General features: G+C 46.4%; 99 protein-coding genes and 2 pseudogenes (2 of these 101 cut by a window edge). 82 read left to right on the forward strand and 19 right to left on the reverse strand.

From position 1 onward, the window contains the following. From OYT88_RS10215 to OYT88_RS10235, 5 genes are all read left to right on the forward strand, one after another. Positions 1 to 713: the 3' portion of an ABC transporter substrate-binding protein gene (locus tag OYT88_RS10215; protein WP_274399803.1), read on the forward strand. The gene continues 298 nt to the left of window position 1, outside the view; the window shows 713 of its 1,011 coding nt (coding positions 299-1,011); its start codon lies beyond the left edge, outside the window; the stop codon is at positions 711 to 713. Positions 714 to 850: 137 nt separating this feature from the next. Further along, positions 851 to 2,884: a urocanate hydratase gene (gene hutU / locus OYT88_RS10220; RefSeq protein ID WP_274399804.1), complete on the forward strand. Its 2,034-nt coding sequence runs from the start codon at positions 851 to 853 to the stop codon at positions 2,882 to 2,884. Then, positions 2,877 to 4,121 carry an imidazolonepropionase gene (gene hutI / locus OYT88_RS10225; RefSeq protein ID WP_274399805.1) on the forward strand — a complete coding sequence of 415 codons (1,245 nt, stop codon included), beginning with the start codon at positions 2,877 to 2,879 and terminating at the stop codon, positions 4,119 to 4,121. Before hutU ends, hutI begins: the two co-directional genes overlap by 8 nt. A gap of 33 nt (positions 4,122 to 4,154) precedes the next feature. After that, positions 4,155 to 4,982, forward strand: a complete 828-nt coding sequence (locus tag OYT88_RS10230; RefSeq protein ID WP_274399807.1) for an ABC transporter permease — start codon at positions 4,155 to 4,157, stop codon at positions 4,980 to 4,982. Positions 4,983 to 4,996: 14 nt separating this feature from the next. After that, positions 4,997 to 5,809, forward strand: coding sequence for an ABC transporter ATP-binding protein (locus tag OYT88_RS10235; RefSeq protein WP_274399987.1), 813 nt, complete (start codon positions 4,997 to 4,999; stop codon positions 5,807 to 5,809). Positions 5,810 to 6,597: 788 nt separating this feature from the next. On the opposite strand, the gene OYT88_RS10240 is transcribed toward OYT88_RS10235, so the two are convergent. Beyond that, positions 6,598 to 7,611: an LCP family protein gene (locus OYT88_RS10240; protein ID WP_274399808.1), complete on the reverse strand. Its 1,014-nt coding sequence runs from the start codon at positions 7,609 to 7,611 to the stop codon at positions 6,598 to 6,600. Between the two features lie 919 nt (positions 7,612 to 8,530). On the opposite strand from OYT88_RS10240, the gene OYT88_RS10245 reads away from it, so the two are divergent. From OYT88_RS10245 to OYT88_RS10280, 8 genes are read left to right on the forward strand one after another with little or no spacing between them, the layout of a single operon-like run. Continuing rightward, the gene (locus tag OYT88_RS10245; RefSeq protein ID WP_274399810.1) at positions 8,531 to 10,021 is read left to right on the forward strand and encodes a BglG family transcription antiterminator; all 1,491 of its coding nucleotides are present in this window, start codon (positions 8,531 to 8,533) and stop codon (positions 10,019 to 10,021) included. Beyond that, complete coding sequence (locus OYT88_RS10250; protein ID WP_274399811.1) at positions 10,011 to 10,472, forward strand: PTS sugar transporter subunit IIA; 462 nt, start codon at positions 10,011 to 10,013, stop codon at positions 10,470 to 10,472. The genes OYT88_RS10245 and OYT88_RS10250 overlap by 11 nt, the downstream gene beginning before the upstream one ends. Before the next feature lie 24 nt (positions 10,473 to 10,496). Then, entirely contained in the window at positions 10,497 to 10,952 is a 456-nt protein-coding gene (locus OYT88_RS10255) for a PTS sugar transporter subunit IIA (RefSeq protein ID WP_274399812.1), read from the forward strand. Positions 10,953 to 10,983: 31 nt separating this feature from the next. After that, positions 10,984 to 12,333, forward strand: coding sequence for a PTS galactitol transporter subunit IIC (locus OYT88_RS10260; protein WP_274399813.1), 1,350 nt, complete (start codon positions 10,984 to 10,986; stop codon positions 12,331 to 12,333). A gap of 27 nt (positions 12,334 to 12,360) precedes the next feature. Continuing rightward, positions 12,361 to 12,651 (forward strand): PTS sugar transporter subunit IIB, encoded by a 291-nt coding sequence (locus OYT88_RS10265; protein WP_274399814.1) that lies wholly within the window; start codon positions 12,361 to 12,363, stop codon positions 12,649 to 12,651. Positions 12,652 to 12,690: 39 nt separating this feature from the next. Beyond that, positions 12,691 to 13,530 (forward strand): class II fructose-bisphosphate aldolase, encoded by an 840-nt coding sequence (locus OYT88_RS10270; RefSeq protein ID WP_274399815.1) that lies wholly within the window; start codon positions 12,691 to 12,693, stop codon positions 13,528 to 13,530. A gap of 43 nt (positions 13,531 to 13,573) precedes the next feature. Then, complete coding sequence (locus OYT88_RS10275) at positions 13,574 to 14,272, forward strand: triose-phosphate isomerase (protein WP_274399817.1); 699 nt, start codon at positions 13,574 to 13,576, stop codon at positions 14,270 to 14,272. Between the two features lies 1 nt (position 14,273). Then, entirely contained in the window at positions 14,274 to 14,807 is a 534-nt protein-coding gene (locus OYT88_RS10280; protein WP_274399819.1) for a YjbQ family protein, read from the forward strand. Between the two features lie 353 nt (positions 14,808 to 15,160). Here the strand turns inward: OYT88_RS10280 and OYT88_RS10285 are convergent, their stop codons facing one another. Together OYT88_RS10285 and OYT88_RS10290 are read right to left on the reverse strand one after the other, a co-directional pair. Then, positions 15,161 to 16,333 carry an amidohydrolase gene (locus OYT88_RS10285; RefSeq protein WP_274399820.1) on the reverse strand — a complete coding sequence of 391 codons (1,173 nt, stop codon included), beginning with the start codon at positions 16,331 to 16,333 and terminating at the stop codon, positions 15,161 to 15,163. Positions 16,334 to 16,455: 122 nt separating this feature from the next. Next, the gene (locus OYT88_RS10290; protein ID WP_274399821.1) at positions 16,456 to 17,706 is read right to left on the reverse strand and encodes a M20/M25/M40 family metallo-hydrolase; all 1,251 of its coding nucleotides are present in this window, start codon (positions 17,704 to 17,706) and stop codon (positions 16,456 to 16,458) included. Between the two features lie 496 nt (positions 17,707 to 18,202). Between OYT88_RS10290 and OYT88_RS10295 the strand changes: the two genes are divergently transcribed. From OYT88_RS10295 to OYT88_RS10350, 12 genes are all read left to right on the forward strand, one after another. After that, the gene (locus OYT88_RS10295) at positions 18,203 to 19,417 is read left to right on the forward strand and encodes a M20 family metallopeptidase (RefSeq protein ID WP_274399823.1); all 1,215 of its coding nucleotides are present in this window, start codon (positions 18,203 to 18,205) and stop codon (positions 19,415 to 19,417) included. A gap of 27 nt (positions 19,418 to 19,444) precedes the next feature. Further along, positions 19,445 to 20,467 (forward strand): ABC transporter ATP-binding protein, encoded by a 1,023-nt coding sequence (locus OYT88_RS10300; RefSeq protein ID WP_274399825.1) that lies wholly within the window; start codon positions 19,445 to 19,447, stop codon positions 20,465 to 20,467. After that, the gene (locus OYT88_RS10305; protein ID WP_274399827.1) at positions 20,464 to 21,456 is read left to right on the forward strand and encodes an ABC transporter ATP-binding protein; all 993 of its coding nucleotides are present in this window, start codon (positions 20,464 to 20,466) and stop codon (positions 21,454 to 21,456) included. The genes OYT88_RS10300 and OYT88_RS10305 overlap by 4 nt, the downstream gene beginning before the upstream one ends. A 19-nt stretch (positions 21,457 to 21,475) precedes the next feature. Further along, positions 21,476 to 22,426, forward strand: coding sequence for an ABC transporter permease (locus OYT88_RS10310; protein ID WP_274399829.1), 951 nt, complete (start codon positions 21,476 to 21,478; stop codon positions 22,424 to 22,426). Positions 22,427 to 22,444: 18 nt separating this feature from the next. After that, positions 22,445 to 23,377 (forward strand): oligopeptide ABC transporter permease, encoded by a 933-nt coding sequence (opp4C, locus tag OYT88_RS10315; RefSeq protein ID WP_274399831.1) that lies wholly within the window; start codon positions 22,445 to 22,447, stop codon positions 23,375 to 23,377. 37 nt (positions 23,378 to 23,414) lie between these two features. Then, on the forward strand, positions 23,415 to 25,058 hold the full coding sequence (locus OYT88_RS10320; RefSeq protein WP_274399833.1) for an ABC transporter substrate-binding protein: 1,644 nt from the start codon (positions 23,415 to 23,417) through the stop codon (positions 25,056 to 25,058). A gap of 115 nt (positions 25,059 to 25,173) precedes the next feature. After that, positions 25,174 to 26,547: a M20/M25/M40 family metallo-hydrolase gene (locus OYT88_RS10325; protein WP_274399836.1), complete on the forward strand. Its 1,374-nt coding sequence runs from the start codon at positions 25,174 to 25,176 to the stop codon at positions 26,545 to 26,547. A gap of 16 nt (positions 26,548 to 26,563) precedes the next feature. After that, positions 26,564 to 27,991 (forward strand): M20 family metallopeptidase, encoded by a 1,428-nt coding sequence (locus tag OYT88_RS10330; RefSeq protein WP_274399837.1) that lies wholly within the window; start codon positions 26,564 to 26,566, stop codon positions 27,989 to 27,991. Between the two features lie 621 nt (positions 27,992 to 28,612). After that, a complete protein-coding gene (locus OYT88_RS10335) occupies positions 28,613 to 28,792 on the forward strand; it encodes an aminotransferase class III-fold pyridoxal phosphate-dependent enzyme (RefSeq protein ID WP_338000549.1) in 180 nt (59 codons plus the stop codon). A gap of 618 nt (positions 28,793 to 29,410) precedes the next feature. Next, positions 29,411 to 30,808, forward strand: a complete 1,398-nt coding sequence (locus tag OYT88_RS10340; protein WP_274399838.1) for an APC family permease — start codon at positions 29,411 to 29,413, stop codon at positions 30,806 to 30,808. 26 nt (positions 30,809 to 30,834) lie between these two features. Beyond that, positions 30,835 to 31,656: a carbon-nitrogen hydrolase family protein gene (locus OYT88_RS10345; protein WP_274399839.1), complete on the forward strand. Its 822-nt coding sequence runs from the start codon at positions 30,835 to 30,837 to the stop codon at positions 31,654 to 31,656. Between the two features lie 541 nt (positions 31,657 to 32,197). After that, positions 32,198 to 34,204, forward strand: a complete 2,007-nt coding sequence (locus OYT88_RS10350; protein ID WP_274399840.1) for a S9 family peptidase — start codon at positions 32,198 to 32,200, stop codon at positions 34,202 to 34,204. A gap of 361 nt (positions 34,205 to 34,565) precedes the next feature. On the opposite strand, the gene OYT88_RS10355 is transcribed toward OYT88_RS10350, so the two are convergent. Next, positions 34,566 to 35,354, reverse strand: coding sequence for a MurR/RpiR family transcriptional regulator (locus tag OYT88_RS10355; RefSeq protein ID WP_274399842.1), 789 nt, complete (start codon positions 35,352 to 35,354; stop codon positions 34,566 to 34,568). A gap of 117 nt (positions 35,355 to 35,471) precedes the next feature. Here OYT88_RS10355 and pfkB (OYT88_RS10360) point away from each other — a divergent pair, with 117 nt between their 5' ends. Together pfkB (OYT88_RS10360) and OYT88_RS10365 are read left to right on the forward strand one after the other, a co-directional pair. Beyond that, positions 35,472 to 36,404 (forward strand): 1-phosphofructokinase, encoded by a 933-nt coding sequence (gene pfkB, locus OYT88_RS10360; RefSeq protein ID WP_274399843.1) that lies wholly within the window; start codon positions 35,472 to 35,474, stop codon positions 36,402 to 36,404. 6 nt (positions 36,405 to 36,410) lie between these two features. Further along, positions 36,411 to 38,342: a fructose-specific PTS transporter subunit EIIC gene (locus OYT88_RS10365; protein ID WP_274399845.1), complete on the forward strand. Its 1,932-nt coding sequence runs from the start codon at positions 36,411 to 36,413 to the stop codon at positions 38,340 to 38,342. A gap of 317 nt (positions 38,343 to 38,659) precedes the next feature. On the opposite strand, the gene pfkB (OYT88_RS10370) is transcribed toward OYT88_RS10365, so the two are convergent. The 3 genes from pfkB (OYT88_RS10370) to gabR form a co-directional block, all read right to left on the reverse strand. Next, positions 38,660 to 39,592, reverse strand: a complete 933-nt coding sequence (gene pfkB / locus OYT88_RS10370; protein WP_274399847.1) for a 1-phosphofructokinase — start codon at positions 39,590 to 39,592, stop codon at positions 38,660 to 38,662. A gap of 481 nt (positions 39,593 to 40,073) precedes the next feature. Further along, complete coding sequence (locus OYT88_RS10375) at positions 40,074 to 41,681, reverse strand: APC family permease (RefSeq protein ID WP_274399848.1); 1,608 nt, start codon at positions 41,679 to 41,681, stop codon at positions 40,074 to 40,076. A gap of 87 nt (positions 41,682 to 41,768) precedes the next feature. Further along, on the reverse strand, positions 41,769 to 43,187 hold the full coding sequence (gabR, locus tag OYT88_RS10380) for a MocR-like transcriptional regulator GabR (RefSeq protein WP_274399849.1): 1,419 nt from the start codon (positions 43,185 to 43,187) through the stop codon (positions 41,769 to 41,771). 100 nt (positions 43,188 to 43,287) lie between these two features. Between gabR and gabT the strand changes: the two genes are divergently transcribed. From gabT to OYT88_RS10450, 16 genes and pseudogenes are all read left to right on the forward strand, one after another. Continuing rightward, complete coding sequence (gabT, locus tag OYT88_RS10385; RefSeq protein ID WP_274399850.1) at positions 43,288 to 44,610, forward strand: 4-aminobutyrate--2-oxoglutarate transaminase; 1,323 nt, start codon at positions 43,288 to 43,290, stop codon at positions 44,608 to 44,610. Positions 44,611 to 44,735: 125 nt separating this feature from the next. Next, the gene (locus tag OYT88_RS10390; RefSeq protein ID WP_274399851.1) at positions 44,736 to 46,109 is read left to right on the forward strand and encodes an APC family permease; all 1,374 of its coding nucleotides are present in this window, start codon (positions 44,736 to 44,738) and stop codon (positions 46,107 to 46,109) included. A gap of 590 nt (positions 46,110 to 46,699) precedes the next feature. Continuing rightward, entirely contained in the window at positions 46,700 to 48,313 is a 1,614-nt protein-coding gene (locus tag OYT88_RS10395) for an AHH domain-containing protein (RefSeq protein ID WP_274399853.1), read from the forward strand. Between the two features lie 35 nt (positions 48,314 to 48,348). After that, positions 48,349 to 48,804 (forward strand): DUF4274 domain-containing protein, encoded by a 456-nt coding sequence (locus OYT88_RS10400; RefSeq protein WP_274399855.1) that lies wholly within the window; start codon positions 48,349 to 48,351, stop codon positions 48,802 to 48,804. 127 nt (positions 48,805 to 48,931) lie between these two features. Continuing rightward, positions 48,932 to 49,276, forward strand: a complete 345-nt coding sequence (locus tag OYT88_RS10405; protein WP_274399857.1) for a hypothetical protein — start codon at positions 48,932 to 48,934, stop codon at positions 49,274 to 49,276. Next, the gene (locus OYT88_RS10410) at positions 49,273 to 49,431 is read left to right on the forward strand and encodes a hypothetical protein (RefSeq protein WP_274399858.1); all 159 of its coding nucleotides are present in this window, start codon (positions 49,273 to 49,275) and stop codon (positions 49,429 to 49,431) included. The genes OYT88_RS10405 and OYT88_RS10410 overlap by 4 nt, the downstream gene beginning before the upstream one ends. A 301-nt stretch (positions 49,432 to 49,732) precedes the next feature. Next, positions 49,733 to 50,200, forward strand: coding sequence for a UCP033725 family protein (locus OYT88_RS10415; protein WP_274399860.1), 468 nt, complete (start codon positions 49,733 to 49,735; stop codon positions 50,198 to 50,200). Between the two features lie 260 nt (positions 50,201 to 50,460). Further along, complete coding sequence (locus OYT88_RS10420) at positions 50,461 to 50,922, forward strand: hypothetical protein (protein WP_274399862.1); 462 nt, start codon at positions 50,461 to 50,463, stop codon at positions 50,920 to 50,922. Between the two features lie 12 nt (positions 50,923 to 50,934). After that, positions 50,935 to 51,033, forward strand: coding sequence for an HNH endonuclease (locus OYT88_RS10425; protein WP_274399990.1), 99 nt, complete (start codon positions 50,935 to 50,937; stop codon positions 51,031 to 51,033). Between the two features lie 27 nt (positions 51,034 to 51,060). Next, the gene (locus tag OYT88_RS20915; RefSeq protein WP_443217502.1) at positions 51,061 to 51,258 is read left to right on the forward strand and encodes a hypothetical protein; all 198 of its coding nucleotides are present in this window, start codon (positions 51,061 to 51,063) and stop codon (positions 51,256 to 51,258) included. After that, positions 51,168 to 51,452: an SMI1/KNR4 family protein gene (locus OYT88_RS20920; RefSeq protein WP_443217507.1), complete on the forward strand. Its 285-nt coding sequence runs from the start codon at positions 51,168 to 51,170 to the stop codon at positions 51,450 to 51,452. Before OYT88_RS20915 ends, OYT88_RS20920 begins: the two co-directional genes overlap by 91 nt. A 333-nt stretch (positions 51,453 to 51,785) precedes the next feature. Further along, a pseudogene (locus OYT88_RS10435) lies at positions 51,786 to 52,004 on the forward strand (Imm6 family immunity protein); the annotation flags it as partial. A 613-nt stretch (positions 52,005 to 52,617) separates the two neighbouring features. After that, on the forward strand, positions 52,618 to 52,803 hold the full coding sequence (locus OYT88_RS10440; protein WP_274399863.1) for a hypothetical protein: 186 nt from the start codon (positions 52,618 to 52,620) through the stop codon (positions 52,801 to 52,803). Then, the gene (locus tag OYT88_RS10445; RefSeq protein WP_274399865.1) at positions 52,787 to 52,930 is read left to right on the forward strand and encodes a hypothetical protein; all 144 of its coding nucleotides are present in this window, start codon (positions 52,787 to 52,789) and stop codon (positions 52,928 to 52,930) included. Before OYT88_RS10440 ends, OYT88_RS10445 begins: the two co-directional genes overlap by 17 nt. A 36-nt stretch (positions 52,931 to 52,966) precedes the next feature. Continuing rightward, positions 52,967 to 53,131 (forward strand): hypothetical protein, encoded by a 165-nt coding sequence (locus OYT88_RS20925; RefSeq protein WP_443217508.1) that lies wholly within the window; start codon positions 52,967 to 52,969, stop codon positions 53,129 to 53,131. Between the two features lie 41 nt (positions 53,132 to 53,172). Continuing rightward, positions 53,173 to 53,502 carry a hypothetical protein gene (locus OYT88_RS10450; protein WP_274399867.1) on the forward strand — a complete coding sequence of 110 codons (330 nt, stop codon included), beginning with the start codon at positions 53,173 to 53,175 and terminating at the stop codon, positions 53,500 to 53,502. Between the two features lie 776 nt (positions 53,503 to 54,278). On the opposite strand, the gene OYT88_RS10455 is transcribed toward OYT88_RS10450, so the two are convergent. Next, complete coding sequence (locus tag OYT88_RS10455) at positions 54,279 to 54,878, reverse strand: sigma-70 family RNA polymerase sigma factor (RefSeq protein ID WP_274399869.1); 600 nt, start codon at positions 54,876 to 54,878, stop codon at positions 54,279 to 54,281. An 866-nt stretch (positions 54,879 to 55,744) separates the two neighbouring features. Here OYT88_RS10455 and rfbA point away from each other — a divergent pair. The 4 genes from rfbA (at position 55,745) to rfbD (ending at position 59,113) form a co-directional block, all read left to right on the forward strand. Continuing rightward, complete coding sequence (gene rfbA / locus OYT88_RS10460; protein WP_274399870.1) at positions 55,745 to 56,620, forward strand: glucose-1-phosphate thymidylyltransferase RfbA; 876 nt, start codon at positions 55,745 to 55,747, stop codon at positions 56,618 to 56,620. Positions 56,621 to 56,686: 66 nt separating this feature from the next. After that, entirely contained in the window at positions 56,687 to 57,250 is a 564-nt protein-coding gene (rfbC, locus tag OYT88_RS10465) for a dTDP-4-dehydrorhamnose 3,5-epimerase (protein ID WP_274399991.1), read from the forward strand. Continuing rightward, positions 57,250 to 58,272 carry a dTDP-glucose 4,6-dehydratase gene (rfbB, locus tag OYT88_RS10470; protein ID WP_274399871.1) on the forward strand — a complete coding sequence of 341 codons (1,023 nt, stop codon included), beginning with the start codon at positions 57,250 to 57,252 and terminating at the stop codon, positions 58,270 to 58,272. Before rfbC ends, rfbB begins: the two co-directional genes overlap by 1 nt. After that, complete coding sequence (gene rfbD / locus OYT88_RS10475; protein WP_274399873.1) at positions 58,262 to 59,113, forward strand: dTDP-4-dehydrorhamnose reductase; 852 nt, start codon at positions 58,262 to 58,264, stop codon at positions 59,111 to 59,113. The genes rfbB and rfbD overlap by 11 nt, the downstream gene beginning before the upstream one ends. Before the next feature lie 875 nt (positions 59,114 to 59,988). Here the strand turns inward: rfbD and OYT88_RS10480 are convergent. Beyond that, the gene (locus OYT88_RS10480) at positions 59,989 to 61,974 is read right to left on the reverse strand and encodes a methyl-accepting chemotaxis protein (RefSeq protein ID WP_274399874.1); all 1,986 of its coding nucleotides are present in this window, start codon (positions 61,972 to 61,974) and stop codon (positions 59,989 to 59,991) included. A 249-nt stretch (positions 61,975 to 62,223) separates the two neighbouring features. Then, a complete protein-coding gene (locus tag OYT88_RS10485) occupies positions 62,224 to 62,373 on the reverse strand; it encodes a hypothetical protein (protein WP_274399875.1) in 150 nt (49 codons plus the stop codon). Between the two features lie 1,313 nt (positions 62,374 to 63,686). Between OYT88_RS10485 and OYT88_RS10490 the strand changes: the two genes are divergently transcribed. From OYT88_RS10490 to OYT88_RS10515, 6 genes are read left to right on the forward strand one after another with little or no spacing between them, the layout of a single operon-like run. Then, positions 63,687 to 64,490 (forward strand): SDR family oxidoreductase, encoded by an 804-nt coding sequence (locus OYT88_RS10490; RefSeq protein ID WP_274399877.1) that lies wholly within the window; start codon positions 63,687 to 63,689, stop codon positions 64,488 to 64,490. A 48-nt stretch (positions 64,491 to 64,538) separates the two neighbouring features. After that, positions 64,539 to 66,446 (forward strand): BglG family transcription antiterminator, encoded by a 1,908-nt coding sequence (locus tag OYT88_RS10495; RefSeq protein ID WP_274399878.1) that lies wholly within the window; start codon positions 64,539 to 64,541, stop codon positions 66,444 to 66,446. 20 nt (positions 66,447 to 66,466) lie between these two features. Then, on the forward strand, positions 66,467 to 66,940 hold the full coding sequence (locus OYT88_RS10500; protein WP_274399879.1) for a transcriptional regulator GutM: 474 nt from the start codon (positions 66,467 to 66,469) through the stop codon (positions 66,938 to 66,940). Positions 66,941 to 66,946: 6 nt separating this feature from the next. Beyond that, positions 66,947 to 67,495, forward strand: a complete 549-nt coding sequence (srlA, locus tag OYT88_RS10505) for a PTS glucitol/sorbitol transporter subunit IIC (protein ID WP_274399881.1) — start codon at positions 66,947 to 66,949, stop codon at positions 67,493 to 67,495. A gap of 17 nt (positions 67,496 to 67,512) precedes the next feature. Next, positions 67,513 to 68,532, forward strand: a complete 1,020-nt coding sequence (gene srlE, locus OYT88_RS10510) for a PTS glucitol/sorbitol transporter subunit IIB (protein WP_274399882.1) — start codon at positions 67,513 to 67,515, stop codon at positions 68,530 to 68,532. 60 nt (positions 68,533 to 68,592) lie between these two features. After that, entirely contained in the window at positions 68,593 to 68,991 is a 399-nt protein-coding gene (locus tag OYT88_RS10515) for a PTS glucitol/sorbitol transporter subunit IIA (RefSeq protein ID WP_274399883.1), read from the forward strand. 221 nt (positions 68,992 to 69,212) lie between these two features. Here the strand turns inward: OYT88_RS10515 and OYT88_RS10520 are convergent, their stop codons facing one another. Next, on the reverse strand, positions 69,213 to 69,860 hold the full coding sequence (locus tag OYT88_RS10520; RefSeq protein ID WP_274399885.1) for a histidine phosphatase family protein: 648 nt from the start codon (positions 69,858 to 69,860) through the stop codon (positions 69,213 to 69,215). A gap of 367 nt (positions 69,861 to 70,227) precedes the next feature. Between OYT88_RS10520 and OYT88_RS10525 the strand changes: the two genes are divergently transcribed. Both OYT88_RS10525 and OYT88_RS10530 read left to right on the forward strand, forming a co-directional pair. Further along, a complete protein-coding gene (locus OYT88_RS10525) occupies positions 70,228 to 71,220 on the forward strand; it encodes an AEC family transporter (protein WP_274399887.1) in 993 nt (330 codons plus the stop codon). Between the two features lie 115 nt (positions 71,221 to 71,335). Next, positions 71,336 to 71,527, forward strand: a pseudogene (locus OYT88_RS10530) (IS1634 family transposase N-terminal domain-related protein); the annotation flags it as partial. Positions 71,528 to 71,578: 51 nt separating this feature from the next. Here the strand turns inward: OYT88_RS10530 and OYT88_RS10535 are convergent. Together OYT88_RS10535 and OYT88_RS10540 are read right to left on the reverse strand one after the other, a co-directional pair. After that, a complete protein-coding gene (locus OYT88_RS10535) occupies positions 71,579 to 71,773 on the reverse strand; it encodes a hypothetical protein (RefSeq protein WP_274399891.1) in 195 nt (64 codons plus the stop codon). A 1,490-nt stretch (positions 71,774 to 73,263) separates the two neighbouring features. Further along, complete coding sequence (locus OYT88_RS10540; protein WP_274399892.1) at positions 73,264 to 74,733, reverse strand: right-handed parallel beta-helix repeat-containing protein; 1,470 nt, start codon at positions 74,731 to 74,733, stop codon at positions 73,264 to 73,266. A gap of 324 nt (positions 74,734 to 75,057) precedes the next feature. On the opposite strand from OYT88_RS10540, the gene OYT88_RS10545 reads away from it, so the two are divergent. From OYT88_RS10545 to OYT88_RS10620, 16 genes are all read left to right on the forward strand, one after another. Beyond that, a complete protein-coding gene (locus OYT88_RS10545) occupies positions 75,058 to 75,819 on the forward strand; it encodes a YveK family protein (protein ID WP_274399893.1) in 762 nt (253 codons plus the stop codon). After that, positions 75,806 to 76,501: a CpsD/CapB family tyrosine-protein kinase gene (locus OYT88_RS10550; protein WP_274399895.1), complete on the forward strand. Its 696-nt coding sequence runs from the start codon at positions 75,806 to 75,808 to the stop codon at positions 76,499 to 76,501. The genes OYT88_RS10545 and OYT88_RS10550 overlap by 14 nt, the downstream gene beginning before the upstream one ends. 102 nt (positions 76,502 to 76,603) lie before the next feature. After that, complete coding sequence (locus OYT88_RS10555; RefSeq protein WP_443217503.1) at positions 76,604 to 77,305, forward strand: sugar transferase; 702 nt, start codon at positions 76,604 to 76,606, stop codon at positions 77,303 to 77,305. A 19-nt stretch (positions 77,306 to 77,324) separates the two neighbouring features. Beyond that, entirely contained in the window at positions 77,325 to 78,266 is a 942-nt protein-coding gene (locus OYT88_RS10560) for a GDP-L-fucose synthase family protein (protein ID WP_274399896.1), read from the forward strand. A gap of 58 nt (positions 78,267 to 78,324) precedes the next feature. After that, complete coding sequence (gene gmd, locus OYT88_RS10565) at positions 78,325 to 79,323, forward strand: GDP-mannose 4,6-dehydratase (protein WP_274399897.1); 999 nt, start codon at positions 78,325 to 78,327, stop codon at positions 79,321 to 79,323. Beyond that, entirely contained in the window at positions 79,320 to 80,480 is a 1,161-nt protein-coding gene (locus OYT88_RS10570) for a glycosyltransferase family 4 protein (protein WP_274399899.1), read from the forward strand. The genes gmd and OYT88_RS10570 overlap by 4 nt, the downstream gene beginning before the upstream one ends. After that, complete coding sequence (locus tag OYT88_RS10575) at positions 80,437 to 81,675, forward strand: glycosyltransferase family 4 protein (protein WP_274399900.1); 1,239 nt, start codon at positions 80,437 to 80,439, stop codon at positions 81,673 to 81,675. The genes OYT88_RS10570 and OYT88_RS10575 overlap by 44 nt, the downstream gene beginning before the upstream one ends. 49 nt (positions 81,676 to 81,724) lie before the next feature. Then, entirely contained in the window at positions 81,725 to 83,137 is a 1,413-nt protein-coding gene (locus OYT88_RS10580) for an O-antigen ligase family protein (RefSeq protein WP_274399902.1), read from the forward strand. Positions 83,138 to 83,142: 5 nt separating this feature from the next. After that, the gene (locus tag OYT88_RS10585; protein ID WP_274399903.1) at positions 83,143 to 84,207 is read left to right on the forward strand and encodes a glycosyltransferase family 2 protein; all 1,065 of its coding nucleotides are present in this window, start codon (positions 83,143 to 83,145) and stop codon (positions 84,205 to 84,207) included. A gap of 46 nt (positions 84,208 to 84,253) precedes the next feature. Next, positions 84,254 to 85,702 carry a flippase gene (locus OYT88_RS10590; RefSeq protein ID WP_274399905.1) on the forward strand — a complete coding sequence of 483 codons (1,449 nt, stop codon included), beginning with the start codon at positions 84,254 to 84,256 and terminating at the stop codon, positions 85,700 to 85,702. Between the two features lie 58 nt (positions 85,703 to 85,760). Beyond that, positions 85,761 to 86,861 carry a glycosyl hydrolase family 28-related protein gene (locus tag OYT88_RS10595; protein ID WP_274399906.1) on the forward strand — a complete coding sequence of 367 codons (1,101 nt, stop codon included), beginning with the start codon at positions 85,761 to 85,763 and terminating at the stop codon, positions 86,859 to 86,861. Between the two features lie 216 nt (positions 86,862 to 87,077). Continuing rightward, on the forward strand, positions 87,078 to 88,001 hold the full coding sequence (locus OYT88_RS10600) for a DUF1861 family protein (RefSeq protein WP_274399907.1): 924 nt from the start codon (positions 87,078 to 87,080) through the stop codon (positions 87,999 to 88,001). Between the two features lie 234 nt (positions 88,002 to 88,235). Further along, positions 88,236 to 89,162 (forward strand): DUF1861 family protein, encoded by a 927-nt coding sequence (locus tag OYT88_RS10605; protein WP_274399909.1) that lies wholly within the window; start codon positions 88,236 to 88,238, stop codon positions 89,160 to 89,162. Between the two features lie 22 nt (positions 89,163 to 89,184). Then, positions 89,185 to 90,258, forward strand: coding sequence for a BtaManbiosPhlase (locus tag OYT88_RS10610; protein ID WP_274399994.1), 1,074 nt, complete (start codon positions 89,185 to 89,187; stop codon positions 90,256 to 90,258). 514 nt (positions 90,259 to 90,772) lie between these two features. After that, entirely contained in the window at positions 90,773 to 91,750 is a 978-nt protein-coding gene (locus tag OYT88_RS10615) for a phosphoglycerate dehydrogenase (protein WP_274399911.1), read from the forward strand. Between the two features lie 98 nt (positions 91,751 to 91,848). Further along, complete coding sequence (locus tag OYT88_RS10620) at positions 91,849 to 92,889, forward strand: dipeptidase (protein ID WP_274399912.1); 1,041 nt, start codon at positions 91,849 to 91,851, stop codon at positions 92,887 to 92,889. Positions 92,890 to 94,587: 1,698 nt separating this feature from the next. Here the strand turns inward: OYT88_RS10620 and OYT88_RS10625 are convergent. Beyond that, a complete protein-coding gene (locus OYT88_RS10625) occupies positions 94,588 to 95,193 on the reverse strand; it encodes a uroporphyrinogen-III synthase (protein WP_274399914.1) in 606 nt (201 codons plus the stop codon). Further along, the gene (locus OYT88_RS10630) at positions 95,096 to 95,398 is read right to left on the reverse strand and encodes a uroporphyrinogen-III synthase (RefSeq protein ID WP_274399916.1); all 303 of its coding nucleotides are present in this window, start codon (positions 95,396 to 95,398) and stop codon (positions 95,096 to 95,098) included. Before OYT88_RS10630 ends, OYT88_RS10625 begins: the two co-directional genes overlap by 98 nt. A 297-nt stretch (positions 95,399 to 95,695) precedes the next feature. On the opposite strand from OYT88_RS10630, the gene OYT88_RS10635 reads away from it, so the two are divergent. The 11 genes from OYT88_RS10635 (at position 95,696) to OYT88_RS10685 (ending at position 110,396) form a co-directional block, all read left to right on the forward strand. Next, on the forward strand, positions 95,696 to 96,856 hold the full coding sequence (locus tag OYT88_RS10635; RefSeq protein ID WP_274399917.1) for a PucR family transcriptional regulator: 1,161 nt from the start codon (positions 95,696 to 95,698) through the stop codon (positions 96,854 to 96,856). Between the two features lie 122 nt (positions 96,857 to 96,978). Continuing rightward, positions 96,979 to 98,346 (forward strand): aminotransferase class III-fold pyridoxal phosphate-dependent enzyme, encoded by a 1,368-nt coding sequence (locus OYT88_RS10640; protein WP_274399919.1) that lies wholly within the window; start codon positions 96,979 to 96,981, stop codon positions 98,344 to 98,346. Between the two features lie 19 nt (positions 98,347 to 98,365). Further along, positions 98,366 to 99,517 carry an iron-containing alcohol dehydrogenase family protein gene (locus OYT88_RS10645; RefSeq protein ID WP_274399921.1) on the forward strand — a complete coding sequence of 384 codons (1,152 nt, stop codon included), beginning with the start codon at positions 98,366 to 98,368 and terminating at the stop codon, positions 99,515 to 99,517. Between the two features lie 41 nt (positions 99,518 to 99,558). Continuing rightward, positions 99,559 to 100,788, forward strand: coding sequence for a Zn-dependent hydrolase (locus tag OYT88_RS10650; protein ID WP_274399922.1), 1,230 nt, complete (start codon positions 99,559 to 99,561; stop codon positions 100,786 to 100,788). A 156-nt stretch (positions 100,789 to 100,944) separates the two neighbouring features. After that, the gene (locus tag OYT88_RS10655) at positions 100,945 to 102,486 is read left to right on the forward strand and encodes an NCS1 family nucleobase:cation symporter-1 (RefSeq protein WP_274399924.1); all 1,542 of its coding nucleotides are present in this window, start codon (positions 100,945 to 100,947) and stop codon (positions 102,484 to 102,486) included. A gap of 52 nt (positions 102,487 to 102,538) precedes the next feature. Further along, positions 102,539 to 103,867 carry an NAD(P)-dependent oxidoreductase gene (locus tag OYT88_RS10660; protein WP_274399926.1) on the forward strand — a complete coding sequence of 443 codons (1,329 nt, stop codon included), beginning with the start codon at positions 102,539 to 102,541 and terminating at the stop codon, positions 103,865 to 103,867. A gap of 16 nt (positions 103,868 to 103,883) precedes the next feature. Further along, on the forward strand, positions 103,884 to 105,140 hold the full coding sequence (gene preA / locus OYT88_RS10665) for an NAD-dependent dihydropyrimidine dehydrogenase subunit PreA (RefSeq protein ID WP_274399927.1): 1,257 nt from the start codon (positions 103,884 to 103,886) through the stop codon (positions 105,138 to 105,140). A gap of 71 nt (positions 105,141 to 105,211) precedes the next feature. After that, a complete protein-coding gene (locus tag OYT88_RS10670) occupies positions 105,212 to 105,439 on the forward strand; it encodes a hypothetical protein (protein ID WP_274399929.1) in 228 nt (75 codons plus the stop codon). Positions 105,440 to 105,538: 99 nt separating this feature from the next. After that, complete coding sequence (locus OYT88_RS10675; protein WP_274399931.1) at positions 105,539 to 107,626, forward strand: hydantoinase/oxoprolinase family protein; 2,088 nt, start codon at positions 105,539 to 105,541, stop codon at positions 107,624 to 107,626. Beyond that, complete coding sequence (locus OYT88_RS10680; RefSeq protein ID WP_274399933.1) at positions 107,626 to 109,392, forward strand: hydantoinase B/oxoprolinase family protein; 1,767 nt, start codon at positions 107,626 to 107,628, stop codon at positions 109,390 to 109,392. The genes OYT88_RS10675 and OYT88_RS10680 overlap by 1 nt, the downstream gene beginning before the upstream one ends. A gap of 314 nt (positions 109,393 to 109,706) precedes the next feature. Next, positions 109,707 to 110,396, forward strand: coding sequence for a DMT family transporter (locus OYT88_RS10685; protein ID WP_274399935.1), 690 nt, complete (start codon positions 109,707 to 109,709; stop codon positions 110,394 to 110,396). Positions 110,397 to 110,705: 309 nt separating this feature from the next. Here OYT88_RS10685 and OYT88_RS10690 read toward each other — a convergent pair whose 3' ends face one another. From OYT88_RS10690 to OYT88_RS10705, 4 genes are all read right to left on the reverse strand, one after another. Beyond that, complete coding sequence (locus OYT88_RS10690) at positions 110,706 to 112,274, reverse strand: amidase (RefSeq protein WP_274399937.1); 1,569 nt, start codon at positions 112,272 to 112,274, stop codon at positions 110,706 to 110,708. Positions 112,275 to 112,723: 449 nt separating this feature from the next. Continuing rightward, positions 112,724 to 114,088 carry an APC family permease gene (locus tag OYT88_RS10695; RefSeq protein ID WP_274399939.1) on the reverse strand — a complete coding sequence of 455 codons (1,365 nt, stop codon included), beginning with the start codon at positions 114,086 to 114,088 and terminating at the stop codon, positions 112,724 to 112,726. A gap of 18 nt (positions 114,089 to 114,106) precedes the next feature. Next, a complete protein-coding gene (locus OYT88_RS10700; protein ID WP_274399940.1) occupies positions 114,107 to 115,009 on the reverse strand; it encodes an acetamidase/formamidase family protein in 903 nt (300 codons plus the stop codon). Positions 115,010 to 115,097: 88 nt separating this feature from the next. After that, positions 115,098 to 115,343 carry the 3' end of a hypothetical protein gene (locus OYT88_RS10705; protein ID WP_274399942.1) on the reverse strand. Its footprint extends 1,134 nt past the window's final position, so only the last 246 of its 1,380 coding nucleotides appear in the window; the start codon falls outside the window, past its right edge — the gene reads right to left on this strand; the stop codon is at positions 115,098 to 115,100.

A 115,343-nucleotide genomic window follows, 5' to 3' on the forward strand; every position in this document is an offset into this window, starting at 1 on the left:
ATGTTATGACTGCAGCGGCTAATATTCCAGTTTATCAGGTCCTGGCGCTTGACACATCAAGTGGCGGTGACGGAATTGTTGCCAAAAAAAATATTAAGACCTTCCAGGATCTTAAAGGAAAGAGAGTCGCTATAGATACCAGCGGCGGAGCAAGTTATTTCTGGTTTATGTACATGTTGGATCAAAAAGGTATGAGCCTAAATGATGTGAGTGTTGTTAACATGAGTGCAGGCGATGCCGGAGCGGCATTCGTCGGCGGCAAAGTGGACGCTGCCGTAACGTGGCAGCCATGGCTGACCAAAGCTGAAAAGACTTCCTTTGGACACGTTCTTCTTTCCAGCGATAAAACGCCTGGATTAATCGTCGATTCGCTCGGCCTCCGTAAGGACTTTGTTGATCAGAATCCGAAACTCGTTCAGGGAATTGTTGATGCTTGGTATGAAGCGCTGGATTATGCTAAGAAGAATCCGGATGATGCAGATAAAATCATGGCAAAGAGCATGGGACAGACGGTCAGCGATTTTAAAGCAGAAGAACCGGATGTTACGTTCTATGATCAAGCGGGTAACGAAAAATATTTTGGAACAAAGTCAGATCCGGGTCAGATTTATGATGTAACAGATAAAGCGGCTAGCTTCTGGAAAAAAGTCGGATTGATCAAGAAACAACCTAAGGCAACAGATTTAGTCAATGGAAGCTTTGTTAATCAATAATCGACCAATCAGCTGACGTTTGGCCGGCTCTTCACTCATTGTCTTGAACGCCGGAGAAATCTGAACATTCAAGTTCCGCTTGCCCGGCTCTGGGGTATGGGCGGCGGAACCCTTTTATTTATTTGGGAGGTCATTATATGAACGTTAACCAAAAGATATTGGAGTCCATGTCGGTGACACTGGACGACGAATTGCCCGATATGCCTGCATTTGTCAAAGGAATACGCCGTGCGCCGGACAGAGGATATTCTTTAAATAAAAAACAAACGGAGATTGCGTTAAGAAATGCTTTAAGATATATTCCTGAAAAATATCATGAAAAATTACTGCCCGAGTTTTTGAATGAACTGAAAACGAGGGGGCGGATTTACGGTTACCGCTTCCGCCCGGAAGGAAGAATTTACGGAAAACCGATTAATGAATATAAAGGCAAATGTGTCGAAGGTAAGGCCTTCCAGGTTATGATTGATAACAATCTGGACTTTGATGTCGCCCTTTATCCTTATGAACTGGTGACTTATGGAGAGACAGGAAGTGTATGCCAGAACTGGATGCAGTATCGGCTGATTAAGAAGTACCTGGAAATACTTGAAGCGGACCAGACGCTGGTCATTGAATCCGGTCATCCTCTCGGCGTGTTTAAAACAAAAAAAGATGCACCCCGTGTAATGATTACAAATGCGCTGATGGTCGGAATGTTCGACAATATGGATGACTGGGAAGTTGCTGAGCAGATGGGTGTCGCCAATTACGGACAGATGACGGCAGGAGGGTGGATGTATATCGGTCCTCAGGGAATTGTGCACGGGACTTATAATACTTTGCTGAACGCCGGAAGGTTGAAACTTGGCATTCCGAATGACAAGGATCTTGCAGGACATCTTTTTGTCAGCTCCGGTCTTGGCGGCATGAGCGGCGCACAGCCGAAAGCTGTTGAAATCGCCAATGGTGTCGGCATTATTGCGGAAGTCGACAAATCGCGGATTGAAACTCGCCTGAAACAGGGCTGGGTCGGTGCTTCATCGGACGACCTGGATCAAGTATTTAAAATCGCCCGGAAACACCTTGACAACAAAGAAACAATTTCAATTGCTTATGATGGCAACGTCGTTGATCTGCTGGAATATATCGTAAAGCATGATATCAAGGTAGATCTGCTTTCAGACCAGACATCTTGTCACGCGGCTTATGACGGCGGCTATTGTCCTCAAGGAGTTACGTTTGCGGAAAGAACCAGGCTGCTTCATCAGGACCGTGATCGTTACCGAAAATTGGTTGATAAGAGTCTCGTTCATCACTATCAGTTAATCAAAGCATTAACTGATAAGGGAACCTATTTCTTTGATTACGGCAACTCATTCCTAAAGGCTGTGTATGATGCCGGAGTTAAAGAAATATCCAAAAACGGAATTGATGAAAAGGATGGTTTTACACTGCCATCTTATGTCGAAGACATTATGGGCCCGCAATTATTTGATTACGGCTACGGCCCGTTCAGATGGGTCTGCCTCAGCGGAAAAGATTCAGATCTGCACAAGACAGATATCGCAGCAATGAGCTGCATTGATCCTGAAAGAAGATATCAGGATCGAGACAATTACAACTGGATCCGGGATGCTGAGAAGAATCAACTTGTCGTTGGTACAAAAGCCAGAATTCTGTACCAGGATGCGGAAGGCCGTATCAATATCGCTCTGAAATTCAACGAGATGGTCCGGAACAAAGAAATTGGGCCGGTTATGCTCGGCCGGGATCATCACGACGTCAGCGGGACGGATTCTCCTTTCCGGGAAACGGCGAACATCAGAGACGGCAGTAATGTGATGGCAGATATGGCCGTTCAGTGTTATGCAGGAAACGCTGCACGGGGAATGAGCCTTGTGACCCTGCATAATGGAGGCGGTGTAGGCATCGGGAAAGCCATCAATGGTGGGTTCGGGCTCGTCCTTGACGGAAGCGAACGAGTGGATGAAATTATTAGAAAAGGGATACTTTGGGATGTTATCGGCGGTGTCGCCAGAAGAAGCTGGGCTAGAAATGGACACTCTATTGAGACGGCGCTGGTGTTTAATCAAAAGTATGAAGGAGAAAATCAGCTGACTATTCCTTATCTTGTTAATGATCGTCTGTTTGCCGGTGGGAGTTTTTCAAAGAGTGATGTCAATGACTAAACTGATGATTCTGCATGCCGCTGAACTGGCGACACCCGAAGGTAAGACGGCTGTTTATGGAGAAAAAATGAATCATTTGAAAGTGATTCACGATGGAGCAGTCGTCATTGAAGAGGGGCTAATTAAGGCCGTTGGTACAACTGGAGAGATTCTCAAAAATTATCATAAACCCCAGCATAAGGTCATTGATGCAGCCGGAAGAAGCCTGGTCCCGGGCTTTGTCGATTCACATACTCATTTTATATTTGGTGGATACCGTCCTGAAGAATTCTTCATGAGACTGAGTGGAAAGAGTTACATGGAAATTATGAAGGCAAAGGGCGGAATTGAAAATACAGTGAAAGCAACAAGAAAGAGTTCATTTGACGAATTGTTTCAGTCGGGAATCCAGCGGTTAAATTCCATGCTGTCATTCGGTGTGACGACAGTTGAAGGAAAAAGCGGCTACGGACTGGATCTGGAAACAGAAATCAGACAACTTAAAGTTATGAAAAAATTAAATGAGAAACATTCCGTAGACGTCGTGCCGACATTTCTCGGAGCTCATGCGGTTCCACCAGAGTTTAAAGGGCATAGCAGCGAGTATATTGACTTCATTATTTCAGAGGTTCTTCCACAGGTTTCTGATCAAAATCTTGCCGAGTTCTGTGATACATTTTGTGAAAAAGGTGTGATTTCAATTGATCATTCCAGACGTTTGCTGTCGGCAGCCAGGAATATGGGGCTTGATTTGAAAATCCATGCTGATGAGATCGAACAACTTGGGGGTGCAGAACTGGCAGCAGAACTTGGAGCCGCATCGGCTGATCATTTGCTTGAAGCATCGGATGAAGGAATTGTCCGGCTTGCGGAAAAACACATTGTAGCCACACTTCTGCCCGCAACTGCATTTTGTCTGAACAAACGTTATGCGTCTGCGAGAAGAATGATTGACCATGGCTGCGCGGTTGCTTTAGCCAGTGATTTCAATCCCGGCAGCTGTTTTACAGATTCCATACCGCTCATATTTTCCCTGGCTTGCATTTATATGAAAATGAGCGGTGAAGAAGCACTGACCGCTTTCACCCTGAACGGCGCAGCTGCGCTGAACAGAGCGGATAAAATCGGGAGTATTGAAGAGGGCAAGTCTGCAGATCTTCTGATTTTGAAGTATCCAAGCTATAAATATCTCGTTTACAATACAGCGGTCAACATCGTTGATCAGGTTATAAAAAGAGGCAAGCTGATCACCCCTTGATTCAGCAAAAAGCTATAACGCGGAGGTTTGCTCATGTCCGTTAATGAAAAATCGGAGAAAAAAGTTAGTTTGGCGAGCAAGATTTCAATGTCATTTACACCCAAAATCGAGATCAGGCGAAAAACATACCTGCTGCTGGGTATCTTCGGGTTTGTCCTTGTCCTATTAGTTTGGAGTATCCTGACTTACGGAGGTTTTGTCGACAGTATTTTTGTACCGACGCCTACTGCAACCGTTCAGGCGGGAATTAATTTGTTTACTCAGCTTGGTTTTGCCGATGATATGGGGATTACCATTTTTCGGGTGATGGTCGGTTTTTTCCTTTCGGCGATCATTGCCGTACCACTTGGTGTCATGCTGGGAGCCTATAAGCCCATCGAAGGTTTTCTAGAACCGCTGATGTCATTTGTCCGCTACTTGCCGGCCTCAGCGTTTATCCCGCTGTTTATTCTATGGATCGGCGTAAGTGAAACTCAGAAGATAGCAATCATTTTCATGGGCAGTTTTCCCCAACTCATCCTCATGGTGGCTGCTGCCACAAAAAGTGTCCAGAATGATTTAATTGATGTTTCCTATACGCTTGGAACTTCCAGAGGAGCAGTATTGTGGCACGTCATTCTTCCGGCAAGTATGCCGTCTATTATGAGCTCTTTAAGAATGGTACTCGGCTGGGCATGGACCTACATCATTGTTGCCGAACTGGTAGGCGCTTCTTCCGGTATTGGTTATATGATTATTCAGTCCCAGCGAATGCTGAATACATCGCAGATCTTTGTCGGTATTTTAGCCATTGGAATTATCGGTCTGATTTTTGACTATCTTTTCAAATGGTTATCAAAGTTATTATTCCCATGGAGTTGAGTGAGGTGAAAAAGATGAGTGTAGAAAACGATAAAGATAACTTAGTCATATCTGGCATTACAAAGGTGTTCGGGAGTGGAGAAAAGTCGGTGAAGGCTCTTGATATAATCGATTTAGCAGTAAAGGATAAAGAATTTGTCTCTATTTTAGGAGCTTCCGGTTGCGGGAAATCCACTTTATTACGTATTGTTGGCGGGTTGGAGAAACCAACAACCGGTTCTGTAACGCTGGGTGGAAAAACAGTCACGGGTCCCGGCCCTGACAGAGGAATGGTTTTTCAGTCCTATACCCTTTTTCCATGGCTCAGTGTAAAAAAAAATATTGAGTTCGGCCTAAAACAAAAGGGGATGGCGGCGTCCGAACGATCCAGGATCGCAAATGAATACATTGAAATTGTCGGACTAAAGGGTTTTGAAAATGTCTTTCCTAAAGCACTATCAGGCGGGATGAAGCAAAGGGTGGCAATTGCCCGAGCTCTTGCCAACGATCCCGAAGTGATTCTGCTGGATGAACCATTCGGAGCATTAGATATGCAGACAAGGAGCCTGATGCAGGAACTCCTGCTAAAAGTTTGGCAGCAGTCTCAAAAAACCGTCCTCTTAGTAACCCATGATATTGATGAAGCCATATTCATGGCAGACAGGGTCGTTGTTATGAAATCAAGGCCCGGAAAAATTAAAGAAATTATTGATGTCGATCTGCCAAGGCCTCGAGACTATCATATACGTACATCTCCGCTTTTTCTGAAGTATAAATCACGTGCGGTTGATTTAATCAGAAATGAGAGTGTGAAGGAACTGGATATGGACAAATTGACTGCATTGTAGAAATAACTAAATTAGGCTCATCATTAATGTTCTGACTGAGGAACCAACCTTTTTAATACCGCAAATCAAATTATAGAAAAGATGGTGTTGAAGCAAATCAGGCAGAAAATAGGAAAGGATAAAGAACTTGCAAATCAGATCATTCGAGGCTGCCGGGTTAATCGTAATGAGATTCCCTGAAAACGGAGAGTTTCTAAATAATTTATGAGAAACACAGACTTCAACCTCGACTCGGCCGAATGGTGATGACTTATATGGGAATCAAGTACGGGCAGCGGCTCATGACACAGAACCTTTATACGACGAAATTGAAAAAACAGAAAAGGAAACACATAAATTAAGGGCATCTTACGTCTCAATCATCGACGGCGTAAAATGCTCTTTTGTAATCTGAAACAATATCAGAAAATGTGGACAAAATCAATTGCTTTTCAGACAACAATGCCTCATTTTATCCTTGGATTCAGCCTCTCGCAATAACATGCCATTATGGAGGGGTGAAAGGCAGACACTACTGGAAGGAACAGAAAGCACTTTACGCACAGCTTATCCTAGCTTAAAGGACTATTTTCAGGTTCGAAGTGCTCTGGACTCTGTTAAGATAGTCGAGGCCTCCCAAGATCAGAAGATTTGGCACAAAGCAGCTGCGCGTCTTTCTAGACTGTTCCACAAGGGGTCAGTTTGTTTGACCCAGTTTATACAGAAATAGATAGCGCAAAAATCAGAGAGAGGAGATAAGGCATCTAGTCTTCGGATTTTTTACCTTCCCTCTGATCATGCTGCGGCGATTAATTGGTAAAGTAATTTTTGATCACATTTTTTAACTGCCCCGGATCGAGCACGACCTGACTGTTGTTCGCCTGCAGCACATCATCGTACATCGTTACGCTCGTGCCTTTGACCTGGCGGTATTTGATCTGCTGCTCCGGATGGAAGTCGCCTTTGACGCCTAATCCGATGCTGACCATATCGTCGGTTGTCATATTGCTGGCAACAAGAAATTTGGATACTGAGCCGGACAGGGCGGGAAGTTTTGTGACATTGGACGGACTCATGACTTTGCGGGCAATGCCGATCAGTGCGGCCTGCTGCAGCTGCTGGCGTCCATAGTCTGTTCCGGGTACCGAGTAGCGCTCATGGGTGATTTCCGTGACCATTTTTCCGCTTAAAAAATGGGTCCCCGCCGTGAACGTCTTGCCTTTGTCTTCCGGATACCATGGGTGTGTCAGAGTCACTTTGAAAGGCAGCGTCATATTGATTCCGCCAATCGCGTCGACCATGTATTGCAAGCCCCAATAGTTTGTTTCCGCGTAATAATTGATCGGGACTCCGGTCAGATTGGAGATCGATGTTACGGCGTCGACTATTCCCTGTTTTACTCCGTGGTTAACTTGAGATATGTATTGGACACTGGTGAGTTTCGTGTACCCGTACCCCTGCATCTGCACCCGCGTATCCCGCGGGATGCTCAGCATATTATAGGTATGATTCGTCAGATCGGCATGAATCAGTACCATCGAATCGGTATGGCTCAGCGTGTCGCCTTTCCGCGCATCCGACCCGATCAGAAGAACATTGAAAGTGCCGGATTTCTGTTTGTACTTGCTGGTTGTCTTCCCGATCGGCTTCAAATGACTAAAATGATTGGTCGGCTTGAGCTGATTGTATTTATAGAAACCAAAACCGATACCGGCGGCTAACAAGAGAGCCAGTGCCAACAAACTATAGCGCAATATGCGTCGCCGTTTCTTTGATTTTCTGCCGCCAGATCTTGAATTTTCAGAAATCGATTTCTGAGACATCTTCTTCCCATCCCTTCATTTTTCACAACGAATCATTTTAAACACTTCTGATCCGGTAAACATGCGCGAATCCGCATCATTTATAAAACCGGATCCTCCAGAATTACCATTATATACCTTCCGGCAATTTCGAAATACTAAAGCTATTATACCTATCCCTTGGTACACGAAACAATCTAGTAAGAGAAAATTGTTAAATTAAAATGTGCTAACGTTTAGAAGTGCTGTGCGGGCTGCTTGACGGCTGCTCCATGCTCTGCCTGGGTCTGTTGCCGGCAGGGAAAATATTTTAAGCTTAGCAGACTTCTTTCAATATCCTCTCAACTTTCGGCGCTGATTATGATGCTCCGAGAAAGCTACTGATGTCTTGATTTTTATATTTTTTGACAATTATGGGCAGCAGTCTGCCATCGGTAATCATAGCTGCGGCTTGGCGGACTTGGACAAACTCTGAGCAGGAAAACCGGTTTAAATGCGTTGCGGCCATTTGTGCTGTATTCTCAGGCGTCGGCAATGGGACGGCTTTCTGACAATCCGGTGATTCGCGGATTCTTTTCGCCGGCACGCCGGATTCTTCCAGTCATCGATCATTTGCGCCGCTTGAGAGATCTGTCCCGGTTTTTCGGATAGTGAGTCAGCCGTTTCCGAAAATGTGTTTTTGTGGAGGCCTAAAAGCGACAGTGAAGAGTAAATGGATGGGAGGACGATGAAAGACTATGAATAATGGTTTTCATTGATCGCCAGAATAGTTCCCTTCATCTGAGAGGGTGAGGATCTGTTTAATGCTTATTGGGATTGTTCGGATTTCACATAAGGGGGGGTGAGCAACAAGGTGTCCATTGCATGGGGACATAATGGACATAGAGTAATGGGTGCGCTTCCAAAACTCATTATACAATAAACATGCGAGGTGATAGACGTGCAATTAGGTAAAAGAGAACAAGCATTAACCGATATTCTTTTACAGAAAAATGATTACGTAATGGCTAGTGAAATTGCGAATCTTGCAGGCGTATCATCCAAAACCGTATATCGGACAATTAAAAGTATTAATGATTGTTCCAGCAGTGGTGAAATTATCGAGTCATCAAGGGGCCATGGCTTCAAAATTAATTACGATAATTACATGAAAGAGAGGAGTAATAAGAACAGCGATATTTTAGACTATACACCCATTGAACGAAGAAACAGTGTCATTTTGAATTTACTGTTTAGAGCACCCTTTCCGGTAAGGATTGGGACAGTTTATCAGAAGTTCTATGTTAGTGACTCTTCGATTGACAATGATCTGTCCGTTATTTCAAAGATATTAGAAGGCTATAATGTTGATTTATCACGTAAGGGTAAGTCTATTTCTATTACAGGCAGTGAAATTGATATTCGAAAAGCAATCAACGCAACCATTTTGAAAATGAATTTATTTGAAGCCGATAATTTGGGTGACTTTACATCCGACCTGCATAAATTAAATTCTTATGATAAAGAGTTTATTATTTCTCAACTTGAAAAAATAGAACGTGCTCTGGATTTAACCATTCCTTATCCATATAATATAAATATTTTTTCACACTTATATATATTAATCACCCGATTTCGTGAAGGAAAGGTATTGGAAAGCAATCCGGAAGCCTTTGGAAATGAGCAAAGAAAGTTAATAAGAACGAATAAACAATTATACGTTGTTGCCAAAAATGTCATTTCTAACATCAGCGGTTATTTAAATTCAAAGTTGCCGGCTGTCGAATCCATTTATTTATTGCAATATCTTGTTTCTACCCGGTTTGACCGAGACGGGATTCACAGTAGCGAAACACCGGATCGTGTTGACAAAGTCACAAGATATTATGTGAAGGCTATTAATGGACTGGAACATTTAAACATTAGTTATGATTCCGTTAAAAATGACTTGGCCAATCATATTAAGCCCATGTTGAACCGAATCGATAATCATATTTATATCAAGAATAATCTATTAAATGAGATTAAGCTTGAGTACGGAAATCTGTTCCGGGACATCGTCAGGATTTCAAGCCAGGCAGAAAAAGTTTTCAATATTGAAAAGATAAGCAAGGATGAAAGCGGATTCATTGTACTGTATTTTGCAAAATATATTGAACAGGGCAATACGCAGCAGAAAGTGTTGATTATGTGTACGAGCGGTGTAGGGACTTCAGAATTATTGAAGGTTAAGGTTAAAAAGTATTTTCGGGAACTGGATATCGTAGATGTTATATCGACGGCCAAATATAGAAAAAACATCGATAAATATAAAAATATTGATCTGATCCTCACCACTGTTGATGTACAGACACCTAAGGGCATACCTAAATTATTGGTAAGCGCCATGTTTACAAATAAGGATAAGGAACGTCTAAAAAATTTATTGCGGGACAACAGACATGAAAAATAATACTTGCGGAATATTGGATGCTGATTTAATAACGGTTCATTTGCGTGCGGCAAGTAAGCATGAAGCTTTAGCCGAACTGGCAGGAATGCTTGCTGATCATAACTATATCGAAAGCGAAGACAGATTCATTAGGAGTGTATTAAACAGGGAAAAAAATGGATCGACAGCGCTGGGTTTCGGACTGGTAATTCCTCATGGCGAATCAAATACTGTATCAAGGTCTGTTTTGGCCATCGGCATAAGTCAGCATGATATTGAATGGGCGACCCCGGATCAGATACCGGTGAGAATCATTGTTTTATTAGCAATTAACAGCAATAGAACAGACGATTTAAGAATTCATCATATACAACAAGTTGTATCGAGACTTGCAGATGAAGAATTGATCAATCTATTAAAAAAAGCCGGTACTAAATATGACGTCATCCAATTACTAACAGAAAATGAATAAATCTGAATTATCGGGGGTCAGATTATGTATTTTAATCAAGAAATTATTTTATTCCACCGGTCAGCCGCTGATTGTGCCAGTGCCTTGAAATTATTAGCTGGCGAATTCTTAAAAAAGAGACTTGTGACAAACCGGTTTCTTGAAGGAATTCTGGAGCGTGAGAAAAAGTATCCTACGGGTTTAAACGTTAACGGCCTGGGAATTGCTATTCCTCACACAGACAGCGACAAAGTCGTTATATCACAGTTAGGGTTTATGTCGCTGACGAAACCAGTGAAATTTAAAGAAATGGGAAGTGATACCGGAACGGTAGATGTTAGCATGATTTTCATGCTGGGTCTAAAAAATGCGAAAGACCAGCTTAACATGCTGCAAAGATTGATGGCACTTTTTCAGAATGAACAGTTGGTTGGTCAATTGCAAACATGCGACAGAATGGATAACTTCATCGAAATGATGAGACAAGCCGGTATTAAGTGATTTAAATAATAAATTGTTTGGAGGGAATTATATGGCCGCAATTCAATGGTTTGTCAGTTTGGGAGCCAGTGTTATGCTTCCTGTCCTGCTCTTTATCTTTGCGCTTATTTTAAGAATCAGACCTGGTAAGGCTTTTAAAGCCGGTCTAACTGTTGGAATCGGATTTGTCGGTTTGAATTTAGTAATCAACCTTTTAACCACAAATCTTGGCCCGGCAGCACAGGCAATGGTAAAAAACTATGGACTTAATCTTAACTCGATTGATGTCGGATGGCCCGCTGCATCGGCAATTGCTTATGGTACAGTTTTAGGAAGCATGGCTATTCCGGTCGGTATTATTGCAAATGTGATTTTATTATTTATAGGTTTGACGAGAACGCTGGATGTCGACGTCTGGAATTATTGGCATATTGCCTTCACCGGGTCGCTTGTTTACGCGGTTTCTCAGAATTTCTGGCTGGGTATTTATACAATGGTGATTCATGCTGCTCTGCTCTATCTGTTAGCTGATTTGAGTTCTCGGACCGTACAAAAATACTATCATCTGCCGAACATTACTTTTCCGCATGGATCTTCAGCACCGGGGTTTTTGTTAGCATTACCGCTCAATTGGCTGTTTGATCGCATTCCGGGGATTAATAAAATCAAACTTGATCCGGAAACGGTACAAAAACGGCTGGGTGTTTTTGGAGATTCAACTGTGATGGGTGTGATTATCGGCCTGATCATCGGGCTGTTGGCTAAATATTCGATCGGTGCAACACTGCAGCTGGCAGTCAATACCGGTGCAGTGATGATGTTAATGCCGAGAATGGTTTCTCTGTTAATGGAAGGTCTGACGCCGATCTCTGAAGGCGCCAATGATTTTGTCCAAAAGAGATTTCCCGGCCGCAATCTATTTATAGGCATGGATAGTGCTCTTGCTGTAGGTCAATCATCGGTACTTTCTTCATCGTTAATTCTGGTACCGTTGACATTGCTTATTGCCGTTATCTTGCCAGGGAATAAGGTGCTTCCCTTCGGGGATTTAGCAACCATTCCGTTTATGATTGCTTTGATGGCCGCCGTCTTCAGAGGCGATATTTTTAGAACGGTGATTGGCGGTGCCATTGACATTGCAGTCAGTTTGTATGTTGCTTCCTGGGCAGCGCCTTTGATTACAAAAGCGGCTATCGCGGCAAAGTTCAATCTGCATGGCAGCCATTCTATCAGCGTATTGAGTGATGGCGGTGTCTGGACAACATGGTTTATCGTCGGATTGGGAAAAGTTATCAGCTGGGCTGGTATTTCAATAATAGGAGTAATCGTCTTTGCGGGATTAATCTACTTTAACAAGATTCGGAAATCCCCGGACAGCCCGGAAGATCCGTCGGAATCCTAATATAACAATAAAAAGGAGTCGTGGAATATGAAAAAGCTGATGATCGTTTGCGGAACGGGTGTGGCTACAAGCACTGTTGTAACCGGTAAAGTGAAAGCATTTTTGAAAGCTAAGGGTTTAGATAAACAGGTCACTCTGTATCAAAGTAAGATTGCAGATGAGGTAAATCATCTGGACGATTATGACATTGTCATCAGCACAACAATTGTCCCCGACCATGTAAAGGACAAAGTGATTAATGGTGTTCCTTTATTAACAGGTGTCGGCGCTGATAAAGTTTTCGAAAAAATCAAGGATGAGATTGAAAAAAGTCATTAATGAATGGAAAATGAAATTTCTTATAGGGGGTAACAGCTTATGCTTGTTACATCAACTGAATTATTAAAAACGGCGAAAGAAAAACATTTTGCGTTTCCACATTTTAATTTCTGGAGCCGGGCTTCAATAAAAGCATATTTGGAAGTTGCTCAGAATTTGAATTTGCCTGTCATTCTTGCCTGTGCTGAATCGCATCGTTCTTATATGACTACCGAAGAGGCTGCGGAATTTGGAAAGTATTACGCAAATAAAGTTGATATTCCTGTTGTACTGCACTTGGACCACGGAATGACTCCGTCTATTATTAAATACGCTGTTGACAATGGTTTTACATCGGTCATGATTGACGCTTCTCAGGAAACTTTCGCTGAAAATGTTAGAAGAACCCGCGAAATCGTTGATTTTGCTCATAGCAGGGGCGTTGTTGTAGAAGCTGAAATCGGACATGTCGGTACGGGTTCCAAATATCAAGCCGGCGATAGCGATACAAGATATACACAAGTTGATGCCGCCGTTGACTTTGTGAATCAGACAGCCGTTGATTCTCTTGCAGTATCGATCGGAACTGCCCATGGTACCTACAAGGGCGTTCCCCATATTAACTTTGACAGATTGAAAGAATTATCTGCGAATGTTCCTGTTCCCTTGGTTCTGCATGGGGGTTCTTCAACAGGCGACGAAAATCTTTCCAGGGTTACGGAAAACGGTATTTGCAAGATTAATATCTTCACAGACATTACGATCGCTGCTCTGAAAAAAGTGCGGGAAAATAATCCCGGAACGTATTTGGAGCTTGAAGAACACGCGTACGAGGGTATGAAAGAAATGGCGGCGCACTACTATCATGTTTTCCATACGGAGCGCTATAAAAGCAAGTAAAAATATTAGATAAAGTTTCTTGACGAAGGAGGCTGTTCAATTAATGACAGAAGTAAAAATCAGGAAACCTTTCTTCATTGTGAATCCGAAGGCATACATTTATGGAGAAGAAGTTCTAAATCTGGCATTAGTTACTGATGAGTTGGCAAAAGAAAATGATATTGACTGTTTATTTACCGCTCAGCTCGTTGATATTCCGGCAATTGTCGAAAGGACGTCGCATCTGATTGTAACTGCACAGCACATGGATCCTTTAGTTCCGGGGCGGGGAATGGGACACGTTTTACCGGAAGCGCTCAAAGCATCGGGAGTTAAAGCCGTTGTGCTGAATCATGCAGAGGATCCGCTGACACTTTCTAATCTTGATAAAACCATAAAGAGAGCCCGCGAGGTCGGATTGCTGACTATTGTTTGTGCGGATACTGTGGAACAGTGTAAGGCGGTGGCTCAATTAGGACCGGACATGATGATTTGTGAGCCGACCAGCTTAATAGGAACAGGGAATACAAGCGATGATGAATATATTAAGCAAACGAATCACGCTATTCGGTCAGTGAGTCCTGACATTCTGATTATGCAGGCAGCAGGTGTCAGCACCGGAGACGATGTTTACCGGGTTCTGAGGGGCGGAGCCGACGGTACCGGCGGAACAAGCGGTATTATCAAAGCTCCGGATAGAAAAGCCAAACTGGTCGAAATGATGGGTGCATTGAAAAAAGTGCAAGATGAGGAGAAGAGATAATATGTTGATTCATAATGATAAATTAGTTCTTGCGTCAAACGGTAACCGCCCATCTTACCATGAAATTACCGATGAAGTTAGGAGAATTGTGAAAGAAAGCAATGTAAAAAACGGCATTGTCGTTGTCTCGACACCGCATACGACCTGCTCAGTATTCTTTGAAGAATATTCACATGACCGTAATTATAATGGAGATGAATATTTACAGGTGGATCTGGACAACGTCCTTGAAAAAGTTGTACCAATCACGACGTCGGACAGACAATATTACCATCCGGGGCCCGAACATACAAAGTTTGCCGAGGAAGTATCGAAGACAGATACGGCAACGGAAGGCACAGTCATGGTACCTGATCGTCACTCCTTATTAAATACAGATGCCCATATCAGAGGCTCATTGTTAGGCTCCAGTGAAACGTTTATTATTCAGGATGGTGTGATTCAAATTGGCAAAGTGGGATATATCTATTTTGTAGATTGGGATCATACGCGCAGCAGAAATCGCCAATGTTTAGTAGAAGTGCTTGGAGAATAAAAGTAAATATGAGGCTTTAAAAGCGGGGAGAAGATCTGAAAAGCGATCATCCCGCTTTTTTTGTACTTTGAACGGTTCCTAAATCTTAGTATGCTGACATAGCCCGTAGGAATGGGAGCATTTCAGGCCCGCCGGGTTGGGCGCCGATACGGAGCTTCAGAATGCGTTTCAATCGGAAATGTTTCGGCCGGAGGCTATCTTACAGCAAGTGATAGGTAACATGACGGCGAAATCCAAGGGTGTTGACTGTGCCGGGCGTTTTGGAAGGGCAGATGTACCGGTTTGACATAAATCCGGCATCTCCTTATCGATTATTCAGAAAGCCTGAGAAAGCAACCACTCTCTCGGTTTTCTTATGACATCTCCATTTTAGGACCACTCATTTTTTTAAGAAAATCGACTGCTAGATTGGAGAAGAATTTCGCACTGGGGAGAATGGCTCTTTCATCGATAATCAGATCAGGGTGGTGCAGATCCGAAGTTCCAGAAACACCCATGAAAAAGAATGCGCCGGGAATTTCTTTCAAATATTCCGCAAAATCCTCGCCTGCGGAAGAAGGAACAGGAGAAATGACTTTAAGGCCTGATTTCCCGGCGGTTTCCACCGCCCACTCCGCATATTTTTCATCATTGATCAATGCGGGGCCCAACTTCGTATAATGCAGCGTTCCCTTAGCACCGAGCGCCTGCGCGACGCCTTCTACCACCCTCTGCATTTTGGCGGGGATACCGTCCCGTACGTGTTCCTGAAATGTGCGGACGGTTCCTTCCATCTGAGCTGTCTGAGGAAGTACATTCCACGTATTGCCGGCTTCCAGCCGCGTTATGCTGATAACAGCGTTGTCTAAAGGGGATGTATTTCTGCTTACAACGGTCTGAAGCGCAGTAATGATATGAGAAGCAATGACAATCGAATCGATACCCTTTTCCGGTGCGGCAGCGTGAGTTCCGGTTCCTTCGACGTCAATAACGAATCTGTCGACACCGGCCATCAGCGGACCGGATTTGATCCCAATCGTCCCTGTCGGAATATACGGCATATTGTGCATCCCGAATATCGCTTCAACGTCATCAAGAACGCCGGTTTTCAGGACCTTGACCGCGCCTCCGCCATTCTCCTCGGCCGGCTGGAAAATAATTTTTACGGTTCCTTCCATCTCCTCTTCCTTTTTTTTCAATAGGAGAGCGGCACCGAGAATGGAAACTGTATGGAAGTCATGGCCGCAGGCGTGCATCTTTCCAGAGATTTGAGACGCAAAGGGAAGACCGGTATTTTCCTGAATCGGGAGCGCATCAATATCGGCTCTAAGAGCGATGGTCGGTCCTGATTTCTTGCCCCTGATAACGGCTAGGACACCGGTCTTCATCGGAAGATCAACCCTCTCTATATCTGCTTCAGTGAGCCAGCCTTCAAGGGCTTTCGTGGTTTCATATTCCTCGAATGACAGCTCGGGATGCTCATGAAGTTGATGGCGGTAATCGGTCAGCTGCTGCTCCAGTTGCGCTTCTTCGGCAGTTTTAATCATCATTAACATCTCCTTTGTCAAGTTTATATGAATGCTGCATGCAGGCGGGATCTGATTCTCCTTCATCCCCATTTCATGGCATCATCAGGGATGATTCATGAAAAAATTCGGCCAATCGGTATTTAAAGGATTAATGAATCTGTGTACCCGTTCATGCCGGAGAGCAGCAGCAGCGTGATTAGGACGGCCTGAGCACCGAGAAAGCTTTTTTCAGGATTGAAAAATTCTTCAAGCGTATGTTCCTTGCCGCTGATTCCGCCGCCGCTCATTGTGATTGCCGGGATACCAAGGCTTATCGGAATATTTGCATCGGTACTTGAAGCTCGTAATCTTGGTGAAAAACCAAGAAAACTTACCGCCGCGGCGGCTGCCTGGACAATCGGCCGATCAGGGGTCTGGAAACCAGCGGGCCGTTCTCCGACTTTTTCAAAAGAAACGGTAATCGTTCCTTTCGCATTCCATCGTTTGTTTTCCTCTTCGGCCGCTTTTCGCACGAGATCTAATATCTGCTTTTCCAGTGTAATCAGCGCGTCCGTTGAAACTGAGCGCATATCCAGCGACATGCACGCATCCTCAGCGATCGAATTGATTGACGTTCCTCCGTTAACTGTTCCTACCGTAAATGTAGTTGCAGGATTGTCCGGAATATGAATATCGCTTATGTGAGATACCGCGCGGCCCAATGCATGAACAGCACTCGGGGTACCGAAAGCAAAAAAGCTGTGCCCGCCGGGTCCCCTGAATCGGATGCGGTAACGGTGGCTGCCGACGGCTGTACAGACGAGCCCGGCCGGATCACCCGGTTCGACGGAGATGAAACCGCCGATATCGCTGCGTTCATGGAAAAGGGCTCTGATCCCGCGTAAATCGCCAAGCCCTTCTTCGCCGACATCTGCGACGAATAGAACACTGTGCAGGGGTTTTATTCCGGTTTCCCGGATAGATCTCAGAATCGAGAGAAGCACGCCCAGGCCCCGGCCATCATCCGAAATACCGGGAGCGTAAATGATGCCGTCCTGAATCTTTGCCTGGGTGTCCGTTCCTTCAGGGAAAACAGTATCCAGATGGGCGGCGATAACAATCTTTGGGTCTGATTGAATCCCCTCAAGCAGGCCTATAACATTTCCTTCACCGTCAATGCCGGCTTCCAACAAACCGAGCTCCCGGAAACGTTCGGCGATCCACAGAGCCCGTTTGTCTTCTTTGAAAGGCGGAGCGGGAATTTCAGTCAATGTTATCTGTTCGGCTGCCGTGTTTCCGTTATCTGCTTTAAGAAAGGCTATGGCCTCTCTAACTTCGGTCAGGGCTGTCAATTTTGCGATTAACTGGTTGGTTTCATCCGAAATCACAATTTCATGGTTCGATTGAGACATGCTATGGGCTCCTTAATTTAATTTGTTAATATAATCGGGGCGAGGCATAAATGTATGATCGGCAAACCTTTTTCTTTTGCAGATCAAATTCATTTCGATCAGTACGATTCAACAATCCAGTCTAAGAATGTACTGGAATCTTTTATTAAACAATACTGAATAATATAAAATATAGTATTGTTTAATTAATAAAAACATTATTATGATAATACATTATATATTGAATTTTATAATAAAACTAGTAATTGAGCCTCTATTGTTAAAATAATAATAAGTTCCGTAAAGATAAGTCAATGTTTTTAACACTATATGTTATAATTAATAACAAATATATGTAATATAAAAGAAAAATTAAAAGATTAGCTATTTATTTTTGTCAGATATTATTTTATAATAGCTTTATTAGTCCTATATTCTGAAAATATAGTATTATCATTCGACTAAAAATAATCCAATATCTTTCGCCATTAATAAATTGATTCCGGAGGGAACAAAGATGAACAAAGTATGGGAAGAAAATTTGAAAAATTCGTACGACAGTATGGTGAAATGGCGCAGATACCTGCATCAGCATCCGGAACTATCCTTTCATGAAAAAGAGACTTCTGCCTTCATTTACGAAAAACTGAACAGTTTCGGCATTGATGATATAAAAACAAATGTCGGCGGATATGGGATTGTCGCGAGAATTCACGGTTCAAAACCTGGCATCACCGTGGCGCTTAGAGCGGATTTTGATGCACTTCCTATCCAGGAAGAAACAGACGTTCCCTACAAGTCGAAAGTTGATGGTGTCATGCATGCCTGCGGCCACGACGGCCATACAGCGACACTCCTGGGAGTGGCAAAGGTTCTTCAGGCTCATCGCAGCGAATTGTCAGGAGATATTGTTCTGATTCATCAGCCGGCTGAGGAGTTTCCGCCTGGCGGAGCGCGGGCTATGATCAGAGACGGCTGTCTTGACGGAGTCGACGTTATCTTCGGTACTCACTTATGGAGTACGGTTCCGTTTGGGACGATCGGCTATCGTAAGGGCTATTTTATGGCATCAGCCGATTACTTCAAAATCAAAATACAGGGACGGGGCGGACATGGATCTGCACCGCAGCTGTGCGTGGATTCCGTTGCCGTTGCCTCCCAGATTGTCAATCAGCTGCAGATGGTCGTCAGCCGGGAAGTTGATCCAGTCAAATCGGCGGTTCTGACCATTGGCAAGTTCAACTCCGGCGTTGCAGCCAATGTCATTGCCGATACTGCTTTTCTTGAAGGGACGGTCAGAACATTCGATGAAGACATCCGCAGCAAAATCAAAAGCGAGATGGCCGGCATCATTGAAAATGTCTGCGGAGCGTTCCACGCGGAGGGTACGCTTGACTACTTGGATGGTTATTCGGCGGTCTACAATCACGGAAAAGAGTCCGACGTCTTTCAGAAAGTTATGGATAAAACTTTTGGCAAAGACACAGCGGTTGAAATTGCGCCGCAGATGGGCGGGGAGGATTTTTCCGGCTTTCTTTTGGAGAGGCCGGGGATTTTCTGGTTTACCGGTGCCGGCAATCCTGAAATCGGCGCAAGTTATCCTCACCATCATCCCAAGTTCAATTTTGATGAACGCGTGATGATTGTAGCGGGCAAAGCATTTCTGGCAATGGTTGATAAATATCTCTGCACTTCAGAAACGCCGGTTCTCAGCGAACTTGTAAAAAGCTGATAAATGATCTAGGGAGGTTAAGAGACTTTGGGCAAACTCTTACAGGTTGACAAAATTAAAACGGAATTTAAGACGGAGAAGGGTCTGGTTACATCCGTTGACGAAGTCAGTTTTGATCTGAAAGAAGGAGAGACCATTTGTCTGGTTGGCGAGTCCGGCTGCGGTAAATCAGTTACTTCCCTGTCAATCATGCATCTTCTGGATAAGAATGGATTTGTGACTCATGGTTCGATTCTTTTTAATGGAAAAGAACTTGTCAATGTGTCCGAGGCTGAAATGCGCAAAGTGCGGGGCAATGAGATCTCGATGATCTTTCAGGAACCGATGACTTCATTGAACCCGGTTTTAACGATCGGCGATCAGTTAACTGAGGGTATAAGGCTGCATATGGGTTATTCAAAAAAAAGGGCAAAGGGTTATGCCGTTGAGATGCTGAATAAGGTAGGGATCCCGAGAGCCGAAAGCATCATTGACGATTATCCGCACCGTTTGTCGGGAGGAATGAGGCAGCGCGTTATGATTGCCATGGCACTCAGCTGCAAGCCGAAATTGCTGATTGCAGATGAGCCGACAACTGCATTGGATGTAACCATTCAGGCACAGATTCTCAAGCTGATGAAGGAACTTCGTTCAGAATCCAGGACGGCTATTATTCTGATTACCCATGACTTAGGCGTAGTAGCGGAAATGGCTGACAAGGTTGCGGTCATGTATGCGGGCCAGGTTGTCGAAGAAACAGATGTTTTTACATTGTTTGATAATCCGAAGCATCCTTATACACTGGGCCTGATGAAATCCATTCCCCATATTACAAATCCTGATGATATGCGGCTGGAGTCAATCCCCGGATCTGTGCCGAGTGTCTATAATATGCCCAAGGGCTGCCGCTTCTATGACCGTTGTCCGTTTGCCATGAAAAGATGTCTGGAAGAGAAGCCGGAATTAAGGCCGATTGAAGATAAAAAGTCACACAGCATCAGATGCTTTCTTTACGAAAAAGAGGAGAAGGAATTTGAAAAAAAGCAGGATGAAAAGGAAGTGGTTTCTTGAATAAGCCGTTGACTGAGCAGGAGAAGCCGCTGTTGGAGGTTAAAAATCTAAAAAAATATTATCCGGTCAAAAGGGGCATTATTTCGAGAACCGTTGGCTATGTCAAAGCGGTGGATGGTGTAAGTTTCTCTATATATCCGGGAGAGACAGTAGGGCTGGTCGGAGAATCCGGCTGCGGCAAGTCGACAACGGGGCGTTCGCTTGTTCGCCTGGAAAATCCGACTGCGGGGCAGGTTATCTTTGAGGGTAAAGATCTGGCGAGTATTTCGAAGAAAGAAATGCGCGAGTTGCGGACGGATCTGCAGATCATTTTTCAGGATCCATACTCTTCCCTGAATCCAAGAAAAAGAATCGGTGATTTACTGGCTGAACCGCTTCTCGCTCATAAACTGGCAGGCAAAGCAGAGGCCAGTGAAAAAGTGAATCATATCCTAAAGACGGTTGGATTATCGAAACACTATAAAAATCGCTATCCTCATGAATTTTCAGGCGGTCAGCGGCAGAGGATCGGCATCGCCCGGGCACTCATGCTCCATCCGAAACTGATCATTTGTGATGAACCGGTATCGGCGCTGGATGTCTCCATTCAGGCGCAGGTGTTGAACCTATTGAAAGATCTTCAAAAAGAATTTAATCTGACTTACGTTTTCATCGCCCACGGTCTTGGTGCTGTTAAATACATCAGTGACCGGATCACCGTCATGTATCTAGGAAAAATAATGGAAATGGCGAAAACAAAAGAAATTTTTGAACATCCTATGCATCCCTATACAGAGATATTGCTGAATGCTTATCCTGTTCCGAATCCTCATATGCGTGATCGTAAACAGATTGTCGTGGAAGGCGATGTGCCGAGCCCGGCGAATCCCCCGAAAGGATGTGTTTTCCATACGAGATGTCCTTTTGCTAAGGATATATGCCATGAGAAAGTACCTGGACTGAATGGAACGGATCATCTGGTGGCGTGCCATTTTCCATTATCCATCTGACTGAAGGGAGTGACATGATTTGTTTCAATATATTGTGCGACGAATATTAATTGCCATTCCGGTTATTCTCGGCGTGACGATCCTGAATTTCTTTATTATCAATCTGGCACCCGGCAATCCTGTCGATATGTATGTCAATCCATCGGCAACTCCTCAGCAAATTGCGATGGAGAAGCATGCACTCGGTCTTGATCAGCCGATTATTATCCAGTATTTTCATTGGCTGGGACAGCTGATTCAGGGAAATCTCGGCTTTTCTTATTCAACGCGTGAACCCGTAACGTCACTCATTGCCTCACACATCGGACCAACCATGATGCTGATGGGAATCTCGTTAATTGTCGGCTATTTGATTGCCATACCTTTAGGAATCATTTCTGCGAGAAAACAAAATTCATGGGTCGATTACTTAACAACAGGTTTTTCTTTTTTCGGTGTTTCCGTCCCGCACTTCTTTTTAGGATTAGGCGTCATTTATTTATTTGCAACGAAAGTCCTTTTGTTTCCCACAGGAGGAATGAACACGCTTGGCGGGAATAGCAGTTTTTCAGACCTGTTTGTTCATCTTGTTCTGCCGGTTGCCGTCCTCGCTACAGGAATAGCGGGAAATATGATTCGTTATGTTCGCTCAAGCATGCTGGATGTTCTAGGTAAAGACTACCTGAGAACGGCAAAAGCCAAGGGGCTGCGTCAATTTATCATTACAAATAAACATGCTTTGCGGAATGCGCTGATACCGATTATTACAGTTATCGGAATCGATATTCCCATGCTCATTGGCGGTGCAATCGTTACAGAGCAGGTTTTTCAATGGCCGGGTCTTGGCCTGTTAACCATCCAGTCTATTTCTTCCCGAGATTATTCGACACTGATGGGAATCAATTTAATTGCAGCTATTGCGGTTCTTCTTGCGAACCTGCTCACCGATGTTTTTTACGCGGTGGCTGATCCGAGAATCAGATATGAATAAAGAAAGGAGGGAGATTCCATGGCGATGAGGCTGAATCCTAACAGGAATGTGCCGGAAACTGCCGACTTAACAAGCCGGGAAGCAGTTCTGGAAGAACTGGGGAGAGAAGAAAGTTATCTTCACATGGTTACCAGGCGCTTCTTAAGGCATAAAATGGCCTTTTGTGGATTGATTATTTTTGCAATATTTGTTCTTATTGCTTTTCTCGCACCTTTAATTGCTCCATATGATCCTAACAGAATTTTTAATGATTTTGATGCCTCCCCGTCCTCAGCCCACTTGCTTGGGACCGATCAGGTTGGCAGGGATGTGTTGAGCCGCCTGATTTTCGGGTCGCAGGTTTCGTTAACCGTTGGCATTGGGGCCGTCGCAATCTATGTTGCAATCGGAATCGTTCTCGGACTGCTGGCCGGTTATTTCGGCAAGTGGGTAGATATGGCAATTATGAGAGTGACAGATGTGTTCATGTCATTCCCCTATTTTATGGTCATTCTTGTGCTTGTCAGCATTGTGGGACCCAGTCTTTCAAACATTACCATTGTGATTGGTTTATTGGGGTGGCCGGCCATTGCCCGCCTGGTCAGGGGCAGTGTGCTTTCTATAAAAGAAATGGACTATGTAAAGGCGGGTGTTGCACTTGGCTATTCGACGCCGAAAATAATTTTTCAACATATTTTACCCAATGCTCTGGCACCGATTTTGGTGAACGCAACCTTTGGTGTCGCATCGGCAATTATTATGGAAGCTTCACTGAGCTTTTTAGGAATGGGGGTTCGGCCGCCAGCCGCCAGCTGGGGCAACATGCTGACTGAAGCGGAATCAATAACCGTTTTGTCATCGCAGTTCTGGCTGTGGTTTCCGCCGGGTTTAATGATTCTTTTAGCAGTCCTCTCCATCAACTTTGTTGGCGACGGACTTCGCGATGCCGTTGAATCGCAGCAAGCGAAATAAAGCAGCACATAAAAAAAAGAGGATGTGAACAGATAAAGTGAAACATACAAGATCCGTTCCAAAGGGAAAACATATTCTAAAATACTTGCTGACTTCATTTCTAGCTTTGTCAATTGCCCTACTCACGGCCTGCGGCTCATCATCCTCCAACAGCGGATCTGCCAGTGACACAATCACGATGGGGATGGTTAATCCGCCGGCAACATTTGATCCGATTAACGCAGCCGATATCGCGGGACAGTTTGCGGGGCGTTTAATGTTTGATACATTTTTGGATCAGACAGCCCCATTGAAATTTGTACCGAAGCTGGCAGATTCGATTACAACTGCTGACAATCAGAATTATACAATTAAATTGAATCCGAAAGCGAAATGGACCGATGGCAAACCGGTTACTGCCGATGATGTGATTTTCACTTTCAATTTGATTGCCAATCCCAAAACAGAAACAGCTGTGGGGTCCAATATTTCGGTACTTGAGGGGCTGACATCAACCGGCAAATTTTCTGCAGGAATAACTTCAATTCCCGATCTGACAAAGGTTGATGCGCACACGGTAACTTTCAAGACGAAAAAACCCATTGATCCAAACTACGTAAAAGAATTAATCGGTACGAAGATTGTTACTTTGCCCCAGCATATTTTGAAGAATATTGCACCGCAGGATCTGGCCAACAGCAAGTACATGCAGAGTCCGAATGTAACGGACGGGCCATATAAGTTTGTCACATACAGTAAGAATGCATACATTCAATATCAGGCGAACAACTCCTACTATCTCGGCAAACCGAAAACACCTAAATTTTTTCTAAAGATCATGCAGGCACCTAACCTTGCCAGCGAGCTGCAGGCGGGAACGATCCAAATGAATGCAGCCGGCGGTATCGGGATTATCCCTGTTCAGGACTATAAAACAGTAAAAGGTTTAAAAAATGTTAAAACGATTACGGCACCGCAGATCGGCTATCAAACAATGATGTTCAACACAAAAACAATTACCAATCCCCAGGTTCGCCTCGCTTTCGCCCATGCGATCAATCGTCAGCAGATTGTCAGCAAACTCCTGCAAGGAAACGGCCAGATCGTTGACGGTCCGTATACATCGGTCAGCCCTTATCTGGATAAGGACCTGCCGCTGATCAAATATGATCCGGCGCTGGCGAAACAAATGCTCAAAGATGCCGGATGGGATTTCAATAAGACAGTAAATCTGGTTGTTCCGATCGGTAATCAGGTTCGTCAGCAATCGGGCGATATTATCGCACAGAATCTGAAAGCCGTTGGAGTTAAAGTTAGCGAAACGACTTATGATTTCCCTACTGTCATGCAGAAAGGCAAAGCAGGACAATTTGATTTGCTGCTGATCGGTTTTGGAGGCTATGTCGATCCTGATCAGTCAGCCTATTATGGACCCAATGGCGTCTATAACTTTATGAAGTATGATAATCCGCAATCCACGAGTCTTCTTCAGGCAGGATTGAACGAATCGAACCCGGCGAAACGGAAAGTGATCTATAATCAGCTGCAGCAGATATGGGATAAAGATATGCCGATTCTAACCCTTTATTCAGACAATCAGATGATTGTAATTAACAATAATATTGCTGCCGGCGGTGCTTCAACATTCTGGCCCGGAACAGTCTATAACTTTCAGAACTGGACATATAAGAGCAGCAAGTAATCCTTCTACGATGGTGAACTGAAAGACCTGAACAGTTGATTCGCATATAAATCAGCTGTTCATATTTTATTTGGAAGCAAATGAATGCCAGTATTTTAACGGAGGTTTTATGTGAATGATTAATGAGAGGGAAGTATTAAAAGAAAAAGCAGCTTATTTTGCACAGGAATCTCTGGAAACATTGAATAATTATTTACGTCTGCCCTCAGTATCCGCTCAGCACCGCGCAATACCTGAAACCGTTGAGTTTGTTGCCGGACAGCTTGAGGCATTCGGCGGGAAAACGAAAATACTCAATGATTTGGGCGGAAATCCGGTTGTCTATGGGTTCTTTCCTGCAGATCCGCACGGGAATCAAAGCAAAACCTTGCTTTTTTATAACCACTATGACGTCCAGCCTCCCGATCCGCTTGAAGAGTGGCATTCAAAACCATTTGAACCGCTGCTGAAAGACGGTGTGCTCTATGCGCGCGGGACTGCAGATAATAAGGGATCACTGATACAGCGTCTTGCTGCTCTTAAAACGCTTCAGGAAAGAGAGGGGCTGCCATGCCGTGTGAAATTTTTAATTGAAGGGGAGGAGGAGAGCGGCAGCGCCCATCTGGAACCTTATCTGAAAAAGTATAGGGAATTATTCAGTGCCGATGCTTGTATCTGGGAGTTCGGAAGTAAGGACGATGAAGAAAGAGTGCAGCTTTACGGAGGAATAAAGGGATCTGCCTATTTCGAATTGTCGACAAAGAGTGCAGAAATTGACATACACTCATCGGAGGCGGCGTGCATCGACAATTCAGCGTGGCGTCTTGTACAGGCATTGTCAAGTATGAAAAACCAAAATAATGACATTTTGGTAAAAGGATTTTTTGATCAGATTAAAGAACCTGACGAAGCATTGACAAAATGGGCCGGGAACCTGCCTTTCAATGAGGAAGCACTGAAAAGTTTATATGGATTGAAACGGCCGTTGATCACAGAGGCGCGCGGAGAGGACCCCCGCCAGGCACTGATGTTTTATCCCACAATGACTCTATGCGGCATGATCAGCGGCTATACAGGCGAAGGATCCAAAACGGTCCTGCCCAAAGAAGCAAGCGCGAAGCTGGATTGCCGGATGGTACCCGGACAGACAGGGGAATATCTTTACAAGTGTATCCGACGCCATCTGGAGCGGCATGGTTTTTCCGACATCAAAGTAACATTGATAAATTCGCAGGAAGCCTACAGATCGGATATTAACGATCCATTCGTAAAACTAGTCAATGAGACGGCACAAGAGGCATATCAGTCCGAAACAGTTCTTTATCCGACGTCCCCCGGCACCGGACCGATGTATATTTTTAATAAATATTTACATCTGCCTATTGTCAGTACAGGAGTAGGCTGGGCACAATCAAAAGCACACGCTCCCAATGAATCGATCCGGATCAAAGATTATATAGACGGAACATTGCACATGGTTTATTTGCTGAAAGAATTTGCAAAGAATTGAGTGTGCGGGAGGACGAATGATGACAACAGACATTATTCAGAAAGTGAATGAACGGATTGAAGACCAGACTGAACTGTTCGCCAGCTTAAGTGAACAGGTTTGGTCCTATGCTGAATTAAGTTTTGCGGAACAGAAGTCTGCGGATCTATTAATCAAAGCATTTGTAAAGAAAGGCTTTTCCATTGAGAAAGATCTTGCCGGGTTAAGAACTTCATTTGTTGCAAGTTATGGATCAGGGGAACCTGTCATTGCTATCCTGGGTGAATATGATGCACTCGCCGGACTCAGCCAGAAAAAGGACAGCGCGGTTCATGATCCGATCATACAAAACGGCAGCGGACATGGCTGCGGGCACAATTTGTTAGGCGTGGGTTCTCTGGCAGCGGCTTTTTCCGTAAAAGATTATATTGCTCAACATCATCTGGCAGGCACGATCCGTTTCTATGGGTGCCCTGCTGAAGAACGCGGAAACGGAAAAGCATACATGGCAAGAGAAGGCTGCTTTAAGGATGTGGACGCCGCCTTTTCCTGGCACCCGGGTTCAGTCAACGTTGTACGGCAGACTTCATCAAATGCGGTGATCGAGGCGCGTTTCTCCTTCGATGGAGTCAGCGCTCATGCGGCGGCCCTGCCGGAGCTTGGCAGAAGCGCGCTTGACGCCGTTGAGTTAATGAATGTTGGCGCCAACTATCTAAGAGAGCATATGCCGGATAAAGCGCGGATCCATTACGCTGTGACGGATACCGGCGGAAGCTCGCCGAATGTCGTTCCATCCCATGCTGAAGTGCGCTATCTTGTCCGTTCGCCAAAACCCGGTGATGTACGAACGTTGTTCGAACGTGTGATCGATGTGGCGCACGGAGCGGCACTGATGACAGAAACAAAAATGTCGTACAAAATTGAAGGCGGATGCCATAATCTGATTCCCAACACGGCGCTTCACCAGGTCATGCTTGGTTACATGAAAAATATCGGAGTTCCGGAAATCAGCAAAAGAGATCTTGAATTTATTCAGGCAATTTATGATTCGCTTGGCGAAAATGAGAAAAAACACGCACTCAGCCAGCTGAACCAGGATCAGAAGGCGGCAATAGCCAGTAAGCCTATTGAAGACTGGATCATTCCTTTACCGGAAAAAGACACATTTATGGAGGGGTCAACGGATGTTTCGGATGTCAGCTGGAATGTACCGACTGCTCAGTGCATGACAGCAACATGGGCTTTCGGGACAGTTCCGCATACCTGGCAGGTCGTCGCCCAGGGTACACAGTCGTATGCTTTGAATGCCGCACTTTTTGCCGGGAAAACAATCGCCTGCACGGCCATTCAGACATTGACAGACAGCGAGCTTCTCGCTAAAGCCAAACAAGAGTTTAAAGAACGTTTGTCTGGGAAAAAATACAACTGTTTAATTCCGGAAGAAATTACTCCGCCAGGGAAATAAAAACCCATTATATATAATAGAAAGAAATTGAAGGAGCCGTCTCATTATTTGATGCAGATAGCTCTTTATTGCTTTTCAATTTTTGCAGTCTGAAAATCCAGTCGAACAGGGCATTTATTTATAATTATATAAGCACGGGCGGAAAGTGCCATAAGCTGTGGGACTTTTTAACAACAGGATTAATTAAATCATCAAATAACGGCATGCCCTATGGTTTTCATGAGTCTGTGTGGAGCAGGTCTTTAAGATTGGGTTAAGAGATGTTGCATTTGCGATCCTGCACATTCTGACGGCACAAGTACATGACACACATTATATTCCTGTTGCCTAATTATTCAGATAGCATCTGCTTTTATTTGTTATTTGTAATTCAGGCATATCTCAGTAAAAATCAGAAAAAAGCAACGGGATCACGAATATACTGATACCAAAATTATTCGAATTTTGATACTATACAAAATTGAAATAATTAATCAAAATATTTATAAAAAAGAGTGGCGGTGTGTTAAAGGATCTTCAAAAGTTGTATCCACAAAACAATGGCGGGGGAGGAGAGATCGGTTTGGGCGGCTGCCGTAGGGAATGGGAATCCTCCTATAACTGTCAAAGTAAGGAGGCATAATTTCAGACATTGACGGAAATCGATTCATTGATTCTGCAGGTATGATCGGTGTTCAAAATGTTGGCCATTATCATCCCGAAGTTATTGAAGCAACCAAAAAACAACCGGAGAGTGATCTTCATCCTGGATTTAATGTGATTATGTATCCATCTTACATTGAGCGATGTGAAAATTTTTAGCAGTCTGCTCAGCGGTGCTGCAGGAAAAGCTGAAATGCTTGTAATTTGAAGGGCTTTCTTAGAGAAACGAATTCCGGCAATTCCTGTCGGCCGCGTTGGTTGTTTTGAAATCTTCCTCCAAGAGGGGACCTGACTGAAAGGACAGAGAAAATCGGATCACTATTTAAGCAGCGAGCAATGAATGGAAAGAAAAAATATCCTTTCGTAGGTGATGTCAGACGTCTGGGTGCCGTTGGCGGCTTGGATTTGTTCAGGCTCGTGTTTCTAAACTGCCCGCTCCCCCAAAAATGAATCATTGTTCACTTTGCGCGTGACTGTAGTTTATTTCTTTTGAATGACGGAATAAATGGGGACTGCATTCATTTTTGCCGGCTCTGACGATCACGGATATCAGTTGCAAAAAAGGGCCCGGCATTGCTGAAGAGGGTTTAAACCAATTAAAAAATAGACGGTTCGTGCAACCGATAAGGCAGATGAAAACAATAAACAATTTGCAAATCACTGACAAACATTGATCTGTCATTTGAAAAAAAGAGAAATGATGGTTAACTCTGCAATATTGCGTTAGAAAATACAAGGTGCTGTTGAAGACAACTCTATCTGTCAGGGGATGAAATAATGAGTTATTCAATGGTCAATGCACCTTCAGAAAAAGGTGGACTCCGTTCACAATGTCTTTCATTCATCGAAGTTCTTGGCCAGTCTATCGCAAATATTGCTCCGACCGCGACACCGGCGATAACCATACCTGTTGTCTTTGCTACTTCCGGTAATGCTACATGGATCGCATATGTGTTTGCAACGTTAGCCATCATTCTATTAAGTCTGCAAATAAACATATTCTCTAAGCGTTCTGCCACAACAGGCGCTCTTTATACGTATATTTCAGAGGGTATCGGTTCCGCAGGCGGATTTGTTTCCGGGAGCGGCTTGGTGTTCTCTTACTTAGTAACCGGAAGTGCAGTGCTTTGCGGTTTTGCGAACTATGCAAATAATCTGCTGGCCTATGCGGGTATTCAGCTTTCGCCTGCTCTGATTATTATCATGGGTACCGCAGCGGCATGGTTTATGACTTATAAGGGTGTCGAACTTTCGGCCAAGGTTATGCTCGTTTTTGAAGCCATTTCTGTAATGCTGATCACTCTTTTGGGGATTCTCGTTTTGACTCATCACGGGTTCAGCCTTGGGACTTCCCAGTTTAATCTTAAAGGTGTGTCTTTTGACAGCCTAAGATTAGGGCTTGTTTTTGCCTTCTTCAGTTTTGTAGGCTTTGAAAGTGCGACGACTATGGGACGGGAAGCCAAAGAACCGCTGCGCAACATACCGCGTGCAGTCATTGGAAGCGGCATTTTCGTAGGAATATTCTTTGTGGCCATGTCTTTGATCATGGTCATGGGTTTCGCAGGCAGTAAAACCTCGCTGGGTGAATCAACCGCGCCGCTCACTTATCTTGCACAGCAAAGTCACGTTGGCATTCTCGGATTTTTAATTTCAATAGGCGCTATGGTCAGTTTCTGGTCTTGCGGCGTGGCTTCCATAACGGCTGCGGCCAGAGTCATGCTTCATATGAGTCATGAAGGATATTTGCCGGATGCCGTAGGCAAGTGCCACAAGATCAACAAAACTCCGTATGTCGCCATCATGGTTTGTTCAATTGTCGTAGGAGGCCTTCCTGTTGCCTTGGAATTGCTCAGAAGTACAAATATGGATGTGTACAACTGGACCGGGAGTATGGCTGTTTACGGATTTTTAATTAATTATCTGCTCGTGACGGTCTCAGCGCCTCTTCTTCTTTATAAATTAAAGGAACTGAAATGGCCCCATGTTGTCACGGCAGTACTTTCGTTTATCTTACTGTGCATACCGCTGATCGGAAGTGTTTACCCCTTTCCTGCATTCCCGATGGCCGTATTGCCGATTGTATTTCTTGGCTGGCTGATGATTTCTCTTGTATTTTACATTTTTGTTAAGCAGCACATGGGTCTACAAGAAAATCCGAATACGGAACAAATATAAGATTCTACAATTTTGGGGGGTCACTTATGAAAGTGAACGTGTCTTGCGTTCAAATGGAACCGGCTATGTACCGCGTAGATGAAAACATCAGCAAAATGGAAGGTTATATCGATACGGTAATGATCGAACATCCGGAAACGGACCTCATCATTTTCCCCGAACTTATCACATCAGGATATGAATGTAACGAAGAGTTCCATGCCCTTGCTGAAGTAGTACCGTACGGCAAGAGCATGAAACGGATAGGAGTGCGTGCCAAAAAATACGGGGTTCATGTGATTTATGGTTTTCCAGAACAGGATTCCATTCTAAGCGATGTTCTGTATAACTCTTCGGTCTTCATTGACAATAATGGAAACGTATTGGGCGTTTATCGGAAGGTTCACCTTTTTGGAAATGAGAAAACTTATTTTCGTTCTGGCTGTGAATACACCCTAATCAACTCATCAATTGGAAAAATAGGAATGATGATCTGTTATGATACATCATTTCCCGAAGTAGCGAGGACTTATGCCCTTCGCGGTGCCGATCTTCTTGTGATTTCTACAAATTGGGAAAAACCGTATGAAGCGGACTGGGATCTTGTTGCTAGGGCACGGGCAATAGACAACATTATCTATATTGCGGCAGCAAATCGTGTTGGTTTCGATACGACGCTCGGATTTTTCGGAAGAAGCAAAATTATTGGTCCTCTCGGTGAACCGATTAGAGAACTGAATGAAGAGAAAGAAGGATACATTTCTGCGCCACTTGATTATGAATTGCCGCTTAAATTAAAATCGGGCTATTACACCATTTTTAAGGACCGTAAACCGGATACGTACAGTATGGTTTGCGAGAAATACTAGAATGATCGATCGGGCTAATTCGAAAACGGCAGCTGCGGATGGCTCATTTTACAGAGCCAAGTATGTGAATTGGGCAGGAATTATACAGTGCGCACCACCTGATAGATTTTGATTCGTAGAATGGACGAACATTTTTTTGCTGTTCTCTCTGCATGTTTTTCTTAATGGCATTTGTGAATGCCAACCGTTATGATATTCCTCGATTAATGAATAAAAGGAGCCGCGCATTGGGTGGGGTGGAATTTTCTCTTCAATAATTCAGGACAACGGCAGTTGGCAAATGATCAAGAACTTTAATTGAAATAAATGTTATTGCGAAATAATTAAGAAGCATATTAAAAACAAAAAAATTATATAAGCAATAAGAACTGTTTTGTTCAACAGGTCCATCATAGGTGGTTCTTATGACGGGCTTGTTGAGCAGATCCGCTGAATCACAGCCGCCAGGAAAAGCCTGCCTGTTCCAATCAGTAATAGATTGAGAACAATTCCATTTATTTTTTTAAAAGTCTATAATGATTAGAAAACAAGGAGGATTAATATGACAAAGCGCTTAATAACGGCTGAAGATCTGGTCCAGTTTACTTTTGCGGGTTCGCCGGTGCTGTCTCCCGACGGGAAAAGTGCCGTGTACGTTGTAACAAAGGTTGACAAGGAAAAGAATGGTTATGATTCCTCGCTCTATCTTGCAGATGGTTTGTCGGAACCAAGGCGGCTGACTTTTGATTACATGAGCGACAAGCAGATCAAAAATCATAAACCCAGTTTCTCAAAAGATGGGCGGTCCGTTTACTTTTTGTCCGACCGCAGCGGAAAGAGCCAGGTTTGGCGATTGTCTCTGGACGGCGGCGACTCGCAGGTCCTGACAGATTTCAGCGAGGAGGTTACGGATTACCTTTTGTCTCCCGATGAATCTGTGCTCGTCTGCCAGAGTTCTATTAAAGATGACAGAGAAATTGAAAACGACGATGTCACGGTCGTCGCTAGGCTCCGTTATCTGGCAAACGGGAAAGGCATCCTCTCAGCAAATGAAGCACTATTCCTCTTTAATCTTCAAAATCATGAAAAAAAGCTGCTGACAGATAAAACACGGAACGCCTGCAATCCGGCTTTTTCTCCCGATGGAAAAAGGCTGTATTTCTGCCAGACTAAAGCCGAACCGGATAAGACAGACTATCTCTATGATATTTACAACTTTGATTTTGAGACGAATAAAACCGCTCTTTTCTATAAAGCAAAAGGGGATGTCGACGATCTCCAGGTTTCACCTGACGGACACAGAGTCGCCTTTGCAGGCAATGAAGATGGGGAATGCAGTCCGGAGAATATCGGTATCTGGCTTCTTCAGGAAACGGGCGGCCCGGCTGAGAACCTGACTGAGCCTGAAGAGCGCTCGCTCGGTAATTATGTGGGTACCGATGTCCGGTTTGACGAAGGGCGGCCCGTTTTTGTTTGGAATGATGACGGACAGTCGCTGACCTATCTGGTTCAAAACGGCCCTGCGGCCGGCTTGAAGAGAATCGGCCTTGACGGTCATATTTCCACTGTATATTTCAATGAAAAAGAAGTCATTACTTCATTTGATTCAAAAAATGGAAGGATTGCTGCTGTCGTTTCCAGCGTCTCGTCCACCGGCGATCTTTTCTTGATCAATAGCGATGGAGCGGCAAAGCAGGCAAGCGATCATAATCGCCGTTTTTTGGACGGACTGGACCTTTCGGAGCCTGTTCCGTTTACCTATAAAACGGCAGATGGTCTGGATCTGGACGGATGGGTGATGTTTCCGCCTGATTCAGTTCAAAAGGAGAAAAAAATACCGGTGGTTCTGGAAATCCATGGCGGTCCGGCCGCTGCGTACGGCTATTCGTTCGAACATGAATTCCAGTGCCTCGCCGCGGAAGGTTATGCGGTTGTCTTTACGAACCCGCGCGGCAGCCAGGGATATGGTGCCGAATTCTGCGCCGGCTGCTATGATGACTGGGGACGAAAGGATAAAGACGATATCCTCCGCGGCCTTGACTATGTGCTGGATCATTTCCCGGCCTGCGACCGGTCGCGCCAATTTGTAACCGGCGGAAGTTACGGAGGATTCATGACAAACACAATGGTCGGGACGACAGACCGATTTACTGCGGCCGTCACGCAGCGATCCATCTGCAACCTCTACAGCTTTTTCGGAACGAGCGATATCAGCTATTATTTTCTGAAGCGCTACTTTAACGGTGCGGATCTTTGGACGGATGAAGAAAAGCTGATGAGCTTCTCACCGATTCGGAGGGCTCCGCATGTGACAACGCCGATTTGCATTATTCACAGCGAAGAAGATTACCGCTGCCCGATCGAACAGGCTGAACAATGGTATGTCGCTCTCCGCCGGCTCGGGGTCGAGACACGCTTTGTTCGTATTAAGGGAGAAAACCATGAATTGTCAAGAAGCGGCCGTCCGGAGAACCGTCTGACCCGCCTTCATGAAATCATTAACTGGTTTAATAAGCACCATGCAGGAGACTTCTCTGCAGATCAGGCCAATACAATAGTTAAGATTTGACATCCGGGATGCAGATGTCTTTTCAGACAGCGGCCGGCTGATTCCCGCTCTGAGGGTTTTACAATGGAAAGTATGCGGATCATGCTTTGTCCGGGAATTGGGCGACATCGGGAATATCACATTCAGGGCGATTGATTGTTGGTCTGTAGGATGGACGACGATGTGTCCGTCCCGATCGTATCCTGTACCGGCACTTAGCAGATCGGTTTGGAAAATAGAAAGGCGCCATAGGAGGAGAACCTGCGGCGTTTTTTTAGGGTGTGCGTTCTTCTTAATTAGTGCAGCACCGGTGTTATAAAATAGATTGGGCAAGAGAAGGTTCATTAAAAAAGCGGGCATCAGGTGAGAAATGGTGTTCCGGCTATTTTTCCTTTTGCTGAGTACGAATGACGTATGCATCCATTAAAATGCGGGCGATAACCATAATAGGTAATCGTGAACGGACTTCATAATCAGGAAAGTATGACATTCTTGATTTATAGCCTATCAGGGACAGTTCTGACAAAGCGCAAAGCGGGCTGTTTCGATTAGTGGTAATGGTTACCGTGCTGACTCCGTTGTTTTTGCAGTTTTCAGCAGCTTCGACCAACTCTTCCGTTTTTCCATTTAAAGAAATGAAAATGACCAAATCCTCGACTGGAATCCGCTTGCTCATTGTCCGGATGATATTCGGGTCGTCATGCATTTCGCTGTATTTTCCGATAAGCTGCAGCTTTATTAACATTTCTTTTGCGATGAGTTCCGATAATCCTCTGGCAAATAACATAATTTTTTGGGAATGAATCATCTTTTGTATGGTGTCTTCAATTGTTCCGCGATCAAGCATCCGCAATGTTTCTGCTACTTCGCGTCTATTCTTTTCCACGGCTTCTTTAATCTTCTGATCGACATCTTCAACATTGGTAAAGGACATATCTTTGGCGTATTCCTCTTCAAGCTTGAACTTAAAGGAGGTGAACCCGCTGTATCCAAGCTTTTGCATGGCTCTGACGATCGTGGCCGTTGATACATTTGCCTTCATGCTTAATTGGACAATGGACAGGCGGGAAACCTGCTTCAGATTTTTAGTAATGTAGTCAATTAAATATTTCTCGCTATTACTTAACGAATCGATCCGTTCATGGATTCTTTCTTTAAAAGTAAGCGACATGATTTATTAACTCCCGCTATTTTGTAAACACTTACGTGTAAGTATAGCATAATAAGAAAATTTTTTCGTTCAAGTTGTGGGATATTTATTAATGGGGGGCGCAGAAAGGAGGATAAGATGATCTATACATGTACGATGAATCCTGCAATCGATTCATTTTCAGAATTTGACGAATTTAAACCTTTTATTGTGAATCGAAGTAAGTATGAGGATTATCAGGCAAACGGAAAAGCCATCAACATTTCGCTGATACTAAAAAAAATGAATATTGACAGCATCGCGACGGGCTTCCTTGGGGGTTTTACCGGAGACTTTATTGAAGCAGCGTTGAACAAACAGAATGTAGGAACAAAATTTATTCATACTGAGGGGATTACACGTATTAATTCATTTATCAGGGCAGGAAATCTTGAATATAAGGCAGTAAATCATGGATCGCCGATTTCCGGCAGGGATCAGCAGAAATTATTAAATTTCATTTCCAGCCTTCAGAAAAATGATCTTTTATTTGTTTCCGGTTCGCTGCCTAAAAATGTGAAAGATGAAATTCTGATTAAAATTGCACGATTCTCCCGGGAAAAAGGTTTTTCACTGGTGCTTGATGTCAGCTCGGGAATCCTTCTTGACTGCCTTCCTTATGGACCTGAGCTGATTAAACCAAGTGATGAGGAGCTGGCGTCTTTATTGAACAGTCAACAGAGCACAGATCATGAAGTGATTCAGGGGGCGGGCAAATTGCTGGAAATGGGGGCCAAAAGGGTGATTGTCTCAAGAGGGGAAAGGGGAGCGATTTACCGGGATCATCACCATATCCTGTCTGTTAATGCCCCTGAGGGACGGGTCATCAACACAGCATGTTCCGGAGATACGATGGTCGCCGCATTCATGGGATCGCTCATTCAGGGAAAAACCGTTTCCGATGCCTTAGCTTTCGCTTCGGCAGCTGCGTCTTCGACCGCTTTCACTGCCGGCTTAAGCGACTTAAAAGATGTTCCTTCCTTGTTAAAACAAATTCATATTAAAACAATAAAAAATGAAAGTGAGGTTTGAGCAATAATGTCATATAAAATTATTGCGGCAACCGGATGCCCGACAGGAATTGCCCACACGTATATGGCACAGGAGGCACTCCAAGAGGCGGCAAAGAAAAGAAATGTATCAATAAAAGTTGAAACTCACGGACAAAGCGGAGTTGAAAATGCACTGACAGAAAAGGAGATAAAGGATGCCGAGGGAGTGATCATTGCTGCGGATATTGATGTGAATCCTGATCGATTTGCCGGCAAAAGAGTTATTAATGTTTCCGTATCTAAAGGCATGAAGGATGCAGAGGAACTTGTTGATGCCATATTAAATGATTCAAGCATCCCTGTATATAAGGGAAACGGACTGGAAAATGCCACATCCGGATCATCCGGTGAAAACATTTCAAGCGGATTTTGGCATACACTGTACATTCAGCTTATGAATGGTGTGTCCCATATGATCCCGGTTGTTGTGGCCGGTGGTGTTATGCTGGCCGTTTCTTTCTTCTGGGGAATTAACTCGGCAGATCCGAAAAGTTCACAATATAATCAGTTTGCCTACATGCTGAATACACTCGGCGGCATGACGATGAATCTGATGGTTCCGGTTTTATGCGCTTATATTGCTGAAGCGATCGGAAAACGTGCAGGTTTGATCGCTGGTTTTGCGACAGGTATGCTTGCATTTACAAATGGAACCGGTTTCCTGGGCGGGATTGTCGGCGGTTTTCTTGCCGGGTACGTGACTGTTCTGTTGAAATATCTATTTAAAAAAGTTCCAAAACAACTTAACGGACTGAAAGAAATTTTTATCTATCCTTTGCTGGGCGTGTTCATTTCGACTGCTATTATGTGGTTTCTCTCATCGCCAATGAAGGACATTAATCAAGGCATGATGGCTTTTCTGAAAGGCATGCAGAACTCGGACCCGATTATTCTCGGACTCATCGTCGGAGCTATGGCGGCGTTTGACTTCGGCGGCCCGGTGAACAAAGCGGCTTACTTAACCGGTGTTGCCCTTCTCGGCCAGGGAAATTTCTATTTTATGTCCGGGGTCTCAGCAGCCTGTATTGCTCCCCCGCTTGCGACAGGTTTTGCCGTTTTATTGAATAGAAAAGCCTATACTAGTGAGGAAAGGAATGCAGGTTATGTGAACTTTCTGCTGGGGTCTACGCATATTACGGAAGGAGCCATTCCATTCGCTGCCAAAAACCCGTTCCTGAATATTCCATCATTCATGATTGGATCGGCCATTGCAGCCATTCTGAGCTACGCGACGAAGATCAGTGATCCGGCACCTCATGGCGGTTTCATCATACTTCCGCTCGTAAACCATCCGCTATTATGGGTGCTTTGGATCGTGATTGGCGCTCTGGTATCCGGAATCCTTCTGGCTTTGTCTGCAGGGAAACAGGCAAGAAAAAATGCTGTGCTTAATCAGCCCGCTCATACTGCCGATTTTAAAAATAGTACCCAATCAGTCAGAAATTCCCTGAATTTGGTCACTCCAGTGACCGGGCCCGATCCGGGAAGCATTCTCAAAAAGCAGAATATCGAATTTGACGTTGAGGCTAAAACCCGGGAAGATGTTCTAAAATATCTGGCCGATTTAGCTGTCAGGAATCAGGATGCTGTGGATTCAGAGCCTGTATACCAAAAATATCTGGCAAGGGAACAGCAAGGATCTACAGGGATGGAAAAGGGCATTGCTATCCCGCATGCTCAGGATGCCGCAATAAAAAGATCCAGTATGATGATATTGAAATTAAAAACACCGATTGAATGGCAGACGCTGGATGGAGGGAAAATTGACACGGTGATTTCATTCCTTATTCCGGAAAATAGTGCCGATCATCTTAAATATTTGGCCAATGTATCTAAACTGCTGGCACATGACCATTTTATTAAACAGTTGAAAAACGCTCATTCAAAGGAAGACATTCGTAAGCTATTTAGTTTATGAGCAGATAATCTATGGGAGCGCTTCAGCTGCAGTTGAAAATGCAGGACATTATAATGATCTTTTTAGCCGAAAGGGAGATGCTGCCTTTCGGTTCTTTTTGCAGGCCACAATCCGAAGATAATTATGATAGGAAAGGAGAAATGTCCGCATCTCGAACTTCTCCGGACATTTGTCGGCTGAATGATAAAAGCACTTTTCTTGAGCAGTGTGTACATTTCCAGAAATTCCCTTTGATCTTATTCGGACTTGTTTGGATTTCCGGCAAAAGGGGTGTTGGTTCAGCAAGTCCTGAATAGACAACTGCCTTCCGGATCGTATTATCTCTCGATCTTTTCTATATGCACTTCATGAAGCAGTTTTTTATAATCGTCCAGAATGACGTGCGCCGTTTCAAAGGTCATGGCATTGGCGGCGGACAGGGCGATCGATTTTTTCAGCATCTCTTCAGGCGGAAGCTGTTCGGACAGCGAGACGCTCAGCGATGCAACCATAGAATCGCCGCATCCGAGCGTACTTTTTACTTCAATATCCGGAGCCTGTCCGCGCCAGACGCCGCTGTCGCAGATCAGCATGGCACCGTCTCCGCCCAGAGAAACGAGGATATAAGGAACTCCTTGTCTGACAAGCTGCTGACCGAAAGCGATTATTTCCGCGTCATCGGCCTTTTCCCTGCCCATTAATTCAGTTATTTCTTTACGATTCGGTTTGATCAGGTCAGGCTTTTGATCAACTGCCAACTTCAGCCATTCTCCGGATGTATCGACAATCACGCAGCGGCACGAATGTCTGGCCGTGCGGACCAGATTGAGAAAATAATCTTTGTCGACGCCGGCGGGGACGCTGCCGCAGATCGTTACAGCATCACTTGCCGAGGCGAGTTTTTTAAACTGTTCCATCAGGGATGCACACTCTTCATGGCTGACCGATGGACCCGCTTCAAGCAGCTCGGTCCTTCTGCCGCTTTTTTCAAACAGCTGGATGTTCGTCCGTGTCGATTCCTTGATTCTAATAAAATAATTGCCGATTTTCTCATCTTTAAAGCAGCGGACAAAAATACCGGCCACATCGCCTCCCAGAAAACCCGTGGCATTAACCCGGCAGTCCAGATCACGAAGGACCTTTGCGACATCGATGCCCTTGCCGGCTGCCGATTCGGATAAAAGCCGGGTACGATTTGTGTCGCCAACGGCCAGTTCGTCGGTTGCAAGCAGTTGATCGAGTGCGGGATTCAAGGTGACAGTGGTGATCATTTTTTCATCTCCAGTCTGATTTTATTGGCAAGCAAAGAAATTGCCTTCTTATTATGGGCCGATGATTGAGTAAATATTGGATTATACGAATATCCTTTTAGCTCATTTTTCTGCTGTGCCGTCAAATGGTGTCCGACTTTTCCTGAGACCGTTCATCGTTCGAAAGCCGGAAAATCATTCCGCAATCAATAAATTTCCATAATGATTTGATAGCTCCGAATAGAGGACGACCGAAAAACTGCGCGTAATGACCGAAAAACCGCATGTAACAACCGAAAAACTGCACTTGGCGACCGAAAAACCGCGCGTAATGACCGAAAAAATCGCTGTGACGACCGATAAATAGTTTCTAACGGTCTCATAATCCTGGCATACAATTTTCCAGTATAAACAGGTTGACTTTGTCCTTTTCTACATAAAAAAATATTTTCGATAGGATTATCCGCGGACCGATGGCAGGCCTGTCCGATCAACGATGATTTTAACCTAATTTCATGTCCTTATCTCCCGCTGCTGCGTCGTCCGTTTCGTCTGCCGCATCGTCAAAAATCGCTTTCGGCAGGCAGGTATGGGTGCCCCAGTAATAGGCTACGAGTGAAATAAGTGCGACGGTCAGAAAGTCCCACGGCTGCTGCAGTATCCCGATCCCGCCGAAAATGCCGAAGTAGGAGGCGGCCATGATCGCGGCATAGTAAAAGATCAGCCAGAGGGAAGATTTGACTTGCTGCTGAATCGTTACTTTATCCGTCGGGACTGCTTTTCTAAATAACAGATAGATGACGAACATCGCTATTTGCGAACCGAGCAGCCAGGAAAGGTTACTCCAGCCGGACCAATAGACAATCAGTGAAGCGATGATGAATGAGAGCGGCCCGATGACCGACATCCCTTTTAAAAAGAACGGACGCGGCAGATCGGGTGCATTTCTCCTGAAGGAGGCGGCGGAGACCGGAGCGATCGCATAGCTGAGAATCAATGCGGCGGAAACGACCCCGACTAATGCCTCCCAGGAAGGAAAGGGCAATGTCCAGAAGATGGAGAGGATAAAAGAAAGCCAGAGAGCCGGACGGGGAACGCCGGATTTTTTATCTATCTTCGTGAATATCTTGAACAGGGTCCCGCTTTTTGCCCATCCGTATACGACGCGGGATGATGCCGACATGAAGATATTCCCTGTACCGGTCGGAGAAATAATGGCATCCGTGATGATAAAAAAGGTCAGCCAGGCGAAGCCGAGACTGATGGCGATATCGCGGAACGGAAGACTGAATTTGTTTGAAATGTCGGTCCATCCGGATGAAAGTATGTTCGTCGGGATGCCTCCGATAAAAGCAATCTGAAGAAACAGATAGACGATCGTCGCCAGAACGGCGGACAGGATCAGGGCAATGGGAATGGTTTTCTGGGGATTTCTGGCCTCGCTTGCCACGGAAACAATCGGCGTCAGGCCCAGATAGGCAAAGATGATCCCGCCCACGGAGATGGCCGACTGGATTCCGGATAATCCGAAAGGCGCAAAGCCTTCGACCGTAAAATTATGAAGCTTTATCTGCGACAATAAAACGACAATCGTCAGTAACGGAACCACAAATTTGAAGAGTGTAATAATGGTATTGGATCTGGCGAAGATTTTAACACTCCAGTAATTTAAAACAAAAAATAAAACGAGCAGTATAAATTGAAACAGCCATCCGGCAACGGTCGGAAGAGTGGATCCTTTCTGAGTCAGAAAGGGGATCCATGAAGCAGTATACTGGCGGGCTGCCTCGACTTCAATTGCAACCAGGCTTGAATTGGCGATCAGCGTGATAAATCCGATAAGATAGCCCATTATCGGTCCGTGAGAATATACCGGAAAACGGACAACGGCGCCGGCCCGCGGCAGAGATGCACCGAGTTCGGAGAAAACCAAACCTAACAGAAGAATGGCAAAGCCGCCGATAACCCATGACAGGATACCGGCCGGACCCGCAATTGAGGCGACATGGCTGGAAGCGAACAGCCATCCTGAACCGAACATAGAACCGAATCCAATAAAAGTAAGGTCGGACAACGTGAGTTGCCGTTTAAATTTTCCTTGATCTGACAATGATTTCACCTCTGGATAGTCAATACCTGCATCTCTGATGTTTCATTTTCAAATGCTGGGAAGTCCGGAAACAGATTTCGTTTGTGATTATCCGTAAACGGCGCGATAAAGTCTGTTTACGCCTTCCTCAATGTTCTCTTTGGACAAATTAGCGAAGCCGAGAATAAATCTCGGTTCCCGGTCGTTGATGCAGCTTCTCAAGAAACATCGTCTTAAACTGTATAGTTCAAGCTTTTCCTCATCTGCCCGTCTGAGTATGGCGTCGACATTTTCTCCGCTCTTAAAGGCAGACATAAAATGAAGCCCTGCATTTGCTCCATAAATCGTGACATCATCGCCGAATTTTTTTCCCAGTTCCTCAATCAATCGCATTCGCCGTTCCGAATAGATCTGTTTCATCCGTTTGATATGCTTCCGATATTCTCCTGAATCAATGAATTCCTGCAGGGTCAATTGTATGAGTGCACTGCACGTCTGCATAATAAAACGGGATTTTTCCCTGAATGCTTTCAGTAAGCGCTGGGGCAGCACCATATAACTGATTCGCAGACCGGGAAGCAGTGATTTGGAAAAAGTGCCGATGTAGATCACTTTGTCGAAAGCGTCTAATCCTTGCAGCGATGGAATCGTGTCGCACTCGTATTTGAATTCGCTGTCGTAATCATCTTCAATGATAAAACGGTTTTCTGAACGTGACGCCCAATTTAATAGTTGAATGCGCCGGGATATCGGCATGACGATGCCTGTCGGAAACTGGTGCGAAGGCGTAATATAGAGCACATCGGGATTGATCCGGTTGATTTCATTCATTTTAATGCCGCGGTCATCCAGTTCAATTGTCCGTACATCGGCATGCTGCATCGTTAATAATCGGTAGATTCTTTTATAGCCCGGCTCCTCCATCGCGAAGGTTGCATTTTGAAAAAAAGATTGGCGGAGCAGCTGAACGAGCACCTGAGTTCCTCCGCCCAGGACAATCTGTTCAGGAAAGCACTTCACGCCCCGGGTGACCGATAAAAGTCGGCTAATGGTGCGGCGGACTGAATAGATACCTTGAGGAAAACGAGACGGGTCGTCGCTTAGTTCCGTTCGTCTTGATCTGAGCGCCTTATGTTCGCAATTCAGCCAGCTGTCAAAAGGGAAGCAGGATCGGTCGGCGGACATATGGGAGAATGACAGCCAGTCTTTTCTTGAATCAGGCGATTCGGCAAGTTCAGGATTCAAAGCTCTTGAAGAGCCGAACGGGACCGGAAGCGTATCAAGCTTTTCTACATAAAAGCCGCTCCGCTCTTTTGCATAAATATAGCCCTCGGCAAGAAGCTGCTGATAAGCACTGTTCACCGAGTTGACGCTGACTTTTAATCCCTTCGCAAGGTCGCGCTTTGAAGGCAACTTCTCATGAGGCAAAAAATGATGCAGCAGAATTTCCTTTTTCAACTGCCTGTAAATCTGTCGATAAATATAATCACTTTTCCGGTCGGCTGATCGCATGTTTAAAGTTAACATAGAATCAACTCCTGACACCAAAGAAAATTGAAAATTGATACTTTACATAATACCAATAATTTATAAAAATATCTATAAAAAGGTAGGGGGGATTTAAATCATGAGTATCAACAACCTGGAGAAGATATCGACAAAAGAATGGCAGGATAAGCGCGATCGCTACGTCGCTGCGGCAATCGGCAACGGAAATCGTCATATTGCCGCTAAAGCAGACGGGGCGATTATTACAGATATTGACGGCAACCGCTTTATCGATTTTGCCGGAGCCATCGGTGTTCAAAATGTCGGGCACTGTCATCCCAAGGTTGTGAAAGCCGTCAAAAAACAAGTGGATGATTATATTCATCCGGGATTCAACGTTATCATGTATCCGTCCTATATTGAATTATGTGAAAAGTTATGCCATCTTGCTCCGGGTTCGTTTGCCAAAAAAGCCCTGTTATTGAATTCCGGTGCCGAAGCAGTAGAGAACGCGGTTAAAATTGCCCGCCGCTACACGGGCCGTCAGGCAGTTGTTACGTTCGACCGCGCCTTTCACGGACGGACCAATCTGACAATGAGTATGACCAGCAAGGTCGTTCCTTATAAATTCGGTTTCGGCCCGTTTTCATCGGAAACGTACCAGGCGCCTTATCCTTATTATTATCGGAAGCCGGAAGGACTGAGCGACGAGGCATACGATCAGCAAATCATTGATGCGTTTGAATACTTTTTCCTGAGTACGGTGGCTCCTGAATCCGTAGCCTGCATCGTCATGGAACCGGTGCAGGGCGAAGGCGGATTTATCATTCCTTCCAAGCGATTTGTCACGTACGTGAGAGAATTCTGCACAAAGCACGGTATCGTTTTTATCGCGGATGAAATTCAGGCCGGTTTTGCCCGGACGGGGAAAATGTTCGCGATCGAAAATTTTGATTGCATTCCGGACTTAATGACGGTGTCTAAATCGATCGCTGCCGGATTTCCGCTCAGCGGTGTCGTCGGCAAGGCAGAAATCATTGATGCGTGCGATATTAAAGGATCGCTCGGCGGCACCTATTGCGGCAGTCCCGTTGCCTGCGCCGCTGCGCTGGCTGTGCTCGAAATTATTGAGGAAGAGCGGCTTGCGGATCGGGCGGAAAAGATCGGCGCGGCCATTGAGCGAAGGGCACTTCAATGGAAGGAGCATTTTTCATTTGTCGGCGATGTCAGACGTTTGGGCGCGATGGCGGCTGTCGAATTTGTGAAAGACCGGGCATCCAAAACTCCCGACAAAGAGCGAACGGACAAAATTGTACAGTTTGCCAATGAACACGGATTGCTTCTGCTGAATGCCGGGCTGAGAGGAAACTGTATCCGCTTCCTGTCGCCGCTGACAATTCCTGAAAATGAGCTGTACGAGGGCCTTGATATTATAGAGAAAGGCATGGAATCCGTGCAGTAATTCCATAAAGAAAACTGTGAGGATCCGGCTCAGTACGGATGACGCAAACAAGGGTAAATAACTAGCCTCAAAGGACAAGCTGATGGGTGTGCTAAAGCTTAACTTGATAATTTGAGGTGAAAAAAATGGATTCGGAACATTTATCCTTTAAACCGACGCTGAAGTTGTATCAGGTTGTTTTATTTGGACTGGCCTATATGGCGCCGATGATTGTCTTCGGCATTTTCGGCGTGATTGCACAGACAGCACAAGGACTTGTCGTACCCGCCTATTTGGTTTCTCTTGTCGCCATGCTTTTCACTGCTTTCAGTTATGGACAAATGGTTAAAGCCTTTCCGACTGCCGGATCCGCTTATACGTATGTCAGAAAATCGATCAGTTCCCATCTGGGCTTTTTAGTGGGATGGGCGATTCTGCTGGATTATATTTTCATACCGATGGCTATCTGGCTGATCGGAGCTTCCTATTTAACGGCCATGTTCCCTGCCGTGCCGACATGGGTCTGGATTCTCATTTTCATTGGCATCACTTCTATTATAAACATCATTGGCATTCAGGTCGCCACCAACATAAATTTCCTGATGATGGCTTTCCAGTTTCTTGTTATTGCCCTCTTTGTTATTTTGAGCATTCGCAGCCTTCTCGGAGGGACCGGAGCAGGTGCGCTCTGGTCGGTAAAATTGTTTGCCGGGGACGGGAATGGCTCTCTGTCCGCAGTGCTGGCCGGTGCATCGATTGCCTGCTACTCTTATCTGGGATTCGATGCGATCACGACGCTGACTGAGGAAACCATCCGTCCCGAAAAGACAATGCCGCGCGCTATTCTTCTGACAACTCTGATAGGGGGAATAATCTTTATTGCCGCTTCTTATTTTTCACAATTAGTACATCCGGATTATCTTCATTTCAGCGATGTTTCTTCCGCAGGCCTGGACATTGCAAAAGAAATCGGCGGAAATCTATTCAGCGCGCTGTTCCTGGCCGGACTGATTATTGCGCAATTTGCTTCGGGCTTATCCGCCCAGGCCAGTGCTTCGAGGCTGATGTACGCCATGGGACGAGATGGAGTTTTCCCTAAAAAAGTGTTCGGCACCCTGAGCAGAAAATTCGGCACGCCGATGTTTAACATCATCTTAATCGGTATCCTGTCATTGCTGGCCTTGACCATGACAGTGGCAACGTCTACATCGTTCATTAACTTCGGTGCCTTTTCAGCTTTTACTTTTGTTAATATATCTGTATTTTCCCACTACTTTGTTAAAAAAAGGGAAAGAGGCGCAAAAGCTTTTTGGAAATTCCTGGTCTGTCCCTTAGCGGGAGCCTGCTGTACCTTACTATTGTTAATTCACCTTGACCGCGCCGCATTAACGCTTGGCCTTTCCTGGCTGGCTGTCGGCTTTGTCTATTTGCTGGTCCTGACAAAGATGTTTAAAAAGGAGCCTCCGGAATTGCGCTTCGATGCGGAAACAGACAGCTATTCACATGATCTGGCGAATTGAAGTGCCGTGATAAAGGTGCGGGAGCGTTTACCGGATTAGGTCGAAACAAAGAGTCATGTCTCAATGCCTTTGGCGCAGTGAACCGTGACGAAAATGTTAGAACATCACCGGGCAATCGCCGTTTATCATTCTGTTTTGATGCCGCTCCGGTTCCATAGATTCGCTTCCTTGAGGAATGTATGCGGAAATTCATCGGACCGTCAGCGACGGCGGACCGCTGCCCAATCGACAGGAATGCCGGCAGAAGCGAATTATTTAAAAAGCAATAGTTCAAAAGGCCTGCCATTTCCTGTCGGAACCTGCCGAATAAGGTTTGAATAGCGTGAAAAGAGATGAAAATCCAGGAACTTTTCCCTGTTCAATATTTTGTCACACTTTTCTATAATACAAAGGAATGCGTGAGGAGAAATCAAAAATCGAAGCTCTCGGCAGAGCTTCGGTTTTTTTCAGGTGACGTGAAATCGTCTCTGCAAAACAATAGAGCCGCTTTTTCGGAACGAACGAAGTACCCAAAATAAAGGGGCGGTAAAGATGGACAATCAATGGCTGATGCTGGCCGTCTCGATCAATGAAGGGCGGTGACGGAAAACATGGGAGAGGATGTTTCTTATCAAAGCGGTTCATGGGACGACATGGGCCGGGCGATCGCTCAAATTTCATCCTGGGGCGGCGCGCTGGAGCGCATGCGGCAGATGGACCGGACCCTTCAGCAGATCCAGAAGGCGATCGACGATCTGGACGAAGACCGGCGCCTCTGGTTTTCGTACAAAAGCCAGGCTGGGACGCTCGACAAACTGGGTCAGGACTACCGGAAGCTGGACACCTTTACGAGTGAGGCCGGCAATGCGGTCAGCCGCCAGATCGACGATCCCTTTTACAAACAGATGGACGCCTTTGCCGCGGAAATGGCGCAGGTTTCGATCAGCCAGTACCACACCCCAAACACGCTGAACGTCAAGGAGTACCAGGCGGCCAGTCCGCTCGCCTCTGTCGCCGCCTATGAGCCAGTGACCAAACAGTCGATCACATTCGACGATCTCTTTAACAGCAGCAGCCTGATGGCCGCCTCGCTGAAAAAGGAATACGAAGCCTACCGGGCCGCGGCCGGGAAACAGGCCGGCGACGTGACCTTCGACCAGTACAAAGAAGGGATCCAGTACAGCCGCGGCTTCGACTACCGGTCGATCAAAGACAAACAGATGGACCGGGAGTTCTGGGTGAACCTCGGCATCGGAGCGGCAGTCGTCATCCTGACGATCGCCTGCCCGCCGGCCGGGATCGCGGCGGGTGCCGCCTACGGGGCGATGCAGCTGGCCGACGCGGCCACCGGGACGAGCCTGATCTCCGGGCGGAAGCTGAGCACGGAAGAGCGGGTCACGGAGGGCGTCTTCGGTGTGCTGGACGTGATCCCCGCTTTCAAGGCCGCCGGCGCTTTCAGCGCGATCGGCCGGATGGGCACCCAAGGCGTGACGACCTTGGGCGACCTGACGAAAACGATGAGCCGGGCGTCCGGAAGGTGGTTGATCCAGCTGAAACAGGCCGGCCGTGCAGGGATAGACAGCGTGAAACAAGCCGCGGCCAACGCGGGAGACCGGATTTCCCTGAGCGGCCTGCAGCCGGAATTTGCCGGCGCTTCAGGAGTTGGCGGCGGAGAGCGTTTCGTCGATAATTTAAGGAACATTAAACAGTCAGTTCAACAAATATATTCAAAGAATATTGGGAGCATGTCTACAGAAAAAAATAATGTTAATAGACTTGTCCCAGGTAAACCAGGAATTGTAACAGGGGGGGATTCAAGTAAGTTAGGAAAAAATTTGATGGAAGAGATGGGAATTAAACGTTCGGCAAGATGGAGTGGATATCAAGCACAGCACATTATCCCTGCTGAAATGTCAAATAATCCGGTCATTAAAAAAATAGGCATGGACTTAGATAGCTCATCAAATGGTATTTTTCTCAGGATACCGGGTGATAATATAAGTGCAATTTCTAGACATAGGGGCTATCATTCTATTTATAATGAAGTGGTGGCGCGAGCATTAAATAAAATGGATATTAACCAGAGCGTTGATAGCTTACAGAAACAAGTATATAATTTGCAGAAAAATTTAAGAAAATTACAGGAAAAGGGATTACCACTGTACCCTAACCAAGGCGCGACAGTAGATCTTTGGGAAAGAAAGCTAAAACAATTAAAGTACTAAATCACATGAAAATAATGGTAAGGTGGGCAATTTTTATGGAGAATAAAGATATTAATTTTTTGGAAGAATTGCTTTATAACACAGAAAAGGATGATGTCATCAAGCAGTTAAGTAACACAAGTGACCCTCTAGTCCTCCATTGCTTTGCCGCAAATTACAACTGGAATAGTGGTTTAGAAATACCAGAAGCTATCCTCACGAATAAGCATTGTGATCTAGGAACAGGATTATTAATGTTTTATTATGCTGACGGATATCGTCTGTTAGAAAATCCAAAGGGAGTTTCAACCTCTAAACTTGAAGAATGGAAGGATTTTTTGCTCAAGCTTTATAATAAACTTATTAATTTAGATTTTAAATCACAAAATATATCATTTAATCCTGAATTAACGAGAGTCCAAAAATTTAAATTGAAAAAAATGAATCCTAATATTCCAGAGTTTTTAGTAGACAAATCACCTGGTAAAGTAATTGAAATTCCTGAAATATAAGAAACTTATTTTGAAACCTTGATCAGCTTTATACTTCAAGGTTTTTTTATTAGATATCTCTTATTAGATGACTAATCAGGGATTATGTAGTAGCCACTAACTGATTAATATTTTTTGAACATGACATTTGACCAATTGGAGAAAATGTTTCATACCGGAAACAGTTCATGGGATAACATGGGTCGCCGATGCGGTCAACCGCCGGATCGACGATCCCTTTTACAAACAGATGGATGCCTTTGCCACGGAAATGTCGCAGATTTCGATCAGCCAGTACCACACCCGGAACACTCTGAACGTCAAGGAATACCAGGCAGCCAGTCCGCTTGCCTCCGTCGCCGCCTATGAGCCAGTGATCAAACAGTCGATCACGTTCGACGCTCTCTTTAACAGCAGCAGCCTGATGGCTGCTTCGCTGAAAAAGGAATACGAAACCTACCGGGCCGCGGCCGGAAAACAGGCCTCGGCGTGACTTTTGACCAGTACCAAGAGGGCATCCAGTACAGCCACGGGTTCGACTACCGGTCGATCAAAGACAAGCAGATGGACCAGGAGTTCTGGGTGAATCTCGGTATCGGGGCGGCAATTGTCATCCTGACGATCGCCTGCCCACCAGCCGGGGCATAGATGGAATATCAAGATCTACAGGGAAGCCAGATAAGTTTTATGGAACCATAGATAAAGTCAATGATCCGAGTCAAGTATCTGTTCCGGCTTGGGAACCAAAAGAGGGCGACTATCCTTTCACTGGCAGAGGATTTACAGGAAGTAAAAGTATTATTTCACCAGAATACTTTCAAGATTTAAGAATATTTACTGATGGTGATAAAATCAATATATTCGATGGTAAAACAGGTGAAATAACTCAACAATTTGTTTATGATGCTGATACAGATGAAAAATGGATATTAATGGGGGGAAAATAAAAATGGTCTTTGCTATTTATAACAATAAAGAGTATGAAGCAACTATAAGGAATTCAAAAATTAGATTAAAATCTAGAATGGAAGATGTTGGATTTTCTGAGCTAGTTGATATTGCAGGAAATATTCATAAAGACATTTATATTAAAGAAGTAAGTGATAACAAAGTAGAATTAGTTTATGAATTAAATTATAAAGTGATTTATAAGGGAATGGAATTTGAACCGCTTGCCATAGGCAAATTTGTTTTAGATCAGCACTATATAATGATAACTACTAACGATAGGGATATTGCGGAGAAATTTCAATTTGAGAAGAAGGAACCCTTTGTTTTTGATAAACAGATCCCATTGAATGAGATCGACGCATTAATTGAGATAAAAATACCCCTGTTGAGATTTAAAAATCTGGGAGAAGAAAGAATCAGAATTGAGAGTCAAGACATCAAGGCCTATCTTTTGAAACAAAAGTAAGGTTTGAAATTAACCACTCTGTTATACAGTAGATAGTTGCTGACAAAGCGTTGAAGACAAAATGATTAAGAAAGCAGTTAAGTAAGCACGAGTCGGTGAGAAAAAATTCCACCCTTGAGTGAGTCAACCCTTCAATCAAAATTCTGAATAAGAACCAATCGTGAAGCAAGAAATTACCCGCACAATACGTTTCAGATACCGGCGCAGACGCTGGGAAAATCGACGACATCGACGACTTCTGCCGCTGGGCTGCTGAACTTTTGGCACTGGTCGCCGAAATGATGAACCGGGCGATCACTAAAATTTCATCCTGGGGTGCGCTGGACTGCATGCAGCAGATGGATGCCTTTGTCGCGGAAATGTCGCAGGTCTCAATCAGCCGTTACCACACCCCAAACATGCTGAACGTCAAGGAGTACCAGGCGGCCAGTCCGCTTGCCTCCGTTAAACCATGGTCTTGGGATGACAGTATTCCAGGTGGAGATAGTCTTTCACCAGTCCAAAGGAGAAAAATAAAAGAATTTGCGATGTCGAAGGGTTATATTCCAGAAATAGAAATAAGTAAAGCAGATGGCATGAGATATGGATTCGCTAATTTTGCAGATGCGGGCGTAGTTCAAAGAACTGTTTATTTGCCCAAAACGTTTTGGAAATTGTCGGATAAAGAGCAGTTTAACTGGTTAGACAAACACATAGGTGGAACTAGAAAAGGTATGACTTAGCATCATACGAATATACCCGGTAGAATGGAGTTAGTTCCATTTGGAATTCATAACATAACACCTCACAATGGCGGGAGAACAATAGGAATGTGGGCGAATGCTCCGAGATAATATACGATTTGGGGAGGCATAAGTGCTATGGAAATCCGAGAGGGTTCTGTAATCTTTCCACTGCCGGATAACACTTTGTTATCTGAAAAAGAAAAAAATGGAGGATTAAATTACCAAATGCGTATAAAGAATTTATTAAGAAAAATAATGGGGCAATACCTATTGAGAATGTCTTTATATGCAATAATCACAGTTATGTTGTTGACAGATTCTTATGTATATTAAAAGTAACAAGTCAACGAGATGATGAATTCTATGATATTGGCGTTGTAAGAACACAGCTGGATGAGAGAATTGTTTCAGACGAAAATTTAATTGGTGTTGAATTATTACCCATTGCCGCCTTGTTTGCCGGTGATTTTATTTGTTTAGATTATCGAAGTCATAATCAAGAGCCATCTGTGTGTGTGGAATCATGAAGAATCAACTGATTTAGAACCAGTCACATATTTTACAAGTAAGAATTTTGAAGAATTTCTAAAGCAGCTTACTGAATAATATAACTGAGTATCTCCAGTAATATGAACACCTTGATTAGCAGATATTACCGATTAAAATTATACGATCTATTTGTTCAAACAGAGTTACTAATAATTTAAAAAATGATCTACATTTAGCGATTGCAATATAATATATTCTGAGAAATAATCGAGATATTTTCAAAGCTTTAACCCAAATGTGGCCCGATGAGATCTCATTTTGAGATAAGAAACTTGTTATTAAAAGTTTGCTGGGAATGACTTGAAAATAAACAAAAATCAGGTGATGACATCTACTATTTGCTGGATGAATTTTCCGGGCTATTTATTCAGATGCGAATGGATGAGGGAGAACTACACGAAGCATTTTGGAACTGCATTGTTGACGCGGTTTCTTATACGGATTGGAAAGCATATTTATATAAAAAAGAAAAATATTTACCCTCTCCAATTGAAAACGTGGATGAGAATTTAGTGAAGCATTTTTCTTGATAACTTATTATATAATAAAAGGTTCAAACAAAAAATTAGCCGAAAAGTTTATTTTTTATTTGAAGAAAACGGAATCAGTGGAAAAAATAGTATTATAAATTTTATCAATGCTAATAGATAGTTATGTCACATTCAACAATATTTGAAAAAGTGAAGTGGACATTAAGATTAAGCGCAAAGACTTGATTTTAATGTCTATTTCATTTTTGGAATAATCTACTGATCCTATTAATTGATATATCCATATCAAGATTTGAAGACGTCTTCGGCATGCTGGTTGTGGTCCCCGCCTTCAAGGCCGCCGGGCGCTTTCAGCACGATCGGCCCGTATGGGCGCAAAGGGCGTGACGACCCTGGGCGACTTGACGAAAACGATGGGCTGAACATCCGGAAGGCGGCTCCGGGAACTGAAACAGGCCGAGCGTGCAGGGATAGAAAGCGTGAAACAAGCCGCAGCCAACGCGGGAGACCGAATTTCCCTGGCCTGCAGCCGGAATTTGCCGACGCTTCGGGCGGCGCAGACAGCGGAAAGCGTATGATTCAGGATGTCAAAAGCACATTCCGGCAGATGGCGTCTAAGGAAAGTGTTACTCAGGAGGTCAGTTATAGTAAAGTGGAGGAAGTTCAGGATGTTAAGGAAACAAGTGTGGCTCGAAAGCATTTAGATAATGTTCCCGAAGTTCAAACTCCAAAAGATCTCATTACAGAAAGAACGAAAGGTTTAGATTTAAGTGAACATCCTACTCAAACTAAACAATTGAGTTCTAAAAAAGATGAAGGCATTGAAAGAAAAAATTGATAATAGAACAATAACGAAGCAAGAATATGAAGACTATATATGGAATAAGAAATTTGCTAAAAGAAGAAATAAGGGAGTTAAAGAATTTTGGTATCAAGAGCAACAAAGAATATTAGATAATGAATGACCTACTCGTAATTGGTCTCAGGAACAGATAAATGATATTGTTTCTGGTAAAAAACCTAATTTTGATGGTAAACCAATTGTGGGGGATAGCTACAGTGCTTCCAAGTATCCCCATCTTGCAGACAAAGGCGATATAATTTATCCAGCTACCTATAATGAACATCTTAATGGGTGGCACCTGGAAAAACAGTTTTCCAGGTGAACCTATAGACCAGATTAAAGATTTCTGAGGAGATAAAAACTATGGTAAAGATGAAATTAAAAATTGATAATGATTCAAATAAATTAAGGTATATTTCAGTCCTTAGACAGAAAAAGGATTTGAGTATCAACGAAGTTAAAAGAAATATAGAAAATGATAACTTTGTGCTTGAATGTGATTATTTTGATACGGATGAGTTAAAACAGTTTAAGATTATAGTAGATGAATTAATAAATAAAGGAGCTAAAATTCATTTGTTTCAAGATAAAAGAGAAGTACCAACTGACTATATTGACAATCTTATAACTTCATACAAGCAAATTGAGGAAGAAAGAGAAAAACTAGATGATGAAATTTTGGGAGACGATTAATAATAAGTCAGCTTTTAAAATGTTTATGACAAAATGTAAGGTTTATTTTAGATAATACAGGTAAGATGAAAATAAATTATGGATATGAAGATATATCTCAACTCAGCCCTGTTTAAAAACAAGAAAAATGGGAAGCTAAGTATTTAAAATGAAAAGAGCCTTACAGAAAAGTCAATGGTTGTGTAAATGAGAGGCATGTGTCCTGTACATGACAGGATTCATGCCTCTTTTTAAATGATAGGAATCGGACCATATCTTGAGACGAGAAAGGAAAGAGATCGTAAAAAAATTTCCTTTTTTAAACGGCAGAAAACCTGCATTCCCGTGCCTTTATATCGAAGTTCTGAAAAATCCCAATGTTAAGGTATTTTCGAGTAAATAGCAGCATACGTCATGATGAAATAGGCCATCCAGTCAGCCTCCCTATTGAAATCTTCAAGAACCCTGCTGTCATTTTTCAGAATCCGCGATTCGCCGGCGCATTTTCCACTGTTTAATCAGTAAAGAGCTGTTTGCATTTTGCGGGGCAGGGGGAAAAAACCATAGGGCTGTGGTCCGTACTGTTTCCATGAGAAATTCCGATTGCCGAAAATCTGCTAAGTGAGCCGTTCTTTGTTCAGACAGGGCACGGCGGATGCGGCCGGATAGATGAGAAAGAAGGAGCATGACTCGTATATTACATTGAAAAATCTTCAACTCAATCCCAATTTAGCTCTGCAATGATTCAGAATATACTTGAATTATCTCCGTGCATACAATATTTTTGAAGCATTCTACTAGTTTCTTTGCAGCAGCGAGGCTCTCAAAGGTTCCAGTTTTTTTCGCAATGTTTTTTTCCAGGAACGGACGGTGTGTTCTGAAACCCGGGCTGCTTCGGCAATCTGTCTTCTATCCCAGTCTTTGAAAAGGGAGAGATGCAGGTACTGACGTTCACGGGGGCTGAGCAAAGAGAGAAAACCGTCGACGAGATCGTGCAGCTGTTTTTCAGTTGATCGTGAAGAGGAGTCAGAGTCAGGGTAATCAACAGTTTCTTCATTTATAATGGGCGTTTCGCGGCTTGTCAGTTTGCTTACTTTTCTGAGCCTGTCCGACAGTCTTCCGCACATTGTTGCTGCAGCAAAGGCAATGAAAACATGTTCGGGAGTCTTATCGCGGCCTACCTTGGCCGGATCAAATAAACAATTGGCTTCCCAGAAAGCGATCCGTGCGATCTGCATCAGATCTTTCCGGTCCGCCGCACCCTGAATATGGCGGGCGTAGCCGGCGGCATAGCGCCGTACTGTGCTGATAATCATCGGCTCGTATTTCTTCAGCAGTCTTTCAAATGCGCGTTCGGACGGTTCGCCGGGGTCTGCGAAAAAATCGGTGAAGGACATAGGAAGGTCTCCTCTCGGAAATGAAGTGGATTGAAAACGGAAGAAGTGAAACGAGGGATCAGGGCCGTGTCGGGGATGAAACGATGAGACAGGCAATTTAACGGCCCTTCTATATTGTATGTAGAAGGGGGACACGGAAAACGGCGGATAAATTCTGAGATTTTTAAAAGAGTATCCTCCGGCATGCTGCAGACTGTCCGGTCGTAGCGTGAATGCATCATCCCCTCCTTTGAAAGATGAGGCGAGCGGCAATATACTCCTTTTGAGAGGCGATATCGTGCGCGGTCAAGGAAAACGTCTGATATTTTTCGTTGGCTTTTCTGCGAATTTATATAAAACTGTGATTAGAAGTATCAGCAAACCTTAGATATCAACAGTAAATCGCTGCTTATCACCAGTAAAGTACAAAATATCGATACAGAATATCACTAAGACGCAGAATATAACAGCCAAGGAACCAATAAGTGCGAATAATCGGAATGACAAGAGGGCTTTCAGAAAACCTGAATCGTTCCCCTTCGTCGGCAACGAGGCATTCATCATAACGGCCGAAGCGTTAAAACCTCGGATCACCGTTTTTGCCGGCTTGGGTGAGTAAGAAAGGATCATCCTATTTTTTATTGAAAACCTGGAGATGTGCCGATGACGCCGGAAAAAGGATCACCCGGACGATTGGCAAAAAGAGTCTGTCTTTCTGAAACGGCGTCGCCAGGTGTCGTGATAATTTTTAAATATATGATACTGGCCCTTAATTTTATATCTTAAAAAATGTATACTATAGGAAGCGTTTATGTTTTCCCGTTAAAATGAAGGATCATCACTTCTATACACTGCATCTTTTCTAATATAAAGGGGAGCGTGGTTTTTTGAAGGGCATAATACTGGCCGGCGGCAGCGGAACGCGGCTCTATCCGATCACTCGTTCAATTTCGAAGCAGCTGCTTCCGGTTTATGATAAACCGATGATTTATTACCCTCTGTCTGTTCTCATGCTGGCGGGGATTCGGGACATTCTGATTATCTCAACGCCGAAAGATACGCCGCGGTTTAAAGAGTTGCTGGGCGACGGTTCGGACTGGGGGCTCAGTCTTCAGTATAAAGTGCAGCCGAGTCCCGACGGCCTGGCGCAGGCGTTTATTCTGGGGGAAGACTTTATAGGCCGTGAGCCGGTTTCGCTTATTCTGGGCGACAACATTTTCTATGGACACGGTTTTACCGATATTCTGCAGAAAGCCGCATCGCGAAAGTCCGGCGCCACGGTGTTCGGCTATAACGTCAAAGATCCGGAGCGGTTCGGGGTGGTGGAATTTGATGAACAGGGCAGGGTCATTTCCATTGAGGAAAAGCCTAAAGTTCCGAAATCCACATATGCAGTGACCGGCCTCTATTTCTATGATTCCCAGGTGGTCGACATCGCTAAAAATATCCGGCCGTCGGCGCGCGGCGAGCTGGAGATCACGTCGGTGAACGAGGCCTATCTGAAACAGGGAACATTAAATGTGGAACTGCTTGGCCGCGGCTTTGCCTGGCTGGACACGGGAACCCATGAGTCGCTGCTCGACGCTTCGCTGTTCATTCAGACTGTCGAGAAGCGGCAGAGTCTGAAAGTGGCGTGCATTGAAGAAATCGCCTACCGGATGGGTTATATTGATGAAGAGAAGCTGTATGAACTGGCCCAGCCGCTGAAGAAGAACGGCTATGGCAAGTATCTGCTGGATTTACTGAAAACAAAGGTGAAGTAAAGCGCCGGACCGGATACCGTTCGGAGCTTCATTATCTTATAATGGCGGTGTTGTACGATGTCAAAGATTAAAGTAACGGACACATTTTTAAAAGGCGTCAAGGTGATTGAACCGAAAGCCTTCGGGGATAACCGCGGCTTTTTTATGGAAAGTTATAATCAGGCGGAACTGGCCGAAGCGGGCATACATATCGATTTTGTGCAGGACAATCAGTCGCTGTCGAGTGAAGCGGGGATTGTCCGCGGCCTGCACTATCAGCTGAATCCGAAGTCGCAGACGAAACTGCTGCGGGCGCTGACCGGGGCGATTCTGGATGTCGTCGTCGATATCAGAAAGGGCTCTCCGACATTCGGCAAATGGGGCAGTTTTATTCTCAGTGAATACAACCGGCGCCAGCTGCTGATTCCGAAGGGCTTCGCTCATGGTTTTTGTACGCTGACGCCTAATGTGAATGTTTTTTATAAAGTGGATGAGTTCTACGCACCGGAACAGGACCGCGGGATCCTCTGGAATGATCCGGAGATCGGCATTGACTGGCCGGTAAGCGATCCGATCCTGTCGGAGAAGGACAAGCATCATCCGTTCCTGAAAGATGCGGAGATCAATTTTGAATTGGGAGCTGAAGACTGATGAGACTGCTCGTGACCGGAGGCGCCGGTTTTATCGGCAGCAACTTCGTGCATCATATGCTCCGGTTTCACCCGGACGACACGATTGTCAATTATGATCTGCTCACCTATGCGGGCAATCTGGAAAATCTGAAAGATGTGGAAAACGCTCCGAATTATCACTTTGTTCGCGGCGATATTCGCAATCGCGAACTTCTTGAATATGTTATCGATCATTTTGATAGTGACACGATCGTGAATTTTGCGGCGGAGTCGCATGTCGACCGCAGCATCACCGAGCCGGATGTATTCGTTAAAACCAATGTTCTCGGGACGCAGACTTTGCTTGACGTCGCTAGAAACAGAAACGTAAATAAGTATCTGCAGATTTCGACCGATGAAGTATACGGATCGCTCGGAGCGGACGGCTATTTTACGGAAACGACCCCGCTCGCGCCGAACAGCCCGTATTCCGCAAGCAAGGCTTCGGCGGATCTGCTGGTACGGGCCTATTACGAAACGTACGGCATGAACGTCAATATCACGCGCTGCTCGAACAACTACGGGCCGTATCATTTCCCGGAAAAACTGATTCCGCTGATGGTGACGAACGCGCTTGAAGGCAAGGAACTGCCGGTGTACGGCGACGGCAGGAATATCCGTGACTGGCTCTTTGTCGAAGATCACTGCCGGGCAATTGATCTGGTGCTTCACAAAGGAAAATCCGGAGAAGTGTACAATATCGGCGGCCATAATGAAAAACGCAATATTGATATCGTCGAGTTGATAGTCGACACGCTCGGCAAGTCCCGCGATCTGATCAAGCACGTCACCGACCGCCTCGGGCACGACCGCCGCTATGCGATCGATCCGACAAAGATCGAAACGGAACTCGGCTGGAAACCGGAGCACACGTTTGAAACCGGCATTAAAGAAACAATCCAGTGGTATCTCGACCATGAAGACTGGTGGCGGAAGATCAAGTCCGGCGAATACATGGATTACTACAAGAAACAGTACGGAGCGAAGAGCTATGTCCAATAAGGTCATCGTTACCGGCGGTCACGGTCAGCTCGGTACGGAACTGACGATCATGCTGCAGAAGCGGGGCTATGAAACATACGGACTTGGCCATCAGGAGCTGGACATCACGAACCTGGATCACGTCCGTCGGGTGTTTCAGAAAATCAAACCGGATGTCGTCTGCCATACGGCGGCTTATACGGCTGTCGATCAGGCGGAAACCGATCGCGACGGGGCTTTTCTCGTCAATGCCTATGGGACCAGAAATGTCGCTCTTGCTGCCGAAGAAGCCGGGGCGAAACTGGTTTATGTCAGCACCGATTATGTCTTTGACGGAACGAAAAAGGGTACCTATTCTGAATTCGATCCTCCGGCACCATTGGGTGTGTACGGGCAGTCTAAGTATGCGGGGGAGCAGTTTGTACGTGCCTTTCATTCGAAGTTTTTTATCGCCCGGACATCCTGGGTGTACGGTTCGTACGGCGGCAATTTTGTCAGGACGATGCTGAAGCTGGCTGCTGACCATGACCGGCTGAACGTCGTCGATGATCAAAGAGGCTGTCCGACTTTCACGAAGGATCTCGCGGCGAAAATAATTGATCTGTTTCAGACGGATCGTTATGGGACCTATCATGTTTCCAACTCCGGCAGCTGCAGCTGGTACGAGTTTGCCCGGGCAATTTTTGAAATCAAGGGGATTTCTATTCAGGTGGATCCGTGTACCACGGCAGAATTTCCGAGACCGGCAAAACGCCCGGAAAACTCGGTATTTGAACATATGGCGTTAAGACTCAACGGCTTTGAAGACGTAAGGGAATGGAAACAGGCTCTGAAAGAGTTTCTGAGCTCAGGGTCTCTGTAAACGTTAGCGAAGAATCAGCTCCTGAGCTGAATAGTTTCATTTCTATAAGGATGACTCCGATTCACTTCGTAGATTTCGGGGTCATCTTATTTTTTTCAGAGATTGAGCTATATTCTTTATTTAATATTAGCTAAAAGCAGGGTGTTCAATTATTTCCTTATATTGTATATATTTAACATTGATCACTCATTCTACATTAATTTCTTTATTTCAATATAATATAAAAAGAGAATACACCTGAAAGCTGATCATTACTGCGTACATCTTTGTTTTGAGTTGCCCATTCGCTTTATATCCGCCTTCCTAAATATAACATTGAAAGGTTTGTATAATCGGTGTCATCCCATACATTCCTCCAAAAAGCGCTGATAACTTTTCATTGGGTATTTTAAGATCACTTTTTTCCATGATTAGGAATTCAAAAATGGCAGTAAAACAACCTGAGATATAGGGAACAAACTGCGCTGGTCTAGCTTCTCCAATCTGATATAATTTAAATTCTCATTTTGCTGGTTTTAACCATCAAACATTTAATTTTTTAAAAGCTGACGAAACGGGTCAAATAAAAATTTTTTAGCATGCTTTTGGTACATTGATCTATTTAGGAACTTCTGAGTGATTCATTAGAGCCTTGTCATACCGGTGTCTGACGCTTCTTTCTGATAGAATCAGTGAATGGAAAATTACGGGGCGGAAAAAGTGTGTATTTCTCTGATGAGGAGGCTACGATCATGTATTCTGTCTGCTGAAAATAATTATCCGCTAGCGTTTCCGCTATTGATGCCGATGGGATTATGACACAGTAAAAATCCTCCCTGAATGAGGAAGGACATTTTTTTGATTTGCTGTTCCTTTTGAGACGGTCTAACAATCGTTCAGGCGTTGATTTTAAATGCGGCTACAATCTGATTGAGCTCATCTGCAATTGTTGAAAGAGCGGTTGCGCTGTTAGCCACTTCCTGCATTGAAGCAGATTGTTCCTCCGTAGCCGCTGAAACATTCTGCACATTTGAGGATGTTTCAGCAGCCAGTTCTTTTATCGGCTGAAATGCGGCAAGCGAATGAGCCGTCGAGGCGGATATATCCTGGATAGCTGCTGTCACATTTTTGATTTGCTCACTGACGGTATTGACGAAAGACTCAATCGTCTCAAAGGACTTTCCGCTTCGATTCACCGCTGTCATGCCCTTTTCAACTTCGTGGATCCCGTCTTCCATGGATACAGTGACTTCTTCGGTATTCTTCCGGACAACAGAAAGAATGTCGTTAATCTGATTGGCCGATTGTGCGGATTGTGCGGACAATTTTTGAATTTCCGCAGCAACGACGGCGAATCCCTTCCCGTTTTCCCCGGCACGGGCCGCCTCGATAGCTGCATTTAGTGAGAGAAGGCGGGTCTGATCTGCGATATCATTAATAACATCGATAATCTTGCCGATTTCCTTGGATTGTTCGCTCAGATGGTTAACTACTGCGGACAGACTGTTGACCTTAACTTTGATTGTTCCCATCTGATTCGCGGTAATTTGCAGAGCGCCCTGTCCGTCTTGCACGATCTGTCGGGATTCTTCCGATGTACGGGCAAGATTCTGGGTCCGTTCGGTAATTGAGCCGACGGCTTGATTCACGGCTTTCGCTTCTCCGATCAGCTTGTCCACATTGCTTGTCTGTTCATCGGCGGCCAGAGCAATCTTTTGAATCGAGCGGGCAATTTCATCGGAAGTCGCTTTGTTTTCCTCCGTGGAAGCGCTCAGTTCTTCTGAAGACGCGGCCAGTGTTTCCGATTTGCTGCCGATCGTACGAACGACATTTTTCAGCGAATCCGTCATCCGGCGGACACTTGCGCCTAATTGTGCAAACTCTCTATTGGATGCTGTCTCTGCCCCCACTTCCTGAGTAAAGTCATTCTTACTGATTTTCTCAAAGATGGTCACCAGCCCGGCCGTCGGTTTCAGTATATATTTTCTGACGATCAGCCAGACAAGTATGGTGACAATAATAATGGTAATTAGAGCAAAGAGACCGATATTCACGAGAAGCGGCGTGACTGTGCGATTAATCTCGTTAAGATTCATGGTGCCGCCGATAGTCCATCCGGTCAGCCGGTTGGTTATAAAATAAACATGCTGGTTGTTCTGAAATAGATTTCCGGATGACTGTCCGGCGAATCTTTTGGCCAGTCCGGCAGGCGCTTTGCTGCCGCTTTTCACCCGGCTGCCAGCGACCCAAACCTGGTTCTTGTCAAGCAGAAAGGCGTAACCGGATTCTCCCACTTTCACTTGGTTGACAATTGCACTGATGTTGTCGAGCTTAAGGTCCATGCCGATAACACCGCTCCTGTCAGACGTGGTTTCCGCAATCGTGACCGTCATGGTATTGGATCCGTCGGCAGAAAGATAGGGTGCCGTAATGACCGGTTTCCCTGCATGTTCCATTGCCAGTTTATACCATGGACGGGTACGGGGATCGAGACTCTTTGGAATTTTGGTTGTTGCAGGAAGAAAAATCAGCGTTCCCTGCCGGTCTGCCAAATAAAGGGCCGCTTCATCCTGATCGACACCTTGTATGTCGCCGAGTGCGCTTTGTATTTCCTTAGGATTTTCTATTTTACCGGACAGGCTGCTGCTCAGCTGTGAGACAATATGCGTCTTTCCCTGAATAAACTGTGTCAGGTTCTTGTCCAGAAACTGCAGGCTGTTTGCCGCACTATTGTCAAGCTGTTCTTGAGAAGACGCTCTGACATCTCTGTAAATGAAAAAGCCAATCAGAAGATTCGGTACAGCGATAATGAAAACAATAAATAAAATGGCAAGAGTGCTGAGGCTAGGGGATCGGTGCTTATTATTCGTGATATGTGACACTTGTATCTCATCCTCCACAAGATATTAATAATGGCGTGCCGTTGCTGATTTCTATAAATTCGGACACTAACATTCACTAATATCGTACAAAAACGGCTATTGTTTAATAGTCAACGGAAAATATCACTTTAGGAATCAACATTTCGGAGGAAAGATAAGTGAGACGGCAGCTGAAAAAATGTATAAAGGCTCGTGGGGATTTCTATCAATACAGGAAAACAAGAAGAGCAGGCCGCCTGTGCCACAGGCTCACGGGTAATTTTTATCGACCGTTTGGAGCAGTTTATCGGCCGTCGCCGCGAGTTTATCGACCGTTCGGGGCAGTTTATCGGTCAATGTACCGGTTTTATCGGTCGGCGCGGCAATATTATCGGTCGTTATGCCTGTTTTATCGGTCATTGTAAGCTGTTCCTCTGTTAGAGACGGCTTTGGGTGACGGACGGAGTCTCATTTAAACCCCGAAATGCCTGTTAATGGGACCGGAGAGCATCGTCAAGAAAAGAAATTGTTCTGAAAAGGCAGTATACCAGTATACTGCCTGATGCAAATCGCTTATCGTATCCGGACGGGCGTTCCTTTATGGATAAAAAAGGCCCTTGCAGCGTGCGCTCCAAAGTTACCTTTAAAAATAATCCAAATAGATTGTGAACAGCAGATTGCAAGAATTCACATGATTTAAACGATCAGTCTTTAAACTGTTTCAGCAGAGATTGATAAGGGTTGATTGGATAAGGGTTCTTGGTCACGTTTAAGGAATCGTAATCATCAACCACAATGTAATTTTCTCCCTTGTACGAAATGACGTCTCCTTTTTTATAATGCGATTTTTTGCATTCTATAACGGTTTCCCTTGCTATGTACCATGATGTTCTTGACTTATTGGCGTACGATATAATGTTCATTTTTCTTTTCAAAGATATCATCCTTCGAATCCAATGTCATTCTTGATGTTATTCGCTCCACGAAGAATGGATGGCACCCAATAAAATTAAATAATTCTACCGGCAGCCCGCAATCGATACAAAAAGAAATTTCCTTTTCTATGATAGCGAAACCGGATCAAAGAAATCAACTATTTGGTAAAAAATAAGAGGGACAAGGTACGGACGGCGCATTGACTACTGCTTAAAATAACCGAAGTAAATACGGTGCCAGGCGGCTGTCTTGGATCTAAAACCATGCTAAGAAGAAAAGATATTGATGCATTTAATAGTGACAGTATATTTATAAATTATTCAGATAATAATAGGCCGTTTTTCAATGAAAATATTCTGATTAATCTATAATCAACGAGAAATCAACAAATATAAATAGTCAAAATAGTAAAAGGGACTTTTGCATACACGTCCTGCTCCTTTTCAACAGCAACGGGACGATTGTCCTGAATCGTCGATGCGTTATTGAAATCTTGGGCCGGGTGTTGGCATTTTGGTTGAGCAAGAGGAATCATCATATTAAATTTCGATTTTCTGCTTCATTATTTTTTATTCATACAGATAAGCGACAGAAGAATTGAAAAACTTTTCTGAGGTCGGAGAACCATTCATTAACGGTTTTCCGCTATTTGCTGACAGGACAGCTTCATTTCCTATCATTATTCATTTATCATTTTTCAAACAGCCGTGAAAAAAATCGCATTAAATAAAGATGTAAGCGTTGTTATAATTGTTGATGTTGAGAGGATGAAATATTAGGCAGGGAAGGTGTTCATGATGGCGGAATCTTGGTTGGGCCTGGATCAGAAAGTAATCATTGTAACAGGTGGAGCATCGGGGATCGGCAAACACATTGCACAGACGTTGACAGCTGCGGGTGCGCAGGTTGTTGTCAGTGACATTCATGTGATGACCGGAGAGCGGGGAGACAATGGGATCTATCACGTGCAGATGGATGTAACAAAAAAAGAAAGTGTCGAAAAGATGGTTAATCATGTCATGAAGAAGTTTGGTACAATAGACGGTCTTGTTAACAACGCAGGGATTAATCTCCCGCGTCTGTTAGTCGACTTCCGGGGTGAGAAGCCGGAATTTGAACTCAGCGAAAGGGACTTTGACTTGATGGTTAATGTTAATCAGAAAGGAGTATTTCTGACAACTCAGGCTGTTGTCCGGCAATTTTTAAGAAAAGGATCCGGTGTTATCGTTAATATTTCCTCAGAGGCGGGCATGGAAGGTTCCAACGGTCAGAGTATTTATTCTGCGACCAAAGGTGCGGTCAATGGGTTCACACGTTCATGGGCAAAAGAACTGGGCAGCCATCATATCCGGGTTGTCGGCGTAGCACCGGGCATCAATGAAAAAACGGGCCTGACAACGAATTTATATAATGAAGCACTGGCCTACACGAGAAATATAACCGTTGATCAGCTTGGCACCGACTATTCAAAAGCCATTCCACTTGGCCGCCCGGGACGCCTGGATGATATCGGCAATCTCGTAACTTATTTACTTTCGGACAGAGCCGCCTATATAACGGGAACGACGGTCAATATTACCGGTGGTAAATCAAGAGGCTGACCGGTATTCCCGGATCGCAGTTTTCATTGAAAGACCAGGAGGGATATCATGATCAAGATTACAAGAAAAGATCGTCTCTCTTCGATTTTGAAAGAAAGCCAATGGAATAATGAGATTAACCTGAGACAAGCGGCCAGGAAACTGTCCGTATCTACACGGACGATACGAAACGACATCATTTTTCTTAACAGTGAACTGAAGAATGTTGCTGAATTCCGGCTTGAAAAAGGAAATTACTGGCTGCATTTCTATGATGCAGACAAATATAAGGATTTTTTGACAAATAGACTGAAAACGGGACGAGATAGTGTCGACACGCCGCAGGAGCGGGATTCCGCGTTAGCCGTTCGGCTCATTGAAGCGCATGAACCATTAAAAATAGAAGAGCTTGCCGATTCGCTGAATGTCGGCAGAACGACACTTTTGAATGATTTAAAAAGGCTGCGTATCACCTTCGAATCCTGTGATCTATCGCTTAATGGAAAACCGAATGCGGGGATTCGCCTCGACGGAAGTGAATGGAAGAAACGGATTTATATCTTACAAAACAATATTTTTGGGACGCCAGAATTGAATTCTTCGATTCAAACACTGATTGCCGATTTTGGAATCAGCAATCACATTGAGGATGAAACGCTGGCCGAGTGGCGCCGTTACATCATGGTTATGCTGAGGAGAATGCACGGCCATCATTTGTTGTCACGGGGAAGTATCCCGAACCCCTTCAGTTCTGTTGAAAGAGCTGACGAATTCCGAAAAGTCAGTGATTTTTCCGACCGACTGGAAACGAAGTGCGGATATTCGATTTCGAAGCTTGAACGGCTCTTTATTACTTTGCCTATTCTTGGAAGGAGATCGCCGGTCAATATTCTGGATGTACCCTCTGCCCCCGTTCCGGCCGGCATAAAAAAGCTGATCCGTGATATACAGAGGCAAGTCAAACAGGAGCTGAACATCTCATTTGACTTTGAAAAAGTAACCCGAGAATTAGGATATCATCTGATGTTCATGATGAACCGGCTTGTCTTCAGTGTTCAACTGCACAATTCATTGATTGAAGAAGTGAAAGGGAAGTATCCTTTAGCCTTTGAAATGGCTGAAATTGCTTATGATGTGATTTACAGAAATTATCATATTAAGACGACAGAGGCTGAACTGGGTTATCTGGCGTATTATTTCGGCATTATGGTCACGGAACACGAAGAACGACTGAAGGACATCAGGCGTGTCGGAATCATTTGTGATACAGGGCGGAGCACGGCAAGAATTATTGAAGTCCAGCTTCGAAAAATTCTCTCGGATCACGTTGAGATTCAATTGTTCTCGTCGAATACCGTGTCATTAAAAGAACTGGAGAATCTGGATATTATTTTCTCGACTGTCCTCTTAAAAAGTGCGAATACACCGATTATTCACGTGACTGATATATTCGATGAACGCAGGCTGCTGAGAAAGATTAATCAACTCTTCGAATTGAAAAATCTGCATTTAAAAACGGATGAAGATCATTTTTCGATTATCGGCCACCTGCTGGGTGAAGATAAATTTTTTGCCCTGGATGAACACCGCACGTATCAGGAAAATGTGGAAAAGATGATTGGCAGACTGCAGGAGAAAGGCTATGTAGATGAGCATTTTAAGGATCGGATTTCTGAACGGGAAAAGAAAAGCCAGATGATTTTCGACAATGATATTGCTTTTCCCCATGCCATGATAAAGGGGAAAAAAGAGATTATGTTCGCACTCGGTGTTTTCCCGGAGAGGATACAAGTTGGTCGGAAAACTATTCGATTGATCTTTCTGCTGGGCGTGCCGGAAATGAGTGATGAGAATCTGCTCGTTCATGTGTACGATGAAATGATTGCGCTGTCAAGACGATCAGACTGGATTGATAAGATCTCACGGGTAACCGCTTATCCTGAAATAAAACGATTTTTTGATATGGAATTTCACTGAGCGTTCGGAGGTGAGAACACATGCTGTTTATTATTCTGATGATTTTTATTGGCGGAGCATTTATTCTGCAGATCTTTCTCGGTTATTTCCAGGTCAAACATCTTTCCGGTGTATTTGTCCGGATGCGCCGGAAGGGTAAGGTAGCGATCGGGAAGAAAAAAGGACATTTCAAATCCGGAACGATTGTCTTTCTGGCCGTGGATTCTAAAGGAAACATTCTTGAAGCAAAGAAGATGCAGGGTGTGACCATACTGGCCCGTTTTCGAACACTTAAGGAACTGGCCGGTGAGAACATCATGAATATTAACGCTTTTAAAGTCGGCCAATATAACAAATTGCTGAAATTGGCGATAGATGATGCAGTTAAGAACTATCGTACCGTTGTTCAGGGAGGAACGGTAGAGGAAGCTGCCGGTACCCCGCTCAGCACCGCATGGATCGGTATTCGATCATTATTTATGAACAGAGGACGATCCAATAATCAGAAGGGATGAATGAACATGGATATCTTGGTTTTTATTGCGAAGGGATTTGTAGGCCTTTTTCAAACCGGTGCAAAGACGTTTATTTCCTGGATGACCGGCATTGTACCGGTAGTCCTGATGCTGCTTGTGGCGATGAATGCGCTGATTCGGCTGATCGGTGAGGATAGGATCAACGGGCTGGCGGTCAAATCTTCTAAAAACCCGCTGCTTCGCTATATGGTTCTTCCTTTTCTGGGTGCTTTTATGCTGGCCAATCCAATGGCGCTGTCCCTCGGACGTTTCCTTCCGGAGAGGTACAAACCCAGTTACTACGCATCGGCTGCCTATTTCTGCCATACGAGCAACGGAATTTTCCCCCATATAAACGCCGCTGAATTGTTTATCTGGCTCGGTATTGCTCAGGGCGTTCAGAAACTTGGTCTGGATACGACGCCGCTTGCTCTGCGCTACCTGCTTGTTGGCCTGGTAGCCAATTTCTTTTGCGGCTGGATCACGGATTATCTGACCGTCTGGGTCTCGAGACAGCAGGGTGTTGAATTAAACAAAGAAGTTAAGCTGGACTGAGGAAAGGGGTGGGTAAAATGGGAAGCTACAAATCTGCAAAGGTTGTTAAAGGGAACGGCGGCTTTGGCGGTCCGCTTGTGATCACGCCAAGAGAAGGAAAAGATAAAATCGTTTATATAGTCGGCGGCGGAAATAAGCCGGCAATTGTCGATAAATTGGTTGAATTGACAGGTGCGGCTGCTGTCAATGGATTTAAGACAAGCGTACCGGACGATGCCATCGCGGCTGTCGTCATCGACTGCGGAGGCACCCTGCGCTGCGGCATTTATCCGAAAAAAGGCATTCCGACAATCAATGTTATGCCGACAGGCAAAAGCGGTCCTCTTGCTGGATATATTACTGAGGATATTTACGTGTCAAATGTCGGCGTGGATCAAATTTCAGCGGCAGATCAGGCAGACGGTTCCGGGCTGGTCGAAGAGAATCCCGGCGTCAAGAAGTCTGAGCGGAAGTATAAATACAGTACAGATAAAAAAATTTCAGAAACAAAAGCTGAGAACACGAACCAGAGCCTGCTGACCAAAATTGGGCTCGGTGCCGGAAGGGTCATCGACACCTTCTATCAAGCTGGGCGCGATGCCATTCAGACGATGCTGAATACCATTTTACCGTTCATGGCATTTGTCGCAATGATTATTGGTATTATTGAAGGTTCAGGTATTGGAAATCTGTTCGCCAAGGTCATGTCACCGCTTGCAGGGAATATATGGGGCTTAATGCTGATCGGCTTCGTTTGCTCGCTCCCTTTTCTATCGCCGCTTCTTGGACCCGGTGCCGTTATCGCGCAGATTATCGGGACTTTGATCGGCGTCGAAATCAGCCAGGGGCATGTTCCGCCGCAGCTCGCCCTGCCGGCCCTGTTTGCGATTAATACACAGAATGCCTGCGATTTTATTCCGGTCGGGCTTGGATTGGCGGATGCTGAACCGGAAACAGTCGAAGTTGGTGTTCCATCCGTCCTCTATTCCCGCTTCCTGACTGGTGTCCCGCGTGTTTTTCTGGCCTGGGTCTGCAGTTTCGGACTCTATGTAAAATAAAAGGGAAGCGATATGGAGGAGGCGAAAGATGTCTGCCGGCACTGACAGGCATCGGGTATATTGACGACAATCTATAGAAATGAAGTAAAAAGCGTTGGATCGATGGCCAAAGAGTTTCTCAATGAAAAAATACTGATTCTTTTTGGAGATGAAGCACCGGCGGGCCTCAAAGATTACTGCTACGGCGTTGATCTGAATCCGCTGGACGGCGAAATCAGGACGGGAGACCGGGTTCTGTTCGATCATGCGGCCTATCGAATTACGGCGGTAGGCAGTCTTGTACAAAAGAATCTGGTTGATCTGGGACATATCACGATGAAGTTTGACGGAAGCAATCAGGCAGATCTGGCCGGGACCTTATATCTTGAGAATAAAAAAGTCCCGCAGATTGACATCGGAACAAAAATTGAAATCAGAAAATGGGAGCGGGAAGGGAAGAATCATCAAGTTTCCGCCTGATACGATGAACTTGCTGATCTGTTCAGGAAGCCTTCCCTGCTCAGGCTGTTTCGGAGGTCGGCACTTTTGAGTACGCTCAGACGGTGCCGGGTGTGTCCGCCCCGTCTCTGCCCGCCGTTAGCCGAGTATTTATTGAATAGAAGAAAAAAAGAGCCTGGACATTGGATACAATGGGAATATCCGATGACACAGGCTCCTTTTTCAAAAACAAACCCGCCCGTTCATTTAAATTGCTCGACTTTCCCGATATATTCCGGGCAAAAATGGCCCTCATGATAGATGATTTTCGTTATACTTGCGTTTGGGACATGGTCCGCATCGAAATCGCCGATGACGCGCAGCAAAATGCTGATGAACAGTGAATGACTGACGAGCAGAATCACGGAGCTGCCGGAGTTTTTAAGCTCGTCAAGCAGGCGGCGGGCCCGGACTTTGACATCGGTGAAATTCTCAGCGATTTTTAAAGTATCCAATTTCTTAATTCCTTCCAGAGCAAGGATTTTTTCGGCGCTTGGGAAAGAATCGTTGAAATCCGGCCTGCCGATGACCGGGCCGACCTCGTGCCACATGCCCTCACTGCTTCCGCCTTCGAATTTTCCAAAGGAAGTTTCCCGAAGAAGCGGCGTTTCATACAGATTAAGTGCCTGATTTTTCGATTGATAAAGAATAATGTTGGCCGTTTTTCGGGTCCGTCCCATGTCGCTGATCCATGCGGCGTCGAAAGTGGTGTGATTTTCTGCGAACATTTTACCGACGCGTTCCGCCTGGGCGATACCCGTCTCGGTAAGCAGCGAATCGCACCATCCCTGTACTTTACCGTTTTTATTAAAATAAGTTTCTCCGTGCCTCACTAAATAAATCGTTTTCATCTCGGATAAACTCCTTCAAAAGTCCTGATTCGTTTTGTGATCGCCTGCAGCAGGCAATTTGTCTGAGCAGCATGCACCATACACTATAACAAAATATTGAATATTTTTCTATGACGGACAGCAGCGGAAGAAAAATTTTTTAGCGGACCGCGCTTTGCCTGGATCTCCGGTCATCCATTTTCCGGCTGTTTCAAAATAGGATCGGCCGGGCGGTTGCCTGTGAGCAGCAGCCGGCTGCCGGTACCTGAAAGCGGGCTTTCATGCCGGCGGCAATGAGTTTTTACGAATTGAGATCGGTGTGTTAAAGTAAGCATGAATCTATAGAAGTTTACGACGGGATCAATCATCTTTTCAGCATACATAAAGGATGAATTTTGGGAGTATTCGAACCGGAGCTTTAAATCAAGGGATCGGTGCGCCGGGATCATGCGATCCGGCCGATGATGTGTCAATGGAGGGAAGCCGTATTCTTATATTCTTTGAAGTCATTATGCCGGTGTTTCTCATTTTTGTCAGCGGGTTTATTTTGCAGAGAATTTTCTTGCTTGATCTGAAACCGATTTCGACGCTCGCAGTTTATCTTCTGCTGCCGTTCCTTGTTTTTCAGACATTTTACACAACGCCTTTAAACCTCAGCTTCTTCTATATTACTGCCGCGTCGGTGCTGATTATGGTTCTGCTGATCATCCTCGGAATGGCGGCCGGCAGGTTTCTGCATCTGGATAAGAAGGATGAAAATGCGTTTCTGCTATCGACCATTTTCCCGAACAGCGGAAATTACGGCATTCCGATTATCTTATTTGCGTTTGGAAAACAGAGCCTGGCTTACGGCATGCCGCTGATGATCATTCATGCGATTCTGATGGGGATTGTCGGTGTTTATATTGCGGCGAACGGACGCGGCGGCGTCAGGATGTCGGTAAAGACGGTCCTGAGCCAGCCGGCAAACTATGTGATTATCCCCGCTATTTTGCTGCAGCAGTTTCATGTCCGCATTCCGACAAATATTTTCACAAGCATTGAGCTGGTCGGCAATGCGACGATTCCCGTGATCATGATTATACTGGGCATGCAGCTGGCCAATGTGACAATCCGGAAAATGAAATGGGGACGGATCGGCTGGGTAACCCTGATCCGCCTGATTCTCTCGCCGGCCATTGCCTATGGTGTTTGTCTGCTGTTCCCGATGAGCAGTCTGCTGAGAAATGTCATTGTCGTGATGTCTGCGATGCCGAGCGCAGCCAACACAACGTTATATGCCATTCAGTTCGATGCAAGACCGCAATTTGTTTCAAGCTGCACACTGATGACAACCGTTTTCAGCATTCTGTCTCTGACCGTTCTGCTCAATTTCCTGTGAGCGGCTGAGAAACGTCCCGACGATCATGATTTCTGTGCCGGCCATCTACGGGATAGGCATATGTTCATAAGTCCTCTGGATTGATAAAATTTAACAATTTGACTATAATATGGGCATGTATCTGAGAAGAGTTTGCCGAAAAAATAAGGATGGCAGTGAAGTGGCTTACCTGCAGCTGGCACATAATGAGTGGGATCCCGTGACCAAATACGCCAAGGCGAAGGTGATCTATTCTTTTGGGCGTGAAGACCAGGTGGATCTGGATGCGCTCAGACGGCTGGTCGACAGTATTTCGCGGTATCTCTCGCAAAGAAGCACTGAGGACAGTGAAAAAAAAAGGCCGGACGGAGAACCTCGCTTATAAACCGGCAGAAACGAATGCGCGGCGGATCATTGGATTCAGCTTTTTGTCGGCAGCACTTTTTTTGAAATGATGAAAAATGGCTGCTCTGCCCGATCCGCCAATTAAATGTAAATGGCCCGTCTGTTCGCTGGCTTCTTCAGCAGGCAGGCGGTTTTTTCTATAAACGGTAAACGGTCGGATTGGTGCCATTGAAGCCCGGCTGAAAAGCAGCGGTATCGTCAAAATGAGCGGGCAGCCGCATCGCCAGCCGATTAGATGAGCGGTAAATGAAACAGCGGAGGGGCCGGAACCGCATTGCGGCCGATTCATCCCCCAGGTGTTTATCCTCCTATTGTTTGTCTGTAAAAAAATTTTTTCTTTTTACAGGTACAGTCCCCCGAAATGACAAACGGCTGGTCGATTCACTGGTTAATGGATAAAATAATTTCCCGCAGCATTGCTTTTATAGACTTGATTGAATGAAGCCGACGGGCTTATGTTCATTATTTAAAATGAGTATCCTTCTCGCTCATTTTCCTGCTGTGCCGTCAAATAAGGATCACGTTTCCTGAGCACGTCAATCTCTCGACAGACGGAGAGTGTTTCCGTGATCAGACTTCCATAACGATTTGATAGATTAAGTGCCGCGGGATCGGGCCGACGATTGATAAACCGGGTGTAATTAGACCGATAAACAGCTACTGACGATTGATCATGGACAGAAATCCGATTCATACAGCCGGGCCGCCGGCCAGTATCGGTCCGAGAATCCTGCCCCGAAAAATTTGCTAATCGCCCTGAAACAGCGAACAATCGCCCTAAAATGGCTTCGAATCGCCCTATTTCGGCGGAGTATCGCCCTGCTAAGAGTTTATCGCCCTGAAAAATTTGCTAATCGCCCTGAAACAGCGAACAATCGCCCGAAGATGGCTTCGAATCGCCTTATTTCGGCGGAGTATCGCCCTGCTAGGAGTTTATCGCCCTGAAAAATTTGCCAATCGCCCTGAAACAGCGAGCGATCGCCCTAAAATGGCTTCGAATCGCCCTATTCCGGGGGAGTATCGCCCCGCTAGGAGTTTATCGCCCTGAAAAATTTGCTAATCGCCCTGAAACGGCGAGCGATCGCCCTAAAATGGCCTCGAATCGCCCTATTCCGGGGGAGTATCGCCCCGCTAGGAGTTTATCGCCCTGAAAAATTTGCTAATCGCCCTGAAACAGCGAACAATCGCCCTAAAATGGCCTCGAATCGCCCTATTCCGGGGGAGTATCGCACCATCAAGGGTACAACTATCTGTTCCGATTATTCGCACTTATTGATTCCAGTCCGTTTACTGCTGATTCTTTGACCACTACTGCCGATTTTCTGCCAGTTACTGACATTTTGCCTTTTTACTGATGATAAGCAGCGATTTTCTGTTTGATATATACGGTGTTTTCCAGCGATTTTGGCCTCGATTCACAAAGATATACGACGGGAAAAAAGATCGGGCGTTTCTGCCAGATGACGCCTGTCCGTGCACGATATACCCTTTTCAGAGGGAAAAATCGCCGTTCGCATGAACATTCAGAGCCATAGACTGCTGCCTGTGCGAACCAATCGCTTTTCGGGAGAATCGATGATCTTGCATGCCGCGGCCCGACTAAATGAATAAGTTGAGGGAATACCCATATTATTGAATTTGCGAAACGATCGGCGATGCTTATTCTTGATAAAATACACCTTCAAAATCGATGTCAAAGCCGACCTGTCTGCTTGCGGCCGAATAAAAATTGACGGCCAGATTGTTATTGATCGTTTTAAGATTGGGGGCGGCCGTCACGCCGTTGTTCGCGCTCCACTGGCGGTTGATCGTCAGCGAGCCGTTGCTGTACGTGACATCGGCCGTATAGTAGATCCGGTCGAAATTATCCGCATATTTGAGGAGCAGTTTTCCGTCAAAGGCGGTTGGCAGCGGGAACAGGGTGTAATCTGTGTATCCGTTATCGGATGTTGTGACCGCTGCCTTTTTAAATGAAAATCCTTCCAGCGTCGTTCCCTGATAGCCCTGAGTCCCTGTATACTGAAGAATCGCTGCCGGTTCAGTCAGTGAAATGATTTTTCCGAACCGCGATCCGGGCCCGCCCTGGGCGAGGACCGGACAATTTCCGGAAAAAATCGTTCCCGATGTTCTGCCCGTCCATAAGGATACGGCGGTATTGCAGTCAAGAATCGTACTGCCGCCGATATGGTGCACGGCATCGGCTCCGAGATCGAGGCCGATATTAAAACCCTCAATGACGTTGCCGGTCAGGTTGCTGCCCGTCAGCGTCCCGTTTGGATCATAGACGGCATAGATGCCGGTCCCTGAGCGGTCGCCCGCCCGTTTTTTGATATGGTTGTTCGTTAAAATAATCGGTTTGGCGTCTGCCCGATTCAGGAGGCGGACCCCGTCCCGCAAACAATCCTTGATGACGTTGTCCGAGACAATGACCCTTTCCTGAGCGTCTTCAATGTGCACGGCCTCATTTCTTGCCTGTTCGATAATATTGGCACTGACGACGATATCCTTCCCTTTTGCAATACCGACAGCGAATCCGGCAGCGGCATCGGTGCTGTCGCCGAGAGCAGCGATTGAATTGCCGATAATTTTGATACCGCTGAAATTGCCGGCGGTGGTATTGATCTCGATGGCGTCTGCACCGGCGTCAATCCGGTTGTTGATGATCTCAAAATTGCCGCCTTGGGCGTTGTTGTTAAGAAGAATGCCGTATCCGTCCGCCGTAATTTTTGTATCTTTAATTTTTAAATCGGAGCGGGAGCCGTCTGTATAGTAGCCGTGGAATGGTGTATCGATTTCGATTCTTTCCATATTTGCTGCGTTAAATTGCACATTGGCATCGGGTACCACCCGGGCTCCGTTTATGCCGATCAAATGATAGTTTGCGGGAAGGTCGATGTTTGATTTGATTCTATACACTTTGTTTAAGAAGACGGTTACAGGATTCGAACCGTAAGCCGTTAATAAACGATTAAATGCGGGGGCGTCATCCGCCGCACCGTCGCCGACAGCGCCGAACTGGGATGGAGTGACGGGATATTCCGATATCTGATTCACCGTTGATTCAATATTGGAATAATAGCTGGATACTTTGCCCGCAAAATCCTTCATAATATCTGCCAGTTTTTCCACCTTCAACACCTCTTTACTTGTTTCCGTATAGTCAGTGTATGCTGCGCATCATCTCCGGCTTGTACCCTTGCATCAACATCGGAGAATTGTTCGTCTGTCATGTAATGAAGCTGTTACGGCTCATTCTGTAAGATATCCGTAAGTAAAAAGAAGAAGACAGGCAGTTTTCAGCGGTCCGGCGCACAGATATTCCGGATGCAGCGAGAGCGGGCGGCACGTGAATGGTAAGGGAAAGACGAACAAACGGAAGTGTCTCTCGGAAACTTCGATGAACGCGAATCTTGCTGATCGGAAAGCACTCATTCTTAAATTTGGAGGCAAACGATGAAAGAAGCTATGGGTTTAAAAGACATGTTCTGCATCTTAAAGAAACGATTGTTGATGATTCTTGCCGTCACGCTTCTGGCGGGTGCGGCCGGGGCCCTGGCCACCCACTATCTGATGAAACCGAAATACGATGCGACCGCTCGGATTCTTGTTAATCAGTCGAATGCCAATCCCTCGACCCTTTATGACACGAATGCGCTCCAGACGAATGTACAGCTTGTCAATACGTACAGTGTGATCATTGATGATCCTGCCGTGCTCAATCAGGTAATCCGGAATCTCCATCTGAACATGACGGCTGAAGAACTGCAGGGACTGCTGACAGTGGATACGGTTCAAAATTCGCAGATTTTTTCACTGACTGCGGAAACCGGCAGTCCGGCACTTTCCGCCCGGCTTGTCAATGGCGTCGCCGATGTTTTTAAGACACAGGTTCGGAAGGTGATGAAGGTGGATAACGTCAATGTGCTCTCGCCGGCGGAGCTGTCCGCGAGCCTGGTTCCGGTCAAACCGAGGCCGCTGCTGAATATCGCCGTTTCACTGGCCGTCGGGCTGATCGCATCGGTCGGACTTGCTTTCCTTTTGGACTATCTGGATAACACGATCAAGACTGAAGAAGACGTAGAAAGAAAACTCGGCCTTCCGGTCATCGGAGCCGTGTCCCATATCGGCAGATACCGGGAAATCAATCCGGCAGCGTTCGCCGCTGCGGTCAGTTCTGAACGTATGATCGGAGGTGAGCATATTGAGGCAAAGTAAAGTTCCGGGCAAAAGGCCGCGAAGCCTGATTGCTTATTTTAAAGAGCAGTCATCGTTCGCCGAACAATATCGGAAAATCCGGACAAATATCGAGTTTTCAAAAGCGGGCGGCGGTTTGAAAGCAATCCTGGTAACCTCGCCGGGCCCGAACGAAGGAAAGTCAACCACGGCCGCTAATCTGGCTGTGGTCATGGCCCGGCAGGGGAAAAAAATCCTGCTGATCGATGCGGATATGCATCGGCCGACCCAGCATGATACGTTCCGTTTAGCGAATAAAAACGGTCTGACAACATTTTTAACAAAGAACAGCCGTTTGGAAGACATCGTGCAGGCGTCGGGTATCGCCAATCTCTCGGTCCTGACGAGCGGACCGATACCGCCGAATCCGGCCGATCTGCTCAGTTCGGCGGAGATGGCCGGATTAGTCCATCGATTCCGGAGCCTGTTTGATGCGATCATTATGGATGCTCCGCCGCTTCTGGATGTGGCGGATGCCCGGGTGCTGGCCAGTCTGTGCGATGGAACTCTGCTCGTAGTAAGAAGCGGGGCAACGGAGGTCGAGAATGCCAGCAAGGCTGCGGGATCCTTATCGGATGCCCGTGCCGGCCTGCTCGGGGTCGTTCTTAACGATCTGAAAGGAGCCAGAAGGGGGAGAAGGGGCCGCAGATACAGGGCAGGGTAATAGAAATGGAAGAAAGCATCGCGCGCAGAGAGCAGCGGTGCCCGCAGGGAAAAATGAACAGATTGCTTGTTATTGGCGTTTATTTCCGACGGAGGGATCAAGATGGCCTTATCAAAGATACAAATAGAAATAAAGGCTCCATATATTGCTGAAATCGGCCGCAATTCGGAAATGCTGAATGAAAAGTTAAAAAAACAAAAAATCTATGAGCTGGCCAAAAGAATTTTTGATCTGTGCCTGGCTTTTATCGGACTCATCTTCTTGTTGCCCGCTTTCCTGATCGTTTCACTGCTGATTAAATGGGACGATCCGCATGGGAGGGTTTTCTTCAGGCAAATCCGTGTCGGGAAAGACGGCAGAGAATTCTATATTTATAAATTTCGTTCGATGGTGGCGAATGCCGAACAAATGCTGAACAGCCTAGCCGATCAGAATGAGGCAACGGGGGCCATGTTTAAGATGAAGAAGGATCCGCGCGTCACCCGGGTGGGCCGTGTGCTTCGCAAAACAAGTATTGATGAACTTCCCCAGCTGGTCAATGTGCTGAAAGGGGAGATGAGTCTGGTCGGTCCGCGCCCGCCTCTTCCGCGGGAAGTTGAGCAGTATTCGGGCTACGAACTGCAGCGGCTGCTTGTCAAACCCGGATGTACGGGACTGTGGCAGGTCAGCGGAAGGAGCAATCTCGGTTTTGATCAGATGGTGAAACTGGATTTGCAATACATCCGGCAGCGAAGCATGGCGAATGATTTCAAATTAATTCTGAAAACGCTGATCCAGCTGCTTGGTTCAAAAAATGCTTACTGATAAGAAGGGAGTACCGGCTATGGAAAAAGATGCAAAGATTTACGTCGCCGGCCACCGGGGACTGGTCGGCTCGGCCATTGTCAGGAATCTGGAAGCCCGCGGCTGCCGCAATCTGGTGCTGCGCACACATGCCGAACTTGATTTAACCGATTACCGGGCAGTCGGCGCCCTTTTTCAAAACGAGTCTATTGATTATGTTTTTCTGGCTGCCGCCAAGGTCGGCGGCATCATGGCGAACAGCAGCTGCCCGGCGGAATTCATCAAAGAAAATCTGATGATCGAGACTAACGTGATCGACTGGTCGTACAAGACAGGCGTGAAGAAGCTCCTGTTCCTCGGAAGTACCTGCATTTATCCGAAATTTGCTGAACAGCCGATCAAGGAGTCGGAACTGCTGAACGGAAAGCTGGAGCCGACCAATGAAGCCTACGCGATTGCCAAGATCAGCGGGATTACGATGTGCCGGTCTTACAACAAACAGTACGGGACCCGCTATATCACGGTCATGCCGACTAATCTGTACGGACCGAATGACAACTATGATTATATGACGTCTCATGTGCTTCCGGCGCTTGTCAGGAAATTTTATGAGGCCAAGATAAACCATGATCCGTATGTCGTTGTCTGGGGAACGGGCCGTCCGAAGCGGGAATTTCTCCATTCGGACGATCTGGCGGATGCCTGCGTCTATTTAATGGATCATTATGACGGCGATGAGATCGTCAATATCGGGGTTGGAAAAGAGCTGACGATCAGAGAACTGGCGGAGAAGATCAAGGAAGTCATCGGCTATACAGGAGATATCCGTTTCGATTCGTCAAAGCCGGACGGAACGCCGAGAAAGATCGTCGACGTCACAAAACTTTCCGCTTTGGGCTGGAGGGCGAATATTTCGCTGGACCAGGGGCTGAAAAGGACATACCGGGATTTTTTGGATTCATTCAGCCGAATCGGCAATTGACGAGCGGCGGTTCCGCTGCCGCCGGCGGAAAAATTTATAAAAAAACGGAGGAAAACAGATGAAAAGAGCATTGGTCACTGGCGTGACAGGACAGGACGGTTCCTATTTATCGGAATTTCTGCTGAAAAAAGGCTATCAAGTTTTCGCACTGAGAAGAAGAACGAGCACGCCGATTTACGTCAATGTTGAACCTATAAAAGATCGGCTGGAATGGATCGACGGCGATCTGACCGACCTGGCTTCGCTGATCCGGGCCGTGCAGACCGCCGATCCGGACGAGGTTTACAATCTGGCGGCTCAGTCATTTGTCGGTACATCATGGAGCCAGCCGTTTGCGACCGGAGAGATGACCGGACTTGGCGTAACGAACATGCTGGAAGCCGTTCGCCTGATCAAACCGAACGCGCGCTTCTACCAGGCGTCGACAAGCGAGATGTTCGGAAAAGCGGCCGAAGTGCCGCAGCGAGAAACGACGCCGTTCTATCCGAGGAGCCCCTATAGCGCCGCAAAGCTGTACGGGCACTGGATGACGATCAATTACCGCGAGAGTTTCGGTCTGTTTGCCTGCTCCGGCATTCTTTTCAATCACGAATCACCGCGGCGCGGTCTGGAGTTCGTAACCCGAAAAATCACGGACGGTGTGGCCAGGATCAAGCTCGGCCTTCAGAATGAATTGCGGCTCGGCAATTTGGAATCGAAAAGGGACTGGGGGTTTGCCGGGGATTATGTAAAGGCAATGTGGCTGATGCTTCAGCAGGATCAGGCCGATGATTACGTCATTTCCACAGGGGAAACTCATTCCGTCAGAGAGTTCGTGGAAACCGCTTTTTCGTATGTCGGCCTCAATTGGAAAGACTATGTGGTTCAGGATGAACGGTTCATGCGGCCGGCGGAAGTGGATCTGCTGCTCGGGGACTGCTCCAAGGCCGAAAAGAAGCTCGGCTGGAAGAAGAATATCGATTTCCGCTCCCTGGTCCGCATGATGGTTGACCACGATCTTGAGCGCCGGCAAATGAACGGGCCGGCCCGCCGAATGGCGCTGCGGGCCGGCCTATGAAGCGCCGGCTGCTCGTCATCGGTCCCGTTCCTCCGCCGATTCACGGAGAAAGCCTGGCGATCCGCCATCTTGCCGGATCGGAAATGACCAGAGAAAAGTTTCAAGTTACGGTCGTCAATACGAACAGAAAAAGAGTCAACGGCGGCGGAAAATTTTCATTTATTAAAATTTTTCAAGATATCGCTATTATGATCCGCATCCGGCGAATCGCCGGGAAGGGGCAGGCAGACATTGTTTATTTATCAATCTCGCAGACCAAACTCGGCCTGCTCCGCGATGCGCTGATTATTTTCCTGATTGCCGGAAAGACCGATCAAATCGTCGCTCATCTGCATGGAAACCACTTGAAAAATGTTCTGGAATCGTTTCATCGGATTCCGGCAGGCTTTATTTTTCATATGATGAGAAAAATTGACACGGGCATTGTCCTGAGCCGGGGACTTTCCGCCAATTTTATGAATCTGCCCAGGCGGATCGAAGTGATTGCCAACGGTATTGAGAAAGACTTCATCCGGACGCAGGAGATTGCATCCTTCTCCAAAGTAAAAAGCGGGGAGGGGCATTGCTTTACCCTTCTCTATCTCAGCAATCTGATCGAAGCGAAAGGATTCGGCCATTTAATATTGGCGGTTGTCGATCTGCTCAGGCAGCAGCTGAATGTGCGGCTGCTGCTCGCCGGCCAGATCTACGATCGGAAACGGTTCGATCAATTAATGGCTCAGGTCGCCGGGGAACAGTTCGATTCGAGGATCCGTTATTTAGGGACAGTGACCGGTGTCAAGAAGAAGCAGCTGCTTCTGAGGTCGGACGCGATGGTTCTGCCGACCCGCTATCGCATCGAAGGTCAGCCGATCTCGATTATTGAAGGCATGGCGGCCGGCCTGCCGATCATCTCGTCCGCTCAGGGGGCGATCCCCGAACTGATCGAAGGCAGCGGGATCGTGCTGGACACCGTTGACCGCTCAAGCATCGCCGCTGCGATCAGGAGCCTGATTACGGACAAAGCACTGTATAAAAAGTATGCCTTAAACGGCAGAAAGACATTTTTAGAAAAGTATACGATGGATCGTTATATTGACGGACTTATCTCGGTGTTTGAAGGGGGCGGGGCGGATGAAGAAAAAGATCTTATTCATCGTCAATTATTTTTATCCTGATCCGGCTTCCACTGGCCAGCTGATCACCGAGCTTTGCCTTGCGGTGCGCGACAGTTTTCGGGTGACGGTCATTGCCGCTCAGCCGGGCGGATACGCCGGAGGGGAAGGCAGGCCCGGACGGCTGATTGAAGCCGGCATGTTCGAGGGCATCCGCGTGGTCCGTCTGAGACTTCCGGCGGTTGACAAAGTATCCAAAATCAGCCGGATCAGATATGTTCTGACTTATTTTGTTCTGGCCCATATCGCGCTGCTGAGGGAAAAATCCGTCGACATCATTTATACGATATCGACGCCGCCCGTTTTAGGCGGGCTGATCGGCACGATCGGCAAATTTCTGAAACGGACCAAGCATGTCTACAATATTCAGGATTTTAATCCGGAACAGGCGGCCGCCGTCCGTTTTACAAAGAGCCGCCTGATTTTTAAGCTGGCCCGGCTGGTGGATAAGTTCAGCTGCAGGCATGCGGACAACATCGTCGTGGTCGGCCGGGACATGGCCGAGACTTTGAAAAACCGTTTCTTGGATCATAAAGTTCCGAGCTATCAGGTGATTCATAACTGGACCGACGAGAATGAGATCGTCCCCCTGCCGAAAACCGAACGGCATGTTCATCGCTTCCTGGAAGAAAACGGTTTGAAAGAAAAGTTTATCATCATGTACTCGGGAAATCTCGGACTCTACTATGATCTTGAAAACCTGATTAAACTGACGAAAGAATTCGTGGAAATCGACGATCTGGCGTTTGTTTTTATCGGCGAAGGGGCCGTTAAAAAACAGATGCAGCGTTTCGTGGCCGACGAAGCGATCAAAAATGTTTTCTTTCTCCCCTACCAACCGAAGGATTTTATCAAATTTTCATTGAATGCGGCCGATGTGCATCTGGTCGTCAATCAGAAAGGAATCAAGGGTGTTTCGGTTCCGAGCAAAATCTACGGCGTCATGGCGGCGGGCAAGCCGGTCATCGGCGTGCTGGAAAGAGGAAGCGAAGCCGAACGGCTGATCACGGGCAGCAGCTGCGGCCGGGTCGTCGAACCCCATGATTATAAGGGGGCGGCCGCGCTGATTCGTGGCTTCTACCTGATGGAGCGCGGGCAGCGGGAACAGATGGGCCTGAAGGGAAGGCATTATCTTGAGCAGCATCTGCGAAAAGAAGTGTCAATCGGGAAATATAAACAACTGCTGATGGGGCTCTGATTGCGGGATCGGACCGTTCATTCAGCCGCAAAGATGAAGGGTGATAATGATGGAATTTTTGATGTATGCCGCGGCCTTCCTGTTCTGCATCGATGATTCGCCGTTTATGTTCGGCAATGGATACAGGCCGATCTCGGTTGTTTTTATTTGTCTTTATCTTCTTTTACAGCTGCCCAAACTTTTCCGGCTCAAATACAGACGAATCGAAATTTATATTTTTGCCTTCATGGCCGTCTGTTTGCTGATTTCTTTCGCTCAGGTAATCGTGAACCATGACCGTTTTGTCGGCCTGATCAATGCGGCTGAAACGCTGGGCAGCGGATTTGTCTGCTATCTGGCTTTCAAATTGTTCGTCACTGAATGCGGCGGCGACGATGTCAAATTCACAAGACTGTTTCTCTGGCTGATCCGCGGTTATGGCATCGCTGTTGCCGTCGGTGTCCTTGAGTTTCTCTATGTCTATGGAGCGCCGAGCGGATTTTTGAGTTCGATCATCCACGTATTCGTTGAACGGACCGGCTACATGACGGACGGGCGCATCCATTTCAGCTTTTCGGAACCGTCTTTTATCAGCCTGCACACGAATCTGTTTTTGCTTCCGGCACTTGTTATTTTAAAAAATAAGGGACTCCTGACCCGCTATCATAAAATCATTGTTATTCTCTTTTTCGTGCTGTCTCTCTTTTCGCTTTCGATACGATTTTATCTGGATATCCTGGTCTTCATTGCCGCCTACCTGTTCCTGACATCCAACTTCAAGATCTTTTTCAAACGGCTGGGTATCCTGCTTGTCTCCTGTGCCGCCGCTGCTGTCCTGATGAATCTTGTTTTTGTTCAGAACCTGTTCGGATTAAATTCCTATCATTTCTATAGAATAGCGGACATGATCGAAAATCCGGGTTCGGCGGGAAGCGACACCTCGACGATGATCCGGGCCACGTATTCAAGGATCGGTTTTGAGTCCTTTATGGATCATCCGCTGATCGGGTACGGCCTGGGAAACTATCATGATGCCTACGTCGCTCATTTTCATTCCATTAATCCGGCCGATCTTCAGAAAGCCGGGGAATTGAGCCTCGCAGTCGACGACTACAATCTGCATACCTATGATATGTTTGCCCGGCTTGCTTCGGAGCTGGGATCGCTGGGCATTGCGGCGGCACTGCTGGTGCTCTATTTCCTTCTCAGTCTCAGGGGCGGAAACTTTTCGAAATGGATGATTTTTCTGGTCGTCTATTCCCAACTGCAGTTTGATTCGTTCGCCCTCATCCCATTATATTTCTGGATGGCGCTTCTGCAGAGCCCGTTCATCTCCGAACTGAACATCGGCTATTCTTTAGACAACCGTTTACTCAGAACGGCGGGATACTATAGAATGAACCATTTTTCAAGCCTGTCCCAACCGGAAGAACAAGCGGGGATGAATCGCGATCATCGTTTATCGGTTGTGAAGGAGACTTGAAAAGAATGAAACCATTAATCAGTGTCGTAGTGCCGGTTTTCAATGTGGAAAAATATTTACCAAGGTGTATTGAAAGTATCATCCGTCAATCTTATAAAGATCTTGAGATCCTATTGGTCGATGACGGATCGTCTGATGGCTCAGGCCGGATCTGTGATCAATACGGAAAGATAGATAAACGGATTAAAGTCATTCACAAAAAGAACGGAGGACTTTCCGATGCGAGAAATGTCGGGATCGATCTTGCAAGAGGAAACTATATAGGATTTGTTGACAGTGATGATTATATACATGAAGATATGTACCTGTCCTTATACGATACAATCAGATTGAATGGCTGTGACATTGCCGAGGTCGGATATCAGACTTTTTTCCATGATGACGATATTAAGGATCCGGACGATTATAGCCGAGTTATTCTGTACACGAAACAGCAGGCTGTCATCGGTGCGATCGTCAATCATCAATGTCAGACGTATGTATGGAATAAGCTTTATAAAAAAGAATTATGGAATAAAGTAAGATTCCCGAAAGGTAAATTATTTGAAGATGAATTTACAACTTACAAGATTTTTAATCGATCCGCGAAGGTCGCCGTGCTGAATAAAAAAATGTATTACTATTTCCAAAGAGAAAAAAGCATTGCACATACTTTTTCAATAAAAACCCTGGACCATTGTGAAGCTCTGAATCAGATGATGCGGTTCATTGAATCGGAATATCCTGAGGCGCTTCCAATATCCTGTATAAAATATTATAAAAATAATTTGTGGCACCTGCAGGATTTATTAGTCAATAGAAAAAAATTGGCTAATTCGCAACAGCTGATTGACCAAATGATCAAAGAGTTGATGACGTATCGTCAATATCTTGAAAATAATAAAAAATTTATTGGAACCGTTCATAAACTATTTATGAATGATTATAGCGAATTGCTGACCCAGCGAAAAAAAATCAAGTTTGTATTTTTTCTCTTAAAGAGGTCGGTCTGGCTCTTCTATATTATTTTAAGATGCCGATGGATGGCCAGGCGGATGATCGCGCTCCCGCGTAAAATGCTTCGCAGCTAGTTACCCGTATAAAAAACTCTGATATCAAATGGATAAGGGGAACGCCATGAGTGTGAAAAAAAATTATCTGTACAATCTTATCTATCAGATTATGGTCATGATCGTGCCCCTGCTGACTGTTCCGTATGTTTCAAGGGTTCTGTCAGCGAAAGGCGTCGGCATTTTTGCCTATACATCCTCAATCGCACAGTACTTTACCCTGCTGGGCATGCTCGGCATCGGCATCTACGGCAATAAAATGATCGCGATGACGCGCGACAATAAGAAAGAAATGAGCGAGAATTTTTTCAGCATTTATTTTCTGCAGCTGATCGTTTCTCTCGGTTCCGTGCTTGGATATCTGCTGCTTGTGCTGCTTGCTGTCCGCAGCGACCGGGAAATTGCCCTGATTCAGACGATTACGCTGCTGGGAACGGTCATCGACTGCACCTGGTTTTTCAGCGGGCTGGAAATGTTTAAAAAAATCGTTACCAGAAATCTGCTGATTAAATGTCTCTCATTAGTTGCCGTCTTTTCCTTTGTAAAGGGTCCCGGCGATCTGGACTTATACACGTTCATTATGTGTCTGTCTGCTTTTCTGGGGCAGTTTCTTATGTGGTTTTACATCAGAAACAGGATTGTCCGGGTTAAGATCACCGGCCGATCCGTTAGAAAACACGTGGTTCCTGTCCTCATGTATTTTCTTCCGCAGGTTGCGATGCAGGTCTATTTTGTGCTGGATAAAACGATGATCGGATGGCTGTCGAGCAAGAGCGAGGTCGGCATTTATGATTATGCGGACAAAATACAAAAGGTGGCGATTGCCGCCGTCACCTCGCTTGGAACGGTGATGCTGCCCCGAATGGCCCATACTTTTATAACCGGACAGAAAGATCAGGCTAAAAAATATATCATGAAATCTCTCGATTTTTCCACCCTGCTGGCCGTACCGATCATGTTCGGCCTGGCCGGTATTGCCCGGGAATTCATTCCGTGGTATATGGGCAATGGCTTTGTCGAATGTGCGACGGTCCTGATTCTGATCAGCCCGACCGTTTTTTTTATGGCATGGAGCGGCGTGTTCGGCAGCCAGTATTTGCTGCCGCTCGGAAAAATGAGAGCGTACACGATTTCCCTGTATGTCGGAGCCATTGTCAATTTTCTGCTCAATCTTGTTTTTATAAAGCCTTACGGATCAATCGGCGCGTCGATCGGCACGTTAGCCGCCGAACTATCCGTGACGCTTGTCCAGATATATTTCGTCAGGAACGATATTCAGTGGAAACAGATATTGCCGAAGACGGTGCTTTATATAGGCGCCGGCGCTGTTATGTATACGGTTGTGAGTCTGATCGGCCGTTCCATGGGTGTTTCGATCATCACAACCTTTGTCCAGGTTACGGCCGGCGTACTTTCATACACGGCGATGATTCTGGCGGCCGAATATGCGGGGCATGGCGGAATTATTCTTGAGGAAATCAGAAGAAAGAGGCCAAGTTACAAAAGCAACGGTTAAATACCTTTTCAGGGCGAATTTTTTAAATTGAAAAAACAGGGAAAGTCGGGTGGCCCGCATGCGCGATCGTTCATATAAAAAAACCTGTCTGCTGATTGTGCTCATCGTGATTTCTGCATGGATCATAGGGTATGCCGCCGTTCATCGAAATCGGCCGTCTGCATCCGCTGCCGGGGCGGCCGCTGTTCCATCGCTCGACATTCATGCAAATCCCGCCTTTATTCAGGCAAAAGGCTTCCACGCTGCCGGCAACGGAAAAACGGATGATACGGATAACGTGCAAAGAGCAGTCAGGGCGGCCGCCGCCGTGAACGGGACCGTTTACTTCGGGAAGGGCACTTATGTCGTTTCGCACCCGATCGACATCCCCGAAAATGTATCGATCATTGGAGCAGGTAAGGAACAGACAACCTTTAGATCTGTCAATAAGAATACCGACCCTGTGTTTTCTCTTGGCGGGAACCAAACTGTACAGGATGTTGGGTTCGACTCCCAGATCGGTATTATACCCTTGGGTGATAACATCAATATTAATGAATGCAGGTTTAAGAGCAGTGTTCAAGGCATCCAGAATGCCGTGACGGTGCGCAATCTCACAGTAACCGATACGCTGTTTGAAGGTTGCGGATATTCCATCCTTTCTAACAAACAGCCAAGTTATCATGTAAAAATTATCAATTGCCGGTTCCTCAACAACAAAGCAGATGATATTGAGATTAATGCGCCGAGTGACGGCTGGACGATTGAAAATTGTGTATTCAGCGGGATTACCAGTCATACAAGCAATGCAGGTTTTGGGGTGGGTATTGCCCTGTCCGCCCGAAATATTACGATCAAGGGCTCGACTTTTTCCGGGATTGCGGGTCAGGGTATTCATGCGGAAGATCATGCGCAGGTGACGGTTTCCAACTGTACCTTTCAGAATAATGGCTATGTTCATTATCCGGGTAGTCCGGAGGCAGATATTGCCGTTTTATCGAACGCTGACGTCTCGGTTTTCAATTGTGTGTTTCTGAAATCCACAAAGGAATACAGCAGTCTGGCAATCTATAATACGGATATACCCGTAGGCGGAACGGTGACGGCCCAATCATCGGCGTTCTATGGTAAAAAGATCGATGCGCAAGTCAAATCAATGGATAACCGCTTTTTGAAGTGAGACGGACCCATGGGAATTCCCGTGAGAGAACAGGCCAATCGGAGCATCTGAAAAATTTGCCTTTTCCCCTTTGTGAAAGTTCACAGGCGGAGGCTATAATGTAAAAGAAAGGCGTCATTTGAACGAACAAGATAGTAACCGCTTTCTTTATTAATGGCGGGCCGGAAGTTGTCCGGACGGGTTTTCAAAAGAGCCAAATAGTGAAGGGGCGATGAAATGGGTCATCCGAAAGATTGTATCGAACTGCTTGAAAGGTACGAGAAAGCTCACCCGCGATACCATTCGGTGGAAAAGCTGCATTTTACCGGCGTGGGAAGGCGCGATGTCTACAATATTACCGCGCCTTTTTGTGACGAAAACCGTTTGGTCATTGCCGGACGTGTGGAAACGAGAAAAAGCGAAGATTCGATCGTGGTCTTTTTCGAAAAGAGAGACAGACAATGGCAGCGGATTCATCATTTGCCCGTCCTGCCTCTGCAGGATCCTTTTGTGACGCGGATCGGCGGCCATCTGATTCTTGGCGGCGTCAAAATTCATAAAATCGGGACTATGCAAAGAATCTGGCGTATGGCCTTTTATTCCGGCAAAACGCTCAGGTCGCTGAATCTGTTTTTCGAAGGGCCGAAGGGAATGAAAGATGTTCGTCTTAAGCAGCTGAGCGACGGCAGAATTCTTGTCCTGACGCGTCCGCAGCTGGGAAAGGGGGGAAGAGGAAAGATCGGATACTGTGTTCTCGACACGATGGATCAGCTGAGCAACCGGAAGCTGATCGAAGCCCCTATTTTTATGGATCAGTTTACAAAAGGAGAGTGGGGCGGCGCCAATGACATTCATATTCTGAAGAACGGGCTGATCGGCGTGATCGGTCATATTGCCGAATTCGACGGGAAGGGCTGCCGTCATTATTATTCGATGCTGTTTACTTTGGATCTGAAGACGGGCCGTCATACTCCGCTGGAAATTATTGCGACGCGCAAGGATTTTCTTAATGGGCCTGCTAAGCGAAGCGATCTGAAGGATGTTGTTTTCAGCGGCGGCGCAATCCGGACCCATTCCGGACTGATTCTGTATGCCGGCACGAGTGATACCGAGGCGCAGAGGCTGGTCATGGACGATCCGTTCCTGAAATATGAATCTTAATCGGCCGTTCGGGCGGCGGATTTTCGAAACGGGATACGGGTTTATGAAGAATAAAAAAAGGGAAGGTAAGCCCGATTTTCCCCAATGCGTGCCGGCTTTTCCGCATCTTTTTAATTGGCGGCGATCATATAAAAATGGGGCAGGCAGACTGCTTGACTTAATGAAACAACGTACTATAATTCTCTTCTTGTAAGAAAAAAATTTATAAATAAATCAGGAGGATTATAGTCATTGATGAGCCGTCAAACGGATTGCTGCGCTCTTCTGGAAAAGTACAGAAATGATGACCAGCCTGTCCATGAAGTAGAAAAGTTGAAATTTACCGGGGTCGGCGAAAGAGATGTTTACAATGTGACGGCCGCTTTTGGTGATGGAGAAAAAGAAATCCTGGCCGGCCGCGTCGAACCTAGAGACAGTGAAGAGTCGGTTGTCGCTTTCTTTGAAAAACAAAACGGCAGCTGGCAGCTGATAAAAGACATGCCGGTTTTTCCTCTTCAGGATCCGTTTGTAACCCGCATAGACGGAATGCTCATTTTCGGAGGCGTTGAAGTCTTCCGCGACGGCAGCGGGAAGACGACGTGGAGGACCGTTCTGTATAAAGGAAGGACGGTCAAATCACTGGTCCCCTTTTTCAGAGGGCCGGAGGGTATGAAAGATCTGCGCCTGACCCAGCTGCACAGCGGCGCCATTCTCGTATTGACACGGCCGCAGGGCAGAAAAGGGGGAAGAGGAAAAATCGGATTTTTCCTGATGGCTTCTCTCGATGAACTGGATGTCCGAAAGATTGAGGATGCACCGCTTCTTGAAGACCATTTTGCCGACGGAGAATGGGGCGGCGCCAATGAGATTCATCCGCTGAAGAACGGAAATGCCGGTGTGCTTGGCCATGTGGCCCATTTTGATGAACAAGGAAACCGCCATTATTACTCGATGATTTTTACACTGAATCCTCATAACGGCGATCATACACCTGTTGAAATCATTGCTACGCGCAATGATTTTATTGACGGGCCGACGAAGAGGGAAGATTTGAAGGACGTTGTTTTCAGCGGCGGGGCGATCCGCAGAAATTCGAAGCTGATCCTGTACGCGGGCACCAGCGACGCAGAGGCTCAGAAAATTGTGCTGAACGATCCCTTTGAAAAATATGAACAATTATAGCTGGAAAGAGGCGTTTTCGTTGATCCCGGTTTATCGTTATGCGGAAAATCCTTTAATCACACCGGACGATGTGAAACCTTATCATCGGGGCTTTGAAGTGATCGGCGCATTCAACGCCGGAGTGGCCGAATATAAGAATGAAACGCTGCTGCTGCTGCGGGTTGCGGAACGGCCGAAAACAAGCGATCCTTCAGTTGTTCTCTCGCCCGTCTATCATCCCAAAGAAAAAAGAATGGAAATCAGGACGTTCAGCCGGCGGGATGCCCGTTTTAATTTTGACGACAGCCGAGTGATCCGGCCGGCCGATCAGCCGCAATGTTTTTGCGGCCTGACCTCTCTGTCCTATCTTCGGCTGGCCAGAAGCAAGGACGGCCATCATTTCACAATCGACGATCAGCCGTTTATCTATCCGTTTAACGACTATCAGATCTTTGGCATCGAAGATCCCCGCATCACCCGGATCGGCGCGGTCTATTATATTTATTTCAGTGCCGTATCGCCAATGGGAATCGGCGTGAATATGGTAACAACCAGAGATTTTAAGACTTATGAAGATCACGGGCTGATTTTCGCACCGGAAAATAAAGATGCCGTCATTTTTCCGGAGAAGATACACGGCTTGTACTATGCGCTGCATCGTCCGGCGCTGAAAAGCGTCGGAAGTCCGGACATATGGCTTGCGGAGTCCGATAATCTGAATGATTGGGGCAATCACCGCCATCTTATGAGTATCCGAAAGGGTGAATGGGACAGCGAACGAATTGGCGCAGGAGCGGTGCCGATCAAGACGGAGGAAGGATGGCTGGTGATTTATCACGGCATGTCCGCGGGCAGCCGTTATTGTCTCGGAGCGGCTTTGCTGGCTCTCGATGATCCCTCAGACGTTCTGGCACGGTCGAAAGCACCGATTCTTGAACCGGAGAGGGATTATGAAAAGAATGGCTTTTTCGGCGACGTTGTTTTCAGTTGCGGGGCTGCTGCCGACGGGAAGACCCTCAGGCTTTATTACGGGGTTTCCGACAGGTCCATGGCTTGCGCGGAGCTGGACGTGGACGACATACTGCAGGAACTGAAGCATGGGGAGACTATGCGCTGAACCGGACTCAGATGGCTGTCCGTCACCATGCGCCGGCCTGTTATCAGCTAACGAACGAAACTGAGAAGATCTCCAAAAAGCGGGGATCTTTTTAACTGTTTTTTTATCGTACTTGGAAAAAAGCATCGTCACGCTCGGCGCAAATGGATTCTTTGTTTTGAGACATTTTATCTGTTCATCCGGTCTTCCAAGTGCGGCACGGCGTGTTCCGTCCGCAAAAATGTCCTTAAATTTTGGAGCGGTCGGGAAAACTGCTAAAATAAAGCTATGGGCTTCAAAAAGTGACAAAAATCTGTTCTATATGAACAGGAAAGATTAAGCCTCCAACACATAGGAATGCGGCCGGGTGCATACGTATTCAGTTTTTATGGATGATACATGATTGAATGGAGGCTTCGGACTCTCCGGCTGTTTCATTGGGGAGACGGCTTAGGGAGCCCTGAAACCTTTATTTTGCTGTCCGGGAAGAGAAAAGGGGGGTCAAGAATCTGATGTTTAAAGGAGGGGATGCCGTGTGAACGTTCTTTTCTGCGTGGGTAAATCTTATTTCCCGATTTACCGGACAATGGTCGACCGTATGGAAAAGGCCGGAGCGGATGTGACATGCCTGCTGTATAATCAGGCACAGAATAAGGAAACGATTAAAAAAAACATTTCAGATGCGGAGATCTACATAACAGCGGTGGCACCGGCGGATCGGGAGGTTATTGACGCGGCTCCGCGGCTGAAGTACATTCTGAAGACGGGGACGGGTCTGGATAATGTGGATGTCGGCTGCGCTACCGAAAGGGGAATTCTGGTCAGCAATGCTCACGGGGAGAACGCGACGTCGGTTGCCGAGCTTGCAATCGGTCTGATGATCGGTCTATCCAGAATGATCCCGCAGCTGGACAGAAAGACAAAGGACGGAGTATGGCTGCCCAGCAGGGGGTATGAATGCCGCGGGAAAACGCTCGGGATTATCGGGTTCGGCTCAATCGGCATGAAGATTGCCGGGTTTGCCGGAGCGTTTGATATGAAAGTGATCGTTTTCGGAAATTACAAAGATCACGAAGCAGCGGGCAGACTCGGCGCTTCATTTGTCGAACTGGATCAGCTGCTGAAAGAAGCGGATTATATTGTGATTAGCACGGCGCTGACAAAGTCGAACTATCATTTAATCGACGAACGGGCAATCGCCAAAATGAAACCGTCGGCGTTCCTGATTAATATTTCCCGGGGAGCAATAATTGACGAACAGGCACTTTTTGAGACCTTGCGGCAGAAAAAGATCGGCGGTGCCGCACTCGATGTTTTTGAAAATGAACCGCCGGAAGAAAAGCTTCCCGATCTTGACAATCTGATTGCGACCCCGCACATCGGCGGCATGACTGAGGAAAGCGTCGATCGTGTCGCGGAAATAACGGTTGAAAACATCCGCCGATTCATTGATCAGGAATCGCTGCGCTATGTGGTTAATCTGAAAGAATTGAAAGAAATGCACAAAATATGACCCTGCTGCCGTCTGATTTTTCGGAAGCCGCAGTTTAGCAGAGCATTTTTGTACAAAAACGGAAACCGGAATTGTTTATTAAATTGGAGGAATGATCATTGCCAGAAACCGTACAGGAACATGCCAGACGTCTTCATCAACAGTATTTGGTCGTCGATGCCCACTTCGATCTCTTGATGGAGGTCGATTTGCGACGAAAACTGGGCTATAAAAAAGTTATCGAAACAAATTTTATGCCTGCATTTGCGGCGGGCGGGATCGGCGTCCTCGTTTGCTCGCTTTTTATCGAAGACGATTATTTGCCGGAAATGGGACTGAAAAAAGCACTTGATCAGATCAGCGCGCTTTATGCGGAGATCGAGGAGTCGCCGGATAAGATTCAGTTATGTACAACTTACGATGATATTTTGGCCGCACACCGCAGTCATCGGCTCGCTATTCTCTTATCGCTTGAAGGCGTCGATCCGCTGACAAACGATCTCGGTCTGCTTCCTATTTTTTATAAACTGGGCGTCCGTTTCGTCGGCCTGACGTGGAGCAGGCGCAACTTTGCCGCAGACGGCAGCCACTTTTCTCCAAGGGATGAAGGGCGCAGGGGCGGCCTGACTGATTTTGGCGTCCGCCTGATTCAGCTCGCAGAGAAAATGAATATGATTATTGATGTCAGTCATCTGAACGATGAAGGGTTTGAGGATGTTCTGGCAAGAGCGCGCGGCCCGGTCATCGCTTCGCATTCCAATGTCCGCAGCATTGCTTCTTCGATGAGGAACCTGACCGATGATCAGATCCGTTCACTTTCGGCAACCGGCGGTGTGATCGGGATGAACGGATGCAATAAGTTTGTTTCCGACAATTATGAGCATGGCGATATCGCGCATCTGCTCGATCATGTCGACTACATAGTCCGTCTCGTCGGTGCGGAGCATGTCGGAGTCGGCCTCGACATCTGCCACTTTCTGACGGAGATTAATCTCAGGCCGGCCGGACAAACGGGCCCCGACGATTTTGACGTCGTTACCAGCCACAAGGACATGCTGAAATTCACCGAAGGCCTGATCGGCCGCGGCTATACGGATGAGCAGATCGGCCTGATTTTAGGCGGAAACTTTTTGAATCTTTATCGCCGAGTTCTGAAGTAAACGTGATAGAAGAAAAAATTGCTTACAACAAGCACAGCACCGTTCGGATTAAGTGCGAACAGCGCTGTGCTGTTTTTTTTTAAACGGTTGAACCGAAACGTGGGGAAGTCGCACCGAATCTGAGCGGACGCACCGAAACGCCAGAGTGGCGCACCGAAATGAGCGGACGCACCGAAATGCCAGAATGGCGCACCGAAACGTGGGGAAGTCGCACCGAATCTGAACGGACGCACCGAAACGCCAGAATGGCGCACCGAATCAGGCCGGAGTCGCACCGAAACGTGGGGAAGTCGCACCGAACCGGGCATAAGTCGCACCGAACTGAGCGGATGCACCGAAATGCCAGAATGGCGCACCGAATCAGGCCGGAGTCGCACCGAAACATGGGGAAGTCGCACCGAACCGGGCATAAGTCGCACCAAATCTGAGCGGACGCACCGAAACGCCAGAATGGCGCACCGAATCAGGCCGGAGTCGCACCGAAACATGGGGAAGTCGCACCGAACCGGGCATAAGTCGCACCAAATCTGAGCGGACGCACCGAAACGCCAGAATGGCGCACCGAATCAGGCCGGAGTCGCACCGAAACATGGGGAAGTCGCACCGAACCGGGCATAAGTCGCACCGAACTGAGCGGACGCACCGAAATGCCAGAATGACGCACCGAATCAGGCCGGAGTCGCACCGAAACGTGGGGAAGTCGCACCGAACTGGGCATAAGTCGCACCGAATCTGAACGGACGCACCGAAACGCCAGAATGGCGCACCGAATCAGGCCGGAGCCGCACCGAAACATGGGGAAGTCGCACCGAACTGGGCATAAGTCGCACCGAACTGAGCGGACGCACCGAAATGCCAGAATGGCGCACCGAATCAGGTCCGAGTCGCACCGAAACATGGGGAAGTCGCACCAAAATAAAAATCGAAATTTAAATTTACAGTTTGTCAGCTCTTTGCTTCATCCTTATCGATCTTATGCACGGCGCGGCGCTCCTTGCACAACATCACCTGTTCTCAGTAAAGAAATTTTTTGTCCGGTGTAATTTTTTGTGAGTGATTTTAAGTGCATGCGTCAACACATATTCTTGTCTCGATTGCAACCGCTGTATAATTCATGGCGATCAGCAGCCGCTGCTGCTGATCAAATCCGGGCGACAGTCTATCAGTCATGATGAGCGCTCAGCTATTGGATCATCGTTCGGGAATGCGGAAGAATCGTTTTAAACTCGGAAACGGCCGCCTCAAGGCACAGGGGAAACACTCATCATTGTTCGGTGAAGAACATCGGCTCCCGGAAACTTCCCAACTCGAGGATATTCGCCCCATGACACGAAACCATGGGAAAATCGCTCAAACCAAAGATGCTGTCTTATGGCAGAAACAAAGAGAATCGCTCAAACCAAAAATGCTGTCTTATGGCAGAAACAAAGAGAATCGTTCAAACCAAAGATGCTGTCTTATGACAGAAACAGAGAGGATTGCCCGAACTGAAGACATGCCTTAAGACACGGAATTGCCTCGAAACGAGCGGTTATCGCTTCAAGGCGGAAAATCCGCCCTAAACTTGGAGAGTCCGACCTTGATCCTGCCCGCTTTTTAAACAAATTGATCATTCTGAAAGTGAATCCGGAATGAACGAAAGAGAAGCTCTTAATTAGAGACCGCTTTCTGTGTCAGGTATTGCTCCGTCTTATCAAGTTATTGCGGGAGCGCTTCATAATATTGATCCAGCCGGACAATCATGGCTCCCATCTTTGGAGGATCCGGATGGATCAGCTGGCTTACTCCCTGGTCGGAAATCTCGCTGGCAGTGACTTTGCCGACAGCGACAGCCAGGACATGATCATTGAATGCCTGCACCAGCTCTTCTTTCCGGTCCGCCTGGTTAAACAAATTCCTGACCTGTGTTTTGCTTGTGAACACAACCGCGTCGAGTGTTCGGCTGATGATACGGCCGGTCAGTGCTTTTAAAACCTGCTTTTTCGGACTTTCATAATGATACGGTTTTGACAGATAAACTGTGCAGCCGAGTGTCTCGAGCGTTTGTTTCAGCTCGGCTTCATCTTCATCGTAGACCTGCAAATAAACACGATTTTCAGCGGGAAGGGCGGCGTCCGCTTTAAAAATGGAAAATAACTGTGCCATTGTTCCATCAGATGATACACGTTCGGGGACGAGGTCATGGTCCCTCAGCCAGTTCAATGTTTTACTTCCTCTGATAGCCAGTTTTCTTTCTCTCAGTGAACGGAGAAAGTTTTCCGTCTGGTTGATTCTCTGCTGCTGTTTTTTCCAGCGCTTTTGCACCGATCCCTGTCGTCAGGATCACCCAGTCGAACGGTTTGCGAATCAATGTTGTGATGCTTTCGATGCAGGCAGTTTCGTTGCGCTGCCTTGTGCCCTGTATTGAAAAAATTTCGGGTGTTCCGCCGTGTTTTAAGACCAGAGAGGCAATCGTTCCGGATTGACGATCGGAAGCGATGCCGATTCTTTTGTTCAGAAGACCCTTCAAAAGGCATCAATCCTTTGTTTTTTTCTTCTATCATTAACAGTTTTGCGGAAACTGTCAAGATTTTACCCTTCAGTTCTTGAACGGGATAGAAAAATGGCCGTGCCGTTCATTAAGATGTTGGACACATTGTGGAAAGAAAGATATAGTAATAATGTAATTATTCATAAAATATTAATAATTCGTAATGCGATAATGGCTAATTTATTATCTTTTTATAAAAAAATAATCCGCTATTCAGAAAAAAAGAAAATAGTCGGCCGCAAACGGCTGATTTTCGTAAATGGAGATGAAGAGAACATGATTACGCTTAAAAAATTATTCTCTTTACCCGAGTTGGAACCGATTCGATTAGTTGCAGGAAAAAATGGAATCAACAGGTTTATTAATGGTGTAAATGTAATGGAAAGCGATCGTCTCGTTGAATTTTTTAAAGAGAATGAGCTGCTTGTTACAACCGGCATCAATATGGGCGGGGATGAACGGAAATTAAATGCATTAGTCAATATGGCATTCAATCGGAAAGCTGCAGGCATCATTCTGAATGTCGGTCCCTACATTCCGTCCATTCCCGAACCGGTGTTTCAGTTTGCCGACGAACACCGATTTCCGGTTTTTGAAATGCCGTGGGCATACCGGATTGCCGATTTTGTCAAAATTACTGTTCAATATCTGACAGCGGCGGGACAAGGACAGACGAAAACGGAATGCCTTCTTTCTGAAATTCTCTTCGATCCCGAGACTGATCGTAGACTTCTCGGCAAGGAACTTTCTCAGCTCGGCATTGAAGCGGATGCTCATTTCAGCATTATTGTGGGTACGGCCGGTTCTGTATCGGACGTTTCTTCACGGCTGCTCCATATGATTGAAAATGAGCTTTCGAAAGGGTATAAAATTCTTCTGTCAATGGTTCACAGAGATCAGATCATTTATATGGCCGATCGAACAGAAATACAAATCTCGGCTCCTCCTCTTTCGAAACTAATTCAGAGCATTCGCGGTAAATACGGAGGAAAATCGGAAAAAACGGATTTGTTCATTGGCGCCGGGAGCGATTATTCGGTAAAAAATCTGTCGGAAAGTTATGATGAAGCCATGGCGGTCATCCATCTGGCCCGGCATTATCCGGATCTCCTGATCTGTGAATATAAGGATGTCGGGGCTTATAAAATCATCATGAATGTGCGGGACCGGAATGTGGTCGAAACTTTTCATCAAGAGACGCTTGGCCTGCTTTATGGCTATGATAAGCTGCATGAGACGGATTTTGTCCATTTTCTCCGCGTGTTTCTTGAAGAGGACGGGCACACTGCAAACATTGCCCGAAAAGAATTTGTTCACCGCAACACGGTGCTCTACAAAACAAAAAAAATTGAATCGATACTGGGTGTGGATTTATATCATCCTTTTGTGAAAATGAATCTTTCGCTGGCGTTTATGATTGAGAATGTCATGAGATAAATTGTGCATTATGCTTATGCAGATGCACAATTTATTTCATTCAAATTGTCATTGTTTTCAATTAATAGAGGTATATCATTAAATTATATTAATTCTGAAAATATTACAGGAGTTGTCAGTTCATGAATCAAATTGGCGATGGTCAAATTAAAAAAGACGACCAGCATTATGTGCTGCATGCCTGGACAAAGCAAAAAAATATTCATTCGAAATTGATCAAAAAAGGCGAGGGTATTTTTTTCTGGGATGAGTCGGGCAAAAAATATTATGACATGTGCTCGCAACTTGTTTACTTGAATGTCGGGCATAATCATCCAAAGCTGATGGAAGAATTCAGGCACATTGGTGAAATTCCGCTGGCGGCGCCGGGCTTTGCCACCGCATCCAAGTCGGAATTGGCACGCAAAATCATTGAAGCAGCTCCTAAAAATATGGCTAAGGTATTCTTTACAAATGGAGGTGCGGATTCGAATGATCATGCGGTAAAAATCGCGCGCATGGCGACCGGCCGTTATAAAATATTCTCACGTTACCGTTCCTACCACGGAGCAACATTCGGAGCGGGAAATCTGTCCGGGGAGAGCCGCCGATTTGTTGTGGAACCGGGCATTCCCGGATTTATTAAATTCAATACTCCCTATCTGTACCGCGAGTCGATCGATTTTAAAAGCGAAGAAGCGGTTTCGGCTTTTTATTTGGAACAGCTGAACAATCAGATCTTGTATGAAGGGCCGGATTTAATTGCAGCAATTTTCGTGGAGCCTGTCCCGGGCAGCAACGGTGTGCTTATTCCTCCGAAAGGCTATCTTGAAGGGATACGCAAACTATGCGACAAATATGGCATTCTGATGATCTGTGATGAAGTCATGTCGGGATTCGGCCGCACCGGCCAAATGTTCGCGGTCGATCACTTTGATTTTGTCCCGGATATCATGACGTTTGCAAAGGGTGTGACGAGCGGATACTGCCCGCTCGGCGGTGTCATTGTCAGTGAGAAAGTCGCCCGATATTTTGACGATCATGTCCTGATGACCGGGCTGACCTACAGCGGACATACCGTTTCAACACAAATCGGCTGTGCGACTCTTGATATCTATAAGGAGGAATACTTGATCGATCATGCTGCGGCAATGGGGGATGTCCTCGCCGAACGTCTGGAAAAACTGCGCCGCTTTGCTTCGGTTGGCGACGTCCGCCATATCGGGCTGTTCGCGGCCGTGGAACTTGTTAAGGATAAAGCGACAAAAGAGCCTCTCATCGCTTACGGAATGGACTATGGAAAGGATACGGCCGGGTTGATGCACCGGTTCGTCGGCCTGCTGAGTGAAAATGGCTTCTACACATATTCGCATGAATCCAGTGTCATGATCGCACCCCCGCTCATCATAACGGAGCGGCAGATCAATGAAGCAATGGATATCTTTGAGAAAGCCCTGGCTCAGTTTGAGAAAAATGATCTGTTCACGGGTCAGACCGTGATTTCTAAATAAAGAATTGGGGATGAATCCGATGGAGAATTTTTTCTACAAACAGCCTGTTCCAATCGACTTTGGCACGGGAAAGCGGAAAAAACTGCCGGATATTTTAAGTCGGATGAATGTACAACGCGGCATTCTGATCAGCGCGCCGTCCATGGTGCGGACCGGGATTGCGCAGAAAATCGCAGATCAATCCGAGGGCAGAATAGTCGCGGTCTTTTCGGAGATCCGGCCCAACCCGACTGTCACCAACACAGATGCTTGTGCGGCGGCCATTCGCGAACATCATTGCGGATTTGCCGTCGCTCTTGGCGGCGGAAGTATCATGGACTGCGCGAAAGCTGCCTGTTTCGTTGCCGGAACACCGTACAGCACGGCGGATTTTCTGTCAAAGGCACGCCCGATCGCGCAACGCGGCATTCCGCTGCTCGCAATGCCGACGACGTCCGGGACAGCCAGCGAAGTGACGGCTGCATCGGTCCTGACCGACACGGAAAGAGGAGTGAAGGCGCTGCTCGCAAGCGACTATTTCTATCCGGTCTATGCGTTGATTGATCCCGAGCTGACGGTGTCCTGCCCGCCTCAGGTTACGGCAGCGAGCGGACTCGACGTGCTGGCTCATTCGCTGGAAGCTTACTATGGAAAGAAACATCAACCTTTGACAGACATGGCGGCAGAGCACGCGGCGTCTCTTGTTTTTCACTATTTGTTAAAGGCATACCACGAGCCCGGAAATATGGAAGCCAGGGAGAAAATGAGTGAGGCTTCAGTGACCGCCGGTCTGGCATTCAGTCTCACGCAAACTGCTGCCGCGCATGCCTGTTCCTACCCGCTGACTCAGGATTATGGCATTCCTCACGGGGAAGCTTGCGCTTTTACTCTTCCTTCTTTCTGGAAGCTGAATAGCCGGTTCGGTCCTGAATCCGATCGGCTGAATGCTTTCAGCAGGCGTTTAGGATTTGAGGATTCCGATCGTCTGGCCGATCGTATTGACGAAATGAAAAAGGAGATGAGGCTCCGCACAACTTTAGAGGAGGTGGGCATTCTCTCGGAAGCTGATCTGGATGAACTTGTTTCTCATAGTTTCGCGCCGAACATGAAGAATAATCCGGTGGAGATGACAGAAAACGGTTTGAAGGAAATGTATCGTCAACTGCATTCAAGTCTGGCGCAGCGCAATTAAAGGGTTCCTTTGGTGATCGGTTATTTGGAGGAGGCGGAAACGTGCAGCAACAGAAAATAACGATTAATGGAAAAAGACTCAAACAATCTTTGGAGAAATTTGCGGAATTCGGCCGTACAAGGAATCATGGAGTCACCCGATTATCCCTTTCAAGGGAAGACATTGCCGCCCGAAATTATTTTGTTTCCTGCTGCGAGAAAATAGGCATGACGGTAAGTGTTGATGATATGGCCAATATTTATGCGACGATGGCCGGAGAGGAGAACAAACCGCCGATTGTGATGGGTTCGCATTTGGATTCCGTGGAAAAAGGCGGGCGCTTTGACGGTGTCCTCGGCGTTCTCGCAGCCCTGGAAGTCGGCCGTACGCTTTTTGACCAACGAATGAAACCAAAGATTCCTTTTACAATCGTTGATTTTACCAATGAGGAAGGTGCCCGGTTTGATCCGGCGATGATGTGTTCAGGGGTCATAACCGGGATGTTCGATAAAGCCGGGATTCTGAAAAGCAAGGATAGCAGGGGGGTAACATTTGGCGAAGCACTCAAAGCAAGCGGATATGAGGGCAACCGGAGCAACAGGTTAACGGAGGCCTCAGCCTATCTGGAAATGCATATCGAGCAGGGACCGATTCTTGAAAGCGAATCTCTGCAGATCGGCATTGTCGAGGGTGTTGTCGGCATGGTCAATTACGAAATTGAAATTAACGGCGAAGCGGATCATGCCGGAACGACACCAATGAGCATGCGAAAGGACGCACTTTTTGCGGCAGCCGATCTGATTGCGGCACTGCGCCGGTCATTGAACCGTTTAGACGGCGGGCTGGTGTATACAATGGGCAGAATGAACGTTTTTCCGAATATCCACACAGTTATTCCGGATAAAGTGCGCTTTACTCTTGAGGCCAGACACAGGGATCCCGAGGTGGTCGGCCAGGTGGTCAAGATCATTCAGGAGCTTCCCGAATCCATGGGGGGATGCACAATTGCGGCGAAAAAGCTGTGGGACCGCGAGACGGTCGCTTTTGATCCGGCAATCTGTCGTCAATTAGAAAAATCTGCACAATCTCTGGGATATTCATATAAAAGAATGTACAGCGGTGCGGGACATGACGCTCAGTACATGGCAAGTCGGGTTCCGACGGCTATGATCTTTGTGCCGAGCGTCAGGGGGAAAAGTCATTGCGAGGAGGAACTGACGTCGTATGAAGACTGCGTAAAGGGGGTGAATGTAGCGCTGGATACCATTCTGGCCATCCTTTCCGATCAATAAGGGTGGAAATGAAAGATCGCCTGTTCTTACATTTTATATTAGATAATATAGCAGAAAATTCTGCCATATAAGAAAATAAATATATAATTTTAAAATATTACGAGTTACTTGATGGCTGTTCTGCAACTCAATTCCAATTAAAGGAGAAATCACATGATGAAAACACAAGTTGAACGGGATGGAATTGTCACTCTGACGAGTGAAGCTGCAGACAGCCTGAAAGACAGTCATTTGTGGAACGATGACTTGCGGCCGACAACACAAGCAGAACATTCATGGGGCGGGATCAACTTTGTCACCTTATGGATTGGCATGTGTCTTGTTATCCCCTCGTATACGATGGCCAGCGGCCTGATTGCATTGGGCATGAACTGGTGGCAGGCACTGCTCACTATTTTTCTCGGCAACTGTATCGTATTGATCCCGATATTACTCAATTCACATGCCGGTACAAAATTTGGGATTCCGTATCCTGTATTTGCAAGATTGTGGTTTGGGTCAAGAGGCGCACACATTCCGACAGTAGCACGGGCCATCGTGGCGGCTGGCTGGTTCGGTATCAACACATGGATCGGAACAACGAGTATCGATGCGCTCCTTATGAAAATTTTCCCGGCCTGGCAAAATTTCGGCCTTCATACAGCTATCGTATTCATTCTTTTTTGGGCGCTTAATGTCGTCGTCGGCATGAGAGGCCCCGAGGGCATTAAGTGGCTTGCCATGATTGCGACTCCTATTGTCGGCATTGCTTCGGCCGCATTGTTTATTTGGGCGGTCGCTCACATTGACGGCCTCGGTCCGATTATGACGGCGCCCAGCAAGTTTCGGTCAACCGGCCAGTTTCTCGCAACCTTCTTTCCTGCGTTAACCGGTGTCATTGCTTTTTGGGCCACACTTGCGCTCAACATTCCTGACTTCGCCCGGCAGGCAAAGAATCATAAATCGATGATGGTTGCTCAGGCCGTTACACTTCCTTTGACTATGACGATATTTTCTTTTATCGGTATCTTCGTTACGTCGGCAACGGTCGTCCTGTATGGTCAGGCTTTATGGCAGCCCGTTGATCTGCTCTCACATTTTCCGACCTTTATCGTTTTTCTGGGAGCCGTTGTTATTGTCATTTCCTCACTGACTATTAATGTGGGCGCGAATCTCGTCGCTCCGGCACGTGCGGCGGAGAATCTCTGGCCGCGGCATATCACCTTTGCCATTGGCGCAGTCATTACCGGCTTATTCGCTCTGGTCATGCAGCCTTGGTATCTCATGGCCAACTTTCAAAATTACATTTTCGGTTTTCTCGGCGGATATGGCGCCCTTCTTGGCCCGATTGACGGAATCGCCATCGCCGATTACTGGATTGTCCGCCGCCGCCATCTAGCGCTGACGGAGCTTTATACAGGAAACGGCCGCTACAGTTATTCTTCCGGGTTTAACAAAAACAGCGTGTATGCATTGATAGTGGGGATCGTCGTTCCTCTTCTCGGACTATTTATACCGGCCCTTAAGTTTCTGTGGGATAACGCATGGACAATCGGCCTGCTGATCGCTGTCGGGGTATACAGTTACCTGATGCGCAGTAACGCCAGTCTCTTGAAGGACGGTGAATATGAGGAGATGACGGTCATCGTGAATGATGCAGGTTCGGGCAAGCATGCTGCCGTCAATATGGCGAACCAGAGCCCGGAAAATATCGGATAACGAATGATCCTGCTGCAAACGGCAGATCCATTCAATGGAGGTGACGGTCCGGATGGATATAAAGAAAAATTTTGCGGAAATCAGAGCTGATCTAAAGCCGAAAGAAGTTATGGAAGAAGCCAACCGATGCCTGTTTTGCTATGATGCGCCTTGCACGAAGGCCTGTCCGGCAAATATTAAGGTACCGTCTTTTATCAAAAAAATTGCATCGGGAAATTTAAAGGGCGCAGCCAAGGTCATTATGGAAGCCAATCCGATGGGGGCGACATGCGCGAGGATTTGCCCGGCAGAGGAGCTGTGCGAAGGCGCCTGTGTTCTGAATGATGCATCGCTGCCGATCATGATCGGCGATCTGCAGAGGCATGCAACAAATTGGGCAATGAAGAATCGTGAGCCATTGTTTCAGCCGGGAAAACCGCATGGCAAGACGGCAGCCATTGTCGGAAGCGGACCGGCCGGGCTTTCAGCGGCACGCGAACTGGCCCGGTACGGATTCAAGGTCACAGTCTATGAAAAGAAAGATAAAGCGGGCGGGCTGGATACTTACGGGATTGTCCCTTTCCGTCTGCCGCGGACAATCCCGCTCTGGGAAGTGGAACAGGTTGAAAACCTTGGAGTGGCGATTCATACGAATACCGAGGTAGGAAAAGACATGCAGCCGGAAACATTGATCAGCGATTTTGATGTGATTGTTCTGGCGATCGGCCTGTCGGATGTCCCGCTTCTGGGTATTCCCGGCGAGGATCTGGATGGTGTCCTTGATGCGATCCAGTTCATTGAAAAAGTGAAGGACGGCCATTTAACCGACCGATTTATCAACAAACGTGCGGCGGTGATCGGGGCAGGAAATACCGCGATCGACGCCGCTGCATGTCTGAAACGTCTGGGAGCGGCAAATGTCAGTATTGTTTATCGCCGCTCCGAAGCAGAGATGACCGCTTATCCGTCCGAGTACGCTTTTGCCAAGCAAGAGGGCATTGAGTTCAAATGGCTCATCCAACCGAAAAGATTCATTGATAATGGGTTGGGACATATTACCGGGATGGAATGTGTGCGGATGAAACTTGCAGATATTGATGCTACCGAAAGACGGCGGCCGGTGGAGTGTGAAAATTCTGAATTCCGTATGGACATTGATGTCGTGGTCAGGGCGACCGGCCAATCGCGCTATACGTCGTTAGTAAAAGTATTCGGTATTGAGAATGATCACGGTATTGTTAAGGTGAATCCAGAAACTTATCAGACATCGAATCCTAAAGTTTACGCCGCGGGGGATGTCATTTTCGGAAATGGAGGCGGCGAAGCGATGGTCGTCGCTGCCGCTGAACAGGGAAAAAAGACGGCGCGTGCGATCCGAGAACAAATGCTGAGCAGAATTTAAGACTGGGGGGATCCTATTGGCAGATTTACGCATTAATTTCGCCGGAATAAAATCTATGAATCCGTTCTGGCTTGCCTCCGGGCCGCCAACCAATTCCGGCTATCAAGTGCAAAGAGCCTTTGAAGCCGGATGGGGCGGAGCAGTCTGGAAAACTCTGGGCGATCCGATTGTCAACGTGACTTCCCGGCTTTCTGCGCTTCATTATAACGGCCAGCGGGTTGCGGGTTTTAATAATATCGAGCTGATTACAGACCGTCCGCTTGACGTCAACCTGCGGGAGATTGCTGAAACAAAAAAGAAGTTTCCCAACCATGTCATCATTGCTTCACTCATGGTTGAACCGGTACGGGAGAAATGGCATGAAATCGTGAAAAAGGTTGAAGCTGCCGGCGTCGACGGTCTGGAATTAAACTTTGGATGCCCCCATGGCATGGCGGAACGCGGAATGGGTTCGGCCTCCGGTCAGGTGCCGGAGCTGGTTGAGAAGCAGACCGGCTGGGCGAAAGAAGCTGCTGGAACACCGGTTATCGTAAAATTGACGCCTAATATAACGGATATCACAGCTACTGCCTATGCGGCAAGCCGGGGCGGAGCGGACGCCATCAGTCTGATCAACACGATCAACAGTCTGATGGGCATTGATCTCGACACTTGGCATACAATCCCGAGCGTGGCCGGGAAAGGAACCCATGGAGGTTACTGCGGCCCGGCGGTCAAACCGATTGCATTGAGCATGGTCGGAGAATGTGCCCGGCAGACGGATGTCAACATTCCGATTTCAGGCATCGGCGGGATCGGAACCTGGCGGGACGCCGCAGAATTCATGCTGATGGGTGCGACGGGGCTGCAGGTGTGTACGGCAGCGATGCATCATGGATTCCGTATTGTGGAAGACATGATTGACGGGTTGAATAACTACCTGGATGAAAAGGGACTCGCCTCAGTTATGGATCTGGTCGGCCGATCCGTACCCAATTATATGGATTGGGGCGATCTTGATCTGAATTACCGGGTAGTTGCCCGTATTAATCAGGATCAGTGTATCCATTGCAATAAATGCCACATCGCTTGTGAAGACGGGGCGCATCAATGCATTGAGAGGATCACCGATGAGCATGGCAAGCCTGCACTGAAAGTCCGCGAAGAAGACTGTGTCGGCTGCAATCTCTGCTCAATTGTCTGTCCGGTTGACGGGGCGATCGACATGATCGAACAATCGGGGGAAAGGCCGATGACGTGGAATGAACGTCAGGCACTGCTTAACACTTTATAAGAAGATGCTTGAATGGCCGGCGATTATTTTAGCTTCGGATAAAATTTTATTAACCTGATGAGGTTCGGAAAATGTATGAGTACAAAATATTTTTAAAAGAAAAAAAACAAATTGACGAATTAATGGAACAAGATTATCAAATTGTCAGTGTCAAAGAAAATCTTAACGGAGCTCTTATTCAGTTCAGACCGGCAGATCGGAAATCTCCCGATCAAGTGAAAGCTCTGCGTATACTCACTCCGGATGCAAGAAAATATTTTACGAATCGGCTGCGTTTAAAAAGAAAAGTGAAGAGCTGACTGGATATGACGCATTCAGTCATTCTGAAGTTTCTATTATCAGAAATATTAAATGATTTTGCTGATTCAATCATGTGAATCGGATGGAGGCAGGATGATATGAAACTGATTGGTGTTGACATAGGCGGCACGTTCACGGATGTTATTTATACAGATACGGACACGGGCATATCACATATTCATAAAACACCTACCACAACAAAAGATCCTTCGGTCGGTATGGTCAAAGGCATCACAGAGATTTGCAGCCGGTACGGCATAGAAAGAAACCGTATCGATCATATTTTTCACGGGACAACGATTGCGACGAACGCTGTGCTTGAACATAACGGAGCAAAAACCGGACTGATTACCACAAAGGGCTACAGGGATATTCTGCAGATCGGCCGGCATCAGAGACCGGAGAATTATTCCATTGCCCAGGAAATCCCGTGGCAGGATAACAGCATGGTTGAACGCCGTTACCGCAGGACTGTTTCAGAACGGATCGGTTTATCGAATGGAAAAGCTTATGAAAAGATTCCATTAGATGAAGATGAAGTCATTAAAATATTGAACGAGTTTAAAAATGAAGGGATCGAATCCGTTGTCGTCGGGTTCCTGTTCTCTTATTTAGAACCGGAACATGAAGAGCGGGTAAAAAAAATAATCAGTGAAAAGTTTCCTGACTTTTATGTCACCGCTTCGGCAAATATTTCTCCGCAGTTCCGCGAGTTTGAACGCTTCGCAACAGCAAGTATGAATGGCTTTGTCGGTCCGGTCATGAAGGGGTACATTGAGAGCCTGGAATCGCGTCTCCGTGAGGCAGAAGTAGACTGCGACCTCTTGATTATGACATCCAACGGCGGTGTCGCTAATTCCCGGACGGTATCGGAAAAACCGGTCATGACGCTCTTATCGGGGCCGGCGGCCGGAGTGCTTGGCGGACAATGGGCCGGGAAATTGTCCGATCATCAAAGATTGATCACTTTTGATGTCGGCGGAACAAGTGCGGATATTGGGATTGTGACAGAACGGGGCTTTTCAGAGGCGATAGCCGGCGATACCCAGATTGCCGGCTATCCGGTGCAGGTGCCGATGATCGATATTCATACGATCGGAGCGGGCGGAGGCAGTATCGCCTATGTTGACGCCGGGGGCGCGTTCAAAGTCGGCCCGAGAAGCGCCGGTTCGTATCCGGGGCCGGCCTGTTACGGACGCGGCGGGGAACTGCCGACGGTAACCGATGCGACGCTGGTGCTCGGCAGATTGGACCCGGATCATTTTCTCGATGGAGAAATGAAAATCTACCCGGAAAAGGCAGTTCAAGCCGTACAAGACTTAGCATCGACACTCGGATTGGGTTTATATGAGACGGCTGAAGGAATTTTAACCATCGTCAATAACAACATGGCCAACGCGATTCGCTCAAGAACCATTCAGAAGGGCTTTGATCCCCGCGGCTTCAGTCTGGCGGCACTGGGCGGCGGCGGACCGATGTGTTCGGTTGAGGTCGCGAAAATCCTTGACATCCCGGAGGTTATTATACCGCCGTATCCCGGTATTACGTCGGCAACCGGCCTTTTGACAACGGATCTAAAATATGACGCGGTCCAGACAATCTTTATGTCCAGCGATAGGCTCGATACGGACTATCTGAATCAAAAATACAAAAGTCTGGAGGAAGATATTGCCGGGCAGCTGGGAGAGGCCGGATTTGCACCGGACAAAATCACTCTGCTGCATTTCTTTGACTGCCGTTACGTCGGGCAAGGCTACGAATTGCGTATCCCTGTTGCCTCCGGTTCGATCGATGCAGCAAATATTCACGCGATATGGGAAACTTTCCATACGGTTCATAAACGCGAGTACGGGCACGCTTTCCCGGATGCTTCGATTGAAATTGTGAATATGCGTGTGACCGGTATCGGCAATATGCCGAAAATCGCAGATCCGGATTTTTCGGAAGGCGTTCATTCCCTGATCAAGGCGAAGGTTAAGACGGCCCCGGCTTGGTTCCGTTCGGACGGTTCTTTAAAGACATTCGATACTCCGCATTACCAAAAAGAAACATTGCCTATCAATGAACCGATACCAGGCCCCTGCATCATCCTGCAAAAGGATACGACGTCGGTTATTCCTCCTGATTGTACGGCCACGATGCTAGCAAACGGGAGCATCTTAGTAGAAATAGGGGTGGAAGTATAATGGTTGATACGAAAACGGCGATAGATCCGATTACTGCCCAGGTTGTAGGCGGAGCACTTAAGAATATTGCGATCGAAATGGGCCATAAACTTGCGCGTATGTCTTATTCCAGCATCATCCGCGAGTCAAATGACTTTGGCTGTGCCCTGCTTGATGAAAACGGCCGGCAACTATGCGAGTCGGTCAACAGCACTCCGCTGCAATCCGGCCCTATACCGGGATATCTTCACGGAATTAAAGAAATCATGGCAGAGAGGGGTTATGATTTTAAACCAGGCGATGTTATTCTTCATAATTCTGCTTTTTATGGCGCGACACATCAGCCGGATTGCGGGTTTTTCGTCCCTGTCTATTACAAAGGAGAGTTGATCGGTTATTCCTGCTCTACGGCTCACCAGTTGGATTTAGGCGCTTTGTCGCCCGGCTCAATCGGCATTATCGACGCGGTTGACTGCTTTGCAGAGGGCATGCAATTCAAAGCAATCAAGGTTTACGAAGAAGGAAAAAAAGTGGATATGGTGTGGCGCCTGATCCGGGACAATGTGCGGGCCACTGATATGGTGGTCGGCGATATGGAAGCGCAGATTGCCACCTGTCGAATCGGAGCAGAACGCTATCTGGAGATAGTTGAGAAATTTGGATTGGAGACTGTGCGGGCAGCCCGTGATTATTTGATGGATTACTCGGAACGGATCCTCCGCCATGAAATTTCAAAGATCCCAAACGGGACGTATCATTCGGTCGGTTATATAGACGGTTATTTGGACAGCCCGGATCCGAAGCGAAAAGATCTGAAGTTTGTCGTTAATTTGACCGTGAAAGATGATGAGATAACTGTGGATTTAACGGGTACATCCGATCAGGTTGACGATCGGCCGATTAACATGCCTCTTGCGGGAACAACGGACATGGCCGTTTATTTAACAATCCGGACAATCTTGCTGGACTCTAAAAAATTCGGCTATATACCCCAGAATGCAGGGATGATCCGTCCCATAAAAATTATTGCTCCGGAAGGGACTTTGGCTAATCCGGTCTATCCGGCACCGACGATTTCCAGATTCTGCCCGGGCAATGCTCTGGCCGATACGATTATGCGCGCACTGGGCCAGGCCGTTCCGAACCAGATCTGTGCGGGGATCGGGAATCTGTATATGGTTGCTTACAGCGGGATGATTGATAAAAAATACTGGGTATATATGGACATTATGGCGGGAAGTTCCGGAGGGCGTTACGGAAAAGACGGGATGGATGCCATTGATGTATTATACGCCAATACACGAAACAATCCGATAGAAGATATTGAATCCCATCACCCTCTCAGTGTGACCCGATACGAGTTTCCGGATAACGCCGCGGCGGCAGGAAAGTACAGGGGCGGTGTCGGTCCGATCCGGGATATTGAGTTTACCGATGAAGGGGGCTTCTCCGTCGAAGGCGAAGGCCAGAAATACGCGCCGTGGGGCTTTGACGGCGGTAAAGACGGTACACCGAGCAAACTGATATTCACGGATCAAGAGGGCCGGGAAACTGCGCTGCCTTCAAAGGTTCCTTATAAAAAAACGCATAGAGGCGAAACCTTGCGGATTGTCGGACCGTGCGGGGGCGGATATGGAGATCCTTACGAGCGCGATCCGGAGAAAGTTCTTACGGATGTTCAGGACGGCTACATATCTCCGGGAAGGGCGAAGTCCGAATACGGCGTCGTGATCATTGGCAGCGGGATTAACCGGGAAGCGACAAAGAATTTGCGTATCGCCCATTAAATGAAGAGATGAGCGGGCGGATCCATGGCGTACGTTCATGGCCTTTCCTATCTGAAATTTAACGATGGGTTCGAGACATTTATTATTGAGGAGTCCATTGGTTCAGACTGCACACCGGTCATGCCATGCAGGATTCCTTTTTTCTGTTTTTTTAATTATAGGCAGTTGGATGGATCGTTGTTTCGTTTAATTGCAAAGCATTTCAGCAGGCCGAGCGTTTCTGCCGTTGTTCCATAAAACAACTATTGTATGGGAAAGAAAGTTAGGCACAGATTCAAAATTGCGATTCGCCGCATTGAGCTGGAGATGATGGTGTGATTTTTTCCAGACGTTTTTTTTCCTATTTATCAGCCGTCCTCTTTTCAATAATCATTGGTTTTTCTTTTATGTTCGTCAAACTAGCGCTTCGGTACGGCAATCCTCTGGATGTCCTTGCCGATCATTTGACGGTGGCATTCTTATTTTCGATTATGATCCTTCCGCCGACAGGAATCAGATTATCCATACACTTGCGGGATGTCCTGCGTTTTCTGCCGATTTCCCTGCTGAATCCGTGTTTCTATTTTTTAACACAAGCGCTTGGACTGACGTCCCTTCCCGCGGCTGAAGCAGGCATTATTCAGGCGATGCTGCCTATTTTTACTTTGCTGCTGGCTTCCTGTTTCCTGAAAGAAAAAACAAACCGGATTCAAAAGTTTTCAATCATTCTGTCTGTGTTCGGAGTGCGGTTCATCTTTTTGATGACAGGCAGACATGTAGGGGAAGCCCGGTGGTTGGGTATTCTGCTATTTATTTTAAGCACGCTTTCCTATGCCGGTTATAACGTTCTGGCAAGAGCGATGGCGCAGAAATATAGAATGATCGATATGACCTGCATCATGATTTTCATCGGATTTGTCAGTTTTAATCTTATGGCTCTTATCAATCACCTGATTCAAGGCACATTCTCACGATCTATGGAGCCCTTTTTCCATCCATTATTTTTCTTATCTGTTTTGTACTAAGGAGTGTTTGCGTCATTTATCACTTTTTTTCTTTCGAACTTTGCACTCTCTGAAATTGAGGCGTCAAAATTCGGCGCCTTCACCAACCTGACAACCATCATTTCAATGTTTTCCGGAGCGGTTTTCTGAATGAATCCCTGGACTACTACCACTGTGTCGGGGCCTTGCTCGTGGTTCTTGGTGTTCTTGGCGTCAATACTTTGTGCGCCGTTCGCAAAAGAAAGACGGCCAAGCTCAAAAAGACAGCTTTGGATTAGGCAGAAAGCCTGTCTTTCAAAGCTGCTTGGAGGATCATCGTTGGATAATTATTTAATCGTTGGTCGGATAGGATCCAAGAGTTTGTTTTTTAAGTTCTGCAGGTCTTGCAAACATCCCATGTGTCATGGTTTCGAAAGCATGGGCGGCGCGTAATAAGATCTCTTCTTCCCCGTATCTGCCGATCAGCATCATGCCGATCGGCAGTCCGTTTGCTGATCCGCACGGCACATTCATCGCCGGATGTCCGGTGACATCGAAGACGCCGGTGTTGGTATCGACGCCAAAAGAGAGCGCGATTATTTTCCTGAGATCGGCCTCATCGTCCGGAAGCTTCGTAGCCTTGTAGGGAACGGTGGGCATGATCAGAACATCAAAACTGCGGAATGCATGGTCATACGCTGCTCTCAGCAGACGTGCCAGGTTCTGCGCTTTTGCGTAATACCGCCCGCGATAGGCATGCTGCATATACTGTCCGGTCATGATTGTGATCTTGGCGGCTGCGGAAAGATCGTTTGCACGCGCGGCCATCCCGTCGGCAAATGCATCGAGCAGCTGGGTCTGGTGATAGCCCTTCCAGCTCGTTCCCAGGCCGTTGCCTCTGAACATTTGTACGGTTGTTCCTTCAGTATTAATGATATTGGCAATATGGATCCCGTCACGGTGCATCGGGATCGATACCGTTTCAACGGATGCCCCGCAGTTGGTAAACGAATCGGCGGCTGCTCTTACCGTCCGGTCGACATCCTGTTCGGAAAGGTTCTTCCAGCCGAATCCTTCCTCGACAATGCCCATTCTCAGGCCTGCTGCGTCGCCGGTTAAGTATTTTGAATAGGTTTTCGGCTGCAGACCGTATTGGCGCGGATCCAGCCCGTCCGGTCCGGCGATGGCTTCCAAAAGCAGAGCGACATTTTCTACGGTTCGTGCCATCGGGCCAACATGATCGAGCGTCACGTCGATCGGAAATATGCCCGTATAAGGGACGAGCCCCCATGACGGTTTCAGGCCGACGATGCCGCACCATGCGCTCGGCATTCGGATCGAACCGGTCTGGTCGCAGCCGATGGCCATATCCGCTTCGCCCGAGGAGACGAGAGCGGCGCTTCCGCTGGAAGATCCACCGGCGGAATAAAGCGTATTATGGGGATTTAAAACCGGTCCGGTGTCGGAGGTAAAGCTGCTGCAGCTGCAGCATAGACTCTCGCAGACTGCTTTTCCCTGTATTTCTCCGCCTTCGTCCAGAATGCGGGTGACCACCGTCGCGTCAATCTGCGGAACAAATCCCTCAAGAATTTTTGTCCCGTTCATCATCGGAACACCTGCCAGACTGACATTATCTTTCAGAACAATCTTTTTCCCCGATAGTTTTCCTGACTCGGCATGCTCCACTTCGGTTTTCCAATACCAGGCATTTAAAGGGTTTTCTTTCTTGGGAGGCCGGTATCCCGGCACTCGTTTATATTTAACGGGCAGCTCCGGCTCAGTCATCCGGTCGACGTGTTCATACGAGTCAAAAAGGCTTTCATTCATTATTTTTTGGTAGGCTTTGAGTTCGGTATCATCCATGGTCATATGATACATAGCAATAATTTTCCGAAGCGATTCAAGATCCGGTTTCTTCATGAACATAACCTCCTGCTTAGTAATCATGAACGTGAGTATCTCTTAACGGGTGCGGATAGGATAATCTGTAGAATGTTTTATTTCTGAAAAACAATTTTTCTGTATCCAGAATCGATCATTTCTAAGTTTAGGGTGATTATTTCACATCATGGGAGTTCAGCGGTTTGTAGGGTCCTTTGCCGCTAATCCCTGAGCTGTTTCTTCTGTAATCTGAGACGAGTCCCTGATTTAAGGCAGTGCGGAACTTTTCAAAAGCATGCTTGCCGGCGGCTGAAACACAGACGATGATGGATCATGAGTTAACGGAGTAATCATGCGACATTCATTTTATCTGTCAGCCTGTTAAAGAATCCGGATCGCCCGGTTGGAAAATCCGACAGAGGCTCTGCGTATGTTTAATTTATACAAAAACCGGGCAAAATCGCCCGGTTTGATGATATGTGGAAGATTTAGGACAGATCCACGGAAATTTTCGTGTCTTTGCCGAAAATTTTCAGGAAAATCAAATAGACAATGCCAATCGCAAGCCATGAGAAACCCAGCGTCTTTGCGAGAGGATCGAGGTTCCACCAAACAAAGCCAATGATCAGCAGGCCGATCAGCGGCATGATGAAATACTGAAAATAATTTTTGCTTTTCTGTTTACGCAGATAGTAGTTCATAACGGCAAGGTGCAGAAGAATAAAAGATGAGAGTGCGCCAAAGTTAACTACTGAAGCCAGTTTGCCGATTTGAGAAGCAAAAATAGTTGTCACAATTAATGAGACAAATGCAACCAGCAGGGTGCTGATGTAAGGTGTCTTGTATTTTGGATGGATCTTGGACAAAAAATGCGGTAGTTTCCTGTCGCGAGCCATACTGTAAAGAATGCGCGAGATCGCTGTCTGTGCCACAAGCGCATTTGCGATGCCCCACGATACTGCGGTTGCCACGATCGTCACAATCCGCAGCCAGTCACCGCCTGCGATCCCCGCGACTTGATAAAATGCGGTATCCGGGCTCTTAAAGGCATTAAAGTCAGGAAAAACCAGGGCGGCGACCCATGTCTGAATGATGAACAGGACACCGACAATAATCAGTGAAAATATGGTTGCCCGCCCGACCGCTTTTTTTCCGCCGTTTGATTCTTCGGACAGGGTTGAAATAGCATCAAAACCAAGAAAGCTCAGGACGGCGATCGATACGGCGCCCATGACGGTAGACAGTGAGAATTGTGACGGATCATACAGCGGTTTAAAGGTAAATACCGCTCCGTTTACGTGCCGGGCAATCGCCGTGATGCCGACAATAATGAAGACGGCGAGGACAACAAATTCAAGAAACAGGATGACTTTATTTGTCTTTGCCGTAAAGACGATGCCGCGGATATTAATGACCGTATTGAATCCGATAAAGATAATGAGCCAGACTAAAACGGGAATCTGGGGAACGATGTCGGCCAGGGCAACGGCGCTGACCAGATAGAGCAATGCCGGGATGAAAATATAGTCAAGCAGTATCAGCCAACCGGCGATGAATCCGACGTTATCGTTAATGCCTCTTTGAGCATAGGAATAAACGGATCCGGCGATCGGAATTGCTGAAGACATTTTCGAATAGCTGAAAGCAGTGAACAGCATACCGATCATGCCGATGGCGTATGCCAGAGCAACCATTCCGTGGGATCCGATTGCAATCTGGCCGTAAATACCGAACGGCGCGATCGGCACCATGAAGATCAGGCCGTAAATCAGCAGATCTGTGAATGAAAGGGCGCGGCTCAGTTCCTGCTTATAGCCGAAGGAGCGATTTGCTGCGGGTTTGGATTCTGTCATTTATTTTCACCTCAAGTATTATAGAGTATAAATGCCGTATGCATTGAGAAACCATCTGGGTACGAAAAAACGGGCCGTCAGCTTTGGATCGACAATCTGAGAAATCTGCGCATTGCCGATGGCGCTCATCAGCATAGTCAGTTTACCTAAGCCTAGGTCGGTATAGGGCGAGAGAAAATCGATCATTTCTTCGACACTTGTTTTTGCTGCCTCATCCAATGTGTTTTTCGATACGATCATGGCGATACCCTGTTTATTTGACAACAGCGGATAATGAATGTTCAAGTCGTCCCTCACTTCGAAGCGGACGGTCGCCGATCCGCCGACTTCTACTCCGGATACACCGATCTCGCCGTCGCCCATCGCGGCATGCATATCGCCAAGGCCGAACAGTGCCCCTTTGTGAAAAATCGGAATGTAGAGGGTGGCTCCCTCGGTAATTAAAGTCGTATCAAGATTTCCGCCATGTTCGCCGGGGGTTCCGCAGTTTACGGCACCTTCTTCCGGAGCCACACCGATGACGCCGATCATTTTATTAAACGGGATTTTGATCTTCTCGTTGAAAAGAATACGCTCCTGTTCAATGGGGGTAATTTTAAATTGCAGATCCTCGAGCCTATGCCCCATCGTCCCCAGATTTTTCCCTGTAGACAGAACGCCGCTGTTTTTGACACTGATTTTTTCAATATGCACAGCCAGCGTTTTCCCGGGTTCGGCCCCTTGAACATAGATAGGACCCGTTGCCGGATTAATTCTGTTCCAATCGATCGCGTCATAATCTGTTTCTTCGGAAGCAATCTGGTCTTCAAAGCAGTCGTATGTTTCAATGATGACCTCGTCTCCGGGTTTGACGAAGGCGACAGGTGCGTTTTCTTTACTGAAAGCATAGATTGGTTTTCCGCGCTGAATCGTCGTTGCCATGAAATGACCTCCTCTTTTTCTAATATTATTAGTATAAAGTTATAAGAAATCAGAATGTTATAATAAAATATCCGTTTTTTATAAAAATCTACTTTCTTTGTAAGAAAACATAACTTATATGTGTAATAAATTGATGGGCTGCGCTGATAAGCAGGCTCCAGCATAGATCAAGAAGAATGGACCGGGGGGTCGAAAATAAGTACAGACCCGCAAGAAAACCTGAGCAGACAGGCAGCAGCTTGAACCCATTTACTTTTTTTTCGGAGATCATCAGCAGGGAAAAAGAAGGGATTGAAGCGATACAGAGTAATGAAAAGATTTTAATACTCGTAAA

Source organism: Sporolactobacillus sp. CQH2019, assembly GCF_028765345.1.
Taxonomy (GTDB): Bacteria; Bacillota; Bacilli; order Bacillales; family Sporolactobacillaceae; genus Sporolactobacillus.

Excerpts from the sequence above, each read along its gene's own strand:
- OYT88_RS10680 (WP_274399933.1), top strand. The coding sequence starts at position 107,626 with ATGGTTGATACGAAAACGGCGATAGATCCGATTACTGCCCAGGTTGTA.
- OYT88_RS10490 (WP_274399877.1), top strand. The coding sequence starts at position 63,687 with ATGGCGGAATCTTGGTTGGGCCTGGATCAGAAAGTAATCATTGTAACA.
- hutU (WP_274399804.1), top strand. The coding sequence starts at position 851 with ATGAACGTTAACCAAAAGATATTGGAGTCCATGTCGGTGACACTGGAC.
- OYT88_RS10600 (WP_274399907.1), top strand. The coding sequence starts at position 87,078 with ATGGGTCATCCGAAAGATTGTATCGAACTGCTTGAAAGGTACGAGAAA.
- OYT88_RS10520 (WP_274399885.1), bottom strand. The coding sequence starts at position 69,860 with ATGAAAACGATTTATTTAGTGAGGCACGGAGAAACTTATTTTAATAAA.
- OYT88_RS10290 (WP_274399821.1), bottom strand. The coding sequence starts at position 17,706 with ATGTCTCAATCGAACCATGAAATTGTGATTTCGGATGAAACCAACCAG.
- OYT88_RS10560 (WP_274399896.1), top strand. The coding sequence starts at position 77,325 with ATGGAAAAAGATGCAAAGATTTACGTCGCCGGCCACCGGGGACTGGTC.
- pfkB (WP_274399847.1), bottom strand. The coding sequence starts at position 39,592 with ATGATCACCACTGTCACCTTGAATCCCGCACTCGATCAACTGCTTGCA.
- gmd (WP_274399897.1), top strand. The coding sequence starts at position 78,325 with ATGAAAAGAGCATTGGTCACTGGCGTGACAGGACAGGACGGTTCCTAT.
- hutI (WP_274399805.1), top strand. The coding sequence starts at position 2,877 with ATGACTAAACTGATGATTCTGCATGCCGCTGAACTGGCGACACCCGAA.
- OYT88_RS10260 (WP_274399813.1), top strand. The coding sequence starts at position 10,984 with ATGGCCGCAATTCAATGGTTTGTCAGTTTGGGAGCCAGTGTTATGCTT.
- OYT88_RS10575 (WP_274399900.1), top strand. The coding sequence starts at position 80,437 with ATGAAGAAAAAGATCTTATTCATCGTCAATTATTTTTATCCTGATCCG.
- OYT88_RS10580 (WP_274399902.1), top strand. The coding sequence starts at position 81,725 with ATGGAATTTTTGATGTATGCCGCGGCCTTCCTGTTCTGCATCGATGAT.
- OYT88_RS10535 (WP_274399891.1), bottom strand. The coding sequence starts at position 71,773 with ATGGCACCAATCCGACCGTTTACCGTTTATAGAAAAAACCGCCTGCCT.
- OYT88_RS10330 (WP_274399837.1), top strand. The coding sequence starts at position 26,564 with ATGATGACAACAGACATTATTCAGAAAGTGAATGAACGGATTGAAGAC.
- OYT88_RS10670 (WP_274399929.1), top strand. The coding sequence starts at position 105,212 with ATGTATGAGTACAAAATATTTTTAAAAGAAAAAAAACAAATTGACGAA.
- OYT88_RS10275 (WP_274399817.1), top strand. The coding sequence starts at position 13,574 with ATGACAGAAGTAAAAATCAGGAAACCTTTCTTCATTGTGAATCCGAAG.
- OYT88_RS10235 (WP_274399987.1), top strand. The coding sequence starts at position 4,997 with ATGAGTGTAGAAAACGATAAAGATAACTTAGTCATATCTGGCATTACA.
- OYT88_RS10285 (WP_274399820.1), bottom strand. The coding sequence starts at position 16,333 with ATGATTAAAACTGCCGAAGAAGCGCAACTGGAGCAGCAGCTGACCGAT.
- OYT88_RS10645 (WP_274399921.1), top strand. The coding sequence starts at position 98,366 with ATGGAGAATTTTTTCTACAAACAGCCTGTTCCAATCGACTTTGGCACG.
- OYT88_RS10545 (WP_274399893.1), top strand. The coding sequence starts at position 75,058 with ATGAAAGAAGCTATGGGTTTAAAAGACATGTTCTGCATCTTAAAGAAA.
- OYT88_RS10635 (WP_274399917.1), top strand. The coding sequence starts at position 95,696 with ATGATTACGCTTAAAAAATTATTCTCTTTACCCGAGTTGGAACCGATT.
- OYT88_RS10525 (WP_274399887.1), top strand. The coding sequence starts at position 70,228 with ATGAATTTTGGGAGTATTCGAACCGGAGCTTTAAATCAAGGGATCGGT.
- OYT88_RS10485 (WP_274399875.1), bottom strand. The coding sequence starts at position 62,373 with ATGACCGATAAAACAGGCATAACGACCGATAATATTGCCGCGCCGACC.
- gabR (WP_274399849.1), bottom strand. The coding sequence starts at position 43,187 with ATGTTAACTTTAAACATGCGATCAGCCGACCGGAAAAGTGATTATATT.
- OYT88_RS10675 (WP_274399931.1), top strand. The coding sequence starts at position 105,539 with ATGAAACTGATTGGTGTTGACATAGGCGGCACGTTCACGGATGTTATT.
- pfkB (WP_274399843.1), top strand. The coding sequence starts at position 35,472 with ATGATCTATACATGTACGATGAATCCTGCAATCGATTCATTTTCAGAA.
- OYT88_RS10495 (WP_274399878.1), top strand. The coding sequence starts at position 64,539 with ATGATCAAGATTACAAGAAAAGATCGTCTCTCTTCGATTTTGAAAGAA.
- OYT88_RS10415 (WP_274399860.1), top strand. The coding sequence starts at position 49,733 with ATGGTCTTTGCTATTTATAACAATAAAGAGTATGAAGCAACTATAAGG.
- OYT88_RS10280 (WP_274399819.1), top strand. The coding sequence starts at position 14,274 with ATGTTGATTCATAATGATAAATTAGTTCTTGCGTCAAACGGTAACCGC.
- rfbD (WP_274399873.1), top strand. The coding sequence starts at position 58,262 with ATGTCCAATAAGGTCATCGTTACCGGCGGTCACGGTCAGCTCGGTACG.
- opp4C (WP_274399831.1), top strand. The coding sequence starts at position 22,445 with ATGGCGATGAGGCTGAATCCTAACAGGAATGTGCCGGAAACTGCCGAC.
- OYT88_RS10605 (WP_274399909.1), top strand. The coding sequence starts at position 88,236 with ATGAGCCGTCAAACGGATTGCTGCGCTCTTCTGGAAAAGTACAGAAAT.
- OYT88_RS10690 (WP_274399937.1), bottom strand. The coding sequence starts at position 112,274 with ATGAAGAAACCGGATCTTGAATCGCTTCGGAAAATTATTGCTATGTAT.
- OYT88_RS10270 (WP_274399815.1), top strand. The coding sequence starts at position 12,691 with ATGCTTGTTACATCAACTGAATTATTAAAAACGGCGAAAGAAAAACAT.
- OYT88_RS10640 (WP_274399919.1), top strand. The coding sequence starts at position 96,979 with ATGAATCAAATTGGCGATGGTCAAATTAAAAAAGACGACCAGCATTAT.
- OYT88_RS10355 (WP_274399842.1), bottom strand. The coding sequence starts at position 35,354 with ATGTCGCTTACTTTTAAAGAAAGAATCCATGAACGGATCGATTCGTTA.
- OYT88_RS10400 (WP_274399855.1), top strand. The coding sequence starts at position 48,349 with ATGGAGAATAAAGATATTAATTTTTTGGAAGAATTGCTTTATAACACA.
- OYT88_RS10265 (WP_274399814.1), top strand. The coding sequence starts at position 12,361 with ATGAAAAAGCTGATGATCGTTTGCGGAACGGGTGTGGCTACAAGCACT.
- srlE (WP_274399882.1), top strand. The coding sequence starts at position 67,513 with ATGGGAAGCTACAAATCTGCAAAGGTTGTTAAAGGGAACGGCGGCTTT.
- OYT88_RS10365 (WP_274399845.1), top strand. The coding sequence starts at position 36,411 with ATGTCATATAAAATTATTGCGGCAACCGGATGCCCGACAGGAATTGCC.
- OYT88_RS20915 (WP_443217502.1), top strand. The coding sequence starts at position 51,061 with ATGGAAATCCGAGAGGGTTCTGTAATCTTTCCACTGCCGGATAACACT.
- OYT88_RS10350 (WP_274399840.1), top strand. The coding sequence starts at position 32,198 with ATGACAAAGCGCTTAATAACGGCTGAAGATCTGGTCCAGTTTACTTTT.
- OYT88_RS10255 (WP_274399812.1), top strand. The coding sequence starts at position 10,497 with ATGTATTTTAATCAAGAAATTATTTTATTCCACCGGTCAGCCGCTGAT.
- OYT88_RS10590 (WP_274399905.1), top strand. The coding sequence starts at position 84,254 with ATGAGTGTGAAAAAAAATTATCTGTACAATCTTATCTATCAGATTATG.
- OYT88_RS10555 (WP_443217503.1), top strand. The coding sequence starts at position 76,604 with ATGGCCTTATCAAAGATACAAATAGAAATAAAGGCTCCATATATTGCT.
- OYT88_RS10500 (WP_274399879.1), top strand. The coding sequence starts at position 66,467 with ATGCTGTTTATTATTCTGATGATTTTTATTGGCGGAGCATTTATTCTG.
- OYT88_RS10700 (WP_274399940.1), bottom strand. The coding sequence starts at position 115,009 with ATGGCAACGACGATTCAGCGCGGAAAACCAATCTATGCTTTCAGTAAA.
- OYT88_RS10390 (WP_274399851.1), top strand. The coding sequence starts at position 44,736 with ATGGATTCGGAACATTTATCCTTTAAACCGACGCTGAAGTTGTATCAG.
- OYT88_RS10655 (WP_274399924.1), top strand. The coding sequence starts at position 100,945 with ATGAAAACACAAGTTGAACGGGATGGAATTGTCACTCTGACGAGTGAA.
- OYT88_RS10250 (WP_274399811.1), top strand. The coding sequence starts at position 10,011 with ATGAAAAATAATACTTGCGGAATATTGGATGCTGATTTAATAACGGTT.
- OYT88_RS10340 (WP_274399838.1), top strand. The coding sequence starts at position 29,411 with ATGAGTTATTCAATGGTCAATGCACCTTCAGAAAAAGGTGGACTCCGT.
- OYT88_RS10595 (WP_274399906.1), top strand. The coding sequence starts at position 85,761 with ATGCGCGATCGTTCATATAAAAAAACCTGTCTGCTGATTGTGCTCATC.
- OYT88_RS10570 (WP_274399899.1), top strand. The coding sequence starts at position 79,320 with ATGAAGCGCCGGCTGCTCGTCATCGGTCCCGTTCCTCCGCCGATTCAC.
- OYT88_RS10325 (WP_274399836.1), top strand. The coding sequence starts at position 25,174 with ATGATTAATGAGAGGGAAGTATTAAAAGAAAAAGCAGCTTATTTTGCA.
- OYT88_RS10395 (WP_274399853.1), top strand. The coding sequence starts at position 46,700 with ATGGGAGAGGATGTTTCTTATCAAAGCGGTTCATGGGACGACATGGGC.
- OYT88_RS10230 (WP_274399807.1), top strand. The coding sequence starts at position 4,155 with ATGTCCGTTAATGAAAAATCGGAGAAAAAAGTTAGTTTGGCGAGCAAG.
- OYT88_RS10695 (WP_274399939.1), bottom strand. The coding sequence starts at position 114,088 with ATGACAGAATCCAAACCCGCAGCAAATCGCTCCTTCGGCTATAAGCAG.
- OYT88_RS10585 (WP_274399903.1), top strand. The coding sequence starts at position 83,143 with ATGAAACCATTAATCAGTGTCGTAGTGCCGGTTTTCAATGTGGAAAAA.
- rfbB (WP_274399871.1), top strand. The coding sequence starts at position 57,250 with ATGAGACTGCTCGTGACCGGAGGCGCCGGTTTTATCGGCAGCAACTTC.
- OYT88_RS10345 (WP_274399839.1), top strand. The coding sequence starts at position 30,835 with ATGAAAGTGAACGTGTCTTGCGTTCAAATGGAACCGGCTATGTACCGC.
- OYT88_RS10660 (WP_274399926.1), top strand. The coding sequence starts at position 102,539 with ATGGATATAAAGAAAAATTTTGCGGAAATCAGAGCTGATCTAAAGCCG.
- srlA (WP_274399881.1), top strand. The coding sequence starts at position 66,947 with ATGGATATCTTGGTTTTTATTGCGAAGGGATTTGTAGGCCTTTTTCAA.
- OYT88_RS10240 (WP_274399808.1), bottom strand. The coding sequence starts at position 7,611 with ATGTCTCAGAAATCGATTTCTGAAAATTCAAGATCTGGCGGCAGAAAA.
- gabT (WP_274399850.1), top strand. The coding sequence starts at position 43,288 with ATGAGTATCAACAACCTGGAGAAGATATCGACAAAAGAATGGCAGGAT.
- OYT88_RS10450 (WP_274399867.1), top strand. The coding sequence starts at position 53,173 with ATGGTAAAGATGAAATTAAAAATTGATAATGATTCAAATAAATTAAGG.
- OYT88_RS10295 (WP_274399823.1), top strand. The coding sequence starts at position 18,203 with ATGAACAAAGTATGGGAAGAAAATTTGAAAAATTCGTACGACAGTATG.
- OYT88_RS10455 (WP_274399869.1), bottom strand. The coding sequence starts at position 54,878 with ATGTCCTTCACCGATTTTTTCGCAGACCCCGGCGAACCGTCCGAACGC.